The 113,911-nt window shown below is 64.0% G+C and carries 102 protein-coding genes (1 of these 102 cut by a window edge); 55 read left to right on the top strand and 47 right to left on the bottom strand.

From position 1 onward, the window contains the following. Positions 1-120: the beginning of a TetR/AcrR family transcriptional regulator gene (locus T5B8_RS07260; RefSeq protein ID WP_353177499.1), read on the bottom strand. Its footprint begins 438 nt before the window's first position; the window shows 120 of its 558 coding nt (coding positions 1-120); its start codon is at positions 118-120; the stop codon falls past the left edge of the window. Here T5B8_RS07260 and T5B8_RS07255 point away from each other — a divergent pair. The 3 genes from T5B8_RS07255 to T5B8_RS07245 all read left to right on the top strand — a co-directional run bounded on the left by T5B8_RS07255 (position 119) and on the right by T5B8_RS07245 (position 3,130). Next, complete coding sequence (locus tag T5B8_RS07255; RefSeq protein ID WP_353177497.1) at positions 119-820, top strand: LysE family translocator; 702 nt, start codon at positions 119-121, stop codon at positions 818-820. The genes T5B8_RS07260 and T5B8_RS07255 overlap by 2 nt on opposite strands. 149 nt (positions 821-969) lie before the next feature. Beyond that, a complete protein-coding gene (locus T5B8_RS07250; protein WP_353177495.1) occupies positions 970-1,806 on the top strand; it encodes an arginase family protein in 837 nt (278 codons plus the stop codon). A gap of 166 nt (positions 1,807-1,972) precedes the next feature. Further along, positions 1,973-3,130 (top strand): hypothetical protein, encoded by a 1,158-nt coding sequence (locus T5B8_RS07245; protein WP_353177493.1) that lies wholly within the window; start codon positions 1,973-1,975, stop codon positions 3,128-3,130. 88 nt (positions 3,131-3,218) lie between these two features. Here T5B8_RS07245 and T5B8_RS07240 read toward each other — a convergent pair whose 3' ends face one another. After that, a complete protein-coding gene (locus tag T5B8_RS07240) occupies positions 3,219-4,031 on the bottom strand; it encodes a LysR substrate-binding domain-containing protein (RefSeq protein WP_353177492.1) in 813 nt (270 codons plus the stop codon). 183 nt (positions 4,032-4,214) lie between these two features. On the opposite strand from T5B8_RS07240, the gene T5B8_RS07235 reads away from it, so the two are divergent. The 3 genes from T5B8_RS07235 (at position 4,215) to T5B8_RS07225 (ending at position 9,441) form a co-directional block, all read left to right on the top strand. Next, positions 4,215-5,444 carry an MFS transporter gene (locus T5B8_RS07235; protein WP_353177490.1) on the top strand — a complete coding sequence of 410 codons (1,230 nt, stop codon included), beginning with the start codon at positions 4,215-4,217 and terminating at the stop codon, positions 5,442-5,444. Positions 5,445-5,739: 295 nt separating this feature from the next. Continuing rightward, positions 5,740-7,728: an oleate hydratase gene (locus T5B8_RS07230; RefSeq protein WP_353177488.1), complete on the top strand. Its 1,989-nt coding sequence runs from the start codon at positions 5,740-5,742 to the stop codon at positions 7,726-7,728. A 432-nt stretch (positions 7,729-8,160) separates the two neighbouring features. Beyond that, on the top strand, positions 8,161-9,441 hold the full coding sequence (locus tag T5B8_RS07225) for a WD40/YVTN/BNR-like repeat-containing protein (RefSeq protein WP_353177487.1): 1,281 nt from the start codon (positions 8,161-8,163) through the stop codon (positions 9,439-9,441). A gap of 68 nt (positions 9,442-9,509) precedes the next feature. On the opposite strand, the gene T5B8_RS07220 is transcribed toward T5B8_RS07225, so the two are convergent. Then, a complete protein-coding gene (locus T5B8_RS07220) occupies positions 9,510-10,163 on the bottom strand; it encodes a TetR/AcrR family transcriptional regulator (RefSeq protein ID WP_353177485.1) in 654 nt (217 codons plus the stop codon). Between the two features lie 49 nt (positions 10,164-10,212). After that, positions 10,213-11,811, bottom strand: a complete 1,599-nt coding sequence (locus T5B8_RS07215) for a bifunctional 3-(3-hydroxy-phenyl)propionate/3-hydroxycinnamic acid hydroxylase (protein ID WP_353177484.1) — start codon at positions 11,809-11,811, stop codon at positions 10,213-10,215. Positions 11,812-12,004: 193 nt separating this feature from the next. Between T5B8_RS07215 and T5B8_RS07210 the strand changes: the two genes are divergently transcribed. Genes T5B8_RS07210 through T5B8_RS07200 form a run of 3 tightly spaced genes read left to right on the top strand, consistent with a single transcriptional unit; the run spans position 12,005 to position 15,126 of the window. Then, positions 12,005-13,078 (top strand): 2,4,5-trihydroxytoluene oxygenase, encoded by a 1,074-nt coding sequence (locus T5B8_RS07210; protein ID WP_353177482.1) that lies wholly within the window; start codon positions 12,005-12,007, stop codon positions 13,076-13,078. 14 nt (positions 13,079-13,092) lie between these two features. Next, positions 13,093-14,046, top strand: a complete 954-nt coding sequence (locus T5B8_RS07205) for a fumarylacetoacetate hydrolase family protein (RefSeq protein WP_353177481.1) — start codon at positions 13,093-13,095, stop codon at positions 14,044-14,046. 36 nt (positions 14,047-14,082) lie between these two features. After that, positions 14,083-15,126, top strand: a complete 1,044-nt coding sequence (locus T5B8_RS07200) for a zinc-binding dehydrogenase (RefSeq protein WP_353177480.1) — start codon at positions 14,083-14,085, stop codon at positions 15,124-15,126. 292 nt (positions 15,127-15,418) lie between these two features. Here T5B8_RS07200 and T5B8_RS07195 read toward each other — a convergent pair whose 3' ends face one another. Genes T5B8_RS07195 through mdeB form a run of 4 tightly spaced genes read right to left on the bottom strand, consistent with a single transcriptional unit; the run spans position 15,419 to position 21,733 of the window. After that, positions 15,419-16,390 carry a fumarylacetoacetate hydrolase family protein gene (locus tag T5B8_RS07195; protein WP_353177479.1) on the bottom strand — a complete coding sequence of 324 codons (972 nt, stop codon included), beginning with the start codon at positions 16,388-16,390 and terminating at the stop codon, positions 15,419-15,421. Next, a complete protein-coding gene (locus T5B8_RS07190; RefSeq protein ID WP_353177478.1) occupies positions 16,390-18,378 on the bottom strand; it encodes an FAD-dependent monooxygenase in 1,989 nt (662 codons plus the stop codon). Before T5B8_RS07190 ends, T5B8_RS07195 begins: the two co-directional genes overlap by 1 nt. Next, positions 18,378-19,022, bottom strand: coding sequence for a VOC family protein (locus tag T5B8_RS07185; RefSeq protein ID WP_353177477.1), 645 nt, complete (start codon positions 19,020-19,022; stop codon positions 18,378-18,380). The genes T5B8_RS07190 and T5B8_RS07185 overlap by 1 nt, the downstream gene beginning before the upstream one ends. A 41-nt stretch (positions 19,023-19,063) precedes the next feature. Beyond that, positions 19,064-21,733, bottom strand: a complete 2,670-nt coding sequence (gene mdeB / locus T5B8_RS07180; RefSeq protein ID WP_353177476.1) for an alpha-ketoglutarate dehydrogenase — start codon at positions 21,731-21,733, stop codon at positions 19,064-19,066. 142 nt (positions 21,734-21,875) lie between these two features. On the opposite strand from mdeB, the gene T5B8_RS07175 reads away from it, so the two are divergent. Continuing rightward, positions 21,876-22,592, top strand: coding sequence for a TetR/AcrR family transcriptional regulator (locus T5B8_RS07175; RefSeq protein WP_353177474.1), 717 nt, complete (start codon positions 21,876-21,878; stop codon positions 22,590-22,592). A 252-nt stretch (positions 22,593-22,844) separates the two neighbouring features. Here T5B8_RS07175 and T5B8_RS07170 read toward each other — a convergent pair whose 3' ends face one another. Then, positions 22,845-23,744: a LysR family transcriptional regulator gene (locus tag T5B8_RS07170; protein WP_353177472.1), complete on the bottom strand. Its 900-nt coding sequence runs from the start codon at positions 23,742-23,744 to the stop codon at positions 22,845-22,847. Positions 23,745-23,842: 98 nt separating this feature from the next. Between T5B8_RS07170 and T5B8_RS07165 the strand changes: the two genes are divergently transcribed. Both T5B8_RS07165 and T5B8_RS07160 read left to right on the top strand, forming a co-directional pair. Beyond that, positions 23,843-25,384 carry an NADH-quinone oxidoreductase subunit L gene (locus T5B8_RS07165; RefSeq protein WP_353177471.1) on the top strand — a complete coding sequence of 514 codons (1,542 nt, stop codon included), beginning with the start codon at positions 23,843-23,845 and terminating at the stop codon, positions 25,382-25,384. Then, entirely contained in the window at positions 25,381-27,804 is a 2,424-nt protein-coding gene (locus tag T5B8_RS07160) for a YbcC family protein (protein WP_353177469.1), read from the top strand. Before T5B8_RS07165 ends, T5B8_RS07160 begins: the two co-directional genes overlap by 4 nt. A gap of 36 nt (positions 27,805-27,840) precedes the next feature. Here the strand turns inward: T5B8_RS07160 and T5B8_RS07155 are convergent, their stop codons facing one another. The 5 genes from T5B8_RS07155 to T5B8_RS07135 all read right to left on the bottom strand — a co-directional run bounded on the left by T5B8_RS07155 (position 27,841) and on the right by T5B8_RS07135 (position 34,051). Next, a complete protein-coding gene (locus tag T5B8_RS07155; protein ID WP_353177468.1) occupies positions 27,841-28,386 on the bottom strand; it encodes a hypothetical protein in 546 nt (181 codons plus the stop codon). A gap of 154 nt (positions 28,387-28,540) precedes the next feature. Then, positions 28,541-30,046, bottom strand: coding sequence for a condensation domain-containing protein (locus tag T5B8_RS07150; protein WP_353177466.1), 1,506 nt, complete (start codon positions 30,044-30,046; stop codon positions 28,541-28,543). Positions 30,047-30,524: 478 nt separating this feature from the next. Continuing rightward, entirely contained in the window at positions 30,525-30,659 is a 135-nt protein-coding gene (locus T5B8_RS07145) for a hypothetical protein (protein ID WP_353177465.1), read from the bottom strand. Beyond that, positions 30,637-32,709 (bottom strand): methyl-accepting chemotaxis protein, encoded by a 2,073-nt coding sequence (locus tag T5B8_RS07140; protein WP_353177464.1) that lies wholly within the window; start codon positions 32,707-32,709, stop codon positions 30,637-30,639. Before T5B8_RS07140 ends, T5B8_RS07145 begins: the two co-directional genes overlap by 23 nt. A 472-nt stretch (positions 32,710-33,181) precedes the next feature. Then, on the bottom strand, positions 33,182-34,051 hold the full coding sequence (locus tag T5B8_RS07135; RefSeq protein ID WP_353177463.1) for a LysR family transcriptional regulator: 870 nt from the start codon (positions 34,049-34,051) through the stop codon (positions 33,182-33,184). 115 nt (positions 34,052-34,166) lie between these two features. Here T5B8_RS07135 and T5B8_RS07130 point away from each other — a divergent pair, with 115 nt between their 5' ends. Together T5B8_RS07130 and T5B8_RS07125 are read left to right on the top strand one after the other, a co-directional pair. Then, positions 34,167-34,769 (top strand): cysteine hydrolase family protein, encoded by a 603-nt coding sequence (locus tag T5B8_RS07130; protein ID WP_353177462.1) that lies wholly within the window; start codon positions 34,167-34,169, stop codon positions 34,767-34,769. A 140-nt stretch (positions 34,770-34,909) separates the two neighbouring features. Further along, positions 34,910-35,311 (top strand): tautomerase family protein, encoded by a 402-nt coding sequence (locus tag T5B8_RS07125; protein WP_353177460.1) that lies wholly within the window; start codon positions 34,910-34,912, stop codon positions 35,309-35,311. Between the two features lie 35 nt (positions 35,312-35,346). On the opposite strand, the gene T5B8_RS07120 is transcribed toward T5B8_RS07125, so the two are convergent. Beyond that, a complete protein-coding gene (locus T5B8_RS07120) occupies positions 35,347-36,249 on the bottom strand; it encodes a carbon-nitrogen hydrolase family protein (protein ID WP_353177458.1) in 903 nt (300 codons plus the stop codon). 19 nt (positions 36,250-36,268) lie between these two features. After that, positions 36,269-37,609, bottom strand: a complete 1,341-nt coding sequence (locus T5B8_RS07115) for an APC family permease (protein WP_353177456.1) — start codon at positions 37,607-37,609, stop codon at positions 36,269-36,271. Between the two features lie 241 nt (positions 37,610-37,850). Between T5B8_RS07115 and T5B8_RS07110 the strand changes: the two genes are divergently transcribed. From T5B8_RS07110 to T5B8_RS07100, 3 genes are all read left to right on the top strand, one after another. Continuing rightward, positions 37,851-38,657, top strand: coding sequence for a helix-turn-helix transcriptional regulator (locus T5B8_RS07110; protein WP_353177454.1), 807 nt, complete (start codon positions 37,851-37,853; stop codon positions 38,655-38,657). Between the two features lie 101 nt (positions 38,658-38,758). Beyond that, a complete protein-coding gene (locus T5B8_RS07105) occupies positions 38,759-39,622 on the top strand; it encodes a BPSS1780 family membrane protein (protein ID WP_353177453.1) in 864 nt (287 codons plus the stop codon). A 236-nt stretch (positions 39,623-39,858) separates the two neighbouring features. Beyond that, positions 39,859-40,179 (top strand): hypothetical protein, encoded by a 321-nt coding sequence (locus T5B8_RS07100; RefSeq protein ID WP_353177451.1) that lies wholly within the window; start codon positions 39,859-39,861, stop codon positions 40,177-40,179. Between the two features lie 48 nt (positions 40,180-40,227). Here T5B8_RS07100 and T5B8_RS07095 read toward each other — a convergent pair whose 3' ends face one another. The 7 genes from T5B8_RS07095 to T5B8_RS07065 form a co-directional block, all read right to left on the bottom strand. Continuing rightward, positions 40,228-40,944, bottom strand: coding sequence for an alpha/beta fold hydrolase (locus T5B8_RS07095; protein WP_353177450.1), 717 nt, complete (start codon positions 40,942-40,944; stop codon positions 40,228-40,230). A 91-nt stretch (positions 40,945-41,035) separates the two neighbouring features. After that, positions 41,036-41,251 carry a TIGR02450 family Trp-rich protein gene (locus tag T5B8_RS07090; RefSeq protein WP_353177449.1) on the bottom strand — a complete coding sequence of 72 codons (216 nt, stop codon included), beginning with the start codon at positions 41,249-41,251 and terminating at the stop codon, positions 41,036-41,038. Between the two features lie 38 nt (positions 41,252-41,289). After that, the gene (locus T5B8_RS07085; protein ID WP_353177448.1) at positions 41,290-42,720 is read right to left on the bottom strand and encodes an MATE family efflux transporter; all 1,431 of its coding nucleotides are present in this window, start codon (positions 42,718-42,720) and stop codon (positions 41,290-41,292) included. A gap of 125 nt (positions 42,721-42,845) precedes the next feature. Then, on the bottom strand, positions 42,846-43,922 hold the full coding sequence (locus T5B8_RS07080; RefSeq protein ID WP_353177446.1) for a GGDEF domain-containing protein: 1,077 nt from the start codon (positions 43,920-43,922) through the stop codon (positions 42,846-42,848). Positions 43,923-44,102: 180 nt separating this feature from the next. After that, positions 44,103-45,611: a VWA domain-containing protein gene (locus tag T5B8_RS07075; RefSeq protein ID WP_353177444.1), complete on the bottom strand. Its 1,509-nt coding sequence runs from the start codon at positions 45,609-45,611 to the stop codon at positions 44,103-44,105. A gap of 2 nt (positions 45,612-45,613) precedes the next feature. Beyond that, the gene (locus tag T5B8_RS07070; protein WP_502950785.1) at positions 45,614-46,570 is read right to left on the bottom strand and encodes an AAA family ATPase; all 957 of its coding nucleotides are present in this window, start codon (positions 46,568-46,570) and stop codon (positions 45,614-45,616) included. Positions 46,571-46,628: 58 nt separating this feature from the next. Continuing rightward, on the bottom strand, positions 46,629-48,956 hold the full coding sequence (locus T5B8_RS07065) for a hypothetical protein (protein WP_353177442.1): 2,328 nt from the start codon (positions 48,954-48,956) through the stop codon (positions 46,629-46,631). Between the two features lie 304 nt (positions 48,957-49,260). Here T5B8_RS07065 and T5B8_RS07060 point away from each other — a divergent pair, with 304 nt between their 5' ends. Both T5B8_RS07060 and T5B8_RS07055 read left to right on the top strand, forming a co-directional pair. Then, positions 49,261-49,773, top strand: coding sequence for a DUF3015 family protein (locus tag T5B8_RS07060; protein WP_353177440.1), 513 nt, complete (start codon positions 49,261-49,263; stop codon positions 49,771-49,773). A gap of 56 nt (positions 49,774-49,829) precedes the next feature. Beyond that, on the top strand, positions 49,830-51,725 hold the full coding sequence (locus T5B8_RS07055) for an Lnb N-terminal periplasmic domain-containing protein (RefSeq protein ID WP_353177438.1): 1,896 nt from the start codon (positions 49,830-49,832) through the stop codon (positions 51,723-51,725). A 13-nt stretch (positions 51,726-51,738) separates the two neighbouring features. On the opposite strand, the gene T5B8_RS07050 is transcribed toward T5B8_RS07055, so the two are convergent. The 6 genes from T5B8_RS07050 to T5B8_RS07025 form a co-directional block, all read right to left on the bottom strand. Next, entirely contained in the window at positions 51,739-52,635 is an 897-nt protein-coding gene (locus T5B8_RS07050) for an EamA family transporter (RefSeq protein WP_353177436.1), read from the bottom strand. 161 nt (positions 52,636-52,796) lie between these two features. Then, on the bottom strand, positions 52,797-54,587 hold the full coding sequence (locus tag T5B8_RS07045) for a methyl-accepting chemotaxis protein (protein ID WP_353177434.1): 1,791 nt from the start codon (positions 54,585-54,587) through the stop codon (positions 52,797-52,799). A 517-nt stretch (positions 54,588-55,104) separates the two neighbouring features. Beyond that, positions 55,105-55,851, bottom strand: coding sequence for an SDR family NAD(P)-dependent oxidoreductase (locus T5B8_RS07040; protein ID WP_353177648.1), 747 nt, complete (start codon positions 55,849-55,851; stop codon positions 55,105-55,107). Between the two features lie 69 nt (positions 55,852-55,920). After that, positions 55,921-56,844 carry a hydroxymethylglutaryl-CoA lyase gene (locus T5B8_RS07035; RefSeq protein ID WP_353177432.1) on the bottom strand — a complete coding sequence of 308 codons (924 nt, stop codon included), beginning with the start codon at positions 56,842-56,844 and terminating at the stop codon, positions 55,921-55,923. Then, positions 56,841-58,088 (bottom strand): CaiB/BaiF CoA transferase family protein, encoded by a 1,248-nt coding sequence (locus tag T5B8_RS07030; RefSeq protein ID WP_353177431.1) that lies wholly within the window; start codon positions 58,086-58,088, stop codon positions 56,841-56,843. The genes T5B8_RS07035 and T5B8_RS07030 overlap by 4 nt, the downstream gene beginning before the upstream one ends. Before the next feature lie 129 nt (positions 58,089-58,217). Further along, complete coding sequence (locus T5B8_RS07025) at positions 58,218-59,108, bottom strand: LysR family transcriptional regulator (protein ID WP_353177429.1); 891 nt, start codon at positions 59,106-59,108, stop codon at positions 58,218-58,220. Positions 59,109-59,301: 193 nt separating this feature from the next. Here T5B8_RS07025 and T5B8_RS07020 point away from each other — a divergent pair, with 193 nt between their 5' ends. Continuing rightward, entirely contained in the window at positions 59,302-59,544 is a 243-nt protein-coding gene (locus T5B8_RS07020) for a hypothetical protein (protein WP_353177427.1), read from the top strand. Positions 59,545-59,547: 3 nt separating this feature from the next. Next, positions 59,548-61,035, top strand: a complete 1,488-nt coding sequence (locus T5B8_RS07015) for a sodium:solute symporter family protein (protein ID WP_353177426.1) — start codon at positions 59,548-59,550, stop codon at positions 61,033-61,035. Positions 61,036-61,083: 48 nt separating this feature from the next. On the opposite strand, the gene T5B8_RS07010 is transcribed toward T5B8_RS07015, so the two are convergent. Genes T5B8_RS07010 through T5B8_RS07000 form a run of 3 tightly spaced genes read right to left on the bottom strand, consistent with a single transcriptional unit; the run spans position 61,084 to position 63,836 of the window. After that, positions 61,084-62,643 carry an HDOD domain-containing protein gene (locus tag T5B8_RS07010; protein WP_353177424.1) on the bottom strand — a complete coding sequence of 520 codons (1,560 nt, stop codon included), beginning with the start codon at positions 62,641-62,643 and terminating at the stop codon, positions 61,084-61,086. Positions 62,644-62,695: 52 nt separating this feature from the next. Beyond that, positions 62,696-63,601, bottom strand: a complete 906-nt coding sequence (locus tag T5B8_RS07005) for a ketopantoate reductase family protein (protein ID WP_353177422.1) — start codon at positions 63,599-63,601, stop codon at positions 62,696-62,698. Positions 63,602-63,641: 40 nt separating this feature from the next. Then, entirely contained in the window at positions 63,642-63,836 is a 195-nt protein-coding gene (locus tag T5B8_RS07000; RefSeq protein ID WP_353177421.1) for a hypothetical protein, read from the bottom strand. A 28-nt stretch (positions 63,837-63,864) separates the two neighbouring features. On the opposite strand from T5B8_RS07000, the gene T5B8_RS06995 reads away from it, so the two are divergent. Together T5B8_RS06995 and T5B8_RS06990 are read left to right on the top strand one after the other, a co-directional pair. Continuing rightward, a complete protein-coding gene (locus tag T5B8_RS06995) occupies positions 63,865-65,652 on the top strand; it encodes an alpha/beta hydrolase family protein (protein ID WP_353177420.1) in 1,788 nt (595 codons plus the stop codon). 141 nt (positions 65,653-65,793) lie between these two features. Next, positions 65,794-66,453, top strand: coding sequence for a hypothetical protein (locus T5B8_RS06990; protein WP_353177419.1), 660 nt, complete (start codon positions 65,794-65,796; stop codon positions 66,451-66,453). A 29-nt stretch (positions 66,454-66,482) separates the two neighbouring features. Here the strand turns inward: T5B8_RS06990 and T5B8_RS06985 are convergent, their stop codons facing one another. From T5B8_RS06985 to T5B8_RS06975, 3 genes are all read right to left on the bottom strand, one after another. Further along, positions 66,483-67,268 (bottom strand): SHOCT domain-containing protein, encoded by a 786-nt coding sequence (locus tag T5B8_RS06985; protein WP_353177417.1) that lies wholly within the window; start codon positions 67,266-67,268, stop codon positions 66,483-66,485. Positions 67,269-67,424: 156 nt separating this feature from the next. Continuing rightward, entirely contained in the window at positions 67,425-68,297 is an 873-nt protein-coding gene (locus T5B8_RS06980) for an alpha/beta fold hydrolase (protein WP_353177415.1), read from the bottom strand. Between the two features lie 67 nt (positions 68,298-68,364). Continuing rightward, positions 68,365-68,817: a DUF3465 domain-containing protein gene (locus tag T5B8_RS06975; protein WP_502950784.1), complete on the bottom strand. Its 453-nt coding sequence runs from the start codon at positions 68,815-68,817 to the stop codon at positions 68,365-68,367. A gap of 117 nt (positions 68,818-68,934) precedes the next feature. Between T5B8_RS06975 and T5B8_RS06970 the strand changes: the two genes are divergently transcribed. Then, a complete protein-coding gene (locus tag T5B8_RS06970; RefSeq protein WP_353177413.1) occupies positions 68,935-70,464 on the top strand; it encodes a right-handed parallel beta-helix repeat-containing protein in 1,530 nt (509 codons plus the stop codon). Here the strand turns inward: T5B8_RS06970 and T5B8_RS06965 are convergent. Then, complete coding sequence (locus tag T5B8_RS06965; protein ID WP_353177411.1) at positions 70,458-71,195, bottom strand: phosphatase PAP2 family protein; 738 nt, start codon at positions 71,193-71,195, stop codon at positions 70,458-70,460. The genes T5B8_RS06970 and T5B8_RS06965 overlap by 7 nt on opposite strands. Positions 71,196-71,424: 229 nt before the next feature. Between T5B8_RS06965 and T5B8_RS06960 the strand changes: the two genes are divergently transcribed. The 6 genes from T5B8_RS06960 to T5B8_RS06935 all read left to right on the top strand — a co-directional run bounded on the left by T5B8_RS06960 (position 71,425) and on the right by T5B8_RS06935 (position 77,830). Continuing rightward, positions 71,425-72,174 carry a glycosyltransferase family 2 protein gene (locus T5B8_RS06960; RefSeq protein WP_353177409.1) on the top strand — a complete coding sequence of 250 codons (750 nt, stop codon included), beginning with the start codon at positions 71,425-71,427 and terminating at the stop codon, positions 72,172-72,174. Then, positions 72,167-72,460 carry a lipid-A-disaccharide synthase N-terminal domain-containing protein gene (locus T5B8_RS06955; RefSeq protein ID WP_353177407.1) on the top strand — a complete coding sequence of 98 codons (294 nt, stop codon included), beginning with the start codon at positions 72,167-72,169 and terminating at the stop codon, positions 72,458-72,460. The genes T5B8_RS06960 and T5B8_RS06955 overlap by 8 nt, the downstream gene beginning before the upstream one ends. A 12-nt stretch (positions 72,461-72,472) precedes the next feature. After that, complete coding sequence (locus tag T5B8_RS06950; protein ID WP_353177406.1) at positions 72,473-74,047, top strand: ArnT family glycosyltransferase; 1,575 nt, start codon at positions 72,473-72,475, stop codon at positions 74,045-74,047. Between the two features lie 3 nt (positions 74,048-74,050). Further along, a complete protein-coding gene (locus T5B8_RS06945; RefSeq protein WP_353177404.1) occupies positions 74,051-74,731 on the top strand; it encodes a response regulator transcription factor in 681 nt (226 codons plus the stop codon). Continuing rightward, entirely contained in the window at positions 74,718-76,007 is a 1,290-nt protein-coding gene (locus T5B8_RS06940; protein ID WP_353177402.1) for a sensor histidine kinase, read from the top strand. Before T5B8_RS06945 ends, T5B8_RS06940 begins: the two co-directional genes overlap by 14 nt. A 104-nt stretch (positions 76,008-76,111) precedes the next feature. Next, a complete protein-coding gene (locus T5B8_RS06935) occupies positions 76,112-77,830 on the top strand; it encodes a phosphoethanolamine transferase (protein WP_353177400.1) in 1,719 nt (572 codons plus the stop codon). On the opposite strand, the gene T5B8_RS06930 is transcribed toward T5B8_RS06935, so the two are convergent. Then, a complete protein-coding gene (locus T5B8_RS06930; protein WP_353177398.1) occupies positions 77,802-80,540 on the bottom strand; it encodes a hypothetical protein in 2,739 nt (912 codons plus the stop codon). The genes T5B8_RS06935 and T5B8_RS06930 overlap by 29 nt on opposite strands. Positions 80,541-80,718: 178 nt before the next feature. Between T5B8_RS06930 and T5B8_RS06925 the strand changes: the two genes are divergently transcribed. Continuing rightward, positions 80,719-81,090, top strand: a complete 372-nt coding sequence (locus T5B8_RS06925; RefSeq protein ID WP_353177397.1) for a hypothetical protein — start codon at positions 80,719-80,721, stop codon at positions 81,088-81,090. Then, positions 81,087-82,562 carry a hypothetical protein gene (locus tag T5B8_RS06920; protein ID WP_353177395.1) on the top strand — a complete coding sequence of 492 codons (1,476 nt, stop codon included), beginning with the start codon at positions 81,087-81,089 and terminating at the stop codon, positions 82,560-82,562. Before T5B8_RS06925 ends, T5B8_RS06920 begins: the two co-directional genes overlap by 4 nt. 8 nt (positions 82,563-82,570) lie before the next feature. On the opposite strand, the gene T5B8_RS06915 is transcribed toward T5B8_RS06920, so the two are convergent. Beyond that, the gene (locus tag T5B8_RS06915; RefSeq protein WP_353177393.1) at positions 82,571-83,788 is read right to left on the bottom strand and encodes a saccharopine dehydrogenase family protein; all 1,218 of its coding nucleotides are present in this window, start codon (positions 83,786-83,788) and stop codon (positions 82,571-82,573) included. Positions 83,789-83,918: 130 nt separating this feature from the next. Here T5B8_RS06915 and ubiE point away from each other — a divergent pair, with 130 nt between their 5' ends. Genes ubiE through T5B8_RS06890 form a run of 5 tightly spaced genes read left to right on the top strand, consistent with a single transcriptional unit; the run spans position 83,919 to position 88,108 of the window. Next, positions 83,919-84,722, top strand: coding sequence for a bifunctional demethylmenaquinone methyltransferase/2-methoxy-6-polyprenyl-1,4-benzoquinol methylase UbiE (gene ubiE, locus T5B8_RS06910; protein WP_353177391.1), 804 nt, complete (start codon positions 83,919-83,921; stop codon positions 84,720-84,722). Between the two features lie 42 nt (positions 84,723-84,764). Beyond that, complete coding sequence (locus T5B8_RS06905) at positions 84,765-85,391, top strand: ubiquinone biosynthesis accessory factor UbiJ (protein WP_353177390.1); 627 nt, start codon at positions 84,765-84,767, stop codon at positions 85,389-85,391. Next, the gene (gene ubiB / locus T5B8_RS06900; protein ID WP_502950786.1) at positions 85,391-87,010 is read left to right on the top strand and encodes a ubiquinone biosynthesis regulatory protein kinase UbiB; all 1,620 of its coding nucleotides are present in this window, start codon (positions 85,391-85,393) and stop codon (positions 87,008-87,010) included. Before T5B8_RS06905 ends, ubiB begins: the two co-directional genes overlap by 1 nt. Before the next feature lie 11 nt (positions 87,011-87,021). Then, positions 87,022-87,522, top strand: coding sequence for a GNAT family N-acetyltransferase (locus tag T5B8_RS06895; RefSeq protein ID WP_353177388.1), 501 nt, complete (start codon positions 87,022-87,024; stop codon positions 87,520-87,522). 4 nt (positions 87,523-87,526) lie between these two features. Beyond that, positions 87,527-88,108 (top strand): GNAT family N-acetyltransferase, encoded by a 582-nt coding sequence (locus tag T5B8_RS06890; RefSeq protein WP_353177386.1) that lies wholly within the window; start codon positions 87,527-87,529, stop codon positions 88,106-88,108. A 25-nt stretch (positions 88,109-88,133) separates the two neighbouring features. Here the strand turns inward: T5B8_RS06890 and T5B8_RS06885 are convergent, their stop codons facing one another. Together T5B8_RS06885 and T5B8_RS06880 are read right to left on the bottom strand one after the other, a co-directional pair. Then, the gene (locus T5B8_RS06885) at positions 88,134-89,480 is read right to left on the bottom strand and encodes a S41 family peptidase (RefSeq protein WP_353177385.1); all 1,347 of its coding nucleotides are present in this window, start codon (positions 89,478-89,480) and stop codon (positions 88,134-88,136) included. A 122-nt stretch (positions 89,481-89,602) separates the two neighbouring features. Next, positions 89,603-90,760 (bottom strand): murein hydrolase activator EnvC family protein, encoded by a 1,158-nt coding sequence (locus tag T5B8_RS06880; protein ID WP_353177384.1) that lies wholly within the window; start codon positions 90,758-90,760, stop codon positions 89,603-89,605. A 62-nt stretch (positions 90,761-90,822) separates the two neighbouring features. On the opposite strand from T5B8_RS06880, the gene T5B8_RS06875 reads away from it, so the two are divergent. The 7 genes from T5B8_RS06875 (at position 90,823) to T5B8_RS06845 (ending at position 95,124) form a co-directional block, all read left to right on the top strand. Continuing rightward, a complete protein-coding gene (locus T5B8_RS06875) occupies positions 90,823-91,377 on the top strand; it encodes a rhodanese-like domain-containing protein (protein ID WP_353177382.1) in 555 nt (184 codons plus the stop codon). Between the two features lie 43 nt (positions 91,378-91,420). Next, positions 91,421-91,915: a protein-export chaperone SecB gene (gene secB / locus T5B8_RS06870; RefSeq protein ID WP_353177380.1), complete on the top strand. Its 495-nt coding sequence runs from the start codon at positions 91,421-91,423 to the stop codon at positions 91,913-91,915. A 6-nt stretch (positions 91,916-91,921) separates the two neighbouring features. Beyond that, entirely contained in the window at positions 91,922-92,944 is a 1,023-nt protein-coding gene (locus T5B8_RS06865) for an NAD(P)H-dependent glycerol-3-phosphate dehydrogenase (RefSeq protein ID WP_353177378.1), read from the top strand. 82 nt (positions 92,945-93,026) lie between these two features. Beyond that, complete coding sequence (locus tag T5B8_RS06860) at positions 93,027-93,647, top strand: CDP-alcohol phosphatidyltransferase family protein (RefSeq protein WP_353177376.1); 621 nt, start codon at positions 93,027-93,029, stop codon at positions 93,645-93,647. Beyond that, a complete protein-coding gene (locus T5B8_RS06855) occupies positions 93,647-94,342 on the top strand; it encodes an HAD family hydrolase (protein ID WP_353177375.1) in 696 nt (231 codons plus the stop codon). Before T5B8_RS06860 ends, T5B8_RS06855 begins: the two co-directional genes overlap by 1 nt. Before the next feature lie 168 nt (positions 94,343-94,510). After that, complete coding sequence (locus tag T5B8_RS06850; RefSeq protein ID WP_353177374.1) at positions 94,511-94,771, top strand: hypothetical protein; 261 nt, start codon at positions 94,511-94,513, stop codon at positions 94,769-94,771. A gap of 152 nt (positions 94,772-94,923) precedes the next feature. Beyond that, positions 94,924-95,124, top strand: a complete 201-nt coding sequence (locus tag T5B8_RS06845; RefSeq protein WP_353177372.1) for a hypothetical protein — start codon at positions 94,924-94,926, stop codon at positions 95,122-95,124. Here T5B8_RS06845 and T5B8_RS06840 read toward each other — a convergent pair. Both T5B8_RS06840 and T5B8_RS06835 read right to left on the bottom strand, forming a co-directional pair. Further along, positions 95,117-95,563: a tRNA (cytidine(34)-2'-O)-methyltransferase gene (locus T5B8_RS06840; protein ID WP_353177370.1), complete on the bottom strand. Its 447-nt coding sequence runs from the start codon at positions 95,561-95,563 to the stop codon at positions 95,117-95,119. The two genes, T5B8_RS06845 and T5B8_RS06840, sit on opposite strands and share 8 nt — an antisense overlap. Positions 95,564-95,576: 13 nt before the next feature. Then, positions 95,577-95,897 carry a putative signal transducing protein gene (locus T5B8_RS06835; RefSeq protein ID WP_353177369.1) on the bottom strand — a complete coding sequence of 107 codons (321 nt, stop codon included), beginning with the start codon at positions 95,895-95,897 and terminating at the stop codon, positions 95,577-95,579. A gap of 102 nt (positions 95,898-95,999) precedes the next feature. Here T5B8_RS06835 and T5B8_RS06830 point away from each other — a divergent pair, with 102 nt between their 5' ends. Beyond that, positions 96,000-96,323 (top strand): hypothetical protein, encoded by a 324-nt coding sequence (locus T5B8_RS06830; protein ID WP_353177368.1) that lies wholly within the window; start codon positions 96,000-96,002, stop codon positions 96,321-96,323. Between the two features lie 196 nt (positions 96,324-96,519). Here T5B8_RS06830 and T5B8_RS06825 read toward each other — a convergent pair whose 3' ends face one another. Both T5B8_RS06825 and T5B8_RS06820 read right to left on the bottom strand, forming a co-directional pair. Further along, the gene (locus tag T5B8_RS06825; RefSeq protein WP_353177367.1) at positions 96,520-97,638 is read right to left on the bottom strand and encodes an OmpA family protein; all 1,119 of its coding nucleotides are present in this window, start codon (positions 97,636-97,638) and stop codon (positions 96,520-96,522) included. 4 nt (positions 97,639-97,642) lie between these two features. After that, entirely contained in the window at positions 97,643-100,786 is a 3,144-nt protein-coding gene (locus tag T5B8_RS06820; protein ID WP_353177366.1) for a M16 family metallopeptidase, read from the bottom strand. Positions 100,787-100,887: 101 nt separating this feature from the next. Between T5B8_RS06820 and T5B8_RS06815 the strand changes: the two genes are divergently transcribed. The 5 genes from T5B8_RS06815 (at position 100,888) to T5B8_RS06795 (ending at position 107,052) form a co-directional block, all read left to right on the top strand. Continuing rightward, a complete protein-coding gene (locus tag T5B8_RS06815) occupies positions 100,888-102,771 on the top strand; it encodes an OPT family oligopeptide transporter (RefSeq protein WP_353177364.1) in 1,884 nt (627 codons plus the stop codon). Positions 102,772-102,836: 65 nt separating this feature from the next. After that, a complete protein-coding gene (locus tag T5B8_RS06810) occupies positions 102,837-104,753 on the top strand; it encodes an Lnb N-terminal periplasmic domain-containing protein (protein ID WP_353177362.1) in 1,917 nt (638 codons plus the stop codon). Between the two features lie 4 nt (positions 104,754-104,757). Further along, complete coding sequence (gene ampD / locus T5B8_RS06805; RefSeq protein WP_353177360.1) at positions 104,758-105,321, top strand: 1,6-anhydro-N-acetylmuramyl-L-alanine amidase AmpD; 564 nt, start codon at positions 104,758-104,760, stop codon at positions 105,319-105,321. Continuing rightward, positions 105,312-106,199: a regulatory signaling modulator protein AmpE gene (ampE, locus tag T5B8_RS06800; RefSeq protein ID WP_353177359.1), complete on the top strand. Its 888-nt coding sequence runs from the start codon at positions 105,312-105,314 to the stop codon at positions 106,197-106,199. Before ampD ends, ampE begins: the two co-directional genes overlap by 10 nt. Positions 106,200-106,242: 43 nt before the next feature. After that, the gene (locus tag T5B8_RS06795; protein ID WP_353177647.1) at positions 106,243-107,052 is read left to right on the top strand and encodes an inositol monophosphatase family protein; all 810 of its coding nucleotides are present in this window, start codon (positions 106,243-106,245) and stop codon (positions 107,050-107,052) included. Positions 107,053-107,361: 309 nt separating this feature from the next. On the opposite strand, the gene T5B8_RS06790 is transcribed toward T5B8_RS06795, so the two are convergent. Beyond that, positions 107,362-108,051, bottom strand: a complete 690-nt coding sequence (locus T5B8_RS06790) for a histidinol-phosphatase (RefSeq protein WP_353177357.1) — start codon at positions 108,049-108,051, stop codon at positions 107,362-107,364. A gap of 73 nt (positions 108,052-108,124) precedes the next feature. On the opposite strand from T5B8_RS06790, the gene T5B8_RS06785 reads away from it, so the two are divergent. From T5B8_RS06785 to bfr, 3 genes are all read left to right on the top strand, one after another. Beyond that, entirely contained in the window at positions 108,125-108,601 is a 477-nt protein-coding gene (locus T5B8_RS06785; RefSeq protein ID WP_353177356.1) for an RNA pyrophosphohydrolase, read from the top strand. A gap of 165 nt (positions 108,602-108,766) precedes the next feature. Next, positions 108,767-108,997 (top strand): (2Fe-2S)-binding protein, encoded by a 231-nt coding sequence (locus T5B8_RS06780; protein WP_353177354.1) that lies wholly within the window; start codon positions 108,767-108,769, stop codon positions 108,995-108,997. A gap of 137 nt (positions 108,998-109,134) precedes the next feature. Next, a complete protein-coding gene (bfr, locus tag T5B8_RS06775; protein ID WP_353177353.1) occupies positions 109,135-109,635 on the top strand; it encodes a bacterioferritin in 501 nt (166 codons plus the stop codon). A 78-nt stretch (positions 109,636-109,713) separates the two neighbouring features. Here bfr and T5B8_RS06770 read toward each other — a convergent pair whose 3' ends face one another. Together T5B8_RS06770 and T5B8_RS06765 are read right to left on the bottom strand one after the other, a co-directional pair. Then, positions 109,714-110,139, bottom strand: coding sequence for a CopD family protein (locus T5B8_RS06770; RefSeq protein WP_353177352.1), 426 nt, complete (start codon positions 110,137-110,139; stop codon positions 109,714-109,716). Between the two features lie 84 nt (positions 110,140-110,223). Then, on the bottom strand, positions 110,224-111,999 hold the full coding sequence (locus tag T5B8_RS06765; protein WP_353177350.1) for a chloride channel protein: 1,776 nt from the start codon (positions 111,997-111,999) through the stop codon (positions 110,224-110,226). 132 nt (positions 112,000-112,131) lie between these two features. On the opposite strand from T5B8_RS06765, the gene argC reads away from it, so the two are divergent. Then, entirely contained in the window at positions 112,132-113,172 is a 1,041-nt protein-coding gene (gene argC, locus T5B8_RS06760) for an N-acetyl-gamma-glutamyl-phosphate reductase (RefSeq protein ID WP_353177348.1), read from the top strand. A 105-nt stretch (positions 113,173-113,277) separates the two neighbouring features. Then, positions 113,278-113,640, top strand: coding sequence for an iron-sulfur cluster insertion protein ErpA (gene erpA / locus T5B8_RS06755; RefSeq protein WP_353177346.1), 363 nt, complete (start codon positions 113,278-113,280; stop codon positions 113,638-113,640). The last annotated feature ends 271 nt before the right edge of the window (positions 113,641-113,911 follow it).

Raw genomic sequence — 113,911 nt, 5'->3', positions numbered from 1 at the left:
CGACGCGCGTCCGACGCCGGAGTCTTCCAGCAGGCGATCGATCCCGACCGCCTGAATACCGTGGCGATAAAACAGGCCCTCGGCGGAATCGAGTAGGCGTTCCCTGGCGTGCGTGGGCATGTCGGCCAGATTAGTCCAACAGCGAGCCTATTGGAACCGATCGGTTCCATCTTGTATAAACGGTACTGAATGGTTCCATTTTGCTTTGGATGGACAACTGCCCATGGCCACGGCGATCGCTTCGCTCGCGCTAACCGCCGCACTCATCCTCGGTTCGCCGGGGCCGGCGCCCATAGCGCTTGCGGCGTCGAGCGCGACGTTCGGCCTGCGCCGTACGCTGCCGTTTTACCTTGGCATCATGACCGGCCTTGCACTCGTAGCCCTGGCTGCGGCTGCGGGGCTCGGGGCCTTGTTCAGCCAGTTTCCCAACCTGCGGCGTGTTCTGGAGGCGGTCGCGGCGCTTTATATCGTTTATCTCGCCTACCGGATCGCCACGGCTTCGCCACCAGGCGATCCGGCGAATGCCGGCGGTGCGCCGCGCTTTCGAGACGGCGTATTGCTCAACGTGCTCAATCCGAAGAGCTACGCGGCGTTTCTTGCCATCTTTTCGCAGTCGCTACTGCCGATTGAGTCGCCGCTCTGGGCGTACGGCCTGACCGCTGGGACATGCCTTGGAGTGGCGGCATCGACCAACCTCGTGTGGATGGCGAGCGGCCAGCTGCTCACGGCGTGGCTGCGCCGCCCACGCGCGGCACGCGTGATACGTAGCGTGCTCGCCACGGCCATGGTCGCGGCGGTGTTTTGGGCGATGTTCGGTTAATACGGGCCGTGAATGGATTGGCGGCTGCCTTGCGTCGTATGCAGAATAAAAGCCTTGGCCGCGAACGCCCGTTGGCGCGCTTCGGCTGGTCACGGCGCTTTTAGGGTTCGCACTCAGCGCCTTGCGCTTCACATTGCCTGGTATCTGTGATGTCCATTGCTTTGACCGTATTTCAGGCCCGCGCGGGTGATCGTAATGATCTCGCCATCCCGGGCGCCAAATCGATCGGCGAGGTATTGGCTACAGAACTCGGCATCCGTGCGTCCCCCATCGGAACGCCGGAGAAAGCGCTCGATGCCCACTGGCGTATCGAGCTTGACCAGGCGATGGCGGCCTTGCGAGGCATCCAGACTCATTTCGAGCGGGTGATGGCCGAAGGTCATAGGCCCTTGTCTGCCACAAGTCGTTGCGCGGTGTCGCTGGCGACTATTCCGGTTATTGCAAAGCATCGACCGGACGCCTGCATTGTCTGGTTCGACGCGCATGGCGATCTGAATACGCCGGATACGTCCGACAGCGGCTATTTAGGTGGCCTGGCCTTGGCAGGGCCCGCCGGTTTATGGGATTCGGGCCTCGGTGCGGGGCTGGCGCTTCACAACATCATCCTCGTGGGACAACGAGACCTCGATCCCTATGAGATCGAGTTGATCGATACGGGGCGTGTCACGCATATCAAACCCGGGGCCGCGTTTGTCGCGCAACTCGAAGCCGCAGTCGCCGGACGCCCGGTTTATATTCATCTGGATTGCGATGTGCTTGAGCCAGGCATTGTTCCAACGGACTATGTGTGTCCGGAAGGGCTATCCCTGCAAGATATTCACGAGGCCTGTGTTGCCTTGGCGCGCAGCGAGGTGATTGGCGTCGAGATCGCGGAATTTCAGAATGCGTGGCGCCCCGAGCAAAGCCCCGTCTCGCCAGCGCCGTTAATCGAAGCACTCGAGCCCGTGATCGATGCGCTCAAAAGCGAGCCGACGCAGACTCGCTAGCCATTCGTTAATGCCAGCGCTGCTGCGTGACGTGGCCGACTCGGGCGTTCGGCGAATCAGGCAGTGCCTGGCGCTTGGCGCGTGATGCGGCGAAGATCGGGCTGCCATACGCGGCCGCGCAATGGGGTATCTTTGCTATTCGAGCGGGCGGATGTTGGGGGCGGGGATGGTTGGACGCGTGCAATGGGCGGTGGCATTTGCGGTATGGGCGATCGGTAGCTGGATGCCGCTTGGCGCGCAGCAAACGGATGCAGAATTCGAAAGCCGTCTCGACGGGGTGATTCGCAGCGCCTGCCATGGCTACATGATCGACGCGTTGCCGGATATGCTTTCGGGCGCACGGGATTGGCTCGACGAGAATTCGCCGTTTTGTCGAGAGGTACGCAGCTTGCCTGACGACCAGCCGCTGGTACCGACGATCGAGGCATACGATGCCCTGGACGATCGGTCTATCAGCGCGCTGCGTCGTTATATGAGTGCGGATAACGAGATCGTGGTCGAATGCGGGGACTGGATGTGTCAACACGTGCGTATCGAGGCGCGTGATGCCGGCCATCCCGTCGATCAGGCTGCCTATCGCCGGGTGGCAGCGTATTGCGATGAAAACTACGAGTGCATCGAGCGCTGGTTCGACAGCTGGCCGCGGGCGTTGCCGGCGCCACAGGATTCGACCCAGGCGCAGGCGCCGATGAGCCTGGAACAGGCACGCGCGGTGGCGCAGGAACAATATATCGTGATCGATATGGCCTGCCAGTGTTCACTCGAGGCCTGGGGCTGTTATGTCGCGCCGGCAGGGCAAGCGTCGCGTATTGCATCCGAAGTGGAAGCAGCCCGCCGTCGCACCTGTATCACGTGGCATAACGAAGAAATGATGGCTGCGGAACCGACCACCGCCGCCCAGGCGCAGGCGAGCGCACAAGGGTACGCACACGCGCTGGCGGCCGTTCGACAACACGACGCGCGTGCGCTGGCCCACGGCGCCTCGATGGCCGGGCAGGGTGGTACACGACGTGGGGCCGCGACGACACAGTCGGCGCCTCAATCGGCCCAGCGCGGCGGCGCCAGCGACCATTCGCTGAGCTGTTACGACCCGCGTGCCGAAGTCTGTGTCGACTACCGTCTTGCCGGCAGTCAGGATGTGGCGCGCTTTCGCGACCAGTGCGTACGCGGCGGCAACCGGGTTCTGCCCGGCGGCTGCGATCAAAGCGGGCCCAGCTGCAGCATGCGCAGTGGCGCGCGTAGCCAAACCACCTACACGTACGCAACAGACCCCGCGCTCGTCCAGCGGGCGTGTATCGCAAACGGTGGCCGGTTTTCGCGATAGCGTGTGAACAAACGGCGGGCGGTTTTGACGCGTTCGCAGAGATTCGTGCACTGACGCCGGACGGGATCGGTCGCGTTTCGATTGCGACTTAGTGATCGGCGGCCGACTGCGCCAGCCGGAAGTGATCGAAAATCCAGTGTTTGACCGTTGTGGCGGCAGCACTTAACGGCGACTGGCGGTTGTGCACCAGAAACAGGTGGCGTCTGGCCGGCAGGGTGGTTTCGAATACCCGGCAAAGACGCCCGGCCGCCAGCGCCGGCCCGCCCAGGACCGGGTCGGTAAGCCAGATGCCCAGATCGCTTTCGGCGGCCTGCATGGCGAGCATGGAATGGTCCGAGTAAAGATTGTCCGTCGGCTGACCGGTCAGCCCGGCCTGCTGGATCATCCGCTGCCAGTCCGGGTGCAGGTGGTCGTGCAAGAGCGTCGTGCCGGTGAGGTCTGCTTGCGCAAGCCGGGGGAAGCGCTGCCGATACGCGGGGCTGCATACGGCCATGACCTGCAGTGTTGCCAGACAGCTGCTGTGGAAAATCGGATCGGCTTCGGGCAGGTAGCGGATGGCCAGATCATGGTCCGTGCCGTCGAGCGTGGACAGCAGCGATGAGGCATGCAGTTGCAGTTCGATGTCGGGGTGGTCCTGGCGAAAGGCGGCCAGTTTGGGCCCGAACCGGATCATGGCGAAGCTCGGCGGCAGGGTGAGCCGGACGGTCCGGCTGCGATTGATGCGCTGCATGGACACCGTCACCCCGAGCACCTCCGACAACGGCGGGTAAATACGTCGGTAGAACGAGTTGCCGGCTTCCGTAAGCGTGACCTGACGTGCGCTACGCACAAACAGCGGCAAGCCGAGCCACTCTTCCAGCGTCTTGATCTGTTGGCTGACGGCCCCCGGCGTGACGGACAATTCGTCGGCCGCCTGCTTGAAGCTCAGCGAGCGGCGGCGACGCAGAAGTAATACAGGGCTTTCAGGGGCGGCTGGCTCATGGCTTAGAAAACCTTATTCAAGCGGGTAAAAAATATCGTTTGCCCGTCGATTCGGGCCTGTTGAGAATAGATCAATTGATTCTGGAACGGACAGGAGCCTGGCATGCGTTTCCCCCGCCTGAGCGCATCTGCATGGATCACCCTGGGCGCGGCCTCGCTGCTGCTGATGTTTGCCTTTGGTTTTCGTGCCAGCTTCGGTCTGTTCGTCGAGCCGATCGCGGACGCCAACCAGTGGGGTCGGGATGTGATCAGCCTGGCGCTGGCCATCCAGAACCTCGCCTGGGGCGTGATCGCCGTGCTAGCCGGTGGCCTGGCGGATCGTTTCGGGAATACGAAGGTGCTGGTCAGCGGCGCGCTGCTCTATGCCCTGGGGCTCTGGTTGACCGCGGGCGTGGACTCGGTCTGGACCCTGCAGATGGGGGCGGGCGTACTCGTGGGCGCGGGTATCGCCGGGACCGGTTTCGGCATCGTGCTGCCGTTGATGGCCAAGGCGGTGAGCGAGGACGATCGGCAGTGGGTTCTGGGTGTCGGCACGGCGGCAGGTTCCATGGGGCAGTTTCTGATCGTGCCCATGGCCCAGCAGCTGATCGATCTGTTCGGCTGGATCGGGGCGCTGAATGCCATGTCGCTCATGGCCATGGGGATGGTCATCCTGATCATGCCGCTGGCCCGACGGGTACGGCCCGAGCCGACAGCACCGGTGAGTGCTGTCAGCGCACAGGATTCCTTCGCCGCCACCGTGGGCCTGGCTCGCGGGCATCTGTCCTACTGGTTGCTGACGCTGGGATTTTTCGTCTGCGGGTTCCATCTGGCTTTCATCACCGTGCATTTTCCGGGCTACCTCACGGACAACGGTTTCGATCCGGATGTGGCGGCCTGGGCGATCGGGCTGATCGGGCTGTGTAACGTGGCCGGGGCGATGGTGTCGGGTTACATCTCCGGTCGGGTGTCGATGAAACGCCTGCTGATGTTCATCTATATCGCCCGCGGCATCGTGACCGTGGCCCTGCTGGTGTTGCCGCTATCGCTGACCTCCGTGCTCACCTTCAGTTGTCTGACCGGCTTTCTCTGGCTGGCGACCGTGCCACCCACGACCGGACTGGTGGCGACCATGTTCGGCACCCGCTACATGGCCACGTTGTACGGCGTGGTGTTCCTCGGCCACCAGCTGGGCAGCTTTACCGGCGTCTGGCTGGGCGGCTGGATCTACGAACGCACCGGCCATTACGACGCCATCTGGTGGACCAGCGTCGTGCTGAGCCTGGTCGCGGTGGCGATGCATTGGCCGATCCGCGAGCACCGGGTGGCCAACCTGGCCCCGACCGCGGCCTGAGGTCTAGCCCGGGCGGCGTATCCGGTCGCCGTGTTCGGCCGGTCGCGGGCTTGCACGGTCGCTGACACGAGGGCGCGCATGCCGAGTTGCGCCCGGCCCGCCGTCGAGAACGGTCAATCGGATAACCGATGAGTACGCCGGTTCGTCTTGCCGGTCATGTTCGGCAACGGCCGTTCCACCTTGGTTAGCGAACGGCTCGGAGGCTGATCCAGGTCAATTCGATGGATAGCCAGACTTCATACGATAGTTAAGTCTGAGCCCTGGATCGTGCCGCCAAGACAGGAGTGTTCGCGCCATGCCGAAAAAGACAGTGCCCGGTTTCGATATCCCGACGACTGCGCCGGACGGTTTCGAGCACGAGCCGGATGCCACGGCGGGCTACTGGCATCATCGCCCCGACAATACCTTGCCGCCGCCCGATTTCATTGGGCCCTATGCACGACATCGCCCGTTGCCCACGCCGGGCGTCGAAGACAGAAAGGCGTGGATCATAGGCGGCGGGATTGGTGGCCTCGCGGCAGCCTTCTATCTGATCCGCGACGGCCACATGCCGGCTTCCAACATCACGGTGCTGGAAGAGATGGATATCGAAGGCGGCTCGATGGACGGCGCCGGCGATGCGCGGCACGGCTACATCATCCGCGGCGGGCGTGAAATGAACTGGAACTACGACACGCTGTGGGACGTGTTCCAGGACGTGCCGGCTGCGGAACTGCCGGCAGGCTATTCGGTGCTCGATGAGTACCGGCTCGTCAACGACAACGATCCGAACTACTCGAAGGCGCGGCTCATGCGCAATCGGGGCGAGATTCTGGACTTTACCGATTTCGGTCTGTCCACCGCGCAGCAGTGGGAAATGATTCGCCTGATGCTCAAGCGCAAGGAAGACCTCGATGACATCACCATCGAGGACTACTTCAGCGCCGGTTTTCTAAAGAGCAATTTCTGGGCGCTCTTTCGCACCATGTTCGCCTTCAAGAACTGCCACAGCCTGCTCGAAGTCAAACTCTACATGCACCGGTTCCTGGATTCGGTGGACGGTTTTGGTGATATGTCGGTTCTGGTGTTTCCCAAGTACAACCAGTACGACACCTTCATCAAACCGCTGGCCGATATGCTGCGTGAGAAGGGCGTGCAATTTCAGTTCTCAACGCGCGTGCACGATCTGGAACTCGACATGGCCGGCACGTGCAAGACCGTGACCGGCATCGATTGCCGCGTTGCCGGCGAGCCGCGCCGGATTGATATCGGCGCAAACGATCTCGTTTTCGCCTTGACCGGGTCGATGACCGAAAACACGGCCTATGGCGCGCTCGATACGGTGCCGCAGCTGGATGTCGGCCGACACGAGCCGGGCGAGCACAGCGGCTGGGCGCTGTGGCGTAAGCTGGCCAAGAAATCACCGGTTTTCGGTTGTCCCGAGAAATTCTATGGCGACACCGACCGCTCCATCTGGGAATCGGCCACGCTGACCTGCAAGCCCTCGCCGCTGGTCGATAAAATCAAGACGCTTTGTGTCAACGACCCGTATACGGGGCGCACGGCGACAGGCGGCATCATCACCTTCACGGATTCGAACTGGCTGCTGAGCGTTACCTGTAATCGGCAGCCGCATTTTCCGGATCAGCCCAAGAACACGCTCGTGCTGTGGGTATACGGCCTGTTGATGGACCAGCCCGGCAACTACGTCGAAAAGACCATGCCGCAATGCACCGGCCGAGAGATTCTCGCCGAGCTGTGCTACCACTTGGGTATCGAAACGCAGCTCGAGGAAATCGTGGCCCACACGAAAGTGCGCACCGCCTTGATGCCCTATATCACCGCGCAGTTCATGCCGCGCGCCGCAGGCGACCGGCCGGCAGTGGTACCGCAGGGCTGCACGAACCTGGGCCTGATCGGGCAATTCGTCGAAACCCGGAACGACATCATCTTCACCATGGAGGCGTCGGTACGCACGGCCAGAATTGGCGTCTACAAGCTGCTCAACATCCCCAAACAGGCGCCGGACATCAGCCCCACCCAGTACGACATCCGCAACCTGATCAAGGGCGCGCGTGCCTTGAACAGTGGTCAGCCATTTCCCGGCGAGCGGCTGTTGCATCGGTTACTCGAGCGGACCTACTACGCCCATATTCTGCCGCCACTTCCCGAGAAGAATGCATCCAAATACGATGCGGTCGAAGGCGAAATCGACGCGCTGACAGCCAAGGCCGGCGACGCACTCAAGGGCGTGGCGTCGTGGGTGACGAGCTTCCGAAAGCACTTCGACAAAAAACGGGAATGAGCTTGGGGGGCGCGTTGAATTGAAACGCACACGAGGCTGCTCTTGGGCGATGCACTCAAGCGCGATCGCGTGGATAAGGCAATCGAAGACGCTGCCAGCGCCGCCGTGGCGGCGTTGCGGCCCCACGGGCGGCCACTGAATTGCGTGAGTACGAGGCGGGCATCGCCACGCACATCCCGCCGCGCGCCGAGCCGTAGACGCGACAGGACACCAACGTCAGTCCGACGGCGGCCGGGACGTTCGCTGCACCGCCCGGGTGCGTGACGCATAATTCGCGGCTTTGCTGTGCGTGCGTTGGTCCGTGCCTCGCGTATGGAATCGCGCACTGCAGGGCGGGGATATCGGTTTCAGGTCGGCACACCGGGCCGGCGTGTCGCTCCCGGTATCGATATTGGCCTCGCAATGCCCAACAACTACCGCGGAGAGTCGCTCGTGTCTGCTTCACGTATTCGTCTGCTGTGCTTCGTACTGCTGGCCATCGGTCTGGCGTATTGGTTGCTGCCGATGCTGAGTGCCTCGGCTGCCTCGCCAGATATTAAATCGCTGTCCGAAGTGCCCGATGGCAAGCGCCATCCGCAGTGTCTGCCGTTTAAGGACCAGGAGCGTCTGGGCGGGCGGTGTTACAACCTGCACGATGTCGGCGCTCCCACGCGCCAGCAGGTCGAGCGCTTCGATATGCAACTGGACGAAGAGGGCAAGCACATCACTGCCTCCGGCTTTTCCGATATCACCGGTTACTTTCGCGATATTCAGGTGATGCCGTCCGGCGAACTGGTCGCCGTCGGCGGGCGTGGCCTGAAACTGGCCCATAGCGATGCCGAGGCACGCCATTGGACCGTGGATTCGTTTTCGGGCTTTGCCGACGGCGTGCTCGGTCTGGCGATGCGCCCGGATGGCCAGGGCTATGCCGTCGGCCAGAATGGGGGACTGATTTTCGAAACCCGTAACGGCGGTCGCGACTGGGAGCCGTTCAACCGTGTGTTCGACGATCCGCGCGCGCCCGAGATTGAACAGCTGAACGTGCCGATGGGGCTGTTCGACGTCGCCTACGCTGACGATACCACCGTGGTTGCGGTCGGCTACGAAAGCCTGTTGCGCACCACCGACGACGGCCAAGACTGGCAGCGTGTCGAGCTACCCGTGCCGATGGACGACGTCAATCTGCAGGAAGTCTTGTTCACCGGCCCCGAGTTGGGCTGGACCGTCGGCAGCGGCGGTACCGTGTTGCGCAGCGACGATGCCGGCGCGAGCTGGCAGGCCGTGGATATCGGCGCCGAGGACGCCCACCTGACCACGGTCGACTTCGTCGATGCCCAGCACGGCTGTATCGGCGGCGGAATGAGCGTGTGGTGTACGCGCGACGAGGGCAAGACCTGGCAGGCCACCAAACTCGAGTTGCCCCGGCCGGTCATGTACGAGCCCGAGGTTGGTGTCTTTCGCCTGCGTTTTCGCGATGCGAAGCGGGGCTGGCTGATTACCAACGATGGGCTGGTCTATCGCAGCGACGACGGCGGCCAGAACTGGACGCTATGGCTGGATCTGACCCGGCCGGGGCGCACCGATACCGGCAGCGTCAAGCTCGCGGGCCTGGCCCTGGGCAAGAAACGCGTCTGGGTGGTGGGCTCGGGCACCCTCAAGCCCGGGCCGGACGCCGATCCGCGATGGGATACGCAACGCTCGCCGATTCTGCTGTCGTGGCCGCTGGATCCCTGAGCTCAGCTTGGGCGTAGCGCCGAGGTGATCAGCCGGCTGGCGATCCGTATGGGCGGATCAGCGATCGGCTAGCCTTGCGCGCCCGGCAGCGGCAGCTCGGCGATGTGTCGGGCCTGCTCGTCGGGTACGCCCAGCGCCTGTAGCACCATCTTTGCGGCGATACGGTCGGCGTGTTCCACCGGGCCTTGTTCGACCAGCAGGTTCATCGCGCCCAGGGTGGCGGAGATGACGATGCTCATGGCCATTTCCTCGTTGGCGTAGTGGAAATCGCCCTGTCGATGGCCGGCCTGGAGGTCGGCGCGCAGATAGCTGCCCAGCGCCGAGCGCATGCCTTCGGCGTAGCGCACCACGCTGATGAGCGCGCGCGTCCAGTCCGGGTCGCTGAGTGCTTTGTTCATGAAGGTGCGTACGGCGATGCACAGGCGTTCGGCGCCGCTGTCCACGGCTTCGCTGGCGACCAGGACCTGTTCCGATAGCTGGATCGCCAGCTCCAGGCCGACCGCTTCGAGCACCTGCTCGCGCGAGCGGAAGTAGTTGTAGATGGTGCCGTTGGACACCCCGGCTTCTTCGGCCAGGGCGTTGAGTGCCAGACCGCCCACGCCGGCCCGGGCATAGATGCGCAGGGCCGCATCGAGCAGTTGTTGCCGGGTGCGGGCTTTTTTCTTGTGGCCGCGGGTCAGCTGCGACTTTTTGCGCGTATTGGAATGGGCGTTAGTGGCCATGAAACGGTTCGGTGAACGGCTCGGAAAACGCCATGATACTGGGAACGTTTCAATATTGAGTAGCCGTCAGCGTCAGCGCTTGCAGGCACTGCTCCACGATACGGTTAGCCTGCGTTGCCGGGCCGTCATGCAGGATGACGCGATCAGGGCGGCAGACGAGCACATGGCCGCGGGCACTGCCCTGGACCAGGCAGTCGGAGAGGTCTTCGGCAAAGGCGATGTCGCTTGTCGCGTGCTGGCCGCGCAGGCCCACATGCACAAAGGCGCCGCCGTGGGCTTGCCAGCGGGCCTGGGTGGCAGCGTCGAGCCCGGCACGGGGGTCGATGCCGAGGCCGATGAGGGTGAGATGGTCGCCGAGCACGTCGTCGCTGAGCCGAATGTTGCCCTCGTGGCGCACCAGCCCCTGGGCCAGGGTGGCGCCCCGGGTGATGTCTTTGTGGCCGCGGCCCTTGACCAGAAAGCCGTGTCGGACACGGTTGGCTGGCTTGATTTCCAGTTCTTCGAGCTGGCGGCGCAGCCGGGGCACCAGGCGGCCCAGACGCATGGCGCCGTGCACGGTAATGGCCGTGAAACGGCTGCGGGGCATGACCAGGCCGCCCATGAGCTTGGCCAGGCGGATCATCTTCCTGGCGTGGGGGCGGCGCTCCGTGTCGTAGCTGTCGAGCAGGCTCGGCGCGGCCCGGTCCTTGACCACCCAGGCCAGCTTCCAGCCAAGGTTGGCCACGTCCCGCAGCCCGGCCACCAGGCCCTGACCGACGAAGGGCGGCGTGATATGGGCGGCGTCGCCGGCGAGAAACACCCGGCCCTGCTGGAAGGCGGTGCAGCAGCGTGCGTGAAAGCGATACACCGCCTTGCGTTCCACTACCAGGTCTTGCGGGGCGACCCAGGGGGCCAGCAGTTCGGCGACTTTTTCGGGGCGTTCCATTTCTTTATGGGTTTCGCCGGGCTGCAGCATGAATTCCCAGCGTTCGCGGCCACCGGGGGCGGGCATGTGCGGGGTCGGCCGCGCGGTGTCGCAGAGGAATTCCACGTGGTCGATGGCTTTGCCCTCGCGGGCCTTGGCGTCGACGATCAGCCAGTCTTCCGGGTAAGTCTCACCTTGAAAGGCCTGTCCGATCAGAGCGCGCACTGTCGAACTGGCGCCGTCCGCGCCGACCAGATAGCGGGCGCTGATCTCATGGGGGTGGCCGTGCCGGTCCGTCAGATGAGCGGTCACGCCGGTATCGGACTGGCGCAGGTCCACTAGCGTATAGCCATCGCGAAAGCGCACGCAGGGGTAGGCGGCGACTTGCCGTCGCAGGGCGCGCTCGAGGTCCGGCTGGTAGAAGGTCACCAGTTTGGGGTGGCCGTCGATGGTGCCGGCAGTGTTCGCATGGCCGAACTCGCCAAGGTAGGGGCAATGCATCTTGACTTGCGGAATCGCGATGCGCTCGAAGGCGTCTTCGCCCAATCCGATCATTTGCAGAATACGCAGCGCCTCGTTATCCAGCGCAATGGCTCGGGGTGATAGCCACACCTGCGCCACCGGGTCCACCGCCAGCGTGTTCACGCCGTAACGGCCGAGCAGGACGCACAGCGCCGCGCCCACCGGCCCGTATCCAATCACCAGCACATCCGTGGTGCCGGGCAGCGCGTCGTGGTCGGCCATCGCGATCTCACCTATTCCGAGAAGACAGGCACGGCCGGCCGATGAGGGTGGCCGGCGTCGAGTACAGCGATGGTTTTATCCGTTATTGACATTTATTTCAATATTGAATTTACTGTCACTTATTCGCCAGGTGCCAGCCGTTCGGTGCCGCGCGCGTCGATGCACTGAAACAAACCCGGACGAGGTAAGCGGCATGGTCGAACTGACGACGCCCCAACCAGCACGGCATCCCGCGCCGACCGCCAAGGCTCAGAAACTGGCTTATCTGCGCCTCGAGCGCCCCGATCTGGACAAGGCCGAGCGTTTTCTCAACGATTTCGGCCTGCGTACGGCATCGCGCTCATCCCGAGCGCTGTACTTGCGGGGCACCGGGGCGGAGCCGTTCTGTTATCAGGTGACCCGGGCCGACAAGGCGCGCTTTGTCGGTATCGGTTTCGAGGTTGACTCGCGCGAGGCGCTGACGCGGCTGAGCCAGCTGCCCGAAGCGTCGGCGATCCAGCCGGTGGACTATCCGGGCGGCGGTGAGGTGGTTCGCCTGACCGATCCATCCGGCTTTAGCGTGGAAGCGATTCACGGCCAGACCCCGGTCGAGGTCCTGCCGCACCGGCCAGCGCTGTCGTTCAACTCGCCCGTGCAGCCGTGCCGTATAAACGACACCCAGCGCCCGCCGCTGGCGCCGCCGGACATAATCCGCCTCGGCAACGTGGTGCTCGAAGTGGCGGACTTCCAGGCCACCTGCGGCTGGTATACCCAGCATTTCGGCCTGATCCCCAGCGATGTTCAGGTGTTTGCCGACGGCTCGCCCGCAGTGGTGTTCATGCGTCTGGATCTGGGCGATATCCCCGCAGATCACCATACGCTGGCCATGGCGCAGGGCTTTATGCCGGCCTACAGCCACAGCGCCTATGAAGTGATCGATACCGATGCCGTGGGCATGGGCCAGCGCCTGCTCAAGGCACAGGGCTGGCAACACGCCTGGGGTATTGGCCGGCATCTGCTGGGCAGTCAGATTTTCGATTACTGGGAAGACCCGTGGGCGGCCAAGCACGAACACTACTGCGACGGTGATGTATTCACTGCCGATCAGCCCATGGGCGTGCATCCGGTCAGCCGCGAAGGCATGTCGCAGTGGGGCCAACCCATGCCCGCCAGCTTCACCAAACCCAAGCTGACACAGGCTGCGTTACGGGCGCTGGCGCACAATCTGCGCCGCAGCCCGGATCTGACGGTGAAAAAGCTGATGACGCTCGCCAAACTGTTTGGCTGACGGGAGACAAGATCATGGCGCTTCATCTTGTACGCTTTCATCAGCAGGGCGAGCCCCGCTGGGGCCTGCTGGAAGGCGCGCGTATTACGCCGCTGGAGCTGCCCTGTACCACCACTGCCGCACTCATGGAACAGGGCCATGACGCGATCCGGGCAGCGCGGGGCGGCGACGGGCGCGCGTTGGAGGACGCTGACCTGTTGTCACCGATCACCGGCGAGGCCAAGGTGCTGTGCCAGGGGGCCAATTATCGCCAGCACATGATCGACTCCGGCATGAACCCGGACGACAAACGCTTCAACATGTTCTTCACCAAATCCTCGGCGTCGATCACCGGCCCGCGTGGCGAGATCGTCAAGCCGGCCCATGTGCAACTGCTGGATTACGAGATCGAGCTGACCCTGGTGCTGGGTAAGCAAACGCACGGGCCGGTGGACGTCACCGCCGACAACCTGCATGAATTCGTGGCGGGCATCTGCATCGGCAACGACGTGTCCGCACGCGACGTGCAGATTCCCCAGATGCAGTTCCACAAGAGCAAGAGTTATCGCAGCTTCTGCCCGTTGGGGCCGGTGCTGTGCCTGCTGGACGAAGCCGACATGCACTATCTGGATGAAATGCAGCTGCACCTGACGGTCAACGGTAAAACCCGTCAACAGGACAGCACCGCCAACCTGGTGTTCAAGCCTGCCGAAACCCTCACCGAGTATTCGCGTATCCACGATTTCGCCCCGGGCGACGTCTTGATGACAGGCACGCCGGCCGGCTGCGCCCTGGGGCTGCCCAGCCCGGCCCTAACGAAAGTGGTGGGGCTGTTGCCGGAAGCGAAAAAATGGCAGCTTTTCACAAAGTCGCAAAAACGCCGCCGCCAGTATCTTCAGGCCGGGGATGTGGTGGAATCCACGATCATCAGCCGTGATCAAACCCTGAACCTCGGCCGGCAACGTCATAGCGTCAAGGACGGCGGCTGACCGAGTCCTGTTCCGGCCACGGCAAGGAGAACAACGATGAAAGCTTTCACGATCGGCGACGCGAGCGCCGGCACCCTGCGCCCGGCCGAGCTTCCGGCCCCGCCAGCGCCTGCCGATGATCAAATCCAGCTCGAATTGCTCGGCACGTCCATCAATCCGATCGATCCGCTGGTTGCCCGGGGCTACGGTGCGCGGCTGCTCAATCGCAAGGGCGATGGGCCGCTCATGCCCGGGCGGGACGGGGTCGCCCGGGTGGTCCAGGTCGGGTCGGGCGTTACCGATCTGGAACCCGGCCAGCGTGTGGTGCTCGCCGTCTCGCCGCGCACCGGGGGCACCTATAGCGAGCGCCTCAACCTGCCGCGTGGCTGCGTGGCGCCGATTGGCGACCAACTCGACGACGCGACCGCCGCCGGTCTGGGCTATGCCGGGCTGACGGCCCTGCAGTCGCTGGGCGCGGCCGGCCTATCTGCCGACAAAGCCCGCGGCAAACGGCTGTGCATCAACGGGGCCAGCGGTGGCGTGGGCTCTATTGCCCTGATATTGGCCCGGCGCTGGGGCGCTGCGATTACCGCCGTGGCCTCGCAGCGCAATCACGATTGGCTGCAACGCCTGGGGGCCGACGAGATCGTGGATTACCGCGACTCGGCGGCCATGGCCGCCATTCGCGCCGATATCGTGCTCAACTTCGCCCCAGCGGCGGACAGCACGCGCCAGCACGATCCGTTGCTCGGAGAACTGTGCCAGCGCGACACCCCCGGGCGTGCCTATGTCACCACCAACACACCGGTGCTCGGCGCCGTGACCGATCGTGGCATCGTTCGCGGCCTGGCCGGCAGCGGCAAGACCTATCTGAAAAAACGCCTCCAGGCACGCCGCTCGGGCGTGCGTTACCGCTGGGTGCTGTTCAAGGAAGACGCCGACCAACTGGCCACCCTGGCGAACCTGTTCGCGGAGGGCGATACGCCGTCGATCGTCAGCGAGTCGCGCGCACTCGATGCGCTGCCGGATGCGTTCAACGATCAGCAGGCCGCATCGTCGCCGGGCAAAGTCGTATTTATGGCCGCAGACGACCGAGCGTAAGCGACGTTTCCAGACGTGCTGCCGCGGCACGCCTGTCGCTCGCTGGGCGAGGTCGGATAACGGCCTCGCCCGATGCACTGCGTCGTGTTGGACGCGTGTTGGCGTGTTCGCTAACAAAAGTCGACCGCAGATTCACACCCACGCAGGTGCGCACTCGCGAATACGCGGCACAAAGCGGGTCATCTCACCGACGGTGCCACGTCATACGCGGGTTGCGTTCGGCGACGATGCGGTCGATGAACGCCGCTTTCGCTGGCGCCGAACGAACCCGCTTTAACAGCCGGGCGCCTGTCTACCGGCGCCCTTCACCTTCGATGACATGCTGCTGGCGGCCGAGGTCGATCTGGCCGTCGGCGCTGGCGATCGTCGCGTCCATGTGATCGCCGATTTGCAGATACTGCGGGCGACGCTGCTGCATCCTGACGAATATTGCCCACTTCCTGGCTTCCGGCAGTAACGCCGAGAGCTTGACCACGGCCGGCGCCGGCACGCCCAGGGCACAGCCGCTGGGTGTGCCGGTCATCAGTACATCGCCCGGGGCGAAGTCGACAATTTGCGAGTATTCGCTGAGCGTTTCGGGGGCCTTGAAGACCTGTGCCGAGGTATTGTCGTTCTGGCGGGTTTCGCCGTTGACTTTGAGGGTCAGTTGCATCTGGTCGAGATAATGCATCTCGTGTTTATCCAGCAGACACAACACCGGGCCCAGCGGACAGAAGGTGCGATAGCTCTTGCCCTTGTGAAACTGCATTTGGGGCAGCTGGATATCGCGGGCCGAGACATCGTTACCGATACAGATCCCGGCCACGTACTCGTGCAGATTGGCGGCCGTGATTTCGACCGGCCCGTGTGTTTGCTTGCCCAGCACCAGGGTGAGTTCTATTTCGTAGTCCAGCAGTTTGACGTGGTCGGGCTTGACGATGCCGCCGGTCGGGCCCGTGATCGAGGCGCTGGATTTGGTGAAGAACAGATTGAAGGACTTGGCGTCCGGGTCCATGCCCGAATCGCGCATATGTTCACGAAAGTTGGCGCCCTGGCACAGCACCTTGGCGGACTCGGTAATCGGTGACAGAAGGTCGACGTCATCGAGGGCCAGACGCTCGTGGTCGACGAGGTCGGCATTTTTGACGCCGTGATAGCCGTGCGCAAGCAGTTCCCCCGTGCTGGTACAGGCCAGCTCGAGCGGTGCGATAGCGCCCTGCTCCAGCGATCCCCAGCGTGGCGGGGCGTCATCCTGATCTTTAAAGCGAACGATGTGTAGGGCCATTAAACGCTCCAGTTGCGTCCAGTCGGGGGACGAGTGTCTTGGGCATCGGCAACGGGATGCCGAGGCCGGTCCATGTCATGCGCGGTGATCCATCCATGCCGCGCGCGCTCAGTGCTGGCGACCCCGGCCGCGGTGCGGGCTGCACGACGCGGGGGCGTCGCTGCGGCGTGGTCGTGCGTGTGCTGTCTATACGGCGCAAAGAGGGCATTGGCCACCTCGACCAGCGTCTGGGCCGCGCGGCTGGCAGGCTCGGTCGTGCGCCAGGCTACGTGCTGATCGGGACGTACGAGCACGGCGCCTTGTGTACCCACTTCGTAGCGCTCGATGGCGGCCTGATAACGCACGGGATCACCAATCGACAGGCTGACGATTGCAAGGCCCATGTCGATGTCGTCGGGTAATGCGTCGATGGCCTCTTGCCATGCGTTCGCATCCGCACTGATCAGGGTGAAGCGTCGCTTGTCGATCAGATCATGGATGGGCGTGGGCTCGCCGTCGTGGTCGACGAGCACATGTGGCAGGCGGCTGCCCGGCCAGGTGGTGGGCCGATAGTCGGCCACGCCGTCGTCGATCAGCGGCTGCGGCGTATCTTCGGGCTGGATGAAGCCGTCGACATAGGCAAAACCGTATTCCAGACCCGTGGAAATGAAGTGGGCCATTTGGCCGGGGATCTCCCGGCCCACCCGGGCGCGTAGCCGGCGCCCGCCCCGGCTGTGACGGGCGAGCTGGCCGGTGCGCCGCAATGCCAGCTGCATGAGCGTGTCGGCCAGACGCCCGTGTACGGCTTTCGGCAAGCGCCGCAGGGGCGCGCTGGCGAAGTACCGGGTCATCTGCATCAGGTTGGCGTTACGCAGACCGACATGGCGTGTCACCTCGTCCAGCTTGAAGTGATTGGCGACACTCTGGTCGGCAAAACGCTGAACCACGGGTTTGCGCTCGGTTTCGTAGGTGTTCAGCAGCGCCGGCCGCGCCCGGTCTTCCAGCACCGCGGCCAATTTCCAGGCCAGGTTATGCGCATCCTGAACGCCACTGTTGAGACCGAAGCCGCCGGTGTGCGGGAAACGATGCGCCGCATCGCCGATAAGCAGGGTTCGGCCCTGCCCGAAGGTCGCGGCCAGCTGGGCGGTCATGGCCCACTGGCCGTTGGTGTGTATCTCGAACGGCACGCGGTCGCTACCGATGGCCTTGGGAATGATCTTTTTCCAGTATTCGGTGCCGCCCTTGACGATCGCCTGTTCGGGGCTGATGACCGGAGTCATCAACACATAGTCGTCGTCGGCGTGCTTGATCAGCACTCCACAGAAGTGCGGGTTGTAGATCCAGGTGATTAGCGGGCGCGGCGGCGGGTATACATCGTCGAGTTTCATTCTGAAGAAGATGCTGGCCATCTTGGCGAGCACCGGGCCCTGCATTTCGATGCCCAGTTGTTTGCGTACCGCGCTGTTGGCCCCGTCCGCGCCAATCAGCCACCGGCAGTCGATCGATGTCGTGTGCCCCTGCGGGTTGCCGATGTCGACGGTGACGCCTTGGCCGTGATCGTTGAAGCGCTCGAGTGTGGCGCCTTTGTAGAACGTGATCAGCGGCTCGTCGGCCACCGTGCGCCAGAGGATGGGCATCAGCAGATGCTGGCCGACATGGGCGATACGATAGGGGCTGAATCCTTTGATCTGTTCGACCCGATTGGTGTTCGCCAGCAGATTGATGCGCCCCAGCTGCTCGCCCAGCAGGCTGCTACACCAGTGGATATCGCCGATTTCCGTTTCGCTCGGGCACAGGGCGAGGATTTCGTCGGCCAGCGCCGGCGTGTACTGCGACCAGATTTCGAACGAGCGGCCGTTGAGTACATGTGCGGCCGGATGCCGCAGCGGTTTCGTACGGCGTTCGACCAGAATGCTGGGAATATCGTAGCGGGCCAACAACAGCGCCAGCGTGCAGCCCGCGCCACCGGCGCCGACGATCACCACGGGAGCGCTGTCCTGACCCGCCATTACAGCGTTCTCCAGGTGAGGGTTTTCTTGTTCTCCGGCTGGCGGGTGCCCGGCCGGGTACCGGCACCGCGCTTGAGCAGCTCTTTCTCCGGTGTGCCCTGCTTGAGCCGCTCGAGCAGATAATCCGGGTCGAAGTTCACACCGATCGGGTTATCGGCAAACTCCTGGCTATCGAAGTACTTTTTGGTTTCTGCCAGGGTCGGGAAGTTGTCCACCTGGAATTCGTGCCGGTTGCCGTCCGGGTCTTCGTAATAGATCGACGTGGTCGGGCCGTGGTTGATGCACCAGACCGGCTTGATGCCCTGCTGCTTGATACGGGCATAACTGGACAGCAGCGCCTCCAGCGAGCCGAAGCTGTGCGCGATATGGTCGATGCCGAAAATCTTGCGGCGCAGCCGGGAGCCGAACGGAAACACAAAGCGCAGTGCCCGCGGCAAACTGACCAGGGCCAGCCGATGGCTTTCCTCGTCCCAGCTCAGGAAGGTGATCATGTCGTCGGAATGCACGACCTCGGCACCGAAGACTTTCTTGTACCAGTCCACGAGCTTGTCGCGCCGCGGTGTCTTGAGCACCCAGTGGGCAATGTATTTCGGCCCGCTGTGGGGCTGTTTTTCCTGAATGGGGGTCGCGGTTTCTGCATTCATGGTGCAAGTCCTCATTACGGTGTTGGGGCGTGGGGAAACATCTAGCGGGTCCACGGCGCCGGCGCGTCGCGTGCGTGGTCGTAACAGTCGAGCGCCTGCTGGACCGTGGCCTGCGGCACCCGGTCGTCTTCGGCCAGGGCGTGCAGGGTGGCGATCACCACGCTATGGCGATCGATTTCGAAGAATTCGCGCAGGCGGGTGCGGGTGTCGCTGCGACCGAAGCCGTCCGTGCCGAGCACCCGATAGCGACCGCTCAGGTAAGGCGCGATCAGACCGGGATAGGCCCGCACGTAATCGCTGGCGGCGACTGTGAGATCGGTGCCGGGCAGCAGGCTTTGCACATGGCTGACACGGGCGGGCGCATCCGGATGCCGGATGTTCCAGCGCTCGACCTCGGCGGCCTCGCGAGCCAGCTCGGTAAAGCTGGTGGCACTGAATACCGTGCAATCGATACCCCACTGTTCGGCCAGAATCTGCGCGGCGGCATCGACTTCGTGCAGGATCGGCCCCGATCCCAGCAGCCGGGCCGAAGCCGCTGCGTTATCGCAGCGGTGGTGCGCGTACGGGTAGAGCCCCTTGACGATGTCGCCGGCGTGGCGTTCGTCGACGGGCGCCTGCGGGTACTTTTCGTTGTTGACGGTGATGTAATAGAACTCGTCGGCCTGGTCTTGCATCATTCGGCGCATGCCGTGATCCAGGATGACCGCCAGTTCGCCGGCAAAAGCCGGGTCATAGGCCCGACAATTCGGCACCGTCGCCGCCACCAGTTGGCTGGCGCCGTCTTGGTGTTGCAGGCCTTCGCCGCCCAGGGTTGTGCGCCCGGCCGTGGCGCCGATCAGAAAACCGCGGGCGCGCTGGTCGCCGGCCGCCCAGATCAGATCGCCCACGCGCTGGAAGCCGAACATCGAATAGAAGATATAGATCGGCAGCATGGCGATGTTCGACACGCTGTAGGCGGTACCGGCCGCCACCCATGACGAGATCGCGCCGGCCTCGTTGATGCCTTCCTCCAGCAGCTGGCCGTCGCGGGCTTCGCGATAGGACAGCAACGAACCGGCGTCTTCCGGTGCATACCGTTGCCCGACCGGCGAATAGATGCCGATCTGATGGAAGAGCGTGGCCATGCCGAAGGTGCGCGCTTCATCGGCCACGATGGGCACGATGCGCGGGCCCAGGGTTGGGTCCCTGAGCAGCGCCGACATCATGCGCACCATCGCCATGGTGGTCGATCGCTCGCGCGACGAGGTCTTCATCGCAAAGTCGGCATAGGCCGACATGGGCGGTATCGCCACCGGCGTGCTCGCCCGGCGCCGGCGTGTCGGCAGACTGCCGCCCAGTGCTAGGCGGCGCTGGGCCAGATACTGCATCTCCGGACTGTCGGCGGCGGGTCGGCAGAAGTTGTGGTCGGCCAGGTCGTCGTCGCTCAGCGGCAGCTTGAAACGATCACGAAACGCCTTGAGCGCCGGCATATCCATGGACTTCTGCTGGTGGGCGGTCATGCGCGACTCGCCGGCCGCGCCCATGCCATAGCCCTTTTTCGTCTTGGCCAGAATCACGGTGGGCTCTTCATGCCGGGTCGCTGCTGCATAGGCGGCATGCAGTTTGCGCAGATCGTGTCCGCCGCGCTTGAGTGCGTCGATTTCGGCGTCGCTCATGTGCGAAACCAGCGCCTGAACCGCCGGGTCCTGCTGGAAGAAATGCTCGATGTTGTAGCTGCCATCGTTGGCGCCCAGCGTCTGGTAGTCCCCGTCCACGGTCTGGGCAAGACGGCGCAAGAGCGTGTGCTGGGTATCGCGGGCGAACAGCGCATCCCATTCCGAGCCCCACAGCACCTTGATTACGTGCCAGCCGGCGCCGACGAACAGGGCTTCCAGCTCCTGAATGACCTGGCCATTGCCCCGCACGGGACCATCCAGGCGCTGCAGGTTGCAGTTGATGATGAAGGTCAGGTTATCCAGCCTCTCGCGCGCGGCCAGGGACAGACCGGCCAGCGATTCCGGCTCGTCCATTTCGCCATCGCCAAATACGCCCCAAACGCGCCGGCCCTCGGTTTCGGCCAGCCCGCGATGGGACAGATAGCGCAGAAAACGCGCCTGATAGACCGCGTTGATGGGTCCGATCCCCATCGAGCCGGTCGGGAACTGCCAGAAATCCGGCATTAGCCACGGGTGCGGATACGAACACAGACCGTCGCCCCCGACTTCCTGACGATAGCGGGCGAGCTGCGCCTCGCTCAGGCGACCTTCCAGATAGGCGCGGGCATAAACACCCGGGGCGGAATGGGGCTGGAAGTAAACCAGATCGCCGCCGTTTTCAGCGTCGGGCGCCTTGAAGAAATGATTGAAGCCCACCTCGAAAATCTCGGCCACCGAGGCATAGCTGGCGATATGTCCGCCCAGATCGCCAAAGGCCTTGTTGGCCCGCACCACCATCGACAACGCATTCCAGCGCGATAGCGCGACCAGGCGCTGCTCGATCTCGATATCCCCCGGATACGCCGGCTGCTGGGCCAGATCGATGCTGTTCCGATACGACGAATAGGGCACCGAACTGCCCAGCAGACCGCACTCCCGGGCGCACTGCGACAGCCGATCGAGCAAATACAGCGCCCGCTCGGGTTCGCGTGTGCGCACGGCCTCGAATGCGTCCAGCCACTCCTGTGTTTCGACCGGGTCGAGATCGCGCTCCGAGGACGGCGAGGGCGTCGTCATGCTCAAGCTTCCTGCAGGCTCACATGAAGTGATACTTAATCATAACTGATGATCAATCACAAACGATCGCAAATTGTTGCTTGTCTGCTTTGATGCTAGATTCCGCCGATATTCGTCTTTGCCGACCCCGGATACGCCTGCCGTGCCCTCATCGTCCGAGTCCGATCCTGCGGCTGAAAAAGCGCCGCGCAGCGTTCGCCGCAAGCGCGAGAAACGTCATAACCTGATGCGGGCCGCCTTCGAGTTGATGTCCGAGCGACGCAAGGAAGACGTCACGATTCAGCAGATCACCGAGGCCGCGGATGTGGGCTTCGGCACCTTCTACAACTACTTCGAGTCCAAGGACGCCATCTACGACGCGCTCGTCGTGGAGGTGCTCGAAAATTCCGGACGGGTCGTGGACGCAGCCTCCCGACACGTATCGGACCCGGCCGAAAAGTTGAGCGTGGGTATTCGCTATACGCTGCTACAGGCACAGGCGGACCCGCTCTGGGGACGCTTTCTGGCGCATACGCCCTTCAGCCCACAACTGCTCTCGCAGGGGCTCGGCCAGTTCCTGTTGCGCGATGTAGAACACGGCATCACCGCCGAACGCTTTACGGTCGACGATCTGGCCATGACCCTGCTTGCCATTGGCAGCACGGTGCTGGGTGTACTCACGACCGAAATCGAACGCGCCGGCGATCCGCACGCAGCACAGGCCCTGTCCGAGCTGGATCTCGACGCAGACCAACTGCCCGAACGCACCGCCGCCATGGTGCTGGGCATCCTCGGCATGGACCCCGAAGAAGCGCGACGCCTGTCCCAGCGGCCGCTGCCGCCCATCGACGGCTTTCTCAAGCCTTTTTCCAGCCGCTGATTCGCCGCCGCATCGTGTCTCGCGAGGGCCGCCGCCTCGAAGACGCTGCCGAGCTCGGTACCGGCCTCGCCAACGTCGATGTGCCTGTTGGGTGGGGCGAGCGTGGCAGCGGGGCCGCTGCATCGCTATCGCGTCAACTCGGGTGATTTATGCCCACGGGCGGCTTGCACGAGATCGCAAGTCGACCGGCACGCCTGGACACGAACTCGGATCGGCGCACGCCCGGATGCGCGTGCTCTTACGCGTGGCTAATCAGTCGCGGGTGAGAATCTTTTCTGCCGGCCGGGACATGAGCTCGTTGAGTAGCGGGTTCTGGAAGCGTCGGTCGGCAGTGATGATGTAGAAATCCTCGTAGAGGCCGGGCAGGGCGTAGTATTCCTGCAGGGTTTCGTTCTTGAGCTCGTCGCGGACTACCACCGGTGGTAGCAGGGCGATCGCGCCGGTATCGCGGGCGAGCAGGCGCATCATCGCCATATCGTCGACTTCGGCGATGATGTCCGGGCGGCGCTGCAGCTGTTCACAGAGCAGATCGAAGCCGGTGCGAATACTGCTGCTGGGCCCGGGCACGACCAGCGGGCAGTGATCCAGGTCGGCAGGGAAATCGAATTGCTTGCCATCTCCCAGCGGCGGGCCGACGAGGCTGATCGGCTGACGGGCGATCCGTCGGCAGCGTACCGGGTTGCGGGTATCGCCCTGAATCGCCTGATTGGAAAGAATGGCATCCAGGTCGTGCACATAGAGCCGGCGGGTGAGTTCGTCGAGCGTGCCCGATTGCAGCACCAACTCGACGTCCGCGTTGCCCATCAATGGCTGAATCAGGTTTTCCTGAAAGTTGCGCGACAGGGTGGCGACGCTGCCCAGACGCAGGGCTTGCCGATGGCTGGTCTGGCCGTCGCGCAGCATGGCCTGCATTTCGCTGCCGGTGCGAAAGATGGTTTCTGCATAGTTCATGGCCACGTGGCCGGCCTCGGTGAGTACCAGCTTTCGGCCTTCCCGGGTAAACAGCGGCTGACCGAGCTGTTCTTCCAGTTGTTTGATCTGCGCGGACAGCGACGACTGCGATACATGCAGACGCTCGGCGGCTCGGGTCAGATGCTGTTCGCGGGCCACGGCCCAGAAGTAGTACAGGTGGTTATAGTTGAGCCGCGACATGACTGTTCGTTTTAAGGGAACGGTTTGTTATCTATTTTGTATTTTACCGAACATCGTCCCGGCGGCAAGATAGCCTGTATTACCGCACAGGAGGATTCATGGACGCGTTCACCGGCTTGTTCGGGCCCGGGCTCGAATGGAGCATTCCGGGCCTCTATGTGCTCGCCGCGCTGATGACCCGCGTTGTGTCTGCGCCGGAACCGGCCTGGCGAATGGCACGTGTGGCGTCGCTTGCGGCCATGCTGATCGCCCTGGTCGCGGCGATCATGGCTGTATTTACGGCGTCTGCGTCGGCCCCGGTGCAGCTCGCCGGTACGGCCGGTCTGGTGCTGGTGACCTTTCTGGGTTGGGTGATCGTGCGCTTCGCCGCGCCGTATCTGGCCGGCGAGCCCTGTCAGACACGTTTTCTGTGCGGGGTATCGATCACGCTGGCCAGTGCCGCGCTGGTCAGCACCACCGACAATCTGGCCGTGCTCGCCCTGGCCTGGAGTGCGACCAGCCTCGGCCTGCAGCCGTTATTGACGCTCTATCCGCACCGCCCCCGGGCCGAACGCGCAGCCCACAAGCACTTCATGAGCGCCCGACTGGCCGATATCACCATGCTGGGGGCGGTGGTCTTGATCGCCTGGCAAAGCGGGTCGCTATCGCTGACCGCGCTGTCGGCCACGCCCTCGCTTACGCCGTTACCGACGGGTCTGACGATCGCGGCCATGCTGCTGGCGATCACGGCGATCGTACGATGCGCGATGTTGCCCTTGCACGGCTGGGTGCTGCAGGTCATGGAGGCCCCGACGCCGGTATCGGCATTGCTGCACGCGGGCGTGGTCAATCTCGGCGGCCTGGTGTTGATCAAGATGGCCTGGCTGATTAATGAATCGTGGGCCGCCCAGTGGCTGTTGCTGCTCGCCGGCGGGCTGTCCACGGCGATTGCCGCGGTGGCGATGATCGCGCAGTCGAACATCAAGGTTCGGCTGGCCTGGTCCACCTGTGCCCAGATGGGCTTCATGCTGGTCGAATGTGCCCTGGGCGCCTGGCATCTGGCCCTGCTGCATCTGCTCGGCCACTCGCTCTACAAGGCCTTTGCCTTTCTCAATGCCGGTGATCGCGTGGTGCGTGCCCGCCGGGCTCGGCTGTGCCCGAATGTGTCGGGGGCGATGTCGCCCTGGCTGGTCGCGCCGCTGGTGGCCGCTGCATTGCTGGTGCCGATACTGCACGGGTTGAACCGACTGGAGGGCAGCTGGGCGGTGTTTGCCCTGATCAGCCTGATTGCTCTGGCGCCCTTGCTGACCGGCATGCGCCCGCAGCATGGTGGGGCCGCGCTGCGCAGCGGCCTGACCGCGGCCGCGATCGTCGCGCTCGGCCTGTTATGGCATCTGCTGTTCGACTCCTTCATGGCGCCGCTGCTGCACAGCGAGCGCACCACGGGCCAGATTCTGTGGGTCAGCGGCCTGTTTACGCTTCTGCTGCTGTTCCAGGGTTGGCTGCGCGCGGGCCGGCGTAGCCGCTGGCTGCACCAGGCGCTGGCCAATGGGCTCTATCTCGATGATCTGATCAACCGGCTGCCCGGCCTGCGCCGGCCGCGATTCGGCGAACACCGGCCGGTCGGGCCCGCGTTGCAGGAACAGGAACGCACATCATGAACACGCCCGCCGATTACGCCGAGGACCGGCTGCTGCCGATCGCCGAGGCGGCCTGCGATGCCATCGCTCCGATCTGGCCGCTGGACAGCTTCATCGCGGTCAATCCGTACTGGAGTCATCGCGACCGACCGATCGCCGACGTTGCCGCGCGGCTGGCTGCGCTGAGTGGCACCTCGTTGCTGATGCGCCCGGATTACTACCGCCAGGCCTGGCAGGCGGGGCGTATCGGCCGGTCCGAGCTGGCGCGCGCCATCGACGCCACCGGTTACAGCGGCGACGCGGATTCACTGCTTGCCGCGCTGGATGCGCCGGACGCACAACCGGCATCGCTGCCCACGCTGGCACGTATGGCGTCGATGCGCGGCGAGCCGCTGCCGGCCCGCAGCTGGGAAGCGCATGTGCGCGATCAGATCAGTCTGTTTTGTGCTGCATTCTTCGATGATGCCGAGGCCGAGTGGGGTGTCGACCAGGACGGCGGCCTGTTTGCCCAATGGCGGGCCGGCTTTCTCACCCATCCGGGTACCGGCCCATTCGGGCATGCGGCGCTGGGCGAGCGCGCCCACGCCCTGCCCGAGCAGGCGGCCGCGGTGTTCACGCAAATGCTCGCCGAGCTCGATCTACCCGAAGATCGCGTACCCGCCTATCTGCTGACGTTGTTGCTGGACATCAACGGCTGGGCATCCTGGTGTGCCGGCGAGCGCTGGCGTGCCCGCCAGGCCGGGGATGACGACGCGCGTATCGTCGATCTGCTGGCTATCCGGCTCGCCTGGGACTGGTTGCTGGATGACGGCCAGCGCGGCCCGGGCAGCTGGCATGAACAATGGTTGCAACAGTGGCAGGCGCTGCCCGAACGCGAGCAGCAGCTACAGGCGCATTTCGACGCACTGTGGACCTGGCAATACGCCAGCGAACTCGCCTATCAGACGCATCTGGAAGCGGTATTGCGCGAACCCGGCGCGGGCCCGACCGCGCCCACGGTCCAGGCGATTTTCTGTATCGATGTGCGCTCCGAGGTCATCCGGCGGGCGCTGGAAAGCACCGACCCGGATTTCGAAACCCGCGGCTTTGCCGGCTTTTTCGGCCTGCCGATCCAGTATCGGCCGGTCGGTACCGATGCGGCGCGCGCGCAGCTGCCGGGGTTGCTGGCGCCGGCGCTGGAAGTCTCCGATGCGGGCAGCAATGCGGCGAGTGTGGGCGAGCAGCGGCGCGAGCGTCTGACCGCCGCGGTGCATTGGAAACAATTCGAATATGCGCCCACCTCGATCTTCACGCTGGTGGAAACGCTGGGGTTTTTCTACGCCGGCAAACTGATACGCCGCACCCTCGGCCTGGCCGCTGCAGAACAGCCGGACAAGGCCGGTCTGGCCCAGGCCGAGCGCGCCCGCCTGCATCCGGCGCTGACCAACCTGTCGGCCGAACAAGGCGCCGAACTGGCCGCCGGTATCCTCACCGCCATGGGCCTGACCGACAACTTCGCCTCGCTGGTACTGCTCACCGGCCACGGCAGTCAGAGCGCCAATAATCCGCACGCGGCCGGGCTCGATTGCGGCGCCTGCTGCGGCCAGACCGGCGAGGTCAACGCCCGCGCGCTGGCCAGCCTGCTCAACGATGACGCGGTGCGCGACGGGCTACGCGCGCACGATATCCATGTGCCGCAGGGCACCTGGTTCATGGCTGCGTTGCACAACACCACCACCGAAGAGATCGAGCTGTTTGATGCCGATCAGGTGCCCGATGCCTTGCAACCGGTGCTCAAAGATCTCTACGTCACGCTGGCGAGCGCCGGTGAGCGCGCCCGGGCCGAGCGGGCACCGGCACTCGGCTTGAATGCATTGACACAAAAGCCCACTGCGCTGCACAAGGCCATGCGCCGGCGCGCCCGCGACTGGGGCCAGGTACGTCCGGAATGGGGGCTGGCCAACAACGCCGCCTTCATTGCCGCGCCCGGCCACTGGACCCGAGGCCGCGACCTGGCCGGCCGGGTGTTTCTGCACAACTACGACTGGCAGCAGGACGACGACTTCCAGACCCTGCGCCAGATCATGGCCGCCCCGATGGTCGTCGCGCACTGGATCAACATGCAGTACTACGCCTCGGTGGTGGACAACCAGCGCTACGGCAGCGGCAACAAGGTGCTGCACAATGTGGTCGGCGGGCATGTGGGCGTGCTCGAAGGCAATGCCGGCGATCTGCGGATCGGCCTGCCCTGGCAATCCGTGCACGATGGCGAAAAACTCATGCACGAACCGCTGCGCCTGAGCGTATGTCTGGCCGCGCCGGCACACGCCATCGATCGGGTACTGGAAACCGAAGCCACCGTGCGCGATCTGGTGGTCAATGGCTGGCTGCATCTGTTTCGCATCGACGACGACTCACGCACGCTGATCCGGCGTGATGGCCAGGGTTGGCACGCCCGTTAGCGACCAGTGGTCGCCGCGATGCGCCCGGGCCGCGTGTCAGGACGCCGCGTCCGTGGCCGGGGCGACGAGCGCTTGCAACAGTATGCGACGCGTGATCGGTATTTCGATTTCCACGCGCTGATGGCGGCCGTCCGCGTCGAGCATGGAGTGGTAGCCGATGTCGTGTTCCAGCCGATCGCCGTCGACTTCGATGCCGGCCAGCGCGAGCTGTTCGCTCAGCGGCCCGAGTCGTGCGAGCCGGTCCTGGGGCCAGCGCGACGAGATATAGGCACGACAGACGTACGTTTCGGGCGCGTCTTCGCCCGGCTCGTTCATCTGTTCGATTCGACTGAGCCGAACGCCGCTGATATCCACCGATTGCGCATTAATGCCGTTGAGGGTGGCCTGCAGATCGGGGCTGCGCTGTTTGCGATACTGGCCGAGCATACGGTCCATATCGCTTTGCGGGGTAGCGCTTTCCTCGAGCTTGAGCGTATAGAGGCGCTTGACCAGGTCCTGTGTCTGCGAGGCGTCACAACTATAGTCGGCACTGCTGCAGCCGGCCAGCAACAAAAGCGCGAGCGACCCGACGATCTGTCTCATGGAAACCCTGTCCCTGATTGAGAGCGCGGTAATATAGCAGGGAGCTTGCCGATAAAAATCCTTTCAAGGCATACAGTTGTGCCCAATTGAATGGCTTGGAAAACACCTGCCGGCGCCAGCGCCCCGTGGGGGCGCTGGCATTGGGGCGCATGGATCAGGCAGCCGCGCGTATCAGCGGCGCGGGGGTGGCCTCGTAGCTATCCACGAGTGCCTGCCAGCGCTGTCGTTCGGCGGCCAGGTCGCAGTCGCCCGTGGCGATGACTGTGTCGACGATCTGACGAAACAGATCGGCAAATGCGGGCAGGCCGGCCGCCATTTCGGGGGTGTAGGGATGCATGAAGTTCAGATTGGTGCCATGGCCCACCCGGTTGACCCAGTAATGTACCGACTTGGCGTTACGCCGGGTACCGATCACGGTATAGGCATGGGCGGACAGATCGCGAAAGGTCGGGATCAGGCGCGTATCGATGAACGACAGGCTGGTCATCTCCGGGGGCATGCTCGATAGCGTGGGATCGATGACCTTCTGTGCCGGATAGATCGGTACACCCACCATGAAACGCACCGCCTTGTTGGCCTGCCGTGCGGCGGCGACGGTATCGGCAAAGCGATCCGCGATCGGAAACTCGAGCGGCACCGGGTGGGCGAACCAGCCCATTGTGTAGTGTTCGGCCGGCGTGCTGCGGGTGGAGCGCGGGGTGCAGATCGTGAATGTGTCCGAGCCCCGCACGAGACGGTCGATGAGGGCCGCCACGGCCATGAAGCCGGCGCTGAGCGATCCATTGGCCTGCTTGCAGACCTGTTCGAACGCCTCGGATTCGGCCACCGACAGAAAATCCGGAATGCTGGTCATGCACCCCGGCGCGAAGTCGCTGGAATCGGACAGGCCGGTTGCGAACGGGAAGTCGGGCAGTGCGCCGTCGTGCAAGGCCTTGAAGCGCTCCCATTCCTGTACCTGGGGCGAATCGGCACTCAGCTGGGCGCAATAGGCCGCGTCGCGCCGGGCGTAATCGGCATGCAAGGCCTGTAACGGCAGTTCTTCCACGCGATCCGCGCCGGCCCGAAATGCTTCGTAGAACATCATGATCTCTTCGAAAATCATGAAGATGGAAAAGCCATCGGTGAGCAGGTGGTCCAGGCAGACTGCGACCGTGAACTCGGGGTTCTCGGCCTCGGCACTGGCGTTTTCGATGCCCAGCGCGCTGAACGAGAACAAATCCCAGTCGGGGATGCGCGGCTGACGCGCATCGATGAGTGCAGCGAAACTCTGGTCGGATGCCTCGGGGTCGACGGTGACCGATTCGCCGGCCAGCTCGATATCGGCCGGGGCCACGGTCCGGCTGGCCCAGTCGCCATTACGATAGTGAAAACCCGTGTGGTAGACGTCGTGGCGGCGAAGATGGGTTTCACAGGCCTTGCAAAAGGCCGCGTCGTCGTAGTGGTCGAACACCTTGAACGCCACGCCGAGTATGCGTACCGCGTTGCCGCGCATATAGGCCGATTGGTCGAGACTGGAATCCAGCGCCGCACGCTGGATTTCCGAGGGCGGAATGCCGAGATCCGGGGCGCTGGCATGGGCGCGGCGCGCACTATCGCTGGCATAGAACAGCCGGGCCGGACCCTTTGGGGCGTTGAAATCATTGAGCAGCTTCATTTCCATGACGACTTGCCTCCTGTACGCCGGCTGTCCGGCTCTGCCATAAGATTCATGTCACATGAAACTTGTATGCGAGCATCGTGCCAGCCGCTACTGGCACAGTTGTCACGGTTGCTCCTGAGGCTCGTGTTGATGGCGTCGAGACGGCGTAGACGTCGCAAGCATTTGTTTGCGAAAGACTAGTTCGCGGCTTCGGCGCGCCTTGCCGAGCGTCGAGGTCGACAAAAGGGCCGATCGGCGCAGGATGTGCGGCGTTGGTAGGCAGCTGAGCCGGTATCGAAGTGCACGTGAATTGTGCGCTGCGTCATTTGCGGTGCGTCGCTTGTTCTGGCGTTTTCTGTGCTGGGGCGTGCCTGGATCGGCCCCGGGCGCCGCGTATCCAGGCGCAGTGGGCGGGTGGTCACGGTTGGCCGTATCTGCATGAACGCGCGCGCCGGCCCAACGTTGCCGGCGCGCGCGTTCATAACAGGGTGCATCGTGTTTACACGCTGTATGCCGGCGTATGGTGGCCGTGCCCGGCCTCGGACGACCGGGTCGCACCCGTGGCCTGGCTGCTGGCCTGCCATTCGGCCGTGGTCACGTGGGCATGGGCATTACGGTCGCTGAGCTTGAACACGCTGATGATGCGGGCCAGGCGTGTGGCTTCCTGACTGAGCGAGTCGGAGGCGGCCGCGGATTCTTCCACGAGTGCGGCATTCTGCTGGGTCATTTCGTCGAGCTGCGATACCGCCTGATTGACCTCGAGAATAGCGGTGTTCTGCTCGTCGGCCGCGGTGGTGATTTCGCCGATGAGGCTGTTCACGATTGACCTGTTCGACGATGGCGTGAATCCGCTCGCCGGTCTGTTGGACCAGCGCTTCGCCGCTGGCGGTCTTTTCCACCGACGTGTCGATGAGGGTCTTGATCTCACGCGCGGCCTTGGTGCTGCGGTTGGCCAGGCTGCGTACCTCGTCGGCCACCACGGCGAAGCCACGCCCCTGTTCACCCGCACGCGCGGCTTCGACCGAGGCGTTGAGCGCGAGCAGGTTGGTCTGGAAGGCAATCGAGTCGATCACCGTGATGATGTTTTCGATTTCCTTCGCGGAATCGCTGATCTCGCGCATCGTGCGCACGACATCGCTCATCGATTCGCCGCCTTCCTGGGCCGCACGGGCCGCATCGGCGGACAGCGTTGCTGCATGGCGCGAGGTGTCGGCGGAGTTGGCCACCGTGCTAGTGAGTTCTTCCATGGCCGCCGCGGACTGTTGCAGGTTGGCCGCCGCGGTTTCGGTGCGCCGGGACAGATCCAGGCTGCCCGTGGACACTTCCCCGGAGGCGAGCTTCACGTTTTCGCCGCTGTCGCGGATATCGATCATCACGTTGTCGATCTTGTCGACAAAGGCGTTGAACTGGGTGGCCACGGTGGCCAGTTCGTTACGCCCGGATACCGGCAGTCGCTTGGTCAGGTCGCCGTCGCCGCTGGCGATTTCGCGCATGCGTTCGGCCAGCTGGCTGAGCGGGCCGGCGATACTGCGACCGACCATCCAGATCAGCGCCAGCCCGAGCAGGGCCACCAGCGCACTCACCAGAAGCATGCCGAAGGTATCGGTGGTGCGCTGATCGGCGAGATCGGCATTCAGGGTATTCAGATCGGCCATGACCGCAGCCACCGGCAGCTGCATGACCAGCGTCCACACCATGTCGGTGTTACCGATACGAATCGGGTGATAGAACTCGATCGTCTGGCCGTCGCTAGAGGTCGCACTCACTGTGGTGGTGTTGTCGTGCGCCTGGCTGAGACGTTCGAGCCCGTTGTCGTCCAGTACGTCGTTGGCGGGCGCCCCCAGTTTGGCTGCGTCACCGGTGTAGGCCACAAGCCGGCCGAGCGGGGCGACCAGGGCCATGCGGCCGGCGCCGTCGTAAAGCCCCTGATTGGACTGGGTGAGCAGGGTCTGGATGAAATCCACCGACACATCCGTACCGGCCACGCCCTTGAAGCGGCCATCGACCATGATCGGCACGCTGAATGTGGCGACCATGACGTCGGTGCCGCTGTAGTCGTAGATCGCCGGATCCACCACGCAGGTCTGGCCGGTTTCCTTCGAGCACAGATAGTACTCGCCGCGCCGGATGCCGGAGTCCAGCATCTTCTCGTTTTCCATGCCGGTAATATCGAGCGCGAGCACCTCGGCCACGCCCTGGTCATTCTTGAACGCCCAGGGCCGGAAACGGCCGCTGCCGTCGTAGCTCATGCTGTTGTTCTCGGGTACGACATAGGCAGCGTCGTCGCCGAAGGCGTTGGGTTCCCAGCCGATGAAGGCATCCAGCAGAAAGGCGTTCTTGGCCACGGCCTGGCGCACCAGGGCCGCCAGTTCGGGCCGGCCGAAGGCGAATGCCGTGGTCTGGCGGCCCGGGGCGACGGCAAGTTCGCTTGCGGCGGCCAGATCGCGGGCGATGCCGAGCGCCTGTTCGAGCTTGCGGTTGATCTGTTCGCCCTGGGCCTCGGCCATCGAGGCCAGACGCTCGTCGATGGCGCCCTCGAGTAGCGAACTGGTGCGCTGCTGTACGAACGTGCCGGTGCGTTCGGTGGCGACATAGTTATAGATCAGAAGCGCGGCGACCACACTCACCATGCAGGCGCCTGCGGCCAATACGACGAAATGCTTTATCGAGGAAAAATGCTTCATGCCCGGCCCGGTCGTTGAATATTGCGATGTGGCATAGCGCCAGGAGGCTTGGGTAAACATCCGATTCGACCCGGCGTATATCCTCAGCTAACGACAGGCGTTGGAATAACTTTAAAAATATCCGTCGGTAAAAATTCGCGGACGATCTGTCTTCTCATTGCAACAATTTGGTGCAGTGAGATGGCGTGGCTCAATACGGTTATTGCGTGTTTGTTGGCAGAGGTCGGCGTCCGCGTGGCGGGGCAGATGCCCGCGTTGGACAGGGCGCTTGCGCGCGGCCCGTTTTGTGCGGGGGCGCGATTCCAGGCGTTTTTGCACACGTATTAAACAGCACAGAGGCTGCACTTCGCGTGCTGGCGGCTGCGGTGCATCGGCGGCTAAAGCGTAGTGTTCGACTGCCTCTGCGCGGCCGGCGCTGGCAGGGGTGGAAATCGCGATTGTCAGGTCGCGGCCTGCGGTTTCGCGGCTGATGCTATCGGGCCGGGCTCACCCACCGGTCATCGCACAGGGTTTGTGCCAGCCAGTCGGCGACCACGCGCACGCGTGGCAGATAGGCCATGTCCTGATGAAGCACGAGCCAGAGCTCGCGGGTGGCGGTCTGGCCGCCCAGACAGACGAGTCCGGGCACGCTATCGCCCACGCAACGTGGCATTAGACAGCAGGCGTCGGTTGCTCGGGTGAGTTGCGCGAGAATGCCGTTGCGGTTGGCACGGGCGATGGTGTGGCGGTCGGGAAAATGCGTGGCGAGCCAGCGCTGTTCGGGCTTGTCGATGAATTCCTCGTTCAGATCGACCCAGGGCGCGGTATACGGGTCGGCATCGGCCGGTGTGGCATAGATGCCATAGGTGAGATCGCCCAGCCGGCGGGCATCGAAGGCACCGCCGGTAGGGCAGGCCAGACGCAGGGCGATATCGGCTTCGCGTTGGGCCACGCGCAGGTTGCGATTGCCGCCGATCAGATCCAGTCGCAGGCCGGGATGCTGGGCCAGCAGGTCGGGAACACGCGGTGCCACGGCATGTTCGAGCACGCCGTGCACGCCGGTTAGTCGCACCACGCCCGAGACTTCGCGCCGACCCGGCGGGCGCTGGGCATCGACCAGTGCGCCAGCGAGTTGATCTTCCATGGCGCGGGCAGTTGCTAGCAAAGGCGCGGCGCCGGCCGTGGCCTGCAGCGTCTGGCCGTCGCGGCGCAGCAGGGGATAGCCCAGATAGTCTTCGAGCCGCTGCAGCCGCCGCGCCACGGTGGTCTGATTGACGCCGAGTTCGCGTGCCGCGGCACTCATGGTCCCGCCTCTGCAGACCAGCGCGAATGTTTTCAGGCCTTCCCAGTCGAGTGTGCTCATGGGCATCTTGGTTGGTCTGGTTCTGCGTTTATGCAGAATATGCCTGCAAACTAACCGATTTTAATTGCGAATTGGCAGGCTCATGCTGTGCGCACACTTTCCAAGGAGCGCCGAAATGACCGCCCAGACCATGTTGCAAATTGCCGAGGCCAACCTCCCCACGGGCACGCCCAGGGATGCGGCGCTGATCGTGATCGATGCCCAGGAGGAATATCGCGAGGGTGCCTTGAAGCTGTCGGGGCTTGCGCCCGCACTCGCCAACGTTGCCCGCCTGATCGCCCACTGGCGCGAACAAAACGGCACGATCATTCATATTCGCCATCACGGTGAGCCGGGGGCTGCGATGTTCGATCCAGATGGCCCGTATGTATCGATCATGCCGGAAGTCGCGCCAGGCGAGGGCGAGCCGGTACTGGTAAAACATGTGCCCAGCGCCTTCGGCGGAACCGATCTGCAGGCCCGGCTCGAGGCACAGGGCATCGACCATGTGGTGCTCAGCGGCTTCATGAGCCATGTCTGTGTGTCGACCACTGCCCGCGTGGGTAACGAGCTGGGCTATCGGGTCACGATCGCCGATGACGCGGTCACCACCCGCGATCTGCCCGCCGCCGATGGGCAGGGCGTGCTCAAGGCTGCGGATCTGCATCGCGCAGAGATGACCATGCTCTCCGACATCTTCGCCCGGATCTTGCGCACCGAGACCATCCTCGCGGGCTGAGTCGGTGCGCGCTGCGCAACACGCCCCGTGCAAGTATGGCTCGTGTGCGGGGTGTTTCGACGCGATAGTGGCCGCGCCGGTAAACGGGCTATGCTCGCTCGACCGGCGCGCCGCGCCGGGCCAAACACGCGGGGTGGGCTATGCCATATCTGAGTTTTCATGTGTCCCAGGATGTGTCGCCGTCACAGGCCCAGGCGGTTGCCGACACGCTCACCGAGCTGACCGCCACGCTGCTCGGCAAAAAGCGTGAGCTGACCGCGGTCGAAATCACCTGTGCGACAGCCGGGCGCTGGTATGTGGGTGCACAGGATGTGGTCAGCCAGTCGCAGGTGGGCTTTTATCTGGAGATAAAAGTTACCGAAGGCACCAATACCAAGGGCGAAAAAGCGCAGTACATCGACGCGGTGTTTTCTGCCATGGCCGAGATCTTCGGCGACGTGGCCCCGGCCAGCTATATCGTCATCCACGAAGTGCATGCCGATGCCTGGGGTTATGCCGGCCAGACCCAGGAGTATCGCTATATCCGCGGTAAATCGCTATGAATCCTGCCTTCGTATAGGCGACCGGCCGGCCACGCTCAGCCGCGTTCGCGCCAGCGGCGCGGGTCCAGCCGGCCCTCGTACATAGGCAGCTCCAGGGCCGGGTCGTCTTCGCGCGACTGCGACCACAGCCGGTTGAGTCCGGCGGTGCCGAAGCGACGAACGCGGCTGACCTCGTCGAGGTTGAGCACGTCGGTGAGCGTGCCGGCCGTGGCCCCGGGCAGCTGTGCGCGCACACGGCCTTCCGGGTCGATGATGGCGCTTTCGCCCACACCGGCCGGCGTGCTCGCGTTCACGCTCACCATGAACACCTGATTGAAGATCGCATTCGCGCGAATGAGTACCTGCTCCTGGGCCCGGTCGCTGGTGGTGGTGGCCACCGGGTTGATGATCACCTCGGCGCCCAGCCAGGCCAGCTGACGACAGACTTCGGGAAACCAGATGTCGTAACAGATCGCCAGGCCGATACGCCCGACGCCCGGTATTTCGAACACGCTGAATTGCGAGCCGGGGCGATAGGGCTCGAACGGTCGCCAGGGGAAACACTTGCGATACGCGGCCACACATTCGCCCGCGGGCGAGAACACGGGCGCAGTGTTGTAGAGATGACCGTCCGCGCCACGCTCGCACAGGCTGCCCGGCTGCAACCAGATGCCCTGGCGACGCGCGATATCGCCAAGCGCGCGCATACGCGGGCCGTCGATGGGTTCGGCGGCGGCTTCGAGCTGGGCCTGGCGCTGTTCGGGCGTGCCCGCGCTCGGGCAGCAATGCATTTCCGGGTAGACCACCAGGCGCGGCGTGTCCTTATCCTCGGGCCCGAAATTGGGGCCGAAGTCGCTCAGATGCACCTGCAGCTGTTGCTCGAAACGGGCGGTATCGTCGGCATCGCGCATCGACTGCGCAGGCGCCTGGATCGCCAGTACGGGAAGAAAACGCGTCATGGATTGCTCCACTGCGGGCTCATTCAGCCTCGCTGAATTGCACTTGCGGCGGTTGCCGGGTAAAGCCGCGGGTGAGATAGGCCAGTTGCGCGACGCCCAGCGCCAGCCAGATCAGGCCCAAAACCACCGCATGGCTGTCGAGCTGGGTCAGCAGGGCGAGATTGACCAGCGCGCCGATGCCGGGAATCACAAGCCCGCCGATCACGCCGTAACGATCGCGTGTCGGCCGGTCGCGACGGTACATGAACAGCACCGATACGTTGACCATGGTAAAGGCGATGAACGCACCGAAGTTGATGAACGAGGCCGCCGAAAGCACGTCCAGGAATACGGCCACGATGCCGATTGCCCCGGTCAGCACGATATTGAATACCGGCGTATGAAAGTTCGGATGCAAGGCGCCGAACAGCCGCCGCGGCAGCACGGCGTCGCGACCCATGGCATAGAGCAGGCGCGAGGCGCTGGCCTGGGCAGCGATGCCCGAGGTGAACTGGGCCAGGACCATGCCGGCCAGAAAGATCGCCCCGAACAGGTCGGCGCCGATGGTGCGCGCGATCTCGAAGGCGGCGGAGTCGGTATCGTTGAAATTCGCGCCCGGGTGGACCAGCTGGGTGGTATAGCCGACGGCCACATAGATACCGCCGCCGATGAGCGCGGTCAGCAGGATCGCGCGCGGGATATTGCGGCGCGGCTCGATGGTTTCCTCGGTGAGCGTGGTGACCGCATCAAAGCCCAGAAAGGAATAGGCCGCGATGGCCGCGCCCGCGGCGATGCTCGACATGCTCGACTGGTCGTTGAAAAACGGCGTGGTGCTCAACAGCGCATCGGCACCGTCGACGGCGAATACATGGCGCAGCGACAGCAGCACGAAAAATGCGATGACCAGCACCTGAAACACCATCAGCAGCGAGTTCACCCGCGCGGCGAGCTTGATCCCGTAGGCATTGAGCGCGGTGGTCAGACCGATGAAGCCCAGCAGGAACACCCAGCTCGGCACCTCCGGGAAGCGCGCGTTCAGATAGGCGGCGCCGATGAGCCAGATCACCATCGGCAGGAAGAAATAATCCAGCAGTACGCCCCAGCCGACCATGAAGCCCACGCGGTCGTCGATAGCGTTGCGCACGTAGGTGTAGGCCGATCCGGACGCCGGAAAGCGCCGCGACATGATGCCGTAGCTGTAGGCCGTAAACAGCATGGCCAGCGTGGTCAGCAGATAGGCCGTGGGCACCGCGCCGTGGGTGGCATCGGCGACCACACCGAAGGTGCCGAGCACGATCAGCGGTGTCATGTAGGCCAGGCCGAACAGGACGACGGCCTTGAGCGTCAGGGTGCGTTCGAGTTGTGTATCGGTTTGTGACATGTCAGTTGGTATGCGTGATTGTCCGGCGCGGCAACGAAGCGTTAACCTCGCGCGCCGGCGGGTCTGCGGTTGGCAGAACCCGTCCAAACCATGCCCGAGGCGCGATACACCGCTTTTGCAGATGGTCGGCGACGATCGATCCCAGGCCCCCTAAGATTCCTCAATGACCATAGCCACGGGACGCGGTAATCGTATATAACCCCTCGGGGGTACGTGATCGCGGCGCAGAGAGTGTTCAGGCATGCGTGATACGCACAGGCGGGCGGCTATCGCCACGGCGATACGCGCGCTGACAACGCCGCAGTTCATGCCGCGGTTTACGGCGCTTCTGCGCTGCGTGGCCGCATTCGACAACCTCATCGTCATCGCCTACTGCGGCGAGCAACGCCCGGAGGCGCTCTATCGCGAATATGTCGATCCGGTGGTCTATCTGCCGATGGATAGCGAATATTTGCAGGGCGCCTATCTGCTCGACCCGTTCTATCTGCAACACCGTGCGGGCCGCGATACGGGCGTGGAACGACTGGCCGATATTGCCCCGGATCGGTTTCGGCGCAGCGAGTACTACCGCAGCTACTATCGCCAGACCACGCTGATCGATGAAGTCGCTGTGTTTGCGCGGGTTTCGCCGGGGGTGACGCTCACGGCCTGCCTGGGCAAGGATCGATCGAGCGGTACCCGTTTTCTGCCACGCGAAATCAATGCGCTCAAGCGCTACGAAGCCACGCTCAGCGCGCTCATGGAAACCCACTGGCGCGACTACCAGCCAGCACCGGGCCAGCCGAAACAGGTGCTGCCGCTGAGTCGTCGCCTGCAACATGTGCTCTGGCGTGAGCACGGTATCCAGTTGAGTCCACGCCAGGCCGAAGTCGCGCTGTATATCCTGCGTGGGCATTCCTCGCGCTCCATCGCTCGGGCGCTGAATATCAGTGCCCAGACGGTGAAGGTGTTTCGACGCCAGCTCTATAGCCGATGTGCCGTGTCTTCCCAGGCGCAGTTGTTTGCCCTGTTGTTGCCTTTGTTGACGCGTCTGACCGACGCCCAGTGAGCGCGTCATCAACGAATGTCCTGGCGTCTGGTATAAAAAACGGGTCGCGATGGTTTCGGGCGGGGGATTACAGCCAGCGGCTAGCCAAAGGGGGAAGGACAATGGTCGACGAGGCGTCGCTCGAACCCGTATGCCGGGTCGGGCAAGCACAGCGCGTGAGCGCGGGCCAGGGCGGGGTCTGGTGGCGTGAGGCCATCGAGCTGTTGTCGGCTGATACCGAGCACTGGATCGTGGCAACGCTGATTCTGCTGGCCTGTGGCCTGCTGGTTGGTTTGGCGTGTGCCTTCGTGCCTTATATCGGCGACTTGCTGACCGGGCTGTTCGTGCCGGTATTTTCGGTCGGGCTGCTGTATCTGGCCTACCGGGTGACCTATGGCCATGCCCTGGTGTATCGCGATGTGCTCATCGGACTGCGCCAGCGCACCAAGGCACTCCTTCTGGCAGGCGCGGCCCAGGTCTCATTGCAGGTGATCGGGTCGCTGGCGCTGTTGATCGTGATCGGGATGTCGCAATCGAGCGTCACCATGGCCGATTTTCGAATGCCCGCCGAACAGGTCGATATTTCCGGATCGCTGGGGGTGATCTTGTTCTTGGTCATGCTGCTGGCCATGTTTTTCTATGTCGCGGCGACCTGGTTTCAGCCGGCGCTGGTGTTTTTCGGCGAGCGCGGACCGGTACAGGCACTCAAGCAGAGCCTGCATGCGGTTTTGATCAACTGGCGGGCATTCACGCTCTACGGCCTGGTCAGTGTTGGCCTGAGCATCGTGCTTGTTGCCGTCTTCGCGGTCCTGTTCTCGCTCATTAACCTGTGGCTGGGCGGGATGCTCGGTGTGCTGGCGCATATCCTGGTCGGCATTGCCGCGCTCGCCACCTCGCTGTTTTTCATCGCCTTGATGTCGTTGACGATCTATACCTCGTTTCGCGATATCTTCGGCCTGGAAGCCGATACGGGTTACGTGCTCTAGGCAAGTTGGGCGGCGCGGTAGTGCCCCTGGGCATCGCGGGCTAAAGTTTTTCCGTATCGCGGCCGATTGATCGTCATGGCGTATCAGTACCGTCGAGTGGTCGGATGTCGGAAATAACCCCCAGTGCAGCGAGTGGGGCGTTGTCGCATGCGGCGTCTCAGCCCCCAGTTGCGCCCTCGTCGCGTGGCGAAGAATCCACGACCGGCGCCACGCCGGCCCCCGTGCGGGTTGAACCCGTGGCCAAGACCGAGGCTTCGGCCGAGCAGGATTCGAAAGTCGGGCGGGTGCGTTCGCAGATCGAGGCGCTCGAACAACGACTGCGCTGGGAAATGCAGGCGCTCGAGGCCGCGCACACGGCTGAAGCGCGCGCGGCCAATGCGGTACTGGCCGGGGAAACCACGGACAAGCACAGCAGTTTGACCGCCGCCGTGCAATCGGCGCGCTCGCGTATCGCCGGCACCGAGGGTGAGCTGCAGGTCGCAAAAACCGAGTTGACCCAGTTGTTGATTGATTCGGGCCGGGATCTCGCCGGCAGTGCGGTCGACGTGCGGGTATAGACCGCCGGCGACCCCAAGTAGGCCCAGGGTTTTCGACAGCTGACGTGCTTAGGCGTCCAGCAGTTCGGGCAGCAAGCGCAGCACCTGCTTGGAAAAGCCCAGGCCGACATGGCTGCCCGTCACCCGGATATGCTCCACGTTGTCGCTGAAGCGATCAATACAGGCCTGCCAGGCCACCACGCCATCGGCTTCGCTATAGATGGCATGGACCGGGCGTTCGATGGGGCGGGTATAGCGTTCGAGGGTCGCGGCTTCGAGCGTATCCATCGACAGGCCGCGGCGTTCGTAGACATGGCTGACCGCGGTGTACTTGGGCCCGCCGACGACCGGACTGCCGAGCGTGACGACGCGGCTGACCAGCTCCGGATGCTCGCGGGCGATTTCGCGTGCGATATAGCCGCCCAGACTCCAGCCGACCAGGGCGATGGGCGTGTCCAGGCGGTCGACCAGCGACTGCAGACGCTCGATCACCCCTGGGGTCAGTTGCTCGACATCGCCGTGATTCTTGCCCTGGCCCCAATCCCAGGTACGAAAGCCGCAGCGGCGCAGGTAGCGGCGGATGAACCACATCGACGCCGGGCCGGCGCCCAGGCCGGGCAGCAGCATGACCGGCCGGCCCTGGCCGTCGATATCGCGCGGCAGGCGTTTGTACTGGGCCGGGTCGAGCGCGAGCCGAAGCGGCGTCAACAGCTCGCCCGCGAGCAGACGCCGGCTGGGCGGCATCATGCCGGTGCCGTAGCGACGCTGGAATTCGGTGGTGTTCATGCCTGCGAAGGACAATTGTTCGGCTGGATCATGGTCGGAGTGTAACCGCTGCACGGAACCACCGTGTCGGCTGCGCCCGCCGGGGTTTTGGCTATCGCCAGCCGGTCTGCCAGTGCTCGTCATCGTTCAGATCACGCCACGCGAGCGTAATCCGTCGTCGGGTCAGCACGGCTTCGAGCACGGCCTGGACCACGTGCTCGTGCTCGTCGCGCAGCAACTCGACGACGATGAAGTGTTTTTCTTTCGCCGTCGGCCGGGTCGCCGTCCACTTGCTGTGGTGCAGCTTGTCGGGATTGATACGATTCATGACGCTGTTCTACGCAGCCGCGCCGCTCGCCGACGCGTTCACGGTCCCGCGGCAGAGAAGCGGCGCAAACGCGATGTGCGTCTGAGCCGCCGGGCCAGCAGGACAGCGGCGACGCTCAGCCCCGCGATCAGGCCGATCCAGTAGCCATAGACGCCCAGGCCGGCAAACACGCCGTTCACGCCGCGCCCGAGCAGATTGCCCAGCCCCACGCCGACGCCCCAGTAGGAGACAAGCGTCACCGTCATGATGATGCGGGTGTCCTTGTAGCCGCGCAGTGCACCGGCCAAGCTCACCTGCAAGGCATCGGAAAACTGATAGAGCGTGGCGATGAGCAGCAGTTCGATGGCCAGACGCTGGACGGCGGCATTGCCCGTATACAGCGACACGGCGAACGGTCCGGCAAAGACCAGAATCAGGTCGATCACGAATGCGGCAATCAGCGCACAGGCCACGCCGTTGAAGGCCACGAAACGCGCGTGGCGCAGCTTGCCGCGCCCCAGCGCCTGGCCTACGCGCACGGTCAGGGCCATGCCCAGCGACAGCGGCAGCATGAACAGCACCGAGCTGAAATTCAGCGCCACGGTATGTGCAGCGATCACGATTTCGCCGTAGCCGGCCAGAAACAGCGCGATCAGCGTGAACAACGACACCTCGGCAAAGATCGCCACCCCCACCGGCAGGCCCACGCGCAGCAGTTCGCCGATCGGTGCCAGTGCCGGCCAGGAAAAAGCCTGGCCAAAGCGTGCGCGCCGATACGCCGGTGCAAGTTTGGTATAGACAAGCATGGCCAGAAACATCGACCACATGGAAATCGCGGTCGCGATACCGCAGCCGGCGGCCCCGCGTGCCGGTATGGCCTGAAGCGCCGCGGGCAGCCCGCTACCGAACAGGGCGGTCAGCCCATCGCCGCCGAAGATCAGTACATAGTTGGCTACGATGTTGACCGCCAGCCCCAGCAATGCGAACTGGAGCGAGGCACGGGTGTGGCCCAGCCCGTCGGAATAGAAACGCAGCGTTTCATACAGCGCGATCGCGGGCAGGCCGAACGCCACGCCCGCCAGATAACGCATGGCCAGCGGCAATACGTCGGCCGGTACCGACATCCAACCGAACACGGGCGCAGCGAGCGCGCGAATACCCAATGCACAGCACAGCCCGAGTGCGCCCGCCACCCACAGCGCCTGATGCACGGCCGGGCGGATATGCGCGAAACGGCGCGCGCCGACATGCTGGGCCACGATCGGCGTCAGCCCCATGAGCGTGCCGATCATGAACAGCACCAGCGGCAGCCATACGCTCGAGCCGAGTGACGCCGCCGCCAGGTCGGTCGCGCTGGCGTGGCCGGTCATGGCCACATCGACCGCGCCCATGCCCACCTGGGCGAGCTGGGCGCCCACGATCGGCAGCGCCAGCCGGATCAGGCGCGCGCTTTCGATACGGCGCAGTCTGGCGTGTCGAATCCTGAACAAAACAGCCTACCCCGGCGATACGAACCTGGGCCCGGTATCGGCAGATACCGGCCACGGCCGGCGATTCTAGCCTATCGCCTGCATCGGCCGGTGCTTACGTACGCGCCGATACCGCCGCCGCGTTTTTATTCGGATACAACACGGTTACGTCCTTCGCTTTTACCCCGGTAAAGGCGTTCATCGGCGCGGGCAAGCAGGCTGGACAGGTCGTCGCAAGCGGGGTCGAGTTCGGCAACGCCGAGCGTCACCGTGATCGCAATTTCCTGCCCGTTGTGTTCGCAGCGGGACTCGGCGGCCGCAGCGCGGACACGTTCGGCGGTACGGGTGGCTTCCGCAATATCGGTATGCGGCAGTAACAGCGCGAATTCTTCGCCGCCAAGCCGACAGGCCAGATCGCACTCCCGCAGCCCGTTATTCAGGCATTGGGCGAACGACACCAGCACCGCGTCGCCGGTTTCGTGGCCGTACTGGTCGTTGACGTGCTTGAAATGGTCGATGTCGATCAGCACCGCCGATAACGGCTTGCCATAACGTTTGGCCTGGGCCAGCTGGCGGGGGAATATTTCCGCCAGGCCGGCGCGATTGCACAGGTCGGTCAGCGGGTCGCGCAGCGCGAGCGCGCGCAGGCGCGCTTCGGCCTGCTCGCGGGTGACTTCGTAGGCATGCGACAAGCCGAAGATACACGCGGCACACAGCGCCACGTTGGCGATCCCGGCCACGGAATAGACGTTTTCGGTTTCCGCGAACTTGAAACCGAATATCACCAAAGCGATGGTCAGAAACGCGCCGGTGAACCAGAAACCGGCGCGACGGCCGAGCAACAGATAGGAAATCACCGGTATCAGAATCGGCCAGACGAATACTGTCGCCTGGGCGCGCCGGTACCAGCAGGCAAACATCATGGTGGTACAGAATGGCAGCAGATAGGCCAGTATCCAGCGCTGCAGATGCACCGTAGACGAACGTCTCACCAGCAGCAAAATGCCGGCGTAGGCAGCCATTGCAAGCTCCGCTACCGCCACCGGAAAGCTGCCGACGGTGATATTCACGCTGGCGAAGAAGATGCCGCAGCTGATGGTCAGCCAGAGCAGCGCTCGCAGTACCGCTTTTCGGTGCGGTGCATCCGTGGCCGGGCGCAAGGCGTTGCCGGGCTCGATCGGCGCCGGTTGAAATCGTTCGTTGTCTGCCGCTCGTTCTGCCATCGTGCTGCGTGTTCTCGGTCCCGGTCCCCGGGGCCGAGTTATAGCGCAAGCGGGCGACCCCCGCATCGAAAAGGGCCATGGTCGCTGCTCTGCTCAGGCGGGGCGAAAGCAAAACCCGCTGTCTTTATTGCTTTTGCTTTCAATCGATTGGTGGCGGCTGGTCGTGATGGTCAGTCCGGCTCAGCGCACATGGCGTAATAGGTCCGCGATCACGCCTTCGAGCTGGGCCAGCGAGCCACATTCGTTGACCTGATGGCAATGGGCCCGGTAGCGGCCCATGACCGAATCGCCCGTATCCCAGGCAACACGTGGCTCGGGGTTGAGCCAGATTACCCGCTGCGCGCGATCGTAGATCTGGCGCAGCAGATCGGTACGTGCCTCGCCTTCGTTGTTGCGGGCGTCGCCGAGGATGAGCACGGTCGAGCGCCGGTCTACGTCGGCGAGTGCAAGGCGCTGGAAATCGGCCCATGCCTGGCCGTAGTCGGTGCTGCCCTGGCCGTGTTCGGCGAGCGTGCGCGCCATGGCCTCGTCCAGATCATATTGCTTGAACAGCTCCGTGACCTCGGCCAGTTCCGAGCAGAAGGCAAAGGCCCGTACCTTTGGGAGTACATCGCCCAGGCTGTAGAGAAACATCAGCATGAAGCGCGCATACAGCGCGACCGAGCCGGAGACATCGCAGATCGCGAACACGCGTGGGCGTTCGATACGTTTTGTGCGCCAGGCCAGTTCGATGAGCGTGCCGTCGTGGCGCATGTTGCGGCGCACGGTACGCGCGACATCGAGCGTGCCGCGTTGTTTTACACGACGTTTACGTGAATGCGCAGCGGTGAGCTGACGGGCCATGCGCTCGATCGCACGGCGCATGAGCGCATCGTCGCGGCGCGAAATCGCCGCCAGGCGGGCGCGATAGAGCAGGCGTTCGCGCAGGCGCTCGCCCTGGGCATCGGCATGCAGCACGAACTGGTCTTCCACATGATCGCGAACCTGGGCACGCAGTTGCGCGTAGCGACGGCGTAATTCGGCAGCAAGCGCGCGCTCGTTATGCGCCTGTGCGGCCTCACCCGCGAGAACTTCGTCCATCAACGGCCCGCGGCCCATGCTGTCGAGAATGCGACGTGTGTAGAGACCCTGCTGGGTGAATACCTTGATATCTTCCAGCGCATGCCTGCGTGCGGCCTGCGCAATCGCCAGGGCCAGGGCGTTGCGGTCGTCGGCCATGAGCTGCTGGCCCAGCGGTGAGCGTGCGGGGGCGAATGACGGGTTGGGCGTGTTCGTGTGCGACTCGGATGACGCCGCGCCGTTGGCCGCGTCGTGCGCATCTTCGACGGGCTCGCCGCCGTTGCCACCGCCGCCGCCTGTGCCCGCTTGGCGGCCCTCGCTCGGGTTGTCGCCCGGCGCGATCTGCTGTTCGGGTTCGCTCGTATTGTCCGGCGCTTGATCGGTTGTCGCTGCGTGTGGGTCGGTGCTGCCGAAGTCGTCGAAGCGAAAGAAGCGCTCGAAACAGGTATCGAAGGCCTCGGCCTCGTCGGCGCTTTTTGCCAGCACCGCAGCCAGGGCGTGTTTGAGCCGCGCGCGCTCGTGCCAGCCAACGATTTCGGCGGCCCGGAATGCATCCAGGGTTTCGGCCGGCGACACACGCACATCGGCGGCACGCAGGGCGCGCACGAAATCGGTGAGCGTGCGCTGCACGGCTAGTCGACCACGGCTTGACGCATGAGCGTGGGCAGCTGCGATTGCACGGCCTCGACATCATCCTCGAACTTGAGCAGCACGTTCAGGGTGTCGCGGACCCAGGCCTCATCAAGCGAGTCGACATTGAGCAGCAGCAGCGTGCGTGCCCAGTCGATGGTTTCGCTGATCGCCGGGGTCTTGCGCAGCTCCAGCGCGCGCAGGCCCTGCACGAAGGCGACCAGCTGGCGGCGCAGCGCGGCGCTGACCTCGGGTACCCGGGTTGCGACGATCTGTTGTTCCAGCGCCGGTTCGGGGAAGGGGATATACAGATGCAGACAGCGGCGCTTGAGCGCGTCCGATACATCGCGGGTGTTGTTGGAGGTCAGAAACACGATCGGCGGCGTGCCGGCGGCGTGGATCGTGCCGATCTCGGGCACGGTAACCTGATAGTCCGAGAGCATTTCCAGCAGCAGGGCTTCGAATTCCTCGTCGGACTTGTCGATTTCGTCGAGCAGCAGCACGCTGCCTTCGGGCTCGCGCAGGGCCTTGAGCAGCGGCCGGGCTTCCAGGAAGTCTTCGGAGAAAAAGATGTCGTCGTAGCGATGCAGCTGGGCCACCGACTCGCGCAGTCCGCGCGCGCCGCCCAGCGCATCGTCGATCTTGTCCTTGAGCACCTGGATATAGAGCAGCTGCTTGCCGTATTTCCATTCGTAGAGCGCCTTGGCCTCGTCCAGGCCTTCGTAGCACTGCAGACGAATCAACGGCAGTTCGAGCATGGCGGCCACGGTCTTGGCCAGCTCGGTCTTGCCCACGCCGGGCGGGCCTTCCACGAGTACCGGTTTTTGCAGTTGCGCGGCGAGATAGACCACGGTCGCGATCCGGCTCGAGCCGATATAGCCGTGCGCGGCGAGCGCATCGCGGACGGCATCGACGCCGGTCAGGCTGTCGGCAGGCGAAAAAACAGGCGAGTCGGCCACGATGGCTCCGAGAGAAAACACAGGCAGGGCGTCATCATAGCGATGTGGCGCGTGCCGATCAGCGGCGACTGTCCAACGACGCTGCGGCGGGTAGCCTCCAGTGCTTGTCGATGGTGATGTCGCCGGCTTCGACGACTTCGACGGTGGTCGGGCGTCCGGCAATGCGCAGATAGCGCCCGTCGACGAGAAACGGGCCAAGCCGTGCGTTGGCCGGCTGATAATCCCAGAAGTGGTCGAATTCGGCGGGCAGCACGCTCAATGGCTGGTTATCCGCATCCAGTAAACGATAACGGCCGAGCAGCACACCGAGCGGCATCGCGGGGTCCGGCTGTTCGCCGGTCAGGCGTTGCAGGTCGATCAGCCACGGGCGTTTGCCCAGATCGTAGTCGGCTGTGTGCCACTGGCGAGCGCGACAACGCAGCCCCAGTTCGACCGCGCCCTCGGTATTGGCGGGGCCGCCGTCGTCGGCGATCAGGCGCCAGCGCAGGGTGGCCAGCATCTGGCGGTCGGCGCCATCCCCGAACGTCGGATATTCCTGGCGTATCACCTGCCAGCGTGCGCCCACCGGTTTGCCGTTCGGCGTGGTGGCCGAGAGGGTGCACAGCGCGCTTTGTTCGGGCGAGAGCGCGAATATCGGCGCACCGCTGTCTATGGCACGCGGCTTGAGTTTGTCGTCGGCAACGGCAGGCACCTGCTGCGCGCCATGGAGTTCAGTCGAAAGCCGCGACGGCACGAAATACAGGGGAACATGCACGCCCGGGCCGATATCCAGCGCGTTGTAGCGCGCCTTGTAGGGGATGAAGCGCACGGGCTTGGTCAAGGCCGGCTGGTCGGCCAGCACCCGGACGGCGACCGTTACGGCACCGGCCTTGGGGTCGATATGCAGGGGCAGCAAACGGGCACTGCCGTTGCCGAGGATCGTGGTGAACAGATCGCGTTCGCCGGGTCGTACCCAGTCGGGCCACAGGTCGTTGTTGCGCTCGGCGGCAAACGCGGGCGGTTCGCGTTCGAGCATCAGCGCGCTGAGGTAGTCGCGACGTCCGGAAAGTGTCAGCAGGTAGTTGTGCTCGCCTTGCGGGGTGAGCGTCGCGGTTATGCCGCTTTCGCCGTCGATGCGGATTGGGCCGTGATCGTCGGCTTGCAGGTCCAGGGTTAGGGTGTCGGTTGCGTCGATCGGATAATAGTCGGCCTTTGCGCTGATGGCGGCGATACGCTCGACGCGCTCGGCGACCTGCTCGAAACCCAGCGGCAGACGGCGGTTGCTCGTGTGCAGGTTGCCCGTATGGGTATCGGACCCGGTGCGCATATAACCGCCGGCCAGATCCAGGTCGATGGCCTGGTCGTTGTCATCGAGCGGGGTCAGGTCGCGGTATGCCAGTCGTCCAAAGCGGGGCTGCTTATCGCGCCATAGGGCATGGTCGAAATCCAGCTCGACACCCCAGGACCGATTGGCCTTGAAGCCGCCGACCGCGGTGGGGAAAACCTCGGCTTCGGTGAGCGCCGCGGGGGCGCTCGGGTCGTCCTCGTCGAGGGCGACGGCCGTGGTCGGGCGCGTATTGAACGTGATGTAAACCTGGCCCTGCGAAGACGAATCGTAGCGCGGCGCCTCGTAGTGGTGGCGCAGCGACTGTTCGGACCAGTCGGCCGGCGCCAGGGCGATGAGTTGGCGCACCGGTTCTTGTCGGCCGCCCATGGATGCGCTGCTTTCGTAGACAGCGGCCATGCGCTCGATCCAGCCGCTGCGGCGATCGATGACCAGATGTCCGGCCAGATGATCGCCGTCGACCGCGGGGGCGAGCGATACGAAGACATGCTCCGGGGTAACCGTCATTACGGTGAGTACAGCCGGCGGCAGCCCGGCGATGCTATCCAGGGTTAGTGTGCTGCCGGGCGTGGCCTCCAGTCCGGAAAACACGCCGGGTGCAACGAATTGACGCGGCAGCAGGCGGGCGAGGTCCGGGGCCTCGTCGGCCAGGGCCGAGGCCGCGGCGGTATCGCTCGCACGCGGCCAGTGTGCGCCAGCGCCCGTGGTCGGTAGCTGGAAACCGCTACGGAGCACGGCCAGAAGTTTTGGTGCCCGCGCATCGCTCCAGGCGCTGCAGTAGGCCCGGGTTCGTTTCTGGCCGCTCACGCACAGATTCAATGGCGTGATCGACATCGGCTGATCGGCGCCACCGGCGCGATAGCGCATCAGGCCTTCGGTTTCGAGCACCACATCGTTGGCGGTGGTTGCGCCGCGCATCTGGAATTCGGCGCGCGAGAACAGGCGGTAGGTGCGCGCATCGCCTTTCTCGGGAATAAAGGAAAGCTGTGTTTGTGACGTGCCGCAGCCCGCCATCAGCCATATCGACAGCGCAAGCAACGCCAGGAAACCGTATCGACGCATGGGGCGGGCACTCGTGAAGGGCAACGGGCGGCAAAGAATAACCATCCGCACGCGAATCGCAAGTGTATGTATTTGAAGGTTAGATATGATTTTTCGTGGCAGGTTTGGTCGTTTTTTCCGCCCACGGGCCAGGCGCCTGGCTCGCGGCCAGGGTTGGCCCGCTCGTGCCGATGCACAGGGCTTTAAGGCGATCGGTTCTTGGCCCGGCGTCAGCGCGCAAAGAGTGCTTTACGGCGCTATGAACTGTGGATACAGTCCACGACGGGGGTTTGACTAGCCAAAAGTCAAAAAAGAGGGTTTTACAATGAAATGGACTGGTCTTTTTGTCGCCGTCATGGCGCTGGGGGTTTCCGCTTCGTTTTCGTCGCCGGTACAGGCACGGGAATTCGCGGATATCTATACCGATTGTGGTTTGGGCGCGATGATCGCGCCGCGTAATGACGCGGTCGCGGCGGTCACCAACGTCACCTGGGATTCTGGTACCACGGCAATCTCTTCGAATATTTCGTCACCGGATACGTGTCGGGGCGGCCAGGAGCAGACCGCTTCGCTGATCTATAACACCTATCCGAGCCTGGAGCGTGAAATCGCCGCCGGTCAGGGCGACAATCTCGACGCGCTGATGACGCTCGCGGGTTGTCCGGCCGCCGACCGCGGCGGGCTGGTACAAGCGCTGCGCCAGCGTTTCGCCACGGAAGTCGGCGCCGAGGCCTATGGCCAGCGCAGCCGTGTGGAAAAATCCGGTCGTCTGTACAGCGTGTTTCATGACACGTTGTCGAATCAGCCTGCCGGCCAGAGCTGCGCCGTCGTCGGCTAACGCTCGCAACCGGTCGAACCCCCGCCCGAATCGCCCGGCTCGCGCCGGGCGTTTTTATGTCTATGTCGTGTTTTTCATCGCCTTGGCCGTTGCTCGGCCTGATTCTTTCGCTGGTTTTTTCGACTGCGTTGCACGCCCAACCGCAAGCGCCTGGCGGGGAGCGCGAGCGGGCGATAGACGCCGCGCTGGCCGCCAATCTCGATCGCCGGCCCACTTGGCGACGCTTGCTTCATATCCCGCCGGGGCGTGAAGAAAGCGAGATCCAGTCACCGGCGTTCTTTCTTTCGCCGGACGGCGCCCACGATGCGCGCGCCGAGCTCAGGGCAACGGTGGCGGGTTGGTTCGACACATCCGCGGCGATCGACGCGCGGCCGCGCTGTCGCTTTCCGGCGCGCTATCACTGGTTACAGTCGCAGCTGGCATTGCCCCCGGCGCCGGGCGGTGATGCGGTGTGCCCGCGTTTCGAGCGGTGGGCGCAGCTGACGGATTTCACCTCGGTGAGCGTGCTCATGGTCAGCGGCTATCTGGGCAATCCGGCGTCGTCGTTCGGCCATAGCCTGATGACGTTCGATCATGGTGATACGGCCGATCGCAATGCATTGCTGGACAAGAGCTTCAGTTTCGGCGCACTGGTGCCCGAACAGGAAAACATGCTCGCCTACATGATTCGCGGGTTTGGCGGCGGCTACGAAGCCGGTTTTTCCGACAAGCTCTACTACGCCGAAGACCAGGTCTACTCGCACACCGAATTTCGGGATATCTGGCGGTATCGCCTCGATCTCACAGCGGAGCAGCGTTATATGGTCGCTGCCCATATGTACGAGATCGCGGCGAAGAAATTTCGTTATTTCTTTCTGACCAAGAACTGCACCTACCGTATGGCCGAGCTGCTGACACTGGCGACCGGTCACGATTTCACGCCTGAAGCACGGCTTTGGTACGTGCCGATCGAGCTGTTCTATACGCTCGCCGATACCCGACTCGACGGGCGCAGGCTCGTCGACAAGATCGACTATATCCCGTCCAGTCAGCGACGCCTTTATGCGCAGTTCGCCGCACTCGACGAAGACGAAGCCCAGGCGGTCAACGCCGTGATCGTCGCCCCGGATACAGCGCTTGCCGATGCCTTCGGCGGGTGGCCCGAGGCGCGCCAGCAGGCCATGGTGGATACGCTGCTAGCTTATTACGAATACCGCGAAGCGCCAGCGAAGGATGAATCGCCGACCGGCCTGGAACAGGCCAAGCGGCGGGCGCTGGCGTATCGCTTGCGCCTACCGGTGCGTGAGCGCGACGTGCCCGCGCCGCCCACCGTAGCGGCGCCGACGCGCGCCCATCGCCCACTGCGTACCGGCGTCGGCGTGGCCATCAGCGATACCGCGGCTCACCCGACTTTGCATTGGGCGCCGTACTATCGCGATGATCTGTCGAGCCTGTCGCCCAGTGTGAAGGCGCTGGTGGCGGGCGATATGCAGATGAGCCTGCGCAATGGCGATGATCTGCGCCTCGACCGGCTCGATTTCGTAAGGCTGCGCCAGCTGCGTATCAATACGGCCGATATCGCGGGCGAAAGCAGCCTCTCGTGGCAACTCCAGGCGAGTATCGATCGCGACCCGCTGGCGGGTGATCGATTGGGGCCGCATGTCGCCGGTGGTATCGGGCGCGCCTGGGCTGTCGGTGGGCACAGCGTTGGCTATGCCCTGCTGAGCAGTAGTGCTCGCGCGAACGATACGGCGTGGGTCACGGGGCCGGAGGCCGGGCTCGTGTGGCGGGGCACCCGGGTCAAAGCCGCGGCGCGGCTTCACTACGGCTATGACCCGATCGCCGACGAAACACATACGACACTGGGGACGCGGGCGGCGTTGCCGATCACGCGCGATCTGGATATGCGGTTCGACCTGAGCAGCAATTTCGATGCCTATCGCGCCGCGGTGAATATCAATCGCTACTGGTGAGGCAACAGGCTGTTCAGTCGGGATAGGGCGAGTCGATCGCCTGGGCGCTGCGCCCGGTCAGGGTGGTGCCCACCGACGCGACAACGACGGCGCCGATCGCCAGCCATTGCAGCAGCCCGAGCGCCTGGCCGAGGAACAGCAGGCCGGACAGTGCGCCAAACGCGGGCTCCAGGCTCATGAGCGTGCCGAAGGTCTGGGTCGGCAGGCGCGGCAGAGCCACCATCTCGAGCGTGTAGGGCAGCGCGGTGGATAGAATCGCCACACCAAGCGCGATGAGCAGCAGGCGCTCATCGAAGGCATCGACGGCGATATCGGCGAAACCGATCGGTGCGATCACCACGGCCGCGATGGTAATACCCCAGACCGCGCTCTGAATGCCGTTGACCGCGCCGGCCTTCTGGCCGAACAGGATATAGGCGGCCCAGCAGCCGCCCGCGCCCAGCGCACATAGCACGCCGTAGAGGTCGAGCCCGCCGCGTGCGTTGTCGTGATCCAGGCCCAGCAACACCGCCAGGCCGCTCATCGCGATACCCACCCAGAGCAGATCGAGCCGGCTTTTCGACGACCACAGCGCCACGCCTAGCGGGCCGGTGAATTCCAGGGCGACCGCGATGCCCAGCGGGATATGGTCGATGGCCTGATAGAGCAGGAAGTTCATCGTGCCGAGTGCGACGCCATAGATGGCGAGATTGGGCCAGTCGCGGCGGGCGACGCGCCAACGCCAGGGCCGAAACAGTAGCCAGAGCAGTACGGCGGCCATCGACAGGCGCAAGGAGGTCGCGGTAGCCGGCCCCACCGCGGGGAAGAGCACGGTGGCGAGCGACGCGCCTGCCTGGATACAGGCCATGGCAACCAGCAGCAGCCCGATGGGCAGCAGGCGGGACAGGGCAAACGAACGGCTCAACAGCATCGACGACTCGCAATGAGCGCCCTTTGGGCAGCCGTTTGGCGGCCACGAGCGCGCAGGTCAGCCGCCCAGTTTGACGTTTCGTCGATAGCTTGTCAGGTACGCTGGCAAGGGCGCGGCCGGGCACGGCCGCGCCTGTCGAGCGATGGAATCGAGTCGGCGACTCAGGCCATGGCCGGCGTGGCCGGCTCGGGCGCGTGCGCCCGATGCCCAGACATGGATGACGTGAAGCGTGTGCGCGTCTCGCCGGCCGGGCTGGCCGCCATCGGGCCCTCGTCGATACGGAAGATATCGACACTGCGACCGAGTTGGTTGGCCTGGGTGCTCACCGATTGCGCAGAGGCCGCCGACTCTTCGACCAGGGCCGCGTTCTGCTGGGTCATTTCATCCATGCGCGACACCGCCACGCCGATTTCCTCGATACCGGTACGCTGTTCTTCGGCGGACAGTGCGACCTGTTCCATCATCGTGCTGACTTCGCGAATCGAATCCACGATGCCCTGCATGGTTTCACGGGTCCGTCCGACCTGGGCACTGCCGGCATGGACGCGTTCGTTCGAGGCCTCGATGAGGTTCTTGATCTCGCCGGCGGACTTGGCCGTACGGCTGGAGAGCGTGCGGACTTCGTCGGCGACCACGGCAAAGCCGCGGCCATGTTCGCCGGCCCGCGCGGCTTCCACGGCCGCGTTGAGCGCGAGCAGATTGGTCTGGAAGGCGATATCGTCGATCATGCCGACGATGGCGTTGATCTGGGTCGACGAATCGGTGATCCGGGTCATGGTTTCGACCACGTCGTCGATTTCCTCGCCGCCACGCTGTGCGCTGTTGGCCGCCTGGCGCGCCAGGTCCGTGGCCGATTGCGCGCTTTGTGCGCTCTGGCTGACATTGGCGGTGATCTGTTCCATGCTGCTGGCCGTCTGTTCGAGCGCGGCGGCCTGTTGCTCGGTACGGTTGGACAGATCCGAGTTGCCGGCCGCGATTTCCGCCGTCGCCGGTGCCACGATTCCGATGCCGTTCTTAACGTCCTGTACGATCTTGATCAGGCTACAGCGCATGACGTTGAGCGAGGTCATCAGGCGGCCGACTTCGTCTTGTCGGCTGGTATCGATTTCGGCGGTGAGATTGCCTGCGGCGATCTGGCGACTGAGGGCCAATGCGTCGTTGAGCGGACGTACGATGCGGCGGCCGAGCACGATCCCCCAGCCCAGCAGCAGCACGCCAAACACAACAGCCACTGCGAGCGTGGTCTGCATCATGCGCCCGAACATCGTCTCGGTACGGTTTTCCAGCTCGGTGATGGTGTCCGGTATGGGCGCGCCGGCTGCGGTCAGGGCCGCCTCGCTTTGGGCGCCCAGTTGCTGGATGAGCGTATGCATGGTCTGTAGTTCCTGGGCACAAAGCGCGGCCATGCTTGCGATACCGGCCACGGCCAGCAAGGTCATCAGCCCCAGGCGGAACGTGAAAGAGACATGGCGCCAGCGTGCCAGGCGGGCCTTGAGCGCATGTTCGTGAATGACGCCGTTCACCAGATGGGCACGCGGCTTTTCGCCGGCCCGTAGGCGAGTATAGACACGCGTGGCCTGGTCTTTTTCGGCCTGTGTGGCACCGCGACGCACCGACGCATAACCGACCGCCCGGCCCTGCTGGATGATGGGCATGACGGTGGCGTGCACCCAGTAGAAGTCGCCGTTCTTGCGGCGGTTCTTGACGATGCCGGTCCAGGTCTTGCCGGCGCGGATGGTCTCCCAGAAATTCGCGAAAGCCTCGGGCGGCATGTCGGGGTGCCGAATGAGGTTATGCGGTTCGCCGACGAGTTCGTCCCATTCGAACCCGCTGGCCTCGATAAAGGCAGGATTGGCAAACACGATATGGCTATCCAGATCCGTTTGCGAGATCAGATATTGCTGCTCGCCAATCACGTACTCGTTTGATGTTACCGGCGCGTTGTGGCGCATATGGACCCCTGCTTCGTTGTGTTTTTTATATGACGGGGCGCGGCCCCCGTGAACACTGCTTACGGGAAGTAATACGGCCGACAGCACATCCGCTTTAATGCAGAATGCGAATCGATGTGCGCAATATGCGAGTGGCGGCTTTCGCGGCTGCTTTGGCTATCTTTTTGAAGATATGTCGCTTTTTATTTTCCAGTCGGGGCGGTTTGCGGTCTGGGAATGATTAGCTGCCGAAATTGCAATGTTCTTTTGTCTTTGCGTGTTGCGATGTGCGACACCGCGACTCAGGTTCGCGGCGATCGGCGGGCACGGCAAACGCCGGCTGGCGCGTTATCGATCCGATGGAAAAACAGCGAAGATCGTCAGCCGTTTTCAATGGCGTCGCGCGCGCTTGTCGCCGCGCGTATGCGTTCGCATATGCGCCTTGATCAACCCGAAAAAATCATCGACGTTCATGCCCGGCTAATCGTCGGGTCGATAAACCGCTGACACCGGCCAGCGTGGCGCCGCTTGATCATTGCTAGCGCAAAAGCTGACCGCCATCCACGGTGATTGTCTGGCCGGTGATCCATGACGCGCGGGGGCTGGCAAGAAAGACCGCCGTATCGGCGATTTCCTCGGGCTTGCCGAAACGCCCGAAGGCGATGGTCGCCCGCGTACCTTCGTACAGGTCGGGGTTGTCACGGCGGCGCTTGTCCCACAGCCCGCCGGGGAAATCGATGGAGCCGGGGGCGATTGCATTCACGCGAATCTCCGCGGCGGCCATTTCCGAGGCCTGAGACTGGGTGTACTGGATCAAGGCAGCCTTGATCGCGCCATAGGCCGCGGTACGTGCGGAGGCCGCCTGACCGGCGATCGAGGCGATATGAATCACGCTGGGTTGTTCACTCGCCTCCAGCCAGGGCCGTGCGGCGCGGGTGGCACGTACCGTACCCAGCAAATCGATATCGATGGCCGCCGCCCAGCCGGCTTCGCTATCGCCCGCGCCAAAGCCGGAGGCGTTGTTGATGAGGATATCGATACCGCCGAGTGCTGCGGCTGCGTCCTGGATATAGCCTTCGATCGCGGCCGGGTCGCCGACATCGCAGACGGCCGTGTGCACGCGTACGCCATGTTCGGTCAGCGCGGCACGCGCGTTTTCCAGGGCCCGGGCGCTGCGTGCACAGATCGAGATATCCACGCCTTCGCGTGCCAGTGCCGTGGCGATCGCCAGGCCGATACCGCGGCTGGCGCCGGTGATCACCGCGCGCCGGTTTGCCAGTTGCATATCCAAGACAGCTTCTCCATTACGAGGCCAGCGGCGAGCATAACGCGCAATGGCCGCCGGGCGTGGTGGTCAGCGCAGGGAGGCGGGCAGCGGATAACGACGCTGGGCGGTGCCGGCCTTGACCACCTGGCCGGGCACGTCGTGACCGACAATCGCCGGCAGGCCTTCGGCGACGCCAAGCAGGCGATCGAGATCGACACCGGTATGAACGCCCATCTGTTCGAACATATGCACCAGATCTTCGCTGCAGACATTGCCGCTCGCTCCGGGCGCGAAGGGGCAGCCGCCGAGACCGCCCAGCGCCGCATCAAAACGCATCACGCCCGCCTGGTAACCGGCCAGGGCATTGGCCAGGCCCATGCCGCGGGTGTTGTGCAGGTGCAGGGTGAGCGCCATGTCGGGGTGGCGTTTGAGCACGTCGGCACACAGGTCGGCGACCTGGCGCGGATTGGCCATGCCGGTGGTATCGCACAGGGTCACGCCCTGAAGACCGCGGGCCCCCAGGCGGGCGACGATTTCGAGCACGCGCTCGGCGCGGACGACGCCTTCGAACGGGCAGCCGAAGGCGGTGGATATCGACGCGTTGAGGAACACGTCGTGGCCGTCGGCGAGCGCGACCATGGCTTCGAAACGGGCCAACGACTGGTCCGCGGTCATGCGCAGATTGGCACGGCCATGACTGTCGCTGGCCGACATCACGAAATTGAGCTCGTCGACGCCACAGGCCAGGGCGCGTTCCACACCTTTTTCGTTGGGAATGAGGGCGACGTAATCCACGCCGGGCTGGCGGCGAATACCGTGGAATACATCGGCCGCGTCAGCGAGATTGGGAATCGCCTTCGGCGAGGTGAACGAGCTCGCCTCGATTTTGGCGAAGCCCAGCGGCGAGAGGGCATCAATGAGCGCGATCTTGTCGGCCGTGGGTATGAAATCCCGCTCGATCTGAAAACCGTCGCGCGGGGCGACCTCGTTGATAAAAACCCGTGCGCTCATGTGTCTGCCCCGGTCTGATTATCGTCATAGAGTACGCCCGCGGCCCGCAGTCTGGCCTGGGTGTCGCGGTCGATGCCCAGCTCGTCGAGCACATCCTGGGTATGCGCGCCCAGCCGTGGCCCGCCACCGCCGACACGCCCGGGCGTGCGCGACAGCCGTGGCAGCACCCCCGGCACCTTGAGTTCATAGCCGTCGTCGATGGTGATGGTTTCGAGCATGCGCCGGGCGGCGTAATGCGGGTCTTCGACGATGTCCTTAGCGTTGTAGGGCCGCCCGCACGGTACGCGCGCGGCCTCCAGCGTTTCCAGTACGGCTTCGCGGTCGCGCTCGCCGGTCCAGGCATTGATCGCGCCGTCGATACGCGCGGCCTGGCGGCTGCGACCATCGTTGTGTTCCAGATCGGGATCGGCAGCGAGATCGTCACGCCCGATCGCCTGCATGAGCCGTTTGAAGATGGAATCGCCATTGCCGGCGATGAGCACTTCGCGGCCGTCTGCACAGCGATAGGCGTTGGAGGGCGTGATGCCGGGCAGGGCACTGCCACTGGGTTCGCGGATCACGCCGGCGCCGTCGTATTCAGGGATCAGCGATTCCATCATCGCGAAAACCGATTCGTAGAGCGCGACATCGATGTACTGGCCCTGACCGGAGCGATGGCGTTCCTGCAGGGCCAGCAGGGCACCGATCACCCCGTACAGGGCAGACAGCGAATCGCCGATGGAAACGCCCACCCGTACGGAGGATTCGCCCGGATGCCCGGACAGATAGCGCAGTCCGCCCATCGCCTCGCCGATCACGCCGAAGCCGGGCAGATCGCGATAGGGCCCGGTCTGGCCATAGCCGGAGATACGCACCATGATCAGTGCCGGGTTGATCGCCGACAGCGTTTCCCAGCCCAGACCCCATTTCTCCAGCCGGCCGGGGCTGAAGTTCTCGACCACGATATCCGCCTCGGCGACCAGACGCTTGACGATGTCCTGACCGTCCTCGGATTTCAGATCCAGCGATAGCGAGCGCTTGTTACGGGTCTGGACATGCCACCACAGCGAGGTATCGCCGCGCATCACCCGCCAGCGGCGCAGCGGATCGCCCGTGCCGGGCGGCTCGATCTTGATCACGTCGGCGCCGAATTCGCCCAGTAGCTTGGTTGCGAAAGGCCCGGCGATCAGTTGGCCGAGTTCGAGTACCTTCAGGCCTTCCAGGGCCATGGGCGGGGTGTCGGCAGGCGATTGGGCATGTTTCATGGCTGTGTTCTCGTTGCACGGTCGTCGGGCAATGCCATCGAGGCTAGTCAGCGCTGGCTGGCGCGACAATCAATCGATTGTGCATCGAGGTTTCGTGTATGACGTAGGCCCGTTTCAAAGTGGCGGTACTCAGCCGTGTTTGCGAATCAGGTGGTCGACCATCTGGCGGGCGGTCACCGAGAGCGTGTCGTAGTCACGTACGCCCAGATAGAGGCCGCGCCGGGCCCAGCGATCGTCGAGCTCCACCACGCGTAAGGGCAGGCCGCGCAGGTGGGTCACGGCATTGACCGGCAGAATGCCCACGCCCATGCCGCGGGCGATCATGCGGCAGATGCCTTCGAAACTGCGCACCTGAATACGCATGCGCAGCGCCACGCCGCTCGCGCGGGCGGCCCGCGCGATCAGCCCGTGCAGCGAGGCATCGTGCTGCAGCCCGATGAAGTCGTAGGCCAGGGCATCGGCCAGCGTAACGCGCACGCCGTGGGCCAGTGCATGGCCGTCGGGCACCACCAGCACCAAACGGTCTTCGCGGTAGTCGAAGACCTGCAGGCCATCGATGGCGGTGGTGTTGGCGAACAGCCCGATATCGCTCAGCCCTTCGCGCACCGCATGTACGACTTCGCTGCTCACGCGTTCCTGCAGATCGATCTTTATTTCCGGGTGGCGGTGGGTGAACGAGGCCAGGTCCTCCGGCAGGAATTCGATAATCGCCGAGGTATTGGCATGGATACGCACATGCCCGCGTACGCCGCGGCTGTATTCGCTGAGCTCGGCATGCAGGCTGTCCATATCGGCCAGCACGGTACGGGCGTGGTGCAGCAGGGCATCGCCAGCCGGGGTGAGCTCGACCCCGCGCGGGCGCCGATAGAGCAGGGCCGTATCCAGCCGGGCTTCCAGATCGCGCACGCGCTTGCTCACCGCGGCCAGGGCCATATGCTCGCGCTCGGCCGCGCCGGTCAGGCTGCGGGCGTCAGCGATCGAGACGAACAGCCGCAGGCTGACCAGATCGATACGCTTCATCGCGCCCCGCCATGGGCCGAGGTTTCGTGGATCACGAAGTCACCCTTTCGTATTGCTTGATTGTCGCCGTAGGCGCCGGCCGGTCATGCTGCGGCGCGGGCCATGGCATAAGCATGACAGCGCGACCGCTTCGACAGGTCAAGCCGTGCGCCCGGACAGCGCTGGGCTGTCGCCGCGAAGCAGGAGAAACAAAATGCAACGCAAGCGCAAGGAGCCGGTGAAAAGCCCGCTCGTGTGGATCGTGTTCGTCGTCGTGTTTGCCGCGATCAACCCCTGGTATTTTCCGGCCGGTTCTTTCGAACCACTGATCTGGGGCGTGCCCTACTGGGCATGGATCATTCTCGGCGCGTCGCTGGCGCTGTCGGTGTTCGTGACCTGGGTGGTGTGCTGCCAGTGGGACATGGGCAGCGACGACGACAACGACAGCGAGGTCTAAACCATGGATCTCGCATTCGGCGGTATTTCCGGCATCGTGGTGCTGCTGGCCTATGGCGCGCTCATGCTGGCGGTGGGCCTGATCACCTATCTGCGCAACCGCGGCATTCACGAAAGCCTGGACGAATATTATCTGGGCGGGCGCGGACTGGGCGTGATGGTGTTGTTCTTCACCTTTTTCGCCACCCAGTATTCGGGCAATACAGTGGTGGGGTATCCGCCGACCGCCTATCGCATCGGCTATCAGTATCTGGTGTCGGTGCCGTTTTTCATCATGATCATCGCGGTGTATCTGTTTTTCGCCCCCCGTCTGTATGCCCTGGGGCGGCGGTTTTCGCTACTCACGCCGGTGGACTGGATCGATATCCGCTTCAAGTCGAAAGCGGTGACCATTCTGGCCGCCACGCTCATGCTCTATGCGCTGGGCAACTACCTGCTCGAACAGTTCGTGGCCATCGGCCAGGGCGTGTCCGGGCTGACTGGCGGCACCATTCCGTATCAAGTCGGTGTGGTGTTCTTTATCGTGATCATGGTCGCCTACAGCTGGCTGGGTGGCATGCGGTCGGTGGCCTATACCGACACCATCCAGGGTATTGCGCTGTTGTTCGGTGTGTTCATGCTGCTGATCGGCTCGTTGATCTATTTCGGCGGCCCCTCGGCCGCGGCCGAGGTCATGCGTGATCAGACCCCGGAAAAACTCGGTGCACCGGATGCCGGCGGCATTGCCAACTGGTTCAGCCTGCTGGCGATCGTGGGCATTGGCGCGGCGGTGTATCCGCATGCCGTGCAACGCATCTTTTCGGCGCGTAGCGAGGCCACGCTCAAGCGCTCGTTCATCCGTATGGCCTATATGCCGTTCATCACCGCGGGCGTGGTGTTTCTGGTCGGCATTATCGGCATCGCCGCTTTTCCGGGCTTGAGCACGGCCGAATCCGAGCAGCTGGTCGGGCGTATCGCCAATGCGCTGGCACTCGAGCATCCGCTGTTCTACTGGGCGATGATCCTGCTGTTCGGCGGTGTGATCGCGGCGATCGTGTCCACGGCGGATTCGGTGCTGCTGACGTTTTCCTCGATCGTGTCCAACGATCTGTACGGGCGCTATATCGACCCGCACGCCGACGAGCACCGCAAGATTCTCATCGGCAAACTTGTGGGTCTGGTCGCGGTCATCGTGCTGGTGATCGTGGCCTGGTATCCGCCGTCCACGCTCTATCAGATCTTCGTGCTCAAGTTCGAGTTGCTCATTCAGGCCGCGCCGGCGCTGATGCTGGGCCTGTACTGGACCCGGCTGAACACCCGTGCGGTGTTCATCGGCATGCTTGCCGGTACCTTGCTGGCCTCGACGATGACCTTTTCCGGCCTGCGCCCGCTGGGCGTGTTCAGCGGTCTATGGGGTTTGTTGTTGAATACCGCGATCTGCGTGCTGGGCAGCCTGGTTGTCGGCGCCAGTACCGCCGAGCGCAAGCACGCGCGTTCGGTGATTGGCAGCTAACGGCTATCGCGCCAGGGCGGCGCGGCCGGGGCGCGGTTGGCCGGGGCCTCAGCGCGTCGGCGATGCCGGCCGGCCGTGCAGACCCTGCGTGTGCGAAGCATCGCTTTCAGCCGCGCTATCGGCACAGACCACGCGATTGCGCCCGTTCTGCTTGGCCTTGTAGAGCGATTGATCGGCAGCGCGCATGAGTTGATCGGGTGTGTCGATGTCGTTGCCCGGGAAGGTGGCGATTCCGGCCGACAGTGTGACCGTGAGTACTTCGCCGTCATCGAGCCGATGCTGCAGTCGGGCAACGCCCTTGCAGATACGCAACAGAATCTTGTGTGCGCTCGCCTTGTCGATACCCGGTAGCAAGAGCACGAATTCCTCGCCGCCATAGCGCGCGAACAGATCGTCCTGGCGCAGCTGGTCGTGAATACTCTTGGCGATCGCGGACAGGATGTTGTCGCCGCAGGGATGGCCATGGCGGTCGTTGATGGCCTTGAAATGGTCGAGATCGAGATAGGCCAGGCTCAACGGATAGGCCTCGACCCGGGCGCGCTCGAAATGGTCCTTGAAGGCTTCGTCGAAATGACGCCGGTTGGAAATACCGGTGAGCGCGTCTTGGCGGGCGATGTATTCCAGGCGGTTGGCCTGTTGCCTGAACTCCTGCTCGCGTTGTTGTAATTCCGTAGCACTGTGCAGCAGTTGCAGGTTGCGGGTGGCCAGCAGTTCGTGGGCCTGGTCGGTCAGCCCCATGGCCTGCGGCGCGGTGAGCACGGTCATGTCGAATAGGGATTCGACCTCGGGCAGGGCTTCGGCCATGCGGCCAAGCACCGCGCCAAGGTCGTCGGGGCCCATGTTCAAGCAGGTACGCGCGCTTTGCGCGGCCGCGGCGGTCGCGGTCTGGGTGTCTTCGGCGAGATAGATTTCGGCGATCCGGCCGGATACCGCGACACAACCCGCGAAGCGTTCCAGATCGTCCGGGATATCCGCCTGTGCTAGGTCGTCACTGGCGTGGGTGGCCAGCACCAGATAATCCGGCAGGCCCCATTCGCGCATCAGCCACGCGCCTGCTTCGCAATGATCGGTGCCCACCAGCTCGCGTTCGTAGGCGGCCAGGGTGTCGTGGTTGTGTGCGATATGCTTGAGCTGGCCGTAGGTTTCCGGCATGGCCGCATCCAGCGCGATCATGCCCAGATCCTGTAGCAGTCCGGCCAGGAACAACTCCTCGGGGCCCTGCACATGTTGGTGCTCGCCAAGCAATCGTGCGGCCAGTGCCGACAACAATGCCCGCCGCCAGTAACGATCCAGATCGATGCCCGGCGTGCGTGCGTCGCGCAGCCAGGCGCTCAACGAAAAGCTCAAGGCCGCGCTCACCGTAGCGTTGAGCCCAAGCACCGTGACCGCCTGATGCAGATTGCGTGCCTGTCGGCCGCGCGTATAAAGCGGCGAGTTGGCCATGCGCAGGGTCTTGGATGCCAGCGCCGGGTCGTTGGACAACAGGCTCGCGACCTCTTGCAGGTCGATATCCGGGTGGCGGCCGATCTCGATGATGCGCAGGGCGACGCTGGAAATCGTCGGCAGCGTCGGGCACAGGCGCAGCTGGTTTTCGATCGATTTGTCCATATGCGTTCAACGCGATCCCGGTTATCCAGTATCGGCCGCCCGCGCCAAGTCTTTATCCCGGCGCGGTCGCCGGCGTGGCTGCGTGAACGCGTTCGACGAGTGCCTGGTTGACCGGCATGTCCATTCCGAGTTGCGCGCCCTGTTCGAGCAGCCAGCCGTTGATGGCATCGATTTCAGTGCGTGCGCCGCGCTGCATATCGGCGCGCATGGAGGAGCAGTTGTCGGCGCTTGCACGCGCCAGGGCAGCGACCGCGCCCAGCGAATCGCCTGGCCAGCCCGGGTCCAGGCGTTTTAGCAGGGCATCGGCCTCGGCCACGATCGCGCCCATTGCTGTATAAAGTTCCGGCTCGTCCACGAGTCGGCCGTTGGGCACATCGTAAAGCGCGGTCAGCGGGTTGATCGCCGCATTGGCAACGAGCTTGCGCCACTGGGGACGGCGAATATCGTGCGCCCAGTGCAGGCCCGGCCAGCAGCGGGCCAGGCTTTCGAACCAGGCCGGCGCGGCGCCGCCATCGCCCATCCAGCTTTGGTTTTCGGCCACCACCCGATGAACGCCTGCATCGCCCGTCACGGCGTTGGTGGTCACCGCTTCGATAAGCCGTGCGTCGGCGGGCAAGTGTCCGTCGAGGCTGCCCATGCCGTTTTGCAGCCGTACGACCGTCGCCCTCGGCGCAAGGACCATATTGGCCAGCGCGGCGGCGGTATAGGGCGTCTTGCAGGCCACGATCAGATGGCTGATGGGTGGGCCGTCGGCCGAGGGTGTCTGCACCGGCAGCCTCATGCGCTGTTCGCGACCATCGCCTGCGAACGCGATGCGGGCCTCGCGCACCGGTGCTGCGTTTGGCTTGAGCACGGTCACGCCGTGGCCGGCGCGCTGGAGATACCAGGCGGCGAGCGTGCCGATATGGCCGGCGCCGGTCAGGAACCAGTGGGGTGTGTCCATATCGATGTGGGGCACGGCGTCTGCGTGTTGGCGGATCGGGTAGGCGGGATGGCCATTATCGCGGCATCGGCGGGCTGGCATGAAACCACGGCGTGGTCGTTTGCCCGATGTGGCTGAGCGTAAAAGACTTTTGCGAAAAAAGCAGTAATGAATGGCAAGCCAATTGCTGTATCCCCAGCGCCTGTCCCTCGTTGCGCTCGGGGGCGTGAAAAACCGTTTCACGCAGCGCATCGCGCGGGTGCAGGCCCAACTTTTTGTACCTTTTTGGGGACCCAAACATGAAAAACATCTGGCCGCATGCGGCCGGCCGTTGGTTCGGCTTGCTCTTGCTCGTTGTGCTGTTCGGTTTGACCGGTTGCAACGATTCCTCGGACGACGACAGCGTGGGCGACGCGCCCGCCGCCGAACGTACCATGCCCGATGCCGTGCCCACGCAAGTCGCGGCCGATCCCGCGGACGAGGGGCCATACACCGTGGCCGAAAACGAATACAACTTCGGCCGTATGACGGTCATGGACTGGAAGAACGGCGACTCCTACGGTTCCGATATCCATGGCTATATCCAGTACCCGCAGGATGCCGAGGGGCCATTTCCGGTGCTGCTGTTCCTGCACGGGCGCCACGGCACCTGTTACGACGGACGTGGTATCGATGACGACGACTGCGAAAATCCCATTCCCAGCTTTCGTGGCTATGAATATATTTCGCGCAATCTGGCATCGCACGGTTATGCGGTGATCTCGGTCGACGCCAACGATATCAACGATAACGACTCGGGCCCCAGCAACGGCGATACCGGCAGCTTGGCCCGCGCCCAGTTGGTGGTGCGTCATCTCGATGCGTTTCGGGATATCAACCAGGTCGGCGGGCAGGGGTTGTCGCAGCTGATGGGCAAGCTCGACATGAGCGAGATCGGCATCATGGGGCATTCGCGTGGCGGCGAAGGCGTGAACATGACCGTGCGCTACAACCGCGAACAGCTCAATCCGCACAACATCACGGCCGTCTATTCGCTGGCGCCTACCGATTACAACACCCAGGGCGTGAACAACGTCACCCTGGCATCGGTGGCCGGCTATTGCGATGGCGACGTGGAAGACATGATGGGCAATTTCGCCTACGACACCAGTCGCTATGCCCTGGCCAGCGATCCCTATCCGAAGTTCCAGCTGATCCCGATGGGCGCGAACCACAACTACTTCAATACGGTGTGGGCGAGCGATACACGGCCCGACGACTGGACCTATATCGATCCCGAAGGCGACGACCCCTGGTGCGGCGAGAACGCCGAAGGCAATGGTCGCGACACCCCGGCGCTACAGCAGGCCCACGGGTTGTTCTTCATCGCCTCGTTCTTTCGCTACTTCATCGGTCATGAGCAGGCATTCGGCCCGCTCTGGTCAGGCCAGGCGCCGGTGCCTTCGAGCATTTGCCCGAACGGTGAACAATCCTGCGACGATCGCTACCTGCTCAGCGTCATGGCGCCGGCCACGGACCGGCTGATCATCGACGACACGCTCGACCCGGCGAGTCTGACCATCAACAACCTGGGTGGTTCGAACTACTTCTACAACATGTCGACCTTCGGCACCTGTCAGACCAATGGCCGGCCCGGCGAAGGCTGTGCCGTGGCAGTACCGACGTTCAACATCGCCGAAATGCTCTATATGTCGTGGGATATCCCGGCCTTCTATCGCACCCAGCTGCTGGATACCGATGTCACCGCCTATCAGGTGGTGTCCATGCGCGTCGGTATTTCGCACGGCGATGCAGATAACGAAGGCGGCCAGGACTTCGATATCGTGCTCGAGGACATGGACGGCAACCGCGCAAGCGTGACCGCCAGTGACTATAGCGATGCGCTGTTCTGCCCGCCGGGTGGCGATTTCTACGACGACACCAACCGCGGTTCGCAAAAGACCACGCTCAACGCCGTGGATATCCCGCTGACCGCGTTCGAAGGCATCGACTTCCGGCATCTCAAGGCGCTGGAAATCGAGTTCAACCGGTCGCAGGCCGGCACGATCCAGCTCACCGATCTGGTCTTCCAGCGTGTCGACGCATAACGCACGCTAGCCTCACGACAAGGGCTTGCGCCTGCGTAAGCCCTTGTCATTGGTCGGCCGTAGCTGCCGATGCACGCTGCGGTTGGCCGATCTGCGACAATACGTTTTCTTGATTTACTGTGGCAGAACGCCTGTATGGCCGTGGATTGTTCGTCGACCGTCGCCGCCCTGCTCGAACGTCACGGGCAAACTTTTGCCGACGAGCTGGGCGTGAACATCACACGCAATACGCCCTCGCCGTTGTTCCGGCTTTTGTGTCTGGCCATGCTCACCAGCGCGCCGGTACAGGCCGATATCGCCATGCGTGCGGCCCAGGCCATGGCCCGGGCCGGCTGGACGACAGCCGACAAGCTGGCCAAAAGCCGCTGGTCGCAGCGTGTGGCGGTACTCAACGGCGCCGGCTATGCACGCGTGGACGAAAAGACCGCGACCCAGTTGCAGGACTTCAACGACACGCTGTTGCACGACTATCGCGGCGATCTACGCCGGCTGCGCGCGGCAGCTGACGGCGACACCGACCGCGCGTTGAAAAAGCTCAGGGTATTCAAGGGGATCGGCAAGGTGGGTGCAGCGATCTTTCTGCGCGAGGCCCAGGCTGCCTGGCCCGAGTTCTACCCGTTCGCCGACAAGGCGACATTGAAGGCAGCGAGCGCGCTTGAGCTGGGCGACGATGCAGGCACGCTGGCACAGCATGTGTCGCAGGCCGATTTCACACGGCTGGTTGCCGCACTCGTACGCACCCAGCTGAACAACGATTTCGACGACGTACGTGCCGCAGCCAGCGAAACGGGTTCGCGTTAAGGCGTGTGCTTAAGCGATCACCCGCTGTTTTACAGACGCGCGAGCAACTCCTGCTTCTTGGCAGCGAATTCTTCGTCGCTGAGCAGGCCCTTGGCCTTGAGATCGCCCAGACGTTCGATCGCGTCGAACACCTGGCTGTCGCGGGGGGCTGCGTCGGCGCTTTCGCGCGCGCAGGGCGCGCTTTGCCCGCCCGGTTGATCGCTGGCGGGGGCGCTGCGTTCAACCACCGGCAGGCTGGCAAGCGCCACCGGGCCATGCTGGCTGGTAAAACGCAGGCTCGCCAGATCGTTGCCCTGTTGTTGCGAGATACCGGTGATACGGTGCTCGCCGGTATCGTGGATGGTCAGCTGATTGCCCTTGCGCAGAGCCAGACGCCGGGGGCCGGCGAAATAGGCATAGTGCAGGTCGTTCTGTTGGCCGGTGGCATTCGGTGAGCCCAGCTCAGTCGGCCACCAGTCTGCGCTGTCGGCCCACGACGCGTAGGCGAAATCGTCGCCGCCCGTGTCATGACTGGACTGAAACTGGTGTTGGCTGGCGAATGCGCCGGCGGGAGCACGGACGTCGCGATGCTCGCCCAGGGCATGGCAAAGCGCATCGATACGGGCCTTGAGCTCGTGGTTGAAGGCGTCTTCGATCATCAACAGACCGCCACGCATCCATTGGCCTGCGCCACCGAGTTCGGGGTGGTTGAAACTGGCCATGCTGCCATGGCCTTGCGCCAAGGCCCGCTTGAGCACGCCGACGGCCTCGCGGCTGAAGCCATAGCGCTCGGCCAGTTCGTCCAGGCTCGGTTCGTTGTGGGTTTGTGTGGACATGACCTCGCTCCAACCAAGGGGAGATCGAGTCTATGCCCGGGCCAACGGGGCGCCTATCCGTAGCAGCGCGGAGCCCGAAACCGAACCCGAACCCGGTGTTCGGTGAGGATGTTCGGCATCGGCCATGCCGAGCCTGGTTCGGCCGCGTGTGTGACGCTAGTTGTCGTCCACGAAGTCGGCGATCAGCGCCGCCACCTCGCGTGGGCACTCTTCCTGGACGAAATGGGCCGCGTCGAGTGTTTCCCGGCGGATATCGTCGAACACGTCGTCCAGATGATGGGTAAAGGCGTCGATGATCACCGGGTCGTGGCGACCGTAGATATACAGCCCCGGCATGGCGAAGCGGGTTCCGGCGATTTCGGCCCAGCGCGCGGTATCGGGTTTATAGCAGCGATAGTAGGCTGCGCCCGTGGCCGGGGTATCGGCGATGGCATAGCAGCGCACATATTCGGCAAACGCATCGGCCGGGAATGGGCCGCGCGTCCAGGTCTTGAGGAAATGCCCGAGCCAGGCCGCCTCGTTGCCGGGGATCATCGCTTCGGCAAGATGCGGCTCGGTCTGGAAGAACTGGTACCAGAACGAGCGGCCACCCGACTTGCGCAGCCGGGCCTGGGCCTCGGCGTTGCCGCGGGCGTTGGTGAGCACATGGATATTGAGCAGCGTGAGTCGGCGTACCCGCGTAGGGGCTGCCAGTGCCATTTCCTGGGCCACGGCGCCGCCCCAGTCGTGGCCGACGAGATTGAATTGCTGAATATCGAGCACGTCCAGCAGGCCGAGCATATCCGCGGCCAGTGCCTGTTTGGTGTAGGCGCGCTCGTCGAGCGTGCGCTCGGAATCGCCCAGACCGCGCAGGTCCGGCATGATCAAACGGTAGTGCGTCGGTAGATGCGCGGCCACGCCCTGCCAGCAGTAGCTGCTTTGCGGCCAGCCGTGCAGCATGACGATCGCCGGCCCGTCGGGTGGGCCCGCGAAACGCACATGAAAACGTCCGCGTTCGGTTTCGATCATCCGGTTGTCGGCGCCAGCCATGCAAAAATCCTTGTTGTCGTGATCGGTCGACGCGCTTACGCGACGGCCGGTGTTGCGTTGTAGCCGTTTATTCGTAGCGCCGGCCGTCGTATTCCAGCCAGCCGCCAGCGTGCCGGCCCTGCGGATCGTGGTGGGTCCAGTGCACGACGCCGCCCTGGGGGTTGTATTCGTAAATGCCGTGAAAGCGTACGCGATCACCGGCGGCAAGGTGCGCGATCCGCGGGGCGATATCGATATTGTGGGCAATCAGTAGCGTCTGGCCACTGGCCAGTTCCAGGATGAAACGCTGGTGGCGACTGCCACGCTCGTCGTCGGCGAGCACGGTCTTGACCCGGCCTTCGCCGGTAACCGGCACGTCGCGGGCGTGCTGGGCAAAGGCACGCGCGATTGCATCCGAGCGGGTCTGCGCGCGCTCGGGCGTGGCCGTGGCCCCACGCGGGGCGTCGGGCAGCAGCTGTTCGCCGCCCGCAATCAGGGCAACCGCCACGGCGATCGTGAACAGGAGTCGTTTCATGGTCACACTCGGTGCCGGGTCAAGCAGGGCGTCGCGCGGTCGATAGCAATAGTAACGACGCCAGATATCGCAGCCATGGGATTATGCCGTGCGTCGTTTTCTGCCACCACGCGATTGCATGCCATGATCAAGCCTCGTCATCGCCGACCCGTGTCGAGCCCGTTGCGACTGGTGATACAGGTCATGGTCGCGGTTGTGTTGTGCGTCGGCATCACCGCGGCCAGCCATGCAGCGCAATACTATGTGTCCCCGCAGGGCGACGATGGCAACACCGGCAGCCGGCATTCGCCGTGGCGCAGTATCGCTGTTGCCCTGCGTCATGCCCGGGCGGGCGATACGGTCTATCTGCGTGCCGGGCGCTACCACGAAACCGTGCACATGCCGCGCTCCGGTTCGCGTCGCCACGGCATGATTACGCTGCGCAATTATCCATTCGAAACCGCCGTCATCGACGGCAGCCGCTCACGCGTGACCCACGGCGAACAGGGGTTGGTGAGCATTGCCGATCGCAGTTATATCCGTATTCAGGGGCTGCATCTCACTGCGTTTCATGCCGACGACGAATCCGTGCCGATGGGGGTGTTGGTGACCGGGGCGGGCGAACATATCGAACTCATCGACAATCACATCAGCGCGATCGAAACACGCCAGTCCGGCTGCGAGGGCAACGCGCTGGGCATTGCCATCTATGGGCGGCGCTCGGACGCGGCGCTGCGCCATATCCGTATCGCGGGCAACGAAGTCACCCAGCTCAAGACCGGTTGCAGCGAGTCGATCTCGGTCAACGGTAACGTGACCGATTTCGAAATCGTCGGCAACACGGTGCACGACAACAACAATATCGGCATCGATGTGATCGGCCACGAAGGCATGGCCGCCGACCCGGCGGTCGATATCGCCCGCAACGGTCTGATTGCCGATAACATCGTCTACAACATCAGCTCGCGTACGAACAGCGCCTATCCGGACGGCGAAATGGCCGCCGGCGGTATTTATGTCGATGGCGGGCGCGATATCGTGATTGAGCGCAACCGCGTATTCGCCAACGATATCGGCATCGAGCTGGCCAGCGAAAACGCCGGCCATGCCACGCGCGACGTACTGGTGCGCAATAACCTCATCTACCACAACCACCGCGTGGGGCTGTCGATCGGCGGTTATGATCCCGAGGTGGGCACGACCGCGGACTGCCGTATCGAATACAACACTTTCTACAAGAACGATACCGCCATGAGCTGGGGCGGCGAGGTGGTCATCCAGTACAACGCCCGCGACAATGTCTTCGAGAATAATATCGTCTACGCCAACGCCCAGGCGGTATTCATCAACTACTACGTCGACTCCAGCGCCAGCCCGCTGCAAAGCGATCACAACCTGTTCTATACCGAGGCCGGGCGCCGGGCCGGCCAGTGGCAATGGCGCGGCAAGCATTACGACGGTATGGGCGGTTATTCGCGCGCCTCGGGTAACGACCGCAACTCGTTGTTCGGTCATCCGCGTTTCGTATCCGCGCGCTATGTGCCGGATTTCGCCCAGCGCCTGCCGCGGTCCCCGGCCGTGGTGGCGCGAGCCGAGCCCGATCGCGCCGTCCGGCGTGAGGGTGAGCGCGCCCGCGTCGGTGGCGCCGATGTAGGTGCCTACGAATACTATTGAAGCGTTACCGACACGGCGTTTCGCGCCGACTGCCGATACGCAGCAAGGGCGAAGATCGCATAGCTGACGAACCAGCACAGGGCCAGACTCACCAGGTCGTGGGAGAGGAAATGCGCCCCGCGCAGCTGTTGGGTCAGGCCATAGACGGGGCCGATGATAGCGGCCGGCCACAGCCACAAGCTGGGCCGACGTAGACCCTGGTAACGGGCAAAGAAATACAGTGCGACCAGGCAATAGCCGCCAGCGGCATGGCCGGCCGGAAAACAGCCGCTGACTTCGCCCGGGTAGAGCGTGTAGGCACTGCCGGTCAGATCGCCGCCGTAGCGTTGCAGATCCCAGGGGCAGGGCAGCGCCAGCCAGTGCTTGCCCAGCGATACCAGCAGCAGGCTGGCGGTGACCGCCGTACACAGACACACCAGACCTCGGCGCAAGTGCCGCGTGCGTGCGGTGAAAAAGCAGCCGACGGTGAACGCGAGCAGGCCCACGCCCCAGGCAATCGAAAACTGTTGTCCGTATTTATGTAGCAGTTGCGATGTCAGCCAGGCATTGCGCCATGCCCAGTGATCGCCTTCCAGGTAATACAGCGCATCGGCCCAGAGCGTATCGAGGCCGAATATGCGAGTCAGCACAAGGCCGATGACGAGTCCGGCCAGGGGGTACAACAGTAACGGGGCGTCGCCAACGAAATCGCGGCGATAGAGGGTGGCCGAGCAGGGCGCAGTCATGGGCATACCTGACGAATATCCGCTTATGCGCAGCAGCCTGGCCGAGCGGGCGTTCGATGTATGTCGGCTCAATGTGCGTAATTCGTGTCCCAATAGGGACAAACGAAAAACTAACGGAAACTGAACGACGCGGTTATCAGGCGTATCGATAATGCGCGGATGCATACAGGCACCGCGATAGGCCCTTGCTAGCGGCCCGTGGTCTGTCTTTTCCCCCGGCGAGTAGACGAGTCTCATGATCGACGAACGCGCTGTAACCCGGCCCTCTCTTGCCGTGGTTATTCCCTTTTATAACGAACAGGACAACGTCGCCCATGTCATCGGCGAAGTACGCGATGCGTTGGGAACGAACGGCGATTATGAAGTGATCGCCGTCGATGATGGCTCCAGCGACGATACGGTCGCCATGCTCGAGCTGGTCGCCGCTCGTGCGCCGGCACTGCGTATCGTCACGCTCGCCCAGAATCGCGGCCAGAGCAGCGCGCTCGCCAATGGCGTACGCGCAGCCCGTGCCCCGCTGATTGCCACCCTCGATGGCGACGGTCAGAACCCGCCGAGGGATATCCCGCGTCTGGTACAGGCCTATCAAGACGAAGGCGCGGACGCCCCGGTACTGGTCATGGGCTGGCGTCAACAGCGTAACGACAACCTGCTGCGACGCTTGTCGTCGCGCTTTGCCAATCGTGTACGCAATGCCCTGCTCGGCGACGGCTGCCCGGATACCGGCTGCGGGCTCAAGGTGTTCGCGCGCGATGATTTTCTGCGCCTGCCGGCTTTCGATCATATGCATCGTTTTCTGCCGGCGTTGTTCGTGCGTGATGGCGGCCGGGTGATCAGTGTGGCCGTCACCCATCGGCCGCGTCGCAGCGGGCACTCCAAATACGGTGTGCATAACCGGCTGTGGGTCGGGCTGATCGATCTGGCCGGCGTGCTGTGGCTACAACGCCGCGCCTGTCGCGCCGAGCAGGAGAAATCCCGTGTTTGAAGCGTTGCAGACACAGGATTGGGCCTGGATCGCGCTCGGCTTGCTCGGCCAGGGGCTGTTTTCGGCGCGTTTTATCGTGCAGTGGATTGCCAGCGAGCGCCGGCGCACGAGCCATGTCCCGGTCGCCTTCTGGTATCTGAGTATTGCCGGCGGGCTGACCCTGCTCGGCTATGCCATTTATCGCGGCGATCCGGTATTCATTCTAGGGCAGAGCACCGGCGTGTTCATTTACGCGCGCAATCTGTATCTGATTCGCCACGGCCGCTCACGGTCGGCCTCGGCGTAAACGGTGCCGCCCATGCAATCACAATCGCTGCGCCAGCTTGCCATCCTGTGTCTGATCATCGTGCTGGGGCTGGCCGCGGCCGGTCGCGGCATGAGCGATATACCGCTCGACAGCCATGAAATCTATGTCGCCCAGACCGCCGAGAACATGCTTGCCAGCGGCGACTGGCTGGTGCCGCGGCTCAATGGCGAATACCGGCTGACCAAACCGCCGTTGAGCTACTGGCTGGTCGCCGGCGCCAGTGCCGTTGTCGGCCACAGCGAGGTCAGCCCCGCGATCGCGCGCCTGCCATCGGTGCTGGCCAGCGTCGGTATTGCGCTGCTGGCCGTGTGGCTGGGGACACGGCTGTTCGATCGGCGCGTGGGCCTGCTGGCCGGGCTTTTGTGTGTGGCCTCGTTTTCGGTGTTCAAATACGGACACAACGCGCGTCCGGACATGCTCTATGCCTTCTGGACCACGGCCGTGTTCGCCGCCTGGGTGGGGCTGTGCCAGGCCACACCGGCCCGCGAACGCCGGTGGGCATTCGGGCTGTGGACGCTGTTCGCCCTGGCCACCCTGACCAAGGGCCCGCAGGCGCCCGCGATCATGCTCGCCGGCGCGATCGTGTACGAGGGCTGCTTCGGTAGCGGTTGGCGTGCCCAGTGGCAGCGGCTGCACCCGATTGCGGGGGTCGCGATTCTGACCGTGTTGATTGTGCCCTGGTATCTGCTGCTGCGCGCGGCAATCGGGGCCGACACCCTCGGTAATTCACAGCTCTCCGGTAGTCTGCTGAGCGTGAGCCCGGGCCGGCTGCTGTCGCCGTTCTATTGGGTTCGCACGCCGATGTTATGGCTGCCCTGGGCGCTGTTGTTGCCGGCTGGCGCCATCCAGGTCTGGCGCGACCGGCGCGGGCCGTCCGGTCTGCTGGCCTTCGGCGTGCTGGTGGCCGTGGTGGTCTTTACGCTTGGCCCGCAATATCGCGAAATCTATATGCTGCCTTGGCTGGCGCCGGCGATGATCGTATTCGCAGCCGCGGTGGTGCATGTACCGATCGCCCGCGCCTGCCTGGTGGTGTTGTGCGCGCTGGTCGCCATTGCCCTGGGGTGGCTGCTCTACAAGGGCGGTTTGGCAGCGTTGGCCAGTGTCGTCGTCGCGGCCGGCGTGCTTGGCGCGGCTGCGTTTTCGCTGCGGCGTGGTCGGCTGCTGGGCTCGGCAGGGTTGATTGCGGCGGCGTTTGCCATCGGGCTGTTCCAGGCCGGGGCGATGCCCTCGCTGTGGAGCAGTTCGCGTTATGCGCAGCTGGCCTTCAGCAACCGCCTGGCCGCGACCATCGAGGCCGATACGCCGGTGGTGGTCTGGGATATCGATCCTGCGCACTATTCCTATTATCTGGATCGGCCCGCACGTGGTTACGAAGTTCTGGCGGCCGTCTGCGAATGGCTCGACAGGCCCCATCCCCGGAGCGTGCTCGTCTATCCACAAAAGCGGCGCGACGAGCTCACCGCGCGCCTGCGCCTGACCCCCGTGCTGGGTGCGCGCGATTCCGAATTCCAGGCCAGTTGGGTGCCAGCGAATCAAGGCTGTCACCCGCCCGATACAGGAGCGTAAGCGGTGTATCTGCTCATAGTCGAAGACAACGATGATCTCGCCGCGAATATCGGCGAATACTGCGAGGAACGCGGCGATACCGTCGACTACGCCGGCGACGGCCTGACCGGTCTGCACCTGGCCGCGGTCAATCGCTACGACGTGCTGGTGCTGGATCTGAGCCTGCCGGGCATGGACGGGTTGTCGCTATGCGAACGCCTGCGCCTGGATGCGGGCAACGACGTGCCGATTCTCATGCTCACTGCCCGGGATACCCTGCGCGACCGGCTCAGCGGCTTCGAAACCGGCGCCGACGACTATGTCACCAAGCCGTTTTCGTTGCCGGAGTTGTATATGCGTCTCAAGGCGCTGGTACGGCGTGCCTCCGGCGCCAGCGGTCATCTCACGGTGGCCGATCTGGTCTTCGATACGCGCAGTCTGATCGTGCGCCGCGGTGGCCGGCGTCTGGAACTCACGCCCACGGGCCTGCGTATTCTCGAATTGCTCATGCGTGCCTCGCCCGCGGTCGTGCGCACGGCCACGGTCGAGCGTGCGGTCTGGGGCGACGATCCGCCCGATAGCGAGGCCGCCTTGCGGGGCCATATCCATCAGCTGCGCAGCATCATCGACAAGCCGTTTCCCGAAAAACTGCTCAAGACCGTACACGGCATAGGCTATCGACTGGCCGACGATGACAAGCTTTAGTTTCCGTCTCGGACTGCGTCCGCGTTTTCTGCTGGCCACCCTGGTGCCGGTACTGGTGGTGCTCGGCGGCATGATCTATGCCGTATCGTCGTTTCTGGACGTACTCGAACACGACATGACGCATGGTCAGCTCGCACGCGAGCTCGATCGGGTCGATGCGCTGTACCGGCGCGACCCGCAGTTGCTGGATCTGCTCGGCCCGAACCTGCGGACTTATGTCACCCCCAAAGGGCAGACCGACGGTCTGCCGGAGAGTGTGAAATCGCTCGGCGACGGTCAGTCGCACGAGGTGTGGCTGCCCGGCGCGGCCTATGAATACCAGGCCACACGCCGCGATATCGGCGATCACAGCCTGTATGTGCTGCTGGATCTCACGCCGGAAGAACGCCTGGAAAAGGAATTGATCGGGGTCGCCTGGATTGCCGGGCTGGGCGCACTGTTTCTGGCCGTGCTCGTGGCGCTTTGGTTGTCGCAGGTGGTGATGCGTCCGGTGCGTCGGCTGGCTGCGCGCGCGGCGGCGATCGTGCCCGGCGAGCAACGCCCGGATCTGCGCCCGGCGACTGGCGATCGGTCGCTGGATATCATCGTCGAGGCATTTGATGGCGTGCTCGATCGCTTTGATGCCTTTGTTGCGCGTGAACAGGCTTTTACCGAAGACGCCAGCCACGAACTGCGCACGCCGCTGGCCACCGCGATCAGTTCGCTGGACCTGATCGCCGAGGATCGCCACCTGTCGGACAAGTCGCAGCTGCGCCTGGCCCGGGCACGCGCGGCCACCACGCGCATGCACGAGCTCATCGAGTCGCTTTTGCTATTCGCCCGCGAACAAACCGACGAAACCAGCAATACGCCGGTCAGCCCGGTGATGCGTGAAGCGATCGCCATGCAGGCGCATCTGTTTTCGGCCGCCCCGGCGCCGGATATCGCATTCGAGGCGGATGCCGAAGTCCATGTTGCTGCGCCGTCGAGCATGCTGTTGTCGGTGATCAACAATCTGTTGCGCAACGCCATCGAGCATGGCGGTGGTGCGCGTATCGACGTACGCCTGACGCCCGATGCGCTGCATATTCGCGATCACGGCCGCGGGATTGCGCCGGCGGCCTTGTCGCGGCTGTTCGACCGGCGCTTCAAGGGCGAGCACAGTCGCGGCCAGGGCCTGGGGCTGTATCTGGTCAAACGCATCAGCGAGCGCTTTGGCTGGCAGGTGAATGTGGCCAGCACGCCTGGCCAGGGCACCGAGTTCGTGCTGCGCTTCGATCACGAAGCCCGGGCCTGAAGCCGGCGTGCACGCCCACGAAATACCAACGCCAACGCGATAAATCCGCCACGCCGTAAACGCCATGCTCGCCCGACTGGATGATACGAGCGGGAGTGGATGTCATGGCGTCGAGAATCTTGCAGGGCGCAGCGCGCTTGCGTGCCGCGGTTCGTGCGTTGCAGCGCCCAACGAGTGGCGTGGCCGGGCTGACGCTGGTCGTGGCCCTGTTCATCAGCCTTTTTCTGAATACCGTGTTCTGGAAGGCGGTGATCGCCGAGGCGGATATCGGTGTGGCGCGCAACCTCGGGTTCGGTCTGGCGCTGGCCGCGGCCATGGTCGGTTTCTTCGTACTGCTGATTTCGCTGTTCGGCGTGCGCTATGTGTTCAAGCCGGCGATCGTGGCGCTGCTGTTGATCGGCTCGGTGGCCAGCTATTTCATGTCGACCTATGGCGTGGTCATCGACGACACGATGATCCACAACATGCTCGAAACCGATCGCGGCGAAGCGTCCGGGCTTTTCAGCTTTTCACTGGTTTGGCATCTGCTGCTTACCGGCGTGCTGCCGGCGCTGGTGGTGTGTGTCTGGCGCGTGCGCTATCGGCCCTTCTGGCGCGAAGCCGGCCTGCGTATGCTCACCGTGGCGCTGGCCGTGGCCGTGCTGGGGGTGAGTGTCTACAGCCACTACAAGGATTTCTCCCTCGTGCTGCGCCAGAACCGCGAACTGCGGTATCTGGTCAACCCGACCTATCCGATTTATGCCGCGCTCGAAACCCTGACCCAGACCGCCGAGGCGGCGGATCGCAGCATCACGTCGCTGGGTACGGATGCCCACCAGCAATTGCGCGCCGGCGCGCCGCGGCGGGTGGTGATCGTGGTGGTGGGCGAGACCGCGCGTGCCGCCAACTTTTCCCTCGATGGCTATGACCGCGATACCAATCCGCGCCTGAGTCAACGCGATCTGGTCAATTTCACCGACTTCAGTTCCTGCGGAACCTCCACGTCGGTGTCCGTGCCCTGCATGTTCTCGCGCCAGGATCGCCGCCATTACGACGGTACCGATGCTCGTTACAGTGAAGGTTTGCTCGATGTGCTCACGCATGCCGGGGTGAAGGTGCTCTGGCGCGACAACAATTCCGGTTGCAAGGGCGTATGCGACCGCGTGCCCAGCGAAGACCTCTCCCAGGCCGACGATCCCGAGCTATGCCGCGACGGCGAGTGTTTCGACGATATCCTCGCGCGCGGTCTGGCCAAACGCATTGCCGATACGCGTGGCGATCTGCTGGTGGTGTTGCATCAGAAAGGCAGTCACGGCCCGGAATACTACAAGCGTTATCCGGATGGTTTTGCCCGCTTTACGCCGGTGTGTGAAAGCAACCGGCCACAGGATTGCGATCGCCAGAGCATCATCAACGCCTACGACAACAGCATCGTCTATACCGATGCCGTGCTCGACAATCTGATCGCACTGCTCGCCCGTGATGCCAGGCAGCACGGCGACGCCACGGCGTTGTTCTATATGTCCGATCATGGCGAATCGCTGGGCGAGGACGGGCTGTATCTGCACGGTTTTCCCTATGCCCTGGCGCCGTCTTATCAGACCCACGTGCCGGCGCTGGCCTGGCTGTCGCCCGGCTTCGATATGGATCGCGCCTGCCTGGCGAGGCTGCAGGATAACGCCTATTCCCAGGACAACCTCTTCGATACCGTGCTCGGTCTGTTTGCCGTGAAGACCCGGGTCTATCAGCCCGATATGGATATCTTTCGCGCTTGTCGGCGTACCCCGGGCGCGAGCAAGGCGACCCAGACAGCGCTCACGGCCGGGCCAGCGTCGCCGGGATGAGGTTGGGTTTGGGCGCGGCACGCAGCACACCGGCCGGCACCGCGAAGCCGTTGTCTTCGATCGCCGCGCTCGATTCCAGGGTGCGTTCCCAGGTACGCAGAAAATGCTCGGCCGAGTCGAACAGGTTGCGCATCTGTTCGGCGTTGCCTTCCTGGCGGATCTCTTCGACCATGCCGCTTAGCATGCCGTAGTGGGCGCTGCCGTCGATATCCAGCGACCAGGTGCGCCCGCGCCCATCCGGCGCGCGGGTGCGCGGCTGTTCGAAGACCACGCCGGCGATCGTGTCGAAATCGTCGATCTCGTCGAAGATCTTGCCGTCGAACAGGGTGTAGGGGTAGCGTACTTCCTGGCCGGTGGCGATCGTGCTGCGCCGGGCGGCCTGTTTGGACAGGCCATTGGTATCGGTACCGAAACCAAAGCCGTAGAGCGGCTTGTCGGCGTCGGCCATGTCGGCGGTGGCAGCGTCGTAGATCAGGCGCAGTTCTTCCATCTTGTTGAGCATGTCGTGGCCATTGTCCATGCTCGGGTAGATGAAACCGCCGCCGCGCAGCACCCGCCGGGCCTGATCGTTGGTGATGCCGCCGAAGGTGCCGTGGGTGGAGACCAGCGGATAGACCGGCGTCTGGGCCTCGGCCAGTTCCAGCAACTGGTTTTTCATTTCCAGTTCCATGTGGTCGAAATCGAAGATCATGCCGGCGCGCATGATCTGTTCGAATGCGTACTGGCCGATCGGTGTCAGCCAGCGCGCGTTGCACTGGTAGGTATCCGGGTAGAAGGGCACCAGCCCGCCGGGGCGCCCGCCCTGACCGGTGAAACTCGTCAGCGGGCCGAGCCCGGGAATGGTCTGCAATACGATGCCGCCGTGGTCGCTGAACAGATAGCCACTGAAATCGGCCGTGTTTTCGGCGTCGGGGCAATCGTAGGTGGTCCAGAATTCGCCGGTGGGCAATTCCGGCGGATCGGAGAACAGGCGGCCGAGATAATCGCTCAGGCTGAGTTTGCCCAGCGGCTCGAGATTGATGAGGCCGTCCTGATTGTTGCTGCTCGGATCCTGCAGCTGGCTGATCGCGTCGCTGTTGATGAAGGCGGTAATCGCGGCCAGATCGTCCGAGGGCAGGCCGCCGCTGTTCTCGCGGTTGCCTACATTGAGGATGAAATCGTTGAACAGGCCGTTGCCGCCGAAGGCGTTGTCGAATTCGTGGACGGTGATGATCTGGCGTACGCCCAGATCCTTGAGCCGGGTCAGCTGGGTGAGGATTTCGTTGTCTGCCCCGGTTTCGGTCATGGCACAGTCGTAGCTGTTTTCCAGCCCGCCTTCGCCGGTTTCCTCGAATGGCTCCTGGGTACGCAGCGGGCTGTAATTGAGCTTGCAGTCGAACAGATTGGAAATCTCGATGCCGAGCACCACGGCGAGCTTGCCGTCTTCGATGACCGTACGGGCCTGTTGCGGGTCGAGCACGATCCGGAACCAGCCCTTGCCCGGGCCCCCGTACTGGGCGTCGATATAATCCTGCATCGCATACATGGTGCCGATTTCGCGCTTGGCGCTGATCATCGAGTTGCAGTTGCGTAGCGGATTGGCGCCGTTGAGGTTGCGCAACAGCTCGCAGAGCGTCTGGTTTTCCACCAGGTCGTTGACGGCGACCCGAAGGCCGGCCTTCCAGGCGCGTTCCAGCCATTTCCAGTAGATCGCTTCGTGGGTGAGCGAATCCGCGGCCGGCCAGTCGGGAAAGGTGGGCCAGCCGGCGGTTTGGTGGCCATCGAAGTCGCCGACATAGAAGGCGCCGAGCACGTCCAGGCTGCCGTTCGGCCCGTGCCGCTCTGCACCGTCGCCCAGGGCATCGGTCACACCGAACCGGCTGAACGGCGCGCCCCATTCGGCGCCGCCCAGAAATTCGGTCGCACTGATATGCACATGGACATCCGCCATGCCCAGCACGCGCCCGTCGGCGGTGGTGCCCTTGAAGGTTTCGCCGATCGTGTTCGACTGGGCTTCCGGGAATTCGGCGCAGTCGCCTGCGGCGCGCCGCGCGAAGGTGAAGCTTTGCGACGGCGCCGAGGCGCTGGCCGCGGCCGTGGTCAGCTGGCCGTCACTGTCGATGGCCAGATTCGTATCGGCGCCGTCGGCTGCCAGGGTAAACGCCGGGTAGGCGGTCTGCGCATCGGCGAAGTTGCGATACCGATCGAGTGCATCGACCTCGGGTTCGAACCAGGCCACGGGCGTGGCCGGATAGGTGGTGGTATCGCCCACGCCGAGCACGGTCCAGATATCGTCGTCGGTCGGCGCTTCCAGGGTATGCGTACCCACGGGCGCGGCTGCGGAGAGCAGCCGGCTCTGGCTGTCGAACAGCAGATATTGGCCCAGTGCGGCCGGCTTCATGAAAAAGGCTTCGCCGGCTTCGGCGGTCGCGGCCGTGGCGCGATAGCCGCCGGTATCGTTGCGTACGAGGTAGGTATTGCGTTGGTTGGCGCGAATGGCAAAACACTGGTTGTTCAGTGCGTAGCGGCTGCGTACCACCGGTTCACCAATATCGGCGTCGTCGCCGCCATTGCCGCCGTTGTCGGGATCGCCGCCGTCGCCCCCGTTGCCGCCCGGGCTGTTGCCGGTGGAGGTCGTCTCGAGGGTGATTGAATCATTGTCGTCCGGGCAGCCGGTGAGCATGAAAAGCGCCGTGATCAATACAACGATGAGCCCGATGTGCGTTCGCATGGCCTGTCCCCCGGCGCCTGGTGATACAGCCCGGCGCCCGGGCCGTGCTGTCGGGCCCGGCGTCTATACGCGCTTTCGGGCCGAATTTACCGTCATTCGAATCTAGCGCGCGGCCCGCGGGCGAGCTACGGTAAAAATCTACTGTTTCGCCTGGGCGCAGGGCGCAAAGGGGGCATCGATGCGGCGGTCCGTGATTTTCATTACTGCGAATGTCGTCGTGCTTGGCGGGCTTGCCTGGGTGCTCGCGCCCCGCTCGGCAAACGACGCGCCTGCGCCAGACAAAACGGTGCACGCGGCCTTTGTGGTGCGCCAGGCAAAGCGCGTATCCGGCCCGCCGGTCATCCGCACGCAAACCGGCGCGCATCTGCAAATCGAAGTCGAAAGCGATCGCGACGACGAGTTGCACCTGCATGGTTACGATCGCAGCTGGCCGCTATCGGCCGGTGAGCTGGCGAGTGCCTCGCTCGTGCTCGATCGGGCCGGGCGCTTTGCCCTGGAGCTGCACCACGCGGATATCGAGCTGACGACGCTGGAAGTTCAACCGCAGTGAGCCGCCGGCACGGCCTGGCCGGCTGGCGTACGGGCGTTGTCGCAAGCGCCGTTCTGCTGGTGGCGCAGCCGGCCTGCGCGCATTCCTTTGGTCAGGTGTATCGCCTGCCGGTGCCGGTCTGGCTGTATCTCTATGGGGCCTGTGCTGCGCTGGCGCTGTCGTTCGTGGTGATGGTGTTCTGCCTGACCGGCGAGCCCGCGCGTACGCCGGGCGGGCCCGCGCCCGGCCTCGAACTGAGCGGGCCGCGGTTGCCGCTCGGGCGCGGTGTGATCGGTCTGTGTGCCGGGGCGGTAGGCGTGGCCATGCTCGTGCTGTGTATCGCCAGTGGGCTGTTCGGCGTGCCCGGGGCCTATGCGAATTTCAGCATGACCGCATTCTGGATCGTGTTCCTGCTCGGTATTGGCTACGCGGTCGCCCTGGTGGGCGATATCTATCGTCTGTTCAATCCCTGGCTGGCGCTTGTCGAACTGATCGAGCGTATCTGGCCGGGTTTTGCGCGTGGTCGCTATACCTATCCGAGCGCGCTGGGTTATACGCCCGCGCTGGCGTTCTACATGGCGCTGGTATGGCTGGAACTCATGGGCGCCGGTACGCCGTTCTCGCTGGCGATCGCGCTGGCGCTCTACAGCGCTTTGAACCTCGCCGGCGTGGGCTTGATCGGCGCGCGCGACTGGTTTCGCTACGGCGAGCTGTTCAGCGTGCTATTTGGACTGCTCGCGCGCATGGCGCCACTCGCCGGCCCGGACGGGCGGCCGGGGTGGTCGCATGCGCCGTGGCTGGCCCTGCGGAGGGTGCGTATCGAGCGTGTCAGCCTGTTGCTGTTCGTCATGTTCATGCTTTCATCGACCGCATTCGACGGCCTGCACGAAACCGTGGTGTGGCGGCGGCTGTTCTGGGTCGACATGTATGCGAACGTGTTCTCGCTGTGGCTGGGAAGCAATCCCATTGCGGCATTCCCCGCGCTGCTGCGCCTGTATCAGCACTGGCAAACGCTCTGCCTGCTGGCCTCGCCGTTCGTCTATCTGGGCGTGTACCTGCTGTTCGTGGCGTGCATGCGAGTCGCGGTGGCCAGCCGCCTGTCAGTAATGAGTCTGGCTTGTCGATTCGCGCCGGCGCTGCTGCCGATCGCGCTGGCCTATCACGTGAGCCACTATTACACCCTGCTGCAGACCCAGCTGCTCAAGATCGTACCGCTGGCCTCCGATCCGTTTGGCTTCGGCTGGGATCTGTTCGCCACGGCCGACTGGTTCGCGCGGGCCAACGTGCCGGACCCGAGCACGGTCTGGCATGTTCAGGTGGCGGTGATCGTGCTCGGTCATATCGCGGGCGTGTATCTCAGCCACCGGATCGCGCTGGCGGTGTTTAAAACCCGGGTGCGCGCCGCCATCAGCCAGCTGCCGATGCTGGTGCTGATGTTGGCGTTCACCGTAGCCGGCCTGTGGATTCTGGCCCAGCCGATCGCCGCCGGCTAAGCAGCGCGTCAGTCGATCAGTTCGAAGCTCACGCCGGCGCGTTCGTGCAGACGCTCGATCAGCGCATCGCCCATGAGCGTGGCCGGGGTCCAGAAGCCGCCGTCGGTTTCGCCGCGCTGGCTCAGACAGATCGCGGCCTCACTGAGCATCTTGGAGGTCGAGCCATAGCCGGGATCGCGATCGCCCACGACCTTGGCCTTGAGCTTTTCGCCGGCCGCAGTGGTGCCGAACAGGCGGATATCGTAGAAGCCCTTGGCCTGGGCCTCGGCGCTCGGGCCTTCGCCCGGCTCGGGCAACACGAAGCGTTGCAGCAACGCGCGCGTGGGCTTGATGGCCACGCCCATGAGAAAACCGCCCAGGCCCGCGGTCAGCCCGTAGGCGTTGAGCCGGCCCTTGGTGCCGCGTCCGGTCATCATCGCTTCGTCGTACTTGAAATCCGCCCCGTAGGCCTGGCCCGACAAGGCGTTGCTGCGCTGGACCACGCGCGTGTTGCAGCTGGCCATGATGAACGGCGCGATCCAGCTGTTGGCATCGGCATCGAAGGACGCGCCCTTGGGGTTGGGCTGGCGCACCTCGGGACGATAGCCCTCCGGGCAGATCGAATAGGGGTTGGCCAGTTGCTTGCGCAGCGCCGGATTGGCGCGGACTTCCTTGGCGAAATTCACCAGGCTGGCCACCGTACCGCCCGAGAACGTGCCGCGCATGGCTTTGACGCGCATCTTGACGCGCGTACAGGGCGCGCCGAAACGCTCGCGCGCGTTGCGCTGCAGAAAATGCACGCCCAGATCCGAGGGCAGGGAATCGAAACCACAGCAGTTGACGATACGCGCGCCGCTGGCCTTCGCCCGTGCCTCGTACTTGGCGAGCATGGCCGCGATCCAGTGCACCTCGCCGGTCAGATCGCAATAGTCGGTGCCGCTATCGGCACAGGTGGCCACCAGTTTTTCGCCGTAGAGCGCATAGGGCCCGACCGTGGATACGACCACGCGCGTCTGTGCGCACATCGATGCCAGCGAATCCGCGTCGTCGGCATCGGCCACGATCATGCCCACGTCGGGGGCGCCGATATCGCGGCGCACGGTATCGATCTTGTTTTGGGAGCGACCCGCCATCGCCCAGCGCACCTCGCCGTCGTCGCCGTAGCGTTCGGCCAGATAACGGCAGGTCAATTGTCCCACGAAGCTCGTTGCCCCGAAAACCACGATATCGAAAGCAGGCGTATCCATAGCTGACAGCACCGATGAACAGGATTGGAACAATCTACTAGACAATGCGGATTACCGGCGATCGGAGACGTTGCTTGGCCGCCTGCCGCGCCTCGCGTAAGCTTGCCGCAGCCTCAATCCAGGGTCCGCCATGGTCTCTCAAAACGACTCCTACGACCGCGCTGCCCGCAGCGCGGAAAATGCCGCCGCCGGCGACGACACCATCGATTTCGGCTACGAGCGCGTAGCCCGCGGCGAAAAGCAGCGCCGCGTGGGCGCGGTGTTCGATTCCGTCGCCGACAACTACGATCTGATGAATGACCTGATGTCCATGGGCATCCATCGGGCATGGAAGCGGTTTACCCTCGAACTGGCCGCAGTGCGCGAGGGCGAACACGTGCTCGACCTGGCTGGCGGTACCGGTGATCTGGCCGCGGGCTTCGCGCGCCGGGTGGGCCCGAGCGGGCGTGTGCTGTTGTCGGATATCAACGGCGCGATGCTCGCCAACGGCCGGCGCCGGCTGCTTGATCGCGGCGTGGCCGGAAATATCGATTACTGTCTCGCCAATGCCGAGAAATTGCCATTTGCCGACAACAGCTTCGACTGCGTGTCGATCGGCTTTGGCCTGCGCAACGTCACCGACAAGCCGGCCGCGCTCGCCGAAATGCAGCGTGTAACCCGCCCCGGCGGGCGCGCCATCGTGCTCGAGTTCTCCAAACCGGCCGTGCCGGGCCTGGACAAGCTCTACGACATCTATTCGTTTTCGGTGCTGCCGTGGCTGGGCAAGACGGTGGCGCGCGATGAAGCCTCCTACCGCTATCTGGCCGAATCGATTCGCATGCACCCGGATCAGGCTACGCTCCAGTCGATGATGGAAACGGCCGGGCTGGTGCGTTGCGGCTATCACAATCTCACCGGCGGCATCGTCGCCGTGCACCGCGGCTATGCGCCCTAGACCATTGGCGGCACGCCTCAACTCACTACGCCCGGATCTGCCATGACGGAAACTGCCCTGCGGAGTCTGCCCACGCCTGCGCTGGGCGCGGCCGAAATCGCGCTCAATCGTTATCTCGGCAGCGATGCCCGCGCGCTGGAACGCTGCGCCGAACTGGCCGGGCGTTCGCTTGAACTGCGCTTTGCCGATCTGGGCCTGCGGCTGGTGTTCGTGGCCGAACGCCACGGCATGCAGCTGCGCGGTGCGCCGCAAACCCAGGCCGATGTCTGTCTGACCGGCACTGCCGCTGCCTTCGGGCGGATCGTGTTTTCCGGCGGGCGCGAAGGTATTACCGGCGGCGGTCTGCGTATCGAAGGCGACGTGGGTGTGGCCCAGCGCTTTGCCGATCTGTTCGCCAGCGTGGATTTCGATATCACCGATATCATCGACGCGCGGCTGGGGCCGGTGCCGGCCTATTTCGTTGGTCAGGGCATCAAACAGGCACGGGCGCTTTTTTCGCGCGCGGCCCGCGAATTGCCGGAACAGACCGCCGAATATCTGCGCGAGGAAACCCGCGACGTAATCGGGCCCTTTGAGCACGAGAAGTTCGTGACCGAGATCGAAACCCTGCGCGACGACACCGAACGGCTTTCGGTACGTGTGACACGTTTGAGCCAGGGCAAGCCATGATGTTCGATCGCAGCCGGCGCATGCTCGAAATCATCCGGACCGCGCGCCGGTACGGGCTGGGCGAACTCGCCGGCGATACCGCGCCGACCTGGTTGCTGGGCAAGCCGCGCGATTTCGACGAGCCATTGAATGTGCGCCTGCGTCTGGCCCTGGAAGAACTCGGGCCGGTCTTCGTCAAATTCGGCCAGACGCTATCCACGCGCCGCGATCTGTTGCCGGACGGCATGGCCGAGGAACTGGCCAAGCTCCAGGACGAGGTACCGCCGTTCGAGGGCGCCGAGGCCCGGCGGCTGATCGAATCCGCCTACGGGCATTCGCTGGATCGATTCTTCGAATATTTCGAAACCGAGCCCATGGCCGCGGCCTCGATCGCGCAGGTGCATCGTGCCCGCCTGCATGCGCGTGAAGGCGAAGCGCAGGGCCGTTCGGTGGTGGTCAAGGTGCTGCGCCCGGATGTGCACGAGCGCATCGAACGCGATGTAGCCGTGCTTTACCGACTGGCCGGCCTGGCCGCGCGTTTTCATCCCGAGGCCAAGCGGCTGAGACCCGTCGAGATCGTGGCCGAATACGATCGCATCATCACCGACGAACTGGATCTGATGCGCGAGGGTGCCAACGCCAGCCAGCTGGGACGTAACTGGGCCGGTTCCGATCTGATCGTGCACCCGGAGATCCATTTCGACTACAGCACCGAAAGCGTGCTAGTCATGGAACATATGCACGGCGTGCCGATCGACGATGTCGATACGCTCAAAGCCGCCGGCGTGGATTTCAAGGTGCTCGCCGAGCGCGGCGTCGAGATCTTCTTCAAGCAGGTCTTTCGCGACAATTTCTTTCATGCCGACATGCACCCCGGCAATATCCTGGTGCAGCCCGAAGTACCGCATCGGCCGCGCTATGTAGGCCTGGACTTCGGCATCGTCGGTTCGCTGACCGCGGACGATCAGCGCTATCTGGCCGAAAACTTCCTGGCCTTTTTCAACCAGGACTATCGCAAGATCGCCGAGCTGCACGTGGAATCGGGCTGGATGCCGGCCGATACCAGCATCGAGGAATTCGAAGGCGCGATTCGGACCGTCTCCGAGCCGATCATGAACAAACCGCTGGCCGAGATTTCCTTCGGCCTGTTTCTGGTACGCCTCTTCAAGATCGCGCGGCGCTATCGCTATCAGGTCCAGCCGCAGCTGGTGCTGCTGCAAAAGACCGTGCTCAATGTCGAAGGTCTGGGCCGCGATCTCTACCCGCAGCTGGATCTGTGGGCCACGGCCAAGCCGGTACTCGAGCAATGGATGCGCAATCGCGCCAGCCCGCGGGTGGCCGGCGAGCGGCTGAAGAATCAGTTGCCGCAGATCATGGACAGCCTGCCGCGCATGCTGCCCACGCTGATGAAGCGCCTCGACGAGGGCACCAACCCGGCTGCCCGCGAACTCGAACGCGCGCTCACCGATATCACCCAGGAACTGCGCAGCGCGCGCCGTGCCATGCGCTGGACGGTGGTCGGCACGGGGCTGGTGGTCTCCGGCGTGTTGCTGGTGATCTATCCACCGGCGCCGGTCTGGGTCGGCATCGTCGGCGCGCTGGCCGGGTTCGGTTGCTGGGTACAGGCCTCGCGCGGCTAGCGCACTAGCGCATGCGTGCAGCGGCGCTCGAGCCCGGGCCGGTCGACGATCGGCTCTGGCTGCGTGCGGCGGATGCGCTCGACAAGCCGATTCTCTATCGCTGGCAGGTCGCGGCCTATCGCGAACATATCGAGACGCTGTGGGGCTGGGATGCCGAGTGGCAGGCACGCGACTTCGACAAGCTCTTCGCCGCACTCGGGCCGCTGGTCATCATGCAGCGTGATGCCGGCGAGCGCTGCGCGGCGGGCTATATCCAGACCCAACGTCGGCCTCGATCGCTGCATTTGGCCAATATCGTGCTGCGTGCCGAGATGCGCGGGCAGGGCATCGGCACGCGCGTGCTGCGCCATCTGCAATCGCAGGCGGCTGCCCGGGACATGGCGGTGACGCTCAAGGTGTTTTGCAGCAATACGCGCGCTCTGGCGTTCTACCGCCGGCTGAATTTCCAGGAAACCGGGCGCACGAAAACCCATGTCGAAATGCGTTGGTTACGCAATCTGAGCGAGGTATGACGCGATGACCTGGTTACCCGCGATCGAACTTCGTGGCCGGCATGTCATGCTCGAACCGCTCGTGCGCGATCATGTCGATGCCTTGTGTGCGGCCGTGCGCGATGGCGAGGCCTGGCGGCTCTGGGTGGCCGATGTGCCCAGCCCGCAACAGATGCGCCGCTATGTCGAAACGGCCCTGGCGGCGAGCGATCAGCGAGCCTTCGTGGTGCGTGAACGCAGCGGTGACATCGTGGGCACCACGCGTTTTTATGGCGTGGATGCAGTCAATCGGCGTGCCCTGATCGGCTTCACCTGGTATGCCGCACGCGTTCGTGGCACGGCGGTCAACAGCGAAAGCAAGTATCTGTTGTTGTCGACGCTGTTCGACGAGAACGATGCCATCGCGGCGGCGTTTCGCACCCACAGTCTGAATATCGCGTCGCGGCGTGCGATCGAGGCCCTCGGCGCCAAGCAGGATGGACTGCTGCGAAATCACCAAATTCGTGCTGACGGCACGCTGCGCGATACCGCGGTGTATTCCATCATCGCCGCCGAATGGCCGGCCGTACGCGCGAACCTGCGCTCTCGCCTGGCCGCCTACGCCTGACCGACCGCGCCCGGCGGCGCACTCGTTACCGATTACGCAGAATATGCAGGCCCTTCAGCAGGTTCAGGGCCTCGTAGAGCGGGTAATCCGTCTGCGCGAGGTTGGCGCTGCTGGTGGCCTCGTCGGACGGGCCGGGCACCCGCTTGCTATCGGCGGTGTCGTTGGACAGCGCACCGGCGAGATCCGCTTCGGAGAACGGCGTGACCTCGCTGGATTCGGCGGCGGTCACGTTGACGTTCTGAATGCCCACGTCCGGTTCGATGCCCTCGGCCTGGATCGAACGCCCGCTGGGTGTGTAATAGCGCGCCGTGGTGAGCTTCAGGGCCGCGCCGTTGGCGAGCGGCACGATGGTCTGCACAGAGCCCTTGCCGAAGGTGCGATTGCCCATGATCACCGCGCGGTTGTCGTCCTGGAGCGCGCCGGCCACGATTTCCGAGGCCGAAGCCGAGCCTTCGTTGACCAGCACCACGATCGGCGCGCCGTCGAGCATGTCGCCCGGCGTGGCGGTGAACTGCTGATCGGTATTGGGCGCACGCCCGCGAATGGATACGATATCGCCGCTGTTGATGAAGGTGTCGGCTACATCCACGGCCGAACTGAGCACCCCGCCGGGGTTGTTGCGCAGGTCGAGCACGATACCGCGCAGCGGCCCGTTCGCCTCGTCCTTGAGATCGGCGAGTTCGCGCTGCAGGCTGTCGCCGGTCTGGCTGGAAAACTGGGTGATACGTACATAGCCATAGCCGCGATCGAGCATGCGCGACTTCACGCTCTCGACCCGGATGACGGCGCGTTCCAGGGTCACCTTGAACGGCTCGTCGCGCTGTTCGCGCAGGATGGTGAGGGTGACTTCGCTGCCGGCATCGCCGCGCATGGCCTTGACCGCGTCCATCAGGCTCATGCCTTTGACCGCCTGATCGTCGATACGGATGATCAGATCGCCGGCCTGGATGTTGGCCTTGCTGGCCGGCGTGTCGTCGATGGGGGCGACGACCTTTACGAAGCCGTTGGACATCTGCACCTCGATCCCCAGGCCGCCGAACTTGCCCGAGGTCGAGATCGAGATTTCCTTGAACTCTTCGGCGTTCAGATACGCCGAATGCGGGTCCAGGCCGTCGAGCATGCCGCGAATGGAGTTTTCCAGCAGGGTCTGGTCGGAGACGTCCTCGACATAGCCCTGTTTAACGCGGTTGAGGATTTCGACGAACGTACGCAGTTCGTCGAGTGGCAGGCCCTGGCCCTCGCCCTGGGCCTCGGCGTTTTCGGCATTGCTGGCGTCGCTGCGCTCGGCCAGCCCGCCCTGGGCAACGCTCACGATCACGCCGATGACCACGCCCAGCGCAATCAGCAACGAGCTGCGGGTTTTCGATCGCATGAATCCTGACTCCCCTGGGACGACCCCACCCGCACGCGCGCAATAACGCGCCGATAATCAACGACTGATGCGGGAATAATGCAGTCGAAAAGATAGCATATCGCGGCCGTTTTCCGATGCGCTTAGCCGGCCAGCCAACTGGCCGGATTGATCGGCGTACGTCCGCGGCGCAACTCGAAATAGGCGCCATTCTGGGTATGGCCGCCGCTATGCCCGGCCTTGGCCACCGCCTGACCGCGTTCCACGCGGTCGCCGACTTCCACATAGGTGCTCTCGGCGTGGCCGTAGAGCGTGTAGTAGTCGTTGCCGTGATCGATGACCACGATTAGCCCGTAGCGATGCATATAACCGACATACACCACCCGCCCGGCGGCGACCGCGCGTACCGGCGTGCCAGCATCGGCCCCCAGCCATTCGCCCTGCCATTTGAGCGGCCCGCCGGCCTTGGCCGTGCCGAAGCGCGCGAGCACGGGGCCGCTGACCGGAGGCTGCATGCGGCCCTTGAGCTGGCCGAAGGGCGTGTCGTCGGCAGGTTCGGGCGGCAGATCGGACAGCTGCGTACGCAGCCGGCCCATGAGACTGCGCAGGCGTTGCTCGTCGGCTCGCATTTCGGACAGGCTCGCCTGCTTGCCGGATAGCTGGCGGTCGAGCGCGGCGATTGCCTGTTCGCGCTGGGCCTGATTGGCCTTGAGGCTGGCCAGCGTGTCCTGGCGTGCCGCGCGCTGGCGGGCCAGCTCGGTCTGTTCGTTTTCCAGCGCGTTCTGGCGTACGGCCAGATCGGCCAGCGCGCTGCGCAGGGCGGTGACCTGTTCGCTGCGTGCGTTGGCGAAATATTCGTAGTAGACCAGCATGCGACCGAGCTTTTCCGGCGACTGGCCGGACAACAGCAGGCGCATCTTGTCCATCTGACCGCTGGCATGGGCGGCGCGTACCTGTTCGCGCAGGCCGGCGAGCTGGTCGCCGAGTTTTTCGCGCTCGCGATCGCGGCGCCGGGTCAGTTCGGCCACGCGCTTGCGCGCATTGGCGATCGCGTCGTCGAGTTCGCGCAGGCGTTTGGATGCGGCACTGATATCGGCCTCGGCCTGGGTCAGCTGTTTGGACAGATCGCTGCGCTGGCTTTTGTCCTGGGCGATCTGCTGGCGCACGGTATCGATACGATCGCGCAACGCATCCAGCTCGGCGCGGGCGTGTTGCGAGCGCGCGTCGTCGCTCTGGGCCAGTGCAGGGCTGGCCACGCCGAAAGCGAGCAGGCAGAGGCCGGCAAAAACAACAACGCGCATGGCGCTAGTGTATGGCCCAAGCGCCGGATCGTCATGCCCGGTGTGCCCCTGTCGCAGCCGCTATGGCACGTGTTGTCGGCGAGCGGCATGCCCGGTATGCAATAATCGCGGCGCAACGCGCAGTCTGCGCATTTCTCGATCGTGAATTCACCGGCCCGCGCGGGCCGATTTGGACCGTACACGCCATGAATCTGGAGCAGATACAGGACTTCATCACCAATCACCCCTATCTGTGGAGTGCGCTGGTGCTGGCGCTGATCGCGCTGGCGGTCAACGAAGCGCTGCGCACGGTCAAGGGGCACAAGCCGATTCCGGCCAACGAGGCGGTTCGGTTGATGAATACCGAGGATGCGATCGTGGTGGATACGCGCTCGGCCGCGGATTTCAAGAAAGCCCATATCCTCAACGCCAAGCATGTGCCCATGGCCGGCATCGAGGAACGGGCCAAGGAAATCAGCAAGAACACCGATCGCACCATCATCTGCTACTGCGGTATCGGCAACGTCGCGCCCCAGGCGGTCGCGAAGCTGCGTAAGCTCGGCTATACGCGCGCCTATGCACTCAAGGGCGGTATCAATGCCTGGCAGGGCGACGGCATGCCGGTGACCAGCAAGTAGCGCGACGCCGCGCGACAGCGATTCCAGACAACGAGGAGGCGAAATGGCAGAAGACAACGGCCAGCAGGCCAGCGAAAACGGCCAGGCCCAGCGCCAGGTCGCGCTGCAGAAGATCTATATCCGTGATGCATCCATCGAGGTGCCCGACGGTCCGCGCGTGTTCACCGAGCAATATCAGCCCGAGGTCAATGTCGACCTGAACACGCGTATCGAAAACCTCAGCCGGGAAACCCATCAGGTCACGCTGACGGTGACGGTCACCGCCAAGCAGGCCGAGCGCACGGCCTATATCGTCGAGGTGCAGCAGGCCGGCGTGTTCCAGATCGACGGCTTCGAAGACGATGCCGAGCGTGGCCATCTGCTGGGCGCGTACTGCCCCTCCATCCTGTTTCCCTATATTCGCGAGAGCGTGGGCGACATGGTTCAGCGCGCGGGTTTTCCGCATTTTCTGCTGCAGCCGGTCAATTTCGACCGTCTCTATGCCCAGCACCAGCGTAACGACGGCAGCCCGACCAACGTCGGCGACGCCACGCATTAACGCATCATGAGTGCCGCGGGCGAAAAGACCGATCGCTGTATCGCCGTATTGGGGGCGGGCTCGTGGGGCACGGCCCTGGCGATTCAGCTGGCCCGCAACGGCAACCGCGTGGCCCTGTGGGCGCGCGATGCGGATGCCATCGCCGCGATGGCGGCCGATCGCGAAAACAAGCGCTATCTGCCCGGCTGTGCGCTGCCCGACTCGCTCACCCCCGAAGCCGATATGGCCGAGGCAGTCGGTACGGCCGACGATGTGCTGGTGGTGGTGCCGAGTCACGCGCTGCGCGAAACGCTGGAGCGGCTCGCGCCCTTGCTGGGCGAACAGCGGCGGGTGATCTGGGCCACCAAGGGCCTGGAGCCGGAATCGGCCCTGCTGCCCAACCAGGTCGCCGCCGAAGTGCTGGGCGCGGACCGGGTCACGGCGGTACTGTCCGGGCCGAGTTTTGCTGGCGAAGTCGGCCAGGGCATGCCTACGGCCGTCACCATCGCCTCCACCGACGATGCCTTTGCCCGCGATATGGCCGGTGCGTTTCACGACGGCGTGTTCCGTGTCTATACCAGCCGTGACGTCATCGGTGTCGGCGTGGGCGGCGCGGTCAAGAACGTGCTCGCGATCGCGGTGGGTATCTCCGACGGGCTCGGCTACGGCGCCAACGCCCGCGCACTGCTGATTACCCGCGGTCTGTCGGAAATGATGCGCCTGGGCGAGAAGATGGGCGGCGAGCGCACCACCTTCACCGGCATGGCCGGTCTGGGCGATCTGCTTCTGACCTGTACCGACGATCAGTCGCGCAACCGTCGCATGGGTCTGGCCCTGGCGGCCGGCAATGATGTGGAAGGCGCACAGCGCGAAATCCAGCAGGTCGTGGAAGGCGTGCGCGTGGCGCGTGAGGTCTATCGCATCGCCCAGCAGCTGGGCGTGGAAATGCCGATCGCGACCCAGGCATTTCGCGTGCTCCACGAGGATGTCGCGCCGCGCGATGCGGTGCGTACATTGACGGATCGACCTTTTCGGTCCGAAAAAGACTAAAATATGACAGTCGGCGGTGGCTTTGTCCCGCCGCTGCGTGTTTGACGACCGCACCAAGAACCATTCAAAAGACGACCGCGCCATGGCGAACTGGGTAACTTTCGGCCGTTTTCTGCTGCTTTTCGTGCTGCTCGGGATTATTTATTCCGGCGTGCCCACGCTGCAGCTGATCAACGCGCCGCTGACCGTGCTCATCATTGCCCTCGATGGTGTCGATGGCTGGGTGGCACGCAAGTACAACGAGGAATCGCTGTTCGGCGCGACCTTCGATATCGCCATCGATCGAATCGTGGAAACCGTGTTGTGGGTCGTGCTCGCCCATCTGGGTTTCATTGGTGTATGGATTCCGCTGCTGTTCATCATTCGCGGTAATCTCGTCGACGCCATCCGCAGCAAGGGCGCGGCCTCGGGCACGGCCGCTTTCGACATGATGCAGTCGCCGATCGGGCGTTTTCTGGTGGCCGGGCGCTTTATGCGTGGTTTCTATGCCGTGCTCAAGGCCGTGACCTTTGCCTGGATTCTGTTCTGGCAGCCATTCCCATTCCTCGCCATGGATTTCTGGGCCGACTATGGCTGGTTCTGTGTGGGCGTGGGGCTGGTGCTGGCCTGGGCGTCGGCCGCGATCTGTGTTGCCCGCGGTTTGCCGGTAATCATCGAATTCTGTGTCAACGAGCGCCCCGGCGCGCCGGCAGGGCGGGCCTGATGCGCCTGGTGTTGTTCGATATCGACGGCACGCTCGTGCCCGGTTCCAGCTCGGAAGCGCGCTTCGCGCGCTACCTGTGGGACCACGGTGCGCTGGGCCCGCGCCAGCTGCTCGCCTTTGTCTGGTTCTGTGTGCGGTATTTCCCGCGTTACGGGCGCCATGTCATGCAGAAGAACAAGGCCTATCTGAGCGGGCGGGGCAAGGCCGAAATCGCCGCGCTTGCCCGCGATTTCGTGGCCGAGCGGCTCATGCCGGCGCTGTATGTGCCGGCGGTCGAGCGCCTACGCATGCATCAGGCCGCCGGCGATCGGGTGGCCTTGCTGTCGGGCACGCCGCAGTTCATTGCCGATGCACTTGCCGACGCCCTGGGCGTGGACTACAGCCATGCCTCGCTGTGCGCGAGCCGCGCGACGCTTTATACCGGTGCGCCGCCGATCCGTCATCCCTATGGGCCCACCAAGATCGATGCCGCGCAGGCGCTGGCCGAACAGACCGGCCTGCCGCTGGCCGGCGCAGTGGCCTTTGGCGACTCGATTACCGATGCGCATCTGTTTCGTGTGGTCGAGGAGGCGGTCGCGGTCCAGCCGGACAAGCGCCTGAGCGAAGAAGCCCAGGGCGCAGGCTGGGAAGTGCTGCTCGACCGCATGACCGCCCCGGGCAAGCCCGACGCCCACGAAGGCGAATCGCGCTACTGAAACGGCTGTACAAATAACGCCGGCACAGCGGTGCGCGGCGGTATACTTGCGCGTCGCGGTTCGCGGCTGCAAGGCCGGCAGGATGCGCTCGTGTTCTGCCGCGTAGCAGCGTTGCCCCGTCCTTTAAGCGCAGCACCGGCCCCGTCGCCTTTTTGGAACAGCTCAAACATGCAATTCCATTCTGATTCGCTCGCCGTCGTCGCGGTTGCGTTTTTCCTGACGGCGATCCTGCCGGTCAAGGTTTCGGCCAGTGTGTTCGGCGCGAGCAACGACTCATTCGGCGCCGCGTTCATTGCCTTGCTAGGGAATCTCTGCATAACCTCTCGCGGTTCGCGTTCGAGTCCTCAAATGCGTTGCGACAAGGCGTCCGAGCGCAGCGCCTGCCTGATTGGCAGGTCAAGCTCGGGAACGCAGTCGCGGCGCATTTGAGGCCGAACCCCTTCGGGGTCGGGGCTTTGCGCGCGCCTGGTCGGCGTCGAGGCAGACGCACCGTGCAACCAGCACGCTACGCCTACCTCTCCTTGCCAGCCACGCGCAAAGAACGCCGGCGCGACCACGATAGGTTGTGCAGAGATTCCCTAGTGAGCGTTCCGCTGGCTTATCTCGGCCAAGCCTATCTGGGCCTGGGCCTGTTTGGTGCTTATCTGGGCATGGCGCTGGCCTGCGCGCTGGTGCTGCGTACATCCATGATTGGCGCGCTCGTCGTTCCGGTTCTGGCCTGTATCATCCTGCTCGCCGTGGTTCAGCTGCTATCGCGTGCGGGTTTGCTCGGATTCAGCTGAAGCCAATTTGTCGCCAGGCCTCGAAGGCAACCACCGCCACGCTGTTGGATAGATTGAGGCTGCGATTGTCCGGGCGCATGGGCAGATAGATTGCCGCGTCGGCGCGTTCTACGAGCGCGCGCGGCAGCCCGCGCGTTTCGCAGCCGAACAGCAGGGCATCGTCGTCGCGATAGGAAATGGCATCGTAGCGGGTGTTGCCGCGTTTGGTCGCAGCGAATACCCGTGTTTGCGGATAGGCCGTGCGCCAGGCGTCGAAGTCGTCCCATTCGTGGATGATGGCGCGTTCGCGGTAATCCAGGCCCGCGCGGCGCATATGCTTGTCGTCGATGGCAAAACCCAGCGGGTGGATCAGATGCAGGGTCGCGCCGACGTTCACGCACAGGCGAATCACGTTACCGGTGTTGGGCGGGATTTCGGGCTGGTGCAGGACGATATGCATACGGGCGCGGTATTCAGTCGGTCGGTTTCAGGGTTTCGCAGTTCCAGCATTGCTGAAACTGGGCAGCGAGGTATTCGCCGCAGCTCGGGCATTGCCAGGGGCGGCCGTCGTTGAGCGTGCCGCGTTCGAAGGCGCGAATGAGCGCGCGCGCTGCATCGTAGTCGCGGCCTTGATCCACCCAGACGCTGGGATAGACGTTGGCGGGCAGCTCGCCCATGCCGCCCCATAGATGCTGGCTGCGCACATGCGCGGCAATGCCGTGATTGACGAGTACGTCCTTGGCGATTTCCGCGTTGACCGGGTCAGCGGCCAGATAGACTTCACGCGCGCTCATGGGGCCGTTCGTCGGGCCGCAGCTGCCGGTCGCGCGACATTAATTGACTTGGGCGCCGGCTTTGCTAATGTGATCCGACTGATTGTGATGGGGGTTTGGATCATGAGCGTTTTCTCTGCGCGCCGTGCGCTGATTGTTGTCGTGGCTGCGCTGGGTCTCGGCCTCGCCAATCCGGCGGCCGCCATCGATGATTATGCCGAGCCCGGCAAACCGTCTGCAGCTGCCATGGGCGTGGATGCGCTGCTCGTTCGCCCCGTGAGTCTGGCGGCCACCGTGGTGGGTACCGGTCTGTTCGTTGTCTCGCTGCCGTTTTCCCTGCTGGGTATGAATGCGGGCGATGCCGCCGACCGGCTGGTCAAGGAGCCGGGCAAATATACCTTCGTACGCCCGTTGGGCAATTTCCAGGAAAACAGCCCGGAGCGCTGATTCAATCGTCTGACCCGCCGTGTTCGCGAAAGCCGGTCTCTTTGTAGAGGCCGGCTTTTTTCGTGGTTGTCCTTGCGGGGTTCGGCGTGGCGTGGCACCGCTGCCGCTCTGCGCCGTCGTGGCACGTGCACGACGGGCGCTTGGGTGCCAATACGAACATCGCCGCGCGTGGTGATCGCGCGGCGATGTTGCCGGCTTAGTTCGGCGAAAACTCGTCGAGCAGAACGCCGGGCGCCACGCTGATCTGTACGCGCTGCCCATCGGCATCGTCGGCGCGCTCGCCGGCACGGATGTCGATCTTGTCATCGGGTACGCCGTGCGCGGCGAGGAAGTCGGATACGCGGGCCGCCTGGGCCACCGAGCCGCCGGTATCCCGGCTGTCGGTGAACGACGGGCCATGGATGATCACCTGCTGTACCCGGTCGCTGGCCAGCGCACCCGCTAACCGGCGTAATACGCGCTGGCCCTCGCCAGTGACCTGCGGCCGGCCGTTATCGAGCTCGACCACGTTCATGAGTTCCACGCTACGCGAGGACGCATCCGCGACGGTTGCGGTCGGCGGCTGGCTCGGTGCCTCGGGCTCGGCCGAGGGCTCCGGCAGTTGCACCGGCGTGTTGTCGAAACTGCGCGATGGCGCGGTTTCGAGCTGGACCGGCGGCGGGTTCGGGCGTGCCCGCGGCGGCTGGGCCGGCTGTGCGGTGCTTGGACGGCGCTTGGCCGCTGGCGCTTCGGCAACGGTCGTGCTGCCCTGTGTCGGGTTCACCCGGTAACGGATCGTGAACGCGATATCGTTGACCTGTTTGCCGGTCCAGTTGAGCGTGTTTTCGCGTTTTTCCCAGGTGCCCTGACGGTTGGCCTCGTAGGCGAGGATATCGATATTGCGCGGCAGCACCCAGGTATAGGAAAACGAGGCGAAATCGTCCGGGGCATTCCATTTGCCCAGATGGCCGTCCTCGCGCGTGACCCCGTCCCAGCTGTTGAAGACGTAGACGTTGTTGTCGTTGCGTTCGACTTCGGCATCGAAGGCGCCGGTATTCATCAGCGCGAAACTGCCGCTTTTGAAGTGCAGCCGCGTGCCCCCGTCGTCGAGCGGGGTGGACTCGTAATCCGCCGGCACGATGAACACGGCATCGCCCGGCGCTTCGTCCGGGCCCAGATAGAGCACGCGCTCGGCAAGATCCGAACGCAGCGTCTTGTAGCTGGTGAAGTGCAGCCCGTCCGCGCCCAGTACGATGATGTCTTCGCGTTCGACGGCGGCCAGCGCCTGCGTGGCGCAGACGGCCAGCACCAGCATCGCGGTCAAGCGACTCCACATCAGCCTATTCATCCTTGTCCCCATCCCCCTGGACATCATCGGCGCCCGACATTTCCAGTGTCGTCGGGTCCACGATCCGGACTTTACCCCATCCGAGCCCGCGAATGGCGGTTTCGATCTGATCGAGATCGCCGACCACCACCCAGGTAAGCCCGTCGCTATCGATCATTGCCTTGGCTGCATCCGCTAACGCCGGGTCATCGAGCGCGCGGATACGGCGCACATAGTCCTCATAATAATCATCCGGCAGATTGAACACGACCGAGTCGGTCAGCGTCGAGGCCAGCGCCGAGGCGGTTTCGTTCTCGCCCGGCAGGCTACGGGTAAGATTGGCCCGCGCGGCCGAGAGTTCGCTTTCGCTGATCGGGCGGGCGTCGCGCACGCCGGTGAGCTCCTGACGCATTTCCTGCATGGCCGGCGCGGTTTTGTCGATCTGTACGGCGGCGTAGGCCACGAACGGTTGCTGTGCGCGCGCGTCCATGAGCAGGCTGCGCGCGCCGTACGACCAGTGCTTGTCTTCGCGCAGGTTCAGGTTCAGGCGCGAATTGAACATGCCACCGAGTACCGCGTTGACCGTTTCCATGGCGATCTCCTGATCGCTGGATTTGGGCGGCGCGACGTTGCCGGCGATCACCGTGGCTTGATTGCTGCCGGGACGGTCGACCAGATAGATATGCGTCGCGTCGGGCGGGGTGATCTCGGGCAGACGTTTTGTCGGCCGCGGCGTGTCACTGGCCGCCTTCCAGTCGCCCAGATGCGCTTCGAGCATGGGCTTGAGCTCAGCCATGGTGGTATCGCCCACGACCACGAGCGTGGCGTTGTCCGGGCGCAGCCAGGTGTGGGCGAAGTGGCGGATATCGTCTACCTTCAGTTGTTCGATCGCCGCGCGCGTGCCACTGCCGGTCAGCGGGATGCCGTAGGCGTGGTCCTTGCCGTAGAGCAGCGGGCCGAGCGTGCGCAGGGCCAGGCTCGTGGGCTGGCGTTTTTCCTGAGCGATACTGGCCAGGCGCTGTTTTTGCAGACGATCGAACTCGTTGGCCGGAAACGCGGCGTTACCCAGCACATCGGCATAGATATCCAGCGATTGATCGAGCGTAGAGGTCAGCGTGGACAGGCTCAACGTGGCCGAATCCAGCGAAGTGCTGGTGCCCAGTTCCGCGCCGAGCCGGTCGAGGTCGGCGCTGATGGCCAGCGCATCGCGGCTGTTGGTGCCTTCGTCGAGCATGGCCATGGTCAGGCTGGCGGTGCCCGGTGCATCGGCCGGATCGGCCGCATAGCCGGCGTCGAAGACCATGCGCATTTCCACCATCGGCGTGCTGTGGCGCTCGGCCAGTCGGATCTTCAGGCCGTTGGATAGGGTGGCGTGCTGGACGTCGGGCAGATCCAGGGCCGGCGTATCGCCGATATCCGGCAGCTGCTGGCGGTCGACATCTTCGCCGCTGGCCTTGCGATCACCGAAGGGCTCGACCGAGAGCACGTACACACCGTCGGTCAGCCAGCGCGCGGCCGCCATGCGAATGTCGTCGGGCGTGGCCTTGCGCAGGATATCGAGTTCCTGCTTGTAGGCGCCCGGATCGTTTTCGTAGATCTCGCCCTGGGCCAGGATATCGGCCTTGCCGCCGATACCGCCCACGCTTCCCACGCCGCGAATGAACGAGGCGCCAAAGCGTGCCCGGGCACGTTCGACCGCGTCCTGCGGCGGGCCGTTCTGGATGAACGCGCGCAGGCGCGCATCGAGCACGGTTTCGATTTCATCCAGACTCACGCCCGGGCGCGCGGTGGCGCTGACGATGAATTGCGAACCGATTTCCTTGTCCCAGACGAAAGCGGATACGTCGGTGGCGATCTGCTTGTCGTAGACCAGGCTCTTGTAGAGCGGGCTGTTCTTGGAGCCGGCCAGCAGATCGGCGGCGATCTGCAGACGCGTGGTATCGGGCGCGCCCGCCGGCGGAATATTCCAGACCTTGTAGATGCGCGGCTGCGGCACGCGGTCGTACATCACCTGGCGATGCTCGCCGCTCATCTGTGCGACCCAGCGCTTTTGCTGGGATACCGGCGGGCCCGGTTCGATGCTGCCGAAATACTGTTCGACCTTGGCCTTGGCGGCTTCCGGTTCGATATCGCCGGCCAGTACCAGCACCGCGTTGGACGGGCCGTAATAGGTTTTGAACCACTGCTTGACGTCTTCCAGCGAGGCCGCGTTGAGATCGGCTTCGGAGCCGATCGTCGACCAGGAATAGGGGTGGCCGGCCGGGTAGGTGTTCGGCGGAATGGTGTCGAACACGCGTCCGTACGGCTGGTTTTCGCCCTGGCGTTTTTCGTTGAGCACGACGCCGCGCTGTTCTTCGAGCAGGTTCTGGTCGATTGCACCCAGGAAATGGCCCATGCGATCGGATTCCATCCACAGCGCCATGTCGAGCGCCGAGGTGGGCACACTGGCGAAATAGTTGGTGCGATCGGCGTTGGTGGTGCCGTTCATGTCGGTCGCGCCGGCGCGCTCGAAAGGCTCGAAATATTCGCCTTGCCAGTGCTCGCTGCCCTGGAACATCAGGTGTTCGAACAGATGTGCGAAGCCGTGCTGGCCCTCGGCTTCGTTCTTGGAGCCGACGTGATACCAGATATTGACCGCCACGATCGGCGTCTTGTGATCGCTATGCACGATCAGCGTCAGGCCGTTGTCGAGCACGTATTTCTTGTAGGGGATATCCACCGGCGGGATATCGATACTGGCCTGGCCCGTGGCGTCTTTGCGCTCGTTGGCCGGGGTTTCGTCAGCCGTTGCCTGGGTGGGGGACGCTGCGTTGTCCTCGGCGGGCTGCTTCGGCGCGTCGGGTGGCGCCGGGTCCGCCTGCTCGGTGGTAGCGGGTGGCGGTGTTTGCGGCGCTGTCTTGGCGGTCGCTTGTTCGGCCTCGGCCTCGGCCTCGGGCGCGGGTTGTACGGGGGTGTCTTGCGCCGATTTCGTGTCTGCCGCATCGATTTTCGGCTGCGGGGCTGACGGCGTACCCGATGAGAAGCTATTCTCGATTCGGGTCCAGGCACGTTCGAACACGTTGGCCTCGTCGTTCGAGTCGCCGGCATTGCCATTGTCACAGCCGGCGAGCAGGCCAGCGGTCGCCAACGTCAGGCAGAGCAGGAATCGTATCCGCATGAAGAGTCAGTCCTTATGAGCCAGATGCCGCGCGAGCGCGCTGCCGCGAGCTTATCAGGGTGCCTGGGCGCTGGCATCCGAACGTCGCCAGGGCAGCAGCGATGAGTCCGGTGAGTGCGTCCCATAGTCGCCGTCAGCTGACCCCGCGCGCTGTGGTGCTGGGTCTGTTGCTGGCCATCGTGCTTTCGGCGGCGAATGCCTATCTGGGTTTGTTTGCCGGGCTGACGGTGTCGGCGTCGATCCCGGCCGCGGTGCTGTCGCTGGGTATTCTGCGCCTGTTTGCCGATGCCAACGTGCTCGAGAACAACATCGTGCAGACGGCGGCGAGCGCGGGCGAGGCCATCGCGGCCGGCGTGATCTTCACCCTGCCGGCGCTGGTCATGCTCGGCTACTGGAGCGATTTTCCCTATTTTCAGACCTTGCTGATCGCCGGCGTGGGTGGCCTGCTGGGCGTGCTCATGACGGTGCCGTTGCGGCGCGCGCTGGTCGACGATTCGTCGTTGGCCTTTCCGGAAGGTCAGGCCACCGCGGCGGTACTCAAGGCCGGCTACGGCGGCACCGCGGCCGCGGGGATCGGTACGCTTTTGAGCGGGGCCGCGCTGGGCGCGATTGCCAAGCTCGGCGACAGCGGCCTGCGGCTCTGGCAGGGCACGGTGGATGCGGCGGTTGCCATCGGCCAGAACAGCAGCTTTTATGTGGGCAGCTATCTGTCCCCGGCCTTGCTCGCGGTGGGCTATATCGTGGGTATCAATATCGCCCTGGCCATTCTCATTGGCGGCCTGTTCGCATGGTGGGTCGCGATTCCGGCGGTCATGGCCTTTGGCGGCGTCGATGTGCCGACCGGCGTGGCCGGCGCGCAACAGGTGTGGAGCGATCAGATTCGCTATCTGGGCGTGGGCGCGATGCTCGTGGGCGGGCTGGCCGCGCTGTGGACATTGCGCGGCCAGTTGTTCGGGGCGTTCAAGCAAACCAGCGATACCGTGTTGCCCAGCGAAAAGGACTTGCCGCGGGCGTTGTTGCTGGGACTGCTGGTGGCGCTCGCGGTTCCGATGAGCGCGCTCTACAGCGTCTTGCTGGGTTCGGTGGTTGCCGGGGTGCTGGTGGCGCTGGTCATGCTCGGCGCGGCCTTTTTGTTCTCCGCGGTCGCGGCCTATATGGCCGGTCTGGTCGGATCGAGCAACAACCCCGTATCGGGCGTGACGATTGCCACCATCCTGATCACCGCACTCGGGCTGTATCTGCTATTCGGCGACGAGCAGGCGGGCCCGGCGAGTGCATTGATCGTGGGCGCGGTGGTCTGCTGTGCCGCTGCGATCGGCGGCGACAACATGCAGGATCTCAAGGCGGGCGCGATCCTCGGTGCCTCGCCCGCGGCCCAGCAGATCGCCCAGATGCTGGGTGTGATCGCGGCCGTATGCGTACTTTCGCCGGTGTTGTCGCTGTTGCTCAATGCCTATGGCATCGGCGTGTCCGATGCCGCGCATCCGCATGCGCTCCCCGCACCGCAGGCCAGTCTGATGGTGGCGGTGGTGCGCGGCGTGTTTCACGGCGGGCTGCCCTGGGCGTGGGTCGTGGGCGGCGGCGTACTGGCGCTGGCCACGCTCGCGCTCGATGCGCTGCTGGCCAAACGTGGCAGCGGTTTTCGTATGCCGGTACTGGCGGTGGCGCTCGGGCTGTATCTGCCGTTGTCGTTGTCCATGGCGATCGCCGTGGGCGGCTTCGTGGCCTGGCTTGCCGGTAGCCGCGGCGCGCCCGAGGGCCGCGGGTTGCTGGCGGCTGCCGGTATTATCACCGGCGAGGCGTTGATGGGCATCTTCATCGCGCTGCCGGTGGCGTTTTCGGGCAGCAGTGATGTGCTGGCGCTGGATATGCCCGGCCTACCGCTCGCCTGGCCGGGGGCTTTGCTCATGGTCGGCCTGGGTGTCTGGCTATGGCGCCTGGCGCGCCAGGCCGAGCCGAAACCGGCCGACGGTCAACGCGACTGACGCTCTACAATTGCGCGTACACGGCGCCGGCCGTGTTGCATCATCTGTTTTCGACCGGACCCGCTATGACGCGATGGGCAGGATGGCTGTGTGTTCTCGGATTGTTCGCGACTAGCGCGGCCCAGGCCGCGCCGGGACTGGCGCAGTTACAGGCCCAGGCGCGGGCCGAAAACCTGGCCGCGAGTCCGCTGTGGCGCGCGCTGCTGCACTATGAGCCCGACTGGCTCGGCGAGGGTGTGCACAGCACCGTGGTTACGGACTGGTTCTTTCTCGCGCCCGACGGACGCCGTGACCCGGCTGCGGAACTGGACGCGACGCTGGCAGCGTTTGTCGAAGACCGCCAGATAGCCGATCGCGATCGCTCGGCGGCCTGTACCTTCATCGCCCGGCGCCGTTTTCTGGTCGATCGTCTGGGTCTGGATGAATACGCGCTCGGCGGCGCGGATTGCGAGAAATACCAGCGCTGGCGCGAAGCACTGGCGCCGCGTCAGGTGAGCCTGATCTTTCCTACCGCCTTTCCCAACAGTCCGTCGTCGATGTTCGGCCATACCCTGTTGCGCATCGATTCTTCGCGGCGGGCGCGCAATACCGAGTTGTTGTCGTATGCGGTGAATTTCGCCGCAGCGGCCGGCGACGATGCCCAGGGGCTGGCGTTTGCCTGGAAAGGCCTGACGGGCGGCTATGCCGGTATCTTCGGGCTGTTTCCCTACTACGAGAAGGTCAAGCAGTACGCCTGGATCGAGCATCGCGACGTGTGGGCCTATCCACTCAACTTGAACGCGGCGCAGACCAATCGACTGGTCGATCATCTCTGGGAGATGGACGGCGTGCGTTTCGCCTATTTCTTTCTCTCCAAGAACTGCTCCTACCAGCTGCTGAGTCTGCTCGAAGTCGCCCGCCCCGAGCTCGAACTCACCGAGCAGTATTCCTGGTATGCGATTCCGGCCGATACCATTCGCACGATCGCGGACGTGCCCGGGCTGATGGGCACGCCGCGTTTTCGCCCGTCGCTGGAAACCACGCTGCGCTGGCAGGCCGATCAGCTCAGCGCTGACCAGCGCGCGCTCGCACGTGCCGTCGCGGCCGACGACGTGGCCCTGGACGGCCCGGAACTGGCCGCGCTCGATCCAGCCGACCGCGCCGCGGTGTTCGAGGTCGCCCACGACTATCTCTACTATCGCCTGCAAAGCGATCCGGCCAGCGCGCCGGCCGATCAGGCCCATGCCAATGCCATCCTGCTGGCGCGCAGCCGGATTGCGCGGCCGTCCTCGTTTGCGCCGGTGCCCACGCCCGAGACGTCCCCCGATCAGGCGCATCGCACCCTGCGCGTGGCCGCCGAAACGGTCTACGAAGCCGATGAACTGTCGCTGGGCCTGCGGATTCGCCCGGCCTATCACGATCTGCTCGACAATCCGGGTGGTTATACTGACGGCGCGCAGATCAACTTTCTCGACTTGGGCCTGCGTATCGACCCCGACGAGGGCGAGCTGCGTATCGACGATCTGACCCTGCTCAATATCGTCTCGCTGTCGCCGCGCGACGATCTGTTCAAGCCGGTGTCTTTCCAGGTCGATACCGGGCTGCGCCGGCGCCCCTCGGCTAATGTCTTCGACAATGTCGACAACAATCTCGGCTATTACCTGCAAGGCGGGCCGGGGCTGGCCTGGGGCGACGACGAGTTACTGGGCTATGTATTCGGCCTGGGCTCTGTGGATGCCAACAGTGCGCTGGCGCCGGGATATGCGCTGGGCGCGGGCGCGAGTGTCGGCGTGCTCGCCTATCCGACGCGCCGGCTGCAGCTCAAGGCAGAAACCGGCGCGCTCGAATATGTGGCCGGCGAGGCGGGCTATTATCGCTGGGCGCGCTTTGCGCAGCAGTTCAACCTGAGCCGCGATCTGGGGTTGCGCAGCGAATTCGGCTGGGAGAACACCGCCGTGGATAGCGGGCTGCGTGCGACGATCGGCCTGCAGGCGTATTTTTAGCCCAATGCATTCTTATTCGATCGCTAACGGCCGACTCGAACAGGCACGCTGGCTGGCCTCGCCCAATCACGATGCGCGCCCGGCGGATACCGTGGTGGATACGCTGGTCGTGCACGGTATTACCCTGCCGCCGGGGCATTTCGGCCGGGGGCAGGTCGATGCGCTGTTCACCAACACGCTGGATGTGGCGCGCGATGCCTTCTACCGCGAGATCGCCCATCTGCGGGTGTCGGCGCATTTGCTGATCGCACGCACGGGCGCGCTGACCCAGTATGTGGACTTTGATCGGCGTGCCTGGCATGCCGGCGAGTCGATGTTCGACGGGCGTGCACGGGTCAACGACTTCGCCGTGGGTATCGAACTCGAGGGCACCGACGATTGCCCCTATACACCCGCCCAGTACCGAGCACTGGCCGGCGTCAGCGCGGCCCTGATGCAGGCTTATCCGGCACTCACCCGGGCGCGTATCGTCGGCCATAGTGATATTGCGCCGCAGCGCAAGACCGACCCCGGCCCGGCCTTCGACTGGCCGCTTTTGTTCGACCTGCTGGAGCGGGCATGCATTTGATCATGATCGTCATCGCGCTGTTCGTCGAGCGCGCGCTCGGCCAGCTCAAGCGCTGGCGCGATACCGATGGCTTTGCCCGTTACGTGGCGCTGATCGAAAGCGTGGCGCTCGGCCGGCGCTGGTTACAGCATCCGGCCGGGGTGCTGGTGATTCTGCCGCCGGTGCTCGTAGTCGCGCTCGTTCAGTGGGCGATCGCCGAATACCTGTGGCTGGGTTTCGAGCTGGCGTTCGGTGTGTTCATTCTCGTGCTCACCTTCGGTCCACGCGATCTCTGGGAGGACGTACATACCATCGTGCGCGCCCGCGACGAACGCGATTTCGCCCATGCCGAAGCGCTCACGCTCGATCTGTGCCGGCGCTCGGACGGCCGCCTCGCGCCCGATACCCACGGACGCACGGTGGTGGGTGCGGTGCTGGTTCAGGGGCATGAACGCATTCTGGGCGTGCTGCTGTGGTTTTTCGTGGCCGGCCCGGCCGGGGCGCTGTTCTATCGCAGCGTGCGCGAACTGCCGGCGCTGGCAGCACGGGGCAGCGCCTCCCGGGCCATGCAGCGCACGGCCGAATACGTACACGGGCTGGCGGCCTGGATTCCGGCGCGCCTGACCGTGCTGGTGTATGCGCTGGTGGGCGCGACCCGCAGCGCGATCAGCGCCTGGCCATCGGCGCGTGCGACCACCCATGCCAGCGCATCGGCCAGCTGGCGCCTGTTGGCCGCGGTCGGGCGTGGCGCGCTCGGATTGGCGGGGGCGAAGGCCGAAACACGCTACGGCCGCGGGCTGGACGATACCCTGCTCGAAGCCCTGGGGCTGATCTGGCGGGCGCTGTTGGTCATGCTGGCGATCCTGGCGCTGCTGACCATCTTCGGCATATTGCGCTAGCATCGGCGCCCCAGCCTCGAACCAGGACGCCGTTTTGACCGATCTGCAGCCGTTTCTCGACAAGGCCGTCGAGGCCGCCCGCGCCGCCGAGACGATCATCCGCCGCTATTACCACGGCGACTTCGAAGTCGAGCACAAGGCCGATGCCAGCCCGGTGACCATCGCCGACGTCGAATGCGAGCGCGCGATCAAGGCGGTATTGTCCGAGGCATTCCCCGATCACGGGTTTCAGGGCGAAGAGCTGGGCCGCGAACAGGCCGATGCCGACTACGTCTGGCTGATCGACCCGATCGACGGCACCAAGAGCTTCGTGCGCGGCTATCCGTTCTTTTCCACCCAGATCGCGCTATTGAAAAAGGGCGAGCCCAGAGATGAGTTAATAGTGGGCGTCTCCAACGCACCGCTGTTCAACGGCGGCGAAATGGCCTGTGCGGCCAAGGGGCTGGGGGCGACGCTCAACGGCGAGCCGATACACACCTCGGATGTCGATACGCTGGCCAAGACCAGCCTGTCGCTGGGCAATATCGCCTCGCTGGCGGCATCCCCGGCCTGGGCGCCGGTCGGCAAGTTGATCGGCCAGGTGCATCGCATCCGTGGCTACGGTGATTTCTATCATTACCACCTGCTGGCCTCGGGCCGGATCGATGCGATCCTCGAATCCGATCTGAATATCCTCGATATCGCGGCACTGACGGTCATTCTGCGAGAGGCCGGGGGCGATATCACCGAACTGGGCGGCGGCGCGATCGACCTGCCCACACGCAGCGTATTCGCTACCAACGGCAAGCTGCGCGATGCCATCGCGCCCTATGTCGCCGACTGGGACGAGGCCCGCGACGCGCCGGCGGGTTAGGGCAGCGGGGCGTTACGCTTACGCCGCAAGACAAAGGTCCGTTCCGCAAATGAACGCAAATGAATGCAAATAAACGCGAATTAAGAAGTGCCTACCCAATGGGTATCGCGTAATAACACCGCTTTCAATACGGTCATCGATAGCGCTGACTCACAGCTGCAACGGCCTTCATTTGCGTTTATTTGCGTTCATTCGCGGACGAATGCCTTCCCGGAAAAGCCGCGTAATTATCGCAGCCCGAAAAGGGGCTGACCGCAATGGCCAACCACCCGTCACTGGCGTCGGCGGATCAACATGCGCCGGGGTGGCCTACTCGGTAGGCGATAGCTGAAAGGGCGGTTGCTCGCCGCGTAGGCTGATGATTGGCCAGCCGGCCTCACGCGCGGCCGCGGCCAGGGTGTCGTCCGGATCGACCGCGATGGCGCGATCGGCCCAGCGCAGCAGCGGCAGATCGTTGAGCGAATCGGAATAGAAGTTCACTCGCTCGAAGGTCTCGGGCTGGTTGGCGACCCAGGCCTTGGCGCGTTCGATCTTGCCGGCCTGAAAGCAGGGCACGCCGGCGATTTCGCCGGTATAGACGCCATCGACGATCTCGGGATCGGTGGCGATGAGCGTATCGATACCCAGCAGCGTGGCGATCGGCTCGGTGATGAAGCGGTTGGTAGCGGTAATAATGGCAATCGTGTCACCGCGTTGACGATGATAGTCGAGCAGTGCCGGTGTATGCCGCGCGACGCGCGGACGAATGATGCGCTCGACATAATCGGCGCGTAGCGCATGCATGGTATCCAGCGAATGGGTGCGCAGCGGCGCGAGCGCGAAGCGCTGATAGGCGTGGATATCGAGATTACCCTCTTGGTATTGGGCATGAAAACGCTCGTTTTCACGGGCGTAGTGCTCGGCGTCGACCACCCCTTCGTCCACCAGGAAGCGCCCCCACAGGTAATCGCTGTCGTCGGCGAGCAGGGTATTGTCGAGATCGAATAGCGTCAGTTGCAAAGTGAAATGCCTTTTTTCGTTTTTGACCGATTTATGAAAGAATCAATTGGGTATTTATACCGAGGGCGTAGTCGTGATTGATGCGCAGGGTTTTCGGGCCAACGTCGGCATCATCTTAAGCAATCAGCGCGGCCAGGTGTTCTGGGCCAAACGTATCGGCCAGCAATCCTGGCAGTTTCCCCAGGGCGGGATTCATGCCGGCGAGAATGCCCAGCAGGCTTTATTCCGCGAACTCGAAGAAGAAGTCGGGCTGCGGCCCGAGCACGTCCGCATGATCGGCTCGACCCGCCGATGGCTGCGCTATCGCCTGCCCAAGCGGTATGTGCGCCGTAATCGTCAGCCGTTATGCATCGGCCAGAAACAGAAATGGTTCATGCTTGAGCTCATCGCGCCGGAGTCCTGCGTGCGCTTCGACGCTTGCGACAAGCCCGAGTTCGACGGTTACCGCTGGGTCGACTACTGGCAGCCGATCGATGAGGTGGTGTTCTTCAAGCGCCAGGTTTACCGCTTGGCGCTGGATGAACTCTCCCGCTGCCTAAAGACTCAGTAATCGCCGTATTTCCGGCCTCCGGTCTGCGCTGTTCGGCGCGGGCCAGGCGCGTGTGTGCATGCTCTACGTTAACAGTGTAGGCTGACACTGTCAGTGTGCGCTGTAATAAACGCAGTGATTGACACTCATTCTCATTCGCGTTTTACTACACGTCGGAGGTAGCCCATGTACGTTTGTGTTTGTAACGCGGTAACCGACTGCCAGATTCGCGATGCCTACGGCGAAGGCGCGTGTAGCATGCGCGAATTGCGCAAGCGTCTGGGCGTGGCTGGCTGTTGTGGGCGCTGTGCGCAATGCGCGCGCGATCTGCTCAACGAATGTCATCAGCAGCACCAACGCCGTGCGGCGCCCATTCGGGTGATTGCCCAGGCCGAACCCCTGGCGGCAACCGGTTAGCCACGGCGGGTGGGCCTGCCTCGCAGGTACGTCATGCGTAGGCGGTGTCGGCGTTGCGCGAATGCTTTGATTGTACGGCGTGGCCGGGTCGGCTAAGCTTGTCGACCAGTTTATCGGCCCAACGTACAGGAAGAGCCATGAAAGGCGACCCCAAAGTCATCGAGTATCTGCAGAAGTCGCTCAAGCTTGAGCTGACCGCGATCAACCAGTATTTCCTGCATGCCCGTATGTACGAGGACATGGGTTTCTTCGAGATCGGCAAGAAGGAATACCAGGAGTCGATCGAGGAAATGCAGCACGCGGATCGCTTCATCAAGCGCATCCTGTTCCTCAACGGCCTGCCGAACCTGCAGGATCTGGGCAAGCTGCGTATCGGCGAAAACCCCAAGGAAATGCTCGAGTGCGACCTGGCCGCCGAATACGAAGGCCATGCGTACTACAAGGAAGCGATCACCTACTGCGAACAGGCCGGTGATTACGTCACCCGTGAACTGTTCGCCGAGATCCTGGCCGATGAAGAAGAGCATATCGACTTCATCGAAACCCAGCTCGACATGATCAAGCACATGGGCGAGCAGAACTACAACCAGTCGCAGATTGGTGTGGACATCAACCAGACGCCCGACGCTGGCGAATAGCCGCTGGCGCTGCGGCGCATGAAAAAGCCCGCCGGCGGTTGTCGGCGGGCTTTTTTGTGTCTGCGCGTTGTGGTGGTGTCAGAAGGGTTTGACGATCGCCAGGATCACGATCACCACAAGAAACACCGACGGGATTTCGTTCATCAGGCGAAAATACCCGGAACTGCCGGTATTGCGGCCTTCACGGAATTTCTTGACCTGGATCTGGCACCAGCCATGAAAGCCGATTAGCCCCAGCACAAACAGCAGCTTGGCGTGGATCCAGCCGTTGGCTGCCATCCAGGCGCTGCCATAGGCCACGAGCAGCCAGACCCCGAACAGGATGGTCAGGGCCGCGCCGATGGACATGAGTATGCCCAGGCGTTTTTCCATGGTGCAGAAACGCGCATGCCCGACCTCGTCGCTCGTATCGGCGTGATAGACGAAGATACGCGGCAGATAGAACAGACCGGCAAACCAGGTCACCATGAAGATCACGTGGAAGGCCTTGACCCATAACAGCATTCGAAACTCCTGTAGAAAAGCCGGGTTCGGCTCTAGGTTTGGACTTGGGAAATGGTAGGGCTCGGGCGACGTCGCGGATGCACGCTAGGGCCGATAGGTACCGTCGATGGCCTCGCGCGTGAGCACGCCATAGGTAATGGCGTTGCTGCCGACGACGTTGCGTTCGACGATCAGTGCCTCGGCCTCGTTGCGATTGACCATATCAAAGGCTTCCTGAAGGCTGGCGCGCACGTGAATGGAGTAGGCATCCATGCGTTTGCCCGGAATCTTGTACAGATCGATCTCTTCGAGGTGCGCGTTTTCTTCCTGATTGAGAAAACGCGCCACATCGCTCGGGCGCATCAGGCTGGCGCGATGCTCGCTTGAGCGAATCAGCAGCCAGTCGATCTTGTTTTCCAGAATCTCGTCGAGCGCGGCGCGGTCGATCTTGGGTTCCACGATACGAAAGCGTCGGTTCATCGCCGACAGCACGCTGGCGCGCCGCAGATACTGCGAGATCGGGTCGTTGCGATAGTCCAGCCCGCGCCGGCGCAGCAGCAGGCGAAACAGCGATTCCGATACCGAAATACGGCGTGATACCACGAGTGCGGCAATCACCACCAGCATGCCCGGCAACACCAGCCCGGTCTGGCCGGAGAGCTCCAGAATCACCACCAGCGCCGATAACGGGGCCTGCAGAACCGCGCCCATCATGGCGCCGATGCCCAGCAGCGCATACAGGCCGGCATCGGTGGCATGGCCGGGCAGAATCAGCGCGCCGGCAGTACCGAGCGCGCTGCCCAGCGCAGAGCCGATCACGAAGGTGGGCAGAATCACGCCACCGGGAACCGCGGCGGCGGTGGCGAAACTGGTGGCCAGCAGTTTCGCCACGCCGATACCCAGCGCCATGGTGACCGCATAGTGGCCGGCCAGCGAGCTGTTCACGGTATCGAAACCCAGGCCCATGATCTGGGGGAACTGAATCGCCAGTAGCCCGGTCACCAGGCCTGCCAGCGCGATGCGCAGGCTGATACGCACCTTGGCCAGTATCGGCACGAGCGCGCCGCAAAGACGGGTGAACCCGGCACCGGCCACGCCCAGCAACGCGCCCACGAGCGCGAGATAGGGCAGTTCCACCGGCGAAAAGCCGGAGTATTCGGCCATTAGCCGCGGGTGGACGTCGGTAAGCGTAAACGTCACCAGCGAGCCGGAAACGGCGGCCAGAATGATGGGTGCGAAGCCGGCGATGGTGTATTCCATCATCACCACTTCCATGGCGAAGATCACCGCCGCCAGCGGCGTATTGAACGAGGCCGCGATACCCGCGGCCGCACCACAGCCCACCAGGGTGCGTACGCTGTTGTTGGGTAGATCCAGTCGGCGCCCGAGCCAGCTGCCGGTGGTCGCGCCCGTATGCGCAGCCACGCCTTCGCGGCCGACGGACTGGCCCGTGGTCAGCGCCAGTACCGACATGGTGAACTCGGCCAGTGCCGACTTCACCGGCAATACGCCCTGGTAATAGACCAGTCGCTCGATGATATGCACGATGCCGTATTCGGCGGATTTGAGCACCCACTCAACGATCAGCCCGAGTAAGAGCGCGCCGATCAGCGGTACCGCCACCCGGAAGGCCACGCTGGTTTCGGTGAACGCGCCGGCACTGGCGCCGAACAATTCGAACAACGGATCCTGCAGCAAGTGAATGCCGGTATGCAGCGCCAGAATCACCAGACCGCAGAGCGCGCCGGTGGCCGCGCCGAGCAAACACAGCAGGCTTAGCCCGGGGGTGTTCTCGACATCCGCGAGATGCTGGCGCATCGAGTCCATACGACCCTGCCAGGCTTCGCGCAGCGAACGGCGCAGCGAGCGTTCAGCGGCCATGGATCGATCGTGGGCGTACGTGCAAGAGCTCGTATTTCCGGGTGGCGAGAAACCAGGATTGGGTCGCGAGCGCGCAGGGCTGCGACATGCGCGTTATTATGCGCGGTTTCGCGGCTTATTTCAGCAAACATCATGACCGAGAAACAACGCATCGCAATCGTCGGCGGTACCGGCTATGCCGGGGCCGAACTGCTGCGCCTGCTCAGCGCGCATCCGAATGCCGAAGTGGTCGCGGTGACGTCGCGTGGCGATGCCGGCACGCCAGTCGCCGATGCCTATCCGCAGTTGCGCGGCGTGATCGATCTCGACTTCGTGGCCCCGGATGACCACGCGTTTGCCAATTGCGACATCGTGTTCTTTGCCACGCCGCATGCAGCGGCCATGCATGATGTGCCGGCGTTGCTGGATGCCGGCAAGCGCGTGATCGACCTGTCCGCGGACTTCCGGCTCAAGGATGTCGAGGAATGGAGCGCCTGGTATGGCGTCGAGCATGCCTGCCCGGAATTGATCGAACGCGCGGTTTACGGCATGCCCGAGCTCAACCGCGCAGCCATCGCCGATGCGAACCTGGTGGCTGCGCCGGGCTGCTATCCCACGGCGATCGTACTGGGGTTCAAGCCGCTGGTGGAAGCCGGGCTGGTCGATGTCGAGCGGCTGATCGCCGATGCCAAGACCGGCGTGTCCGGGGCGGGCAAATCGCTCAAGCCCGGTTTTCTGTTCGCCGAAATGCAGGAATCGTTCAAGGCCTATGGCGTGGCCGGGCATCGGCATCTGCCGGAAATCCGCCAGTCGCTGGCAGCGCTGGCCGGTGGCAACGTCGGTCTGACCTTCGTGCCGCATCTGGTACCGATGATCCGCGGTATTCATGCCACGCTTTATGCCCAGCTCGCCGCGCAGGGCCACGACCTGCAGGCAGTGTATGAACGCGCCTATGCCGACGAACCGTTCGTGGATGTTCTGCCGGCCGGCGCGATGCCGGAAACACGGCACGTACGCGGCGCCAATATGTGCCGCATGGCCGTGCATCGGCCTGGCGACGGCGATACCGTGGTCGTGTTGTCGGTGATCGACAACCTGGTCAAGGGCGCAGCCGGTCAGGCCGTGCAGTGCTTCAATCTCATGATCGGCGCCGACGAAACCTGCGGGCTCGCGGTGCCGGGTGCGCTGCCCTAGGGTAAGGCCCGCAGCGCGCCTAATTCATCGGTAGGGCTTGAATAGCCCGAGCTTGCACCGATGTCATATGATAGGAACCATCCGTTCAACGGAAATAGAACGCTTATGAGTACCGCCACACACGCCATGGAAGAAGACCAGTCCGCGCTGGTGTTTACCGATGCCGCGGCGATCAAGGTCAAGGAACTGCTCGAAGACGAGGACAATGACGCGCTCAAGTTGCGCGTATTCGTCTCCGGTGGCGGCTGCTCGGGCTTTCAATACGGCTTCACCTTCGACGAGAACGTCGAGGACGGTGACACGCTCATTGAAAAACAGGGCGTGACCCTGCTCGTCGATCCGATGAGTGTGCTCTACCTTTCCGGCGCCGAAATCGATTTTTCGGATGGGGTCGAAGGCGCGCAGTTCGTGATCCGCAATCCCAACGCAACGACCACCTGCGGTTGCGGCAACTCCTTCGCTGTTTAAGCCAAAGCGCGCCTTGCCCCTCGTGAGGGGCGATTCGCCGCAGGCGAATGGGGTGCACAAAGATGCGAACGTTTGGCGCTAGCAGATCCCGCGCGCAGCGCGGCGCAGTTCGTGATCCGCAATCCCAATGCGACGACCACCTGCGGCTGCGGTAACTCCTTCGCTGTTTAAACCAAAGCGCGCCTTGCCCCTCGTGAGGGGCAATTCGCCGCAGGCGAATGGGGTGCACAAAGATGCGAACGTTTTGCGCTAGCAAAACCCGCGCGCAGCG

The organism is Salinisphaera sp. T5B8 (assembly GCF_040361255.1).
GTDB lineage: Bacteria > Pseudomonadota > Gammaproteobacteria > Nevskiales > Salinisphaeraceae > Salinisphaera.
This window is presented reverse-complemented; position numbering and strand designations above follow the sequence as displayed.

Excerpts from the sequence above, each read along its gene's own strand:
- T5B8_RS07255 (WP_353177497.1), top strand. The coding sequence starts at position 119 with ATGTCGGCCAGATTAGTCCAACAGCGAGCCTATTGGAACCGATCGGTT.
- T5B8_RS07250 (WP_353177495.1), top strand. The coding sequence starts at position 970 with ATGTCCATTGCTTTGACCGTATTTCAGGCCCGCGCGGGTGATCGTAAT.
- T5B8_RS07245 (WP_353177493.1), top strand. The coding sequence starts at position 1,973 with ATGGTTGGACGCGTGCAATGGGCGGTGGCATTTGCGGTATGGGCGATC.
- T5B8_RS07235 (WP_353177490.1), top strand. The coding sequence starts at position 4,215 with ATGCGTTTCCCCCGCCTGAGCGCATCTGCATGGATCACCCTGGGCGCG.
- T5B8_RS07230 (WP_353177488.1), top strand. The coding sequence starts at position 5,740 with ATGCCGAAAAAGACAGTGCCCGGTTTCGATATCCCGACGACTGCGCCG.
- T5B8_RS07220 (WP_353177485.1), bottom strand. The coding sequence starts at position 10,163 with ATGGCCACTAACGCCCATTCCAATACGCGCAAAAAGTCGCAGCTGACC.
- T5B8_RS07215 (WP_353177484.1), bottom strand. The coding sequence starts at position 11,811 with ATGGCCGACCACGACGCGCTGCCCGGCACCACGGATGTGCTGGTGATT.
- T5B8_RS07210 (WP_353177482.1), top strand. The coding sequence starts at position 12,005 with ATGGTCGAACTGACGACGCCCCAACCAGCACGGCATCCCGCGCCGACC.
- T5B8_RS07205 (WP_353177481.1), top strand. The coding sequence starts at position 13,093 with ATGGCGCTTCATCTTGTACGCTTTCATCAGCAGGGCGAGCCCCGCTGG.
- T5B8_RS07200 (WP_353177480.1), top strand. The coding sequence starts at position 14,083 with ATGAAAGCTTTCACGATCGGCGACGCGAGCGCCGGCACCCTGCGCCCG.
- T5B8_RS07195 (WP_353177479.1), bottom strand. The coding sequence starts at position 16,390 with ATGGCCCTACACATCGTTCGCTTTAAAGATCAGGATGACGCCCCGCCA.
- T5B8_RS07190 (WP_353177478.1), bottom strand. The coding sequence starts at position 18,378 with ATGGCGGGTCAGGACAGCGCTCCCGTGGTGATCGTCGGCGCCGGTGGC.
- T5B8_RS07185 (WP_353177477.1), bottom strand. The coding sequence starts at position 19,022 with ATGAATGCAGAAACCGCGACCCCCATTCAGGAAAAACAGCCCCACAGC.
- mdeB (WP_353177476.1), bottom strand. The coding sequence starts at position 21,733 with ATGACGACGCCCTCGCCGTCCTCGGAGCGCGATCTCGACCCGGTCGAA.
- T5B8_RS07170 (WP_353177472.1), bottom strand. The coding sequence starts at position 23,744 with ATGTCGCGGCTCAACTATAACCACCTGTACTACTTCTGGGCCGTGGCC.
- T5B8_RS07165 (WP_353177471.1), top strand. The coding sequence starts at position 23,843 with ATGGACGCGTTCACCGGCTTGTTCGGGCCCGGGCTCGAATGGAGCATT.
- T5B8_RS07160 (WP_353177469.1), top strand. The coding sequence starts at position 25,381 with ATGAACACGCCCGCCGATTACGCCGAGGACCGGCTGCTGCCGATCGCC.
- T5B8_RS07155 (WP_353177468.1), bottom strand. The coding sequence starts at position 28,386 with ATGAGACAGATCGTCGGGTCGCTCGCGCTTTTGTTGCTGGCCGGCTGC.
- T5B8_RS07150 (WP_353177466.1), bottom strand. The coding sequence starts at position 30,046 with ATGGAAATGAAGCTGCTCAATGATTTCAACGCCCCAAAGGGTCCGGCC.
- T5B8_RS07140 (WP_353177464.1), bottom strand. The coding sequence starts at position 32,709 with ATGAAGCATTTTTCCTCGATAAAGCATTTCGTCGTATTGGCCGCAGGC.
- T5B8_RS07135 (WP_353177463.1), bottom strand. The coding sequence starts at position 34,051 with ATGAGCACACTCGACTGGGAAGGCCTGAAAACATTCGCGCTGGTCTGC.
- T5B8_RS07130 (WP_353177462.1), top strand. The coding sequence starts at position 34,167 with ATGACCGCCCAGACCATGTTGCAAATTGCCGAGGCCAACCTCCCCACG.
- T5B8_RS07125 (WP_353177460.1), top strand. The coding sequence starts at position 34,910 with ATGCCATATCTGAGTTTTCATGTGTCCCAGGATGTGTCGCCGTCACAG.
- T5B8_RS07120 (WP_353177458.1), bottom strand. The coding sequence starts at position 36,249 with ATGACGCGTTTTCTTCCCGTACTGGCGATCCAGGCGCCTGCGCAGTCG.
- T5B8_RS07115 (WP_353177456.1), bottom strand. The coding sequence starts at position 37,609 with ATGTCACAAACCGATACACAACTCGAACGCACCCTGACGCTCAAGGCC.
- T5B8_RS07110 (WP_353177454.1), top strand. The coding sequence starts at position 37,851 with ATGCGTGATACGCACAGGCGGGCGGCTATCGCCACGGCGATACGCGCG.
- T5B8_RS07105 (WP_353177453.1), top strand. The coding sequence starts at position 38,759 with ATGGTCGACGAGGCGTCGCTCGAACCCGTATGCCGGGTCGGGCAAGCA.
- T5B8_RS07095 (WP_353177450.1), bottom strand. The coding sequence starts at position 40,944 with ATGAACACCACCGAATTCCAGCGTCGCTACGGCACCGGCATGATGCCG.
- T5B8_RS07090 (WP_353177449.1), bottom strand. The coding sequence starts at position 41,251 with ATGAATCGTATCAATCCCGACAAGCTGCACCACAGCAAGTGGACGGCG.
- T5B8_RS07080 (WP_353177446.1), bottom strand. The coding sequence starts at position 43,922 with ATGGCAGAACGAGCGGCAGACAACGAACGATTTCAACCGGCGCCGATC.
- T5B8_RS07065 (WP_353177442.1), bottom strand. The coding sequence starts at position 48,956 with ATGCGTCGATACGGTTTCCTGGCGTTGCTTGCGCTGTCGATATGGCTG.
- T5B8_RS07060 (WP_353177440.1), top strand. The coding sequence starts at position 49,261 with ATGAAATGGACTGGTCTTTTTGTCGCCGTCATGGCGCTGGGGGTTTCC.
- T5B8_RS07055 (WP_353177438.1), top strand. The coding sequence starts at position 49,830 with ATGTCTATGTCGTGTTTTTCATCGCCTTGGCCGTTGCTCGGCCTGATT.
- T5B8_RS07050 (WP_353177436.1), bottom strand. The coding sequence starts at position 52,635 with ATGCTGTTGAGCCGTTCGTTTGCCCTGTCCCGCCTGCTGCCCATCGGG.
- T5B8_RS07045 (WP_353177434.1), bottom strand. The coding sequence starts at position 54,587 with ATGCGCCACAACGCGCCGGTAACATCAAACGAGTACGTGATTGGCGAG.
- T5B8_RS07040 (WP_353177648.1), bottom strand. The coding sequence starts at position 55,851 with ATGCAACTGGCAAACCGGCGCGCGGTGATCACCGGCGCCAGCCGCGGT.
- T5B8_RS07035 (WP_353177432.1), bottom strand. The coding sequence starts at position 56,844 with ATGAGCGCACGGGTTTTTATCAACGAGGTCGCCCCGCGCGACGGTTTT.
- T5B8_RS07030 (WP_353177431.1), bottom strand. The coding sequence starts at position 58,088 with ATGAAACATGCCCAATCGCCTGCCGACACCCCGCCCATGGCCCTGGAA.
- T5B8_RS07025 (WP_353177429.1), bottom strand. The coding sequence starts at position 59,108 with ATGAAGCGTATCGATCTGGTCAGCCTGCGGCTGTTCGTCTCGATCGCT.
- T5B8_RS07020 (WP_353177427.1), top strand. The coding sequence starts at position 59,302 with ATGCAACGCAAGCGCAAGGAGCCGGTGAAAAGCCCGCTCGTGTGGATC.
- T5B8_RS07015 (WP_353177426.1), top strand. The coding sequence starts at position 59,548 with ATGGATCTCGCATTCGGCGGTATTTCCGGCATCGTGGTGCTGCTGGCC.
- T5B8_RS07010 (WP_353177424.1), bottom strand. The coding sequence starts at position 62,643 with ATGGACAAATCGATCGAAAACCAGCTGCGCCTGTGCCCGACGCTGCCG.
- T5B8_RS06995 (WP_353177420.1), top strand. The coding sequence starts at position 63,865 with ATGAAAAACATCTGGCCGCATGCGGCCGGCCGTTGGTTCGGCTTGCTC.
- T5B8_RS06985 (WP_353177417.1), bottom strand. The coding sequence starts at position 67,268 with ATGTCCACACAAACCCACAACGAACCGAGCCTGGACGAACTGGCCGAG.
- T5B8_RS06980 (WP_353177415.1), bottom strand. The coding sequence starts at position 68,297 with ATGGCTGGCGCCGACAACCGGATGATCGAAACCGAACGCGGACGTTTT.
- T5B8_RS06970 (WP_353177413.1), top strand. The coding sequence starts at position 68,935 with ATGATCAAGCCTCGTCATCGCCGACCCGTGTCGAGCCCGTTGCGACTG.
- T5B8_RS06965 (WP_353177411.1), bottom strand. The coding sequence starts at position 71,195 with ATGCCCATGACTGCGCCCTGCTCGGCCACCCTCTATCGCCGCGATTTC.
- T5B8_RS06960 (WP_353177409.1), top strand. The coding sequence starts at position 71,425 with ATGATCGACGAACGCGCTGTAACCCGGCCCTCTCTTGCCGTGGTTATT.
- T5B8_RS06950 (WP_353177406.1), top strand. The coding sequence starts at position 72,473 with ATGCAATCACAATCGCTGCGCCAGCTTGCCATCCTGTGTCTGATCATC.
- T5B8_RS06940 (WP_353177402.1), top strand. The coding sequence starts at position 74,718 with ATGACAAGCTTTAGTTTCCGTCTCGGACTGCGTCCGCGTTTTCTGCTG.
- T5B8_RS06935 (WP_353177400.1), top strand. The coding sequence starts at position 76,112 with ATGGCGTCGAGAATCTTGCAGGGCGCAGCGCGCTTGCGTGCCGCGGTT.
- T5B8_RS06930 (WP_353177398.1), bottom strand. The coding sequence starts at position 80,540 with ATGCGAACGCACATCGGGCTCATCGTTGTATTGATCACGGCGCTTTTC.
- T5B8_RS06925 (WP_353177397.1), top strand. The coding sequence starts at position 80,719 with ATGCGGCGGTCCGTGATTTTCATTACTGCGAATGTCGTCGTGCTTGGC.
- T5B8_RS06915 (WP_353177393.1), bottom strand. The coding sequence starts at position 83,788 with ATGGATACGCCTGCTTTCGATATCGTGGTTTTCGGGGCAACGAGCTTC.
- ubiE (WP_353177391.1), top strand. The coding sequence starts at position 83,919 with ATGGTCTCTCAAAACGACTCCTACGACCGCGCTGCCCGCAGCGCGGAA.
- T5B8_RS06905 (WP_353177390.1), top strand. The coding sequence starts at position 84,765 with ATGACGGAAACTGCCCTGCGGAGTCTGCCCACGCCTGCGCTGGGCGCG.
- ubiB (WP_502950786.1), top strand. The coding sequence starts at position 85,391 with ATGTTCGATCGCAGCCGGCGCATGCTCGAAATCATCCGGACCGCGCGC.
- T5B8_RS06895 (WP_353177388.1), top strand. The coding sequence starts at position 87,022 with ATGCGTGCAGCGGCGCTCGAGCCCGGGCCGGTCGACGATCGGCTCTGG.
- T5B8_RS06890 (WP_353177386.1), top strand. The coding sequence starts at position 87,527 with ATGACCTGGTTACCCGCGATCGAACTTCGTGGCCGGCATGTCATGCTC.
- T5B8_RS06885 (WP_353177385.1), bottom strand. The coding sequence starts at position 89,480 with ATGCGATCGAAAACCCGCAGCTCGTTGCTGATTGCGCTGGGCGTGGTC.
- T5B8_RS06880 (WP_353177384.1), bottom strand. The coding sequence starts at position 90,760 with ATGCGCGTTGTTGTTTTTGCCGGCCTCTGCCTGCTCGCTTTCGGCGTG.
- T5B8_RS06875 (WP_353177382.1), top strand. The coding sequence starts at position 90,823 with ATGGCACGTGTTGTCGGCGAGCGGCATGCCCGGTATGCAATAATCGCG.
- secB (WP_353177380.1), top strand. The coding sequence starts at position 91,421 with ATGGCAGAAGACAACGGCCAGCAGGCCAGCGAAAACGGCCAGGCCCAG.
- T5B8_RS06865 (WP_353177378.1), top strand. The coding sequence starts at position 91,922 with ATGAGTGCCGCGGGCGAAAAGACCGATCGCTGTATCGCCGTATTGGGG.
- T5B8_RS06860 (WP_353177376.1), top strand. The coding sequence starts at position 93,027 with ATGGCGAACTGGGTAACTTTCGGCCGTTTTCTGCTGCTTTTCGTGCTG.
- T5B8_RS06855 (WP_353177375.1), top strand. The coding sequence starts at position 93,647 with ATGCGCCTGGTGTTGTTCGATATCGACGGCACGCTCGTGCCCGGTTCC.
- T5B8_RS06850 (WP_353177374.1), top strand. The coding sequence starts at position 94,511 with ATGCAATTCCATTCTGATTCGCTCGCCGTCGTCGCGGTTGCGTTTTTC.
- T5B8_RS06840 (WP_353177370.1), bottom strand. The coding sequence starts at position 95,563 with ATGCATATCGTCCTGCACCAGCCCGAAATCCCGCCCAACACCGGTAAC.
- T5B8_RS06835 (WP_353177369.1), bottom strand. The coding sequence starts at position 95,897 with ATGAGCGCGCGTGAAGTCTATCTGGCCGCTGACCCGGTCAACGCGGAA.
- T5B8_RS06830 (WP_353177368.1), top strand. The coding sequence starts at position 96,000 with ATGAGCGTTTTCTCTGCGCGCCGTGCGCTGATTGTTGTCGTGGCTGCG.
- T5B8_RS06825 (WP_353177367.1), bottom strand. The coding sequence starts at position 97,638 with ATGTGGAGTCGCTTGACCGCGATGCTGGTGCTGGCCGTCTGCGCCACG.
- T5B8_RS06820 (WP_353177366.1), bottom strand. The coding sequence starts at position 100,786 with ATGCGGATACGATTCCTGCTCTGCCTGACGTTGGCGACCGCTGGCCTG.
- T5B8_RS06815 (WP_353177364.1), top strand. The coding sequence starts at position 100,888 with ATGAGTCCGGTGAGTGCGTCCCATAGTCGCCGTCAGCTGACCCCGCGC.
- T5B8_RS06810 (WP_353177362.1), top strand. The coding sequence starts at position 102,837 with ATGACGCGATGGGCAGGATGGCTGTGTGTTCTCGGATTGTTCGCGACT.
- ampD (WP_353177360.1), top strand. The coding sequence starts at position 104,758 with ATGCATTCTTATTCGATCGCTAACGGCCGACTCGAACAGGCACGCTGG.
- ampE (WP_353177359.1), top strand. The coding sequence starts at position 105,312 with ATGCATTTGATCATGATCGTCATCGCGCTGTTCGTCGAGCGCGCGCTC.
- T5B8_RS06780 (WP_353177354.1), top strand. The coding sequence starts at position 108,767 with ATGTACGTTTGTGTTTGTAACGCGGTAACCGACTGCCAGATTCGCGAT.
- bfr (WP_353177353.1), top strand. The coding sequence starts at position 109,135 with ATGAAAGGCGACCCCAAAGTCATCGAGTATCTGCAGAAGTCGCTCAAG.
- T5B8_RS06770 (WP_353177352.1), bottom strand. The coding sequence starts at position 110,139 with ATGCTGTTATGGGTCAAGGCCTTCCACGTGATCTTCATGGTGACCTGG.
- T5B8_RS06765 (WP_353177350.1), bottom strand. The coding sequence starts at position 111,999 with ATGGCCGCTGAACGCTCGCTGCGCCGTTCGCTGCGCGAAGCCTGGCAG.
- argC (WP_353177348.1), top strand. The coding sequence starts at position 112,132 with ATGACCGAGAAACAACGCATCGCAATCGTCGGCGGTACCGGCTATGCC.
- erpA (WP_353177346.1), top strand. The coding sequence starts at position 113,278 with ATGAGTACCGCCACACACGCCATGGAAGAAGACCAGTCCGCGCTGGTG.